We start from the raw sequence: 114,754 nt of genomic DNA, 5'->3' as shown, positions 1-114,754 counted from the left end.
CGAAGTCAAGTTCGATATGCGAAGTTTGGGATGACAAAAGTCCGCCGCGCGCCGACATCATGGCCGGGGCGGGCAGCGCTATGACGATGGCGTGATAGGGTTCGGTTCAGCCGGAATGCAGCGAGTGGATCAGCGCGGGCCAACGCTGCAGCGCGTTGCCGATTTCGGCCGCGGCGTCGCGCAGCAAGGGCAGGCGGGTGCGCACCAGTTCGTCCTGCGAGATGCGCGTGGTCGAGGTCGAGCAGTTGATTGCCGCCACGATGCGCCGCCGGGCGTCGAAGACCGGTACGGCGACCGAGACCAGCCCGTAATCGAGTTCGTCCAGCGCCGAATCATAGCCCGTGGTGCGGGCGGCCGCGAGCCGCGCCTGCAGGCCCTCCGTGGTGGTCACGGTCCGTTCGGTGAACCGCGTCATCCTCGCGCGGTCGAGATAGGCCGCGATCACCGCCTCGTCCTGGAAGGCGAGCAGTACCTTGCCCAGCGACGTCGCATGAAGGGGGAAGCGGGTGCCCACCGTCGCGCCCAGGCGCAGATGGCGCGTGGTCGAGACATGCGCGACATAGAGGATGTCGTCGCCCGACAGCACGGCCATGGACGAGCTGTCGCCGGTATCGTCGCGCACCCGCTGCAGGGGCGGCAGCACGACCTGTTCCACGTTCATCGACGACAGATAACTGGTGCCGAAGGTCAGCACTTCAGCGCGCAGCAGAAATTTGCGGCCATATTGAGCGACATAACCCAGCTGCACCAGTGTGTTCAGGCACCGGCGCGCGACCGCCGGGCTGAGCCCGGTCAGCTGCGCGACCTCGCTCAGCTGCATTTCCGGATGGGCCGCGTCGAACGCGCGCAACACGCGCAGGCCGCGCTCGAGCGTCGAGAGATACTCGCTGTCCTTGGGCGGCTTCTCGGTCGCGGGCATGCCCTGCGTTACTGTTCGGAACGGCACAGGGCAAGCGGGCGCCATCCCGGCCCGCCGCCGCTCATTCGGTGACGGCTGCCGTGGTGCGATCCCGCAGCAGGGCCGCGTTGTGCTGGCCCAGTACGGGCGGGGCGCTCACCTCGAGCATTGCCTCGCCGTCGAACCGCACCGGCGAACGGATCGTGCGGAAGGCGCCGTGCGGCCCGGCCGGGTCCTCGACGCACAGACGCAGATGCTTCGCCTGGTCGGTCGCGATGACCTCCGGCGCGGAATAGACCGGCGAATGCGGCACTTCGAGCCGCTCCAGCACCCCGCACCAGTCGGCGCGGGTGCGGGTGGCGAAGATCGGCGCGAGGAAGGCGGCGACCTTTTCGTAATTCTCGATCCGCGCGGCGCGGCTGCCGAACTCCGGGCGCGCGAGCATGTCGGGCTGGCCGATCGCCTCGGCGAGATTGTCCCAGAATTTCTGCGGCGACGACATGTGGAGCGCGATCCAGCCGCCGTCGCTGCACTGGAAGACATAGGATTGCGAGACGTTGGGCCGGCTATAGGGGCCCATCACCTCGCCTTCGGAGAAATAATGGGTGAAGTCGTCGAGGTTGAAATGCGCCATCGCCTCGAACATCGACACTTCGACATGGCGCCCCCTGCCGGTCGTCTCGCGCTCGTGAAGCGCGGCGAGCACGCCATAGGCGCCGTAGAATCCAGTCACCGCATCAGCCAGCGCCGGGCCGACGACGCGGGGATTCTCCGGATTGATCAGCAGGCGCAGGAAGCCGCTGGCCGCTTGGGCGACCGTGTCGAAAGCGGGCCGGTCGCTGTCCGGTCCGGTCGGTCCGAAGCCCGAAATCGACAGGTAGATCAGCCGGGGATTGATCGCCTGCAGCCGCGCGACATCGACATTCAGTTTGGCGGTAACGCCCGGGCGGAAATTCTGGATGAAGATGTCGGCCCCCGCCACCATGCGGTCGAAGGCGGCGAGATCGTCCACGTCGCGCGTGTCGAGCGTGATCGAGCGCTTGTTGCGGTTATAGGTCTGGAAATGCGGGCTGTAGAGGCCGCCGTTGAAGGCGCGGAACGGATCGCCGCCATCGGGGCGTTCGATCTTGATGACGTCGGCGCCCATATCGGCCAGCAACATGCCCGCCGCCGGGCCAGTGATGAACGTCCCCATTTCAAGCACGGTGACATCGGCGAGCGGCTTGGCCATGTTGACTACTCCTTGCCGCACGGCATAGAAACTTCGATATACGAAATCAACTTCGTAAATCGAACTCGATAACCGTCTACGCGGGCGCATTTTGTAAAAGGGCAGAGACGATGCGGATTGGCAAACAGGATGCGCCCCATTCGGCGATCTGCACGTCGGACGCGACCAGCATCACGGTGCGCGGGCGCGATCTGTGCGGGGAGATCATCGGCCGGATGGATTTCACCAGCTATTTCTGGCTGCTGGTGACGGGCAAGGCGCCGACCGAAGTGCAGCGCTTCTTCGCCGATGCGGTGCTGACCGCGATCGCCGAGCATGGCCTGGTGCCGAGCGTGGTCGCCGCGCGCATGACCTATGCCGCCGCGCCCGAGGCCTTTCACGGGGCGGTCGCGGCCGGGCTGCTCGGTTGCGGCTCGGTGGTGCTTGGCAGCGCGGAGGTCGCGGGGCGCTTCTACGCCGATCTGGTCGCCGAAGCCGCGGCGGGCGCCAGTGTGGCTTCGGTCGCTCAGGCAGGGATTCGTCGGCTGCGCGAGAACAAGCGCGCCATTCCCGGCTTCGGCCATCCCCAGCATAGCGAGGGCGATCCGCGCGCGCTGCTGCTGCTCGACCTGGCCGAGCAGCACGGCATCGTCGGCGATCATCTTCGCATGCTCTACGCGATCCGCGACGCCCTGCCCGGCACGCTCGGCCGCGCGCTGCCGATCAACGTGAACGGCGCGATTCCCGCGGTGATGCTCGACGTCGGCTTCCCGGTCGGCGCGCTCAAGGGCATCTCGCTGCTCGCCCGTACGGCGAGTCTGATCGGCCATCTCCAGGAGGAGGCCGATCGGCCGATCGGCTTCATCCTGTCCGGCGCGGCCGCATCGGCGATCAGCTATGACGGGGAGTGAGCGTGCCTGACGGGCACGAGCGACACCGCGGCTGAACGGACCGCCTTGCCGTTCACGCATGCTGGGGCCGCCCAGCGTCCGGTTGTTGCCGTGCGGTGACGTCTTACGTTGCGTGTGCGGTCGCTTCGATTAGGAAGGGGGGCAAGAGGAGATCCGGTTTTACATGAATCCCGATTTCAAGACCCCGTTGCTCGACACGGTTCATACGCCCGCGGATCTCAGGGCGCTTTCCCCGACCCGGCTTCGGCAGCTGGCCGACGAGTTGCGGGCGGAGACGATTGCGGCGGTGGGGGTGACGGGGGGTCATCTCGGCTCGGGGCTGGGTGTGGTCGAGCTGACGACGGCGATCCATTATGTGTTCGACACGCCGCGCGACCGGCTGATCTGGGACGTGGGTCACCAATGCTATCCGCACAAGATCCTGACCGGGCGCAGGGACCGGATCCGTACGTTGCGCATGGGCGGGGGGCTGTCGGGTTTCACCAAGCGCAGCGAGAGCGAATATGACCCGTTCGGTGCGGCGCATTCGTCGACCTCGATCTCGTCGGCTTTGGGTTTTGCGATCGCCAACAAGATCAAGGACCAGCCGGGCAAGGCGATCGCGGTGATCGGCGACGGGGCGATGTCGGCGGGCATGGCCTATGAGGCGATGAACAACGCGGAGGCAGCCGGCAACCGGCTGATCGTGATCCTCAACGACAATGACATGTCGATCGCGCCGCCGGTGGGTGGCCTGTCGGCCTATCTGTCGCGCATCGTGTCGAGCCGGGAGTTCCTGTCCTTGCGCGAGCTGGCGCGGCGCCTGGCGCGCAAGCTGCCGCGGCCGCTGCATTCGGCGGCGAAGAAGACCGATTCGTTCGCGCGCGGCATGGCGATGGGCGGGACGTTGTTCGAGGAGCTGGGCTTTTATTATGTCGGCCCGGTCGACGGGCATAATCTCGACCAGCTGATCCCGGTGCTGGAGAATGTGCGCGATGCCGAGGAAGGCCCGATCCTGGTCCATGTCGTGACCAAGAAGGGCAAGGGCTATGCGCCGGCCGAGGCGGCGGCGGACAAATATCACGGCGTGCAGAAGTTCGACGTGATCACCGGTGCCCAGGCCAAGGCACCGCCGGGGCCGCCGGCCTACCAGAATGTGTTCGGCGCAGCGCTGGTGGCCGAAGCCGCGACTGACCCACGCATCTGCGCGATCACCGCGGCGATGCCCTCTGGCACCGGGCTCGATGCCTTTGCCCAGGCCTATCCCGATCGCTTCTTCGATGTGGGCATTGCCGAGCAGCATGCGGTGACCTTTGCCGCCGGGCTTGCCGCGCAGGGCATGCGGCCATTCTGTGCGATCTACTCGACCTTCCTGCAGCGCGCGTACGATCAGGTCGTGCACGACGTGGCGATCCAGAACCTGCCCGTCCGGTTCGCGATCGACCGGGCCGGCCTGGTCGGTGCCGACGGCGCGACGCATGCCGGCAGCTTCGATGTGACCTATCTCGCGACCTTGCCCAATTTCGTGGTGATGGCGGCCGCCGACGAGGCCGAGCTGGTGCACATGACGCATACCTGCGTCGAACATGACAGCGGGCCGATCGCGGTGCGCTATCCGCGCGGCAACGGCACGGGGGTCGATCTGCCCGAGACGCCCGAGCTGCTCGAGATCGGCAAGGGCCGCATCGTGCGCACGGGGCACAAGGTGGCGATCCTGTCGCTCGGCACGCGCCTTGGCGAGGCACTGAAGGCAGCCGATGCGCTCGATGCGCGGGGGCTCTCCACCACGGTCGCCGACCTGCGCTTCGTCAAGCCGCTCGACGAGGCGCTGATCCGCAAGCTGCTGACCACGCATGAGGTGGCGGTGACGATCGAGGAAGGGTCGATCGGCGGGCTCGGGGCGCATGTGCTGACGCTTGCCAGCGACACCGGGCTGGTCGATGCGGGCCTCAAGATCCGCACCATGCGCCTGCCCGACATCTTCCAGGACCAGGACAAGCCCGAAAAGCAATATGCCGAGGCCGGCCTCGATGCCGATGCCATCGTCGATACCGTGCTCAAGGCACTCCGCCATAACTCGGGCGGTGTCGTCGAGGAAGCCAGGCGCGATGTTGTTTAAGCGCGTGCGTGCCGCCTTCGCCATGCTGATCGGGTTGGGGCTCACCGCTGCGGCGCCGGCGCCGAACGGCACGCTCACGGTCCGGGTCGACAATGTCCGCAACTCGGCCGGTGTGGTCCATATCGATATCTGCCCCCAGGCGCAGTTCCTGAAGGACGATTGCCCCTATGCCGGCGACGCGCCGGCGCGCGCCGGAGTCACTCTGGTGACGATTCATGGCCTGCCCGCCGGTCGTTATGCCGCGCAGGTGTTCCATGACGAAAACCGCAACAAGAAGGTCGATCGCGCGCTGTTCGGCATCCCCAAGGAAGGCGTCGGTTTCTCGAACGATGCCCGGATCAGCCTCGGGCCGCCGAAATGGGCCGATGCGGTCTTCGCCTTTGACGGGCAGGAACAGGCGATTGGCCTGAAGATGCGCTATTTCCTCGGAGCGTCCGGGCCGGCAAAGGCACGCTGAGCGCATGCGGTCACCCATTTCCGCTCTGGTCGGCGTCAGCGTTCGCCATCCATGGCTGACCCTGCTGCTGTCCCTCGTGCTGGCGGGACTGGCGCTGGTCTTCACCGCCGCGCGGTTCGACATGACGACCGATACGGCGGCTTTGATCTCCCCCGATATCGACTGGCGCAAGCAGGAACGGGCGATGGAAGCCGCCTTTCCCCAGTTGCGCGACGTGATGGTGGTGGTGGTTGACGGCCAGACACCCGAACTGGCCGAGGACGCGGCGGCGAAGCTGACCGTCGCGCTGGGCGCGGACAAGGCGCATTTCAGGCTGGTGCGCCGGCCGGACGGCGGCGATTTCTTCGCTCGCGAGGGGCTGTTGTTCGGCTCGCGCGAGGATGTCCGCCAGGCGACCGCCGCGCTGATCGAGGCGCAGCCGCTGCTCGGGCCGCTCGCCGCCGACCCGTCGCTGCGCGGCGTCAGCGGCGCGCTGTCGACGATGCTCGACGGCGTCGACGCGAAATCGGCGACGCTCGAGCAGATCGACCGGCCGATGCGGGCGCTGGCTGACGCCACCGAGCGATCGCTCGACGGCAAGCCCGCCTGGTTCTCTTGGCAGCAATTGTTCGGGACCGGCGCAGGGCCGCTCAGCCCGCCCAAGCGCCGCCTGATCCTGGCCCAGCCGGTGCTCGATCACAGCGCGCTGATGCCGGGCGAGGCGGCAAGCGACGCGGTCCATGCCGCCGCAGCGGCGCTGCGGCTCGATGCCGCGCACGGCGTGTCGGTCCGGCTGACGGGCGAGGTGCCGCTCGCCGACGAGGAATTCGCGACCTTGCAGGAAAATATCGGCGCGGTCGGCATGGTGATGCTCGGCGCGATGCTGGTGACCCTGTGGTTCGCCACCCGATCGGCCCGGCTGGTCGCGGCCATTTTCGGCACGATCGTCCTTGGGCTGGTCGTCACCCTCGCCGTGGGTCTCGCCGCGGTCGGGCGGCTCAACCTGATCTCGGTCGCCTTCATCCCGCTGTTCGTCGGGCTCGGTGTGGATTTCGGGATCCAGATCTGCGTGCGCTACAATGCCGAGCGCGTGACGGGGCTCGCACCCGCCGCCGCGCTGGAGGCAGCCGCGACCGCGCTCGGCGCGCCGCTGCTGCTGGCGGCGGGCGCGGTGTTCCTCGGCTTCGGCGCCTTCCTGCCCACCGCCTATATCGGCATCGCCGAGCTGGGCGTGATTGCCGGGCTCGGCATGGTGATCGCGCTGCTGTTCAGCGTGACCCTGCTGCCCGCTCTGGTCCTGCTGCTGCGCCCGGGCGCGCCGCGCCGCGAGGTCGGCTTCGCGCAATTCGCGCCCGCCGACCGCTTTCTCGAACGGCGCCGCAAGGCCGTGCTCTGGGCGTTCGGCGCATCGATGGCGGTGAGCATCGCGTTGCTTCCCTGGGTCGTGTTCGACTTCAACCCGCTTCATCTGCGCGATCCCGGGGCGCCATCGATGCAGGCGCTGACGGACCTGACCCGCGATCCGGACCGGACGCCGAACACGATCGATGTGCTCGCGCCCGACGCGCAGACCTCGGCAGGGCTGGCGAAGCGCCTCTCGGCGCTGCCCGAGGTGAAGCAGGTGATCTCGGTCGACAGCTTCGTGCCGGAGGACCAGCCCGCCAAGCTCGCCCTGATCCAGGACGCGTCAGTGCTGCTCGACCTGACGCTCAACCCGTTCGACATCGCGCCGCCACCCGATGACGCGGCGCTGGTCACCTCGTTGCGGCAGGTGGCGGGGCGGCTGAAGACGGTCGGCGGGGCAGGGCAGGGCGCGGTGGATGCGCGGCGTCTCGCCACGGCGTTCGAGCGGCTGGCCTCGGCGACACCGGCGAAGCGCGCCGAGGTGAACGCGATGCTGTCCCGGCCGCTGACGGTCATGCTCGACCAGGTCCGCGCCGCGCTCCAGGCCGAGCCGGTCACGCGCGAGAGCCTGCCGGCTGACATGGTTCGCGACTGGATCGCCCCCGATGGCCGCGCGAGGCTTCAGGTCTTTCCCAGGGGCGACGGCAACGACAATCAGGTGATCAAACGCTTCCGCGCCGCGGTCGCCACGGTGACGCCGGCGCTCTCCGGCCTGCCGGTTGCGACTCAGGCGGCGGCGTTCACCGTGGCCGGGGCCTTCGTTCAGGCCGGGGTGATCGCCTTCGTGCTGGTCAGCCTGTTGCTGCTGGCGGTGCTGCGCAACCTGCGCGAGGTGATGTTCACCCTGGCGCCGGTGATCTTGTCGATCTTCCTGACGCTCGCCACCTGCGTGCTGATCGGCCAGCCGATCAACTTCGCCAATATCATCGCCTTCCCGCTGCTGTTCGGGGTCGGCGTCGCCTTCCACATCTATTTCGTGATGGCGTGGCGGAACGGCGCGACCGGGCTGCTCCAGTCGAGTCTTGCGCGCGCCGTGCTGTTCAGCGCGCTCGCCACGGGCACGGCGTTCGGCAGCCTGTGGTTGTCGCATCATCCGGGAACGGCGAGCATGGGCAAGATCCTGATGATCTCGCTCATCTGGACCTTGATCTGCGCGCTGGTGTTCGAGCCGGCCCTGCTCGGGCCGCCTGCCGGGAAGGACAAGAACGAGCCAGTCCTGGCTTAGAGTAGCTTGCATTAAATCAGAGCCACCACCACCCGTTCGTCCTGAGTAGCCATCGAGTAGCCGCGCAGCGGCGTATCGAGAGGGCGTATCGAAGGACAGGTTCCGCGCGACAACCTGTCCTTCGATACGGGCTCTCGATACGCCTTCGGCTACTCGATCCCTACTCAGGACGAACGGATCAGATTTAACGCTCGCCGCTCTAGGGTTTTGCGGGGTCCGAGAGCGGGTCGCTGAGGGGATCGGCCTTTTCCTTTGCCGGCTCGCTTGCCGGTGTCGCTGGCCTGCCTGCCTGGTTGCCGGCCGGATCGCTCAACGGATCGTCGAGGGGGCTGGGCGTGCCTGTCGCCGGATCGCTCAGCGAATCGTCGAGTGGGCTGGCTCCTGTCGCGGCGCGGCCATGCAGTTCCTGGATCTCGGCGGCACGGTTCTGCAGATAGACCGACCGCAGCGTGGCATAGGGGTCGACCGCGCTGTCGAGCAGCGCCTTCATGTCGGCATCCGATTCGGCGCGCTGGTCGAGCGCGCCGAGTACGCCCCGGGGCAGCTGAAATTGCCAGCGGTCGAATGGATTGCCGACCGCGACCGGCAGCACGAAGCCATCGCCCTGGCCGCCGATCAGGTCGCGCAGCGTGGTCGGGCCGACGAACGGCAGGAACAGATAGGGGCCCGGCCCGACCCCGTAATAAGCCAGCGTGTTGCCGAAGCCGTTGCTCCGGTGCGGCAGCCTCACGCCGGGCGTCCCGGCGACGTCGACCAGACCGCCGATGCCGATGGTCGAGTTGGCGGCGAAGCGCACCAGCGTCCTGAGCGCGCGGCCCGGCTTGAGCTGGAGCAGGTCGTTCAGGAAGACGATCGGCTCGCCGAGGTTGCTCAGGACGTTGCGGATGCCCGATCGCACCGGTTTGGGCACGACATGCTTATAGGCCATCGCGGCCGGCCGGACGAATCTCCGGTCAGTGCTCTGGAAGGCCGAGAACATGCGCCGGTTGAAATTCTCCAGCGGGTCGCCGGGCGTACGCTCGATGCTGCCGGCCGGCATTGCCTCGATCGCGACTGGCGCCGTGGCAGGATCGACCAGCGGGTCGAGCGGAACGGCATCGGCGGCCTGCGCCGGGGAAGGGGTCTCGGTCCGGGGTTCGGCGACGGCCGATGGCGCAACCTGCACGATCGGCGCGGACACTGCCCTGGCGGGCGCTTCCGGCGTCGCACTCAGCAGCGCGACCGCCGGCAGGACGAGACCGAGGCTCAATTCCCGCCCTTGGCAGCCAGTTCGTCGAGATGGCGGATCAGCGCCTTTGCCCCGCCGGTCGCCAGTACCCGCGAGAAATCGGCGCGCCGGGTGGCAAGCTGGCTGATCGAATTGCGGTAATAGACGTCGATGATCTTCCAGCCGCCGCCGCTCGCGCGCAAACGATAGGCGATCGGGATCGGCGCCTCGCCCGCCTGCACCAGGCTGGTCTTGACCAGCTTGTCGGTCCCGCGAGTCTCGACATTGGCGTCGACCGTGAATTTCTGGCCGGAGAAGGAATCGAAATTGGTGGCATACTGGCCGATCACCATCCGCCGGAAAGCGGCGACCAGCGCGGTCTGGTCCGCCGGCGCGATCCCGTTCCAGCCGGCGCCGACCGTCAGCCGGGCCATCAGCGGCACGTCATAGACTCGGTCGACGACCGGGCCGATCGCAGTTGCGCGGCCGCGCACGCCCATCGCCTTGCCGCCCTTCATGATCGAGACCAGCCCGTCGCACAGCGCCTGAACGGGCGCGCGGGCGGGGTCATTGGCCTGGGCCAGGGCGGCCGGGGCTGGCGCGACCAGCGCCGCGATGATCAGGGAGGGGATCAGGGAGGGGATCAGGGTTCGCATGTTCATTCCGTTCCGTTCTGCCCCGCGGCGGATGTATCGGTGCCGCGCCGCAAAATCCACCCTCTGCCGCATCGTCCCACCGAAACGGCCGCGTTCCTGACATGCGTGCCGCTTTTACACCTTTTTTCTCGGCTACGGCGTCGCTATCTTCCTACCGCAACGGCGAAGGATATCGCCGAACCGGGGGCTGGTGTGAAACTAGTACGGGGCTGGGCACGGGTTTGATGACCGTTGAAAAAGTTGCTCCATTGCGGGTGATCCTCGCGAAGCCGAGGGGTTTCTGCGCTGGAGTGGTACGAGCGATCGACATCGTCGAACGCGCGCTCGATCTCCATGGCGCGCCGGTCTATGTCCGGCACGAGATCGTCCATAATCGCCATGTCGTGAACAAGCTGCGCAGCAAGGGCGCGATTTTCGTCGAGGAACTGGCGGAGATTCCCGCCGGCGCGCCGACGATCTTCAGCGCGCACGGCGTCGCCCGCTCGGTACAGGACGAAGCGAAGCTGCGCGAACTGCCCGTGCTCGACGCGACCTGCCCGCTCGTCACCAAGGTCCATGTGCAGGGCCGGCGCTACGCCAGGGCCGGGCGCACGCTCGTGTTGATCGGCCATGCCGGCCATGCCGAGGTCGAGGGGACGATGGGGCAGGTCGATGCGCCGATTCACCTGGTCTCGACCGAGGCGGAGGTCGCGGCGCTGCCGCTCGCGCTCGATACGCCGATCGCCTATGTCACCCAGACCACGCTCAGCGTCGACGACACCCGCAGCGTGATCGCCGCGCTCAACGAGCGTTTCGCCGATGTGCAGGGCCCGGACGTTTCGGACATCTGCTACGCCACGCAGAACCGCCAGACTGCTGTGCGCGATCTCGCGCGGGTCAGCGAATTGCTGATCGTGGTCGGCGCGGAGAACAGCTCCAATTCCAACCGGCTGCGCGAGATCGGGGTCGAGATGGGCGTGCCGAGCTATCTCGTCGCCGATGGCGACGGGGTCGACCCGGCTTGGCTGATCGGGGTGGATGCGGTCGGTATCACCGCCGGCGCGTCGGCGCCGGACGAGCTTGTCGACGACGTCATCGCCGCCCTGGCCCGGCTGCGCCCGATCGAGGTCTCGCAGCTTGACGGCGTCGAGGAAAATATCGAGTTCAGCCTGCCGCCCGAACTGAGAAACCTAATGCCGCGCGCTGCCGCGGCCGAATAGGACGATTCCATGAGCCTTCCGCTTCCCGCGCTCGCACGCATCGGCGCCTATACCGTCAGGCAGCACATCAAGGGCGGCCGCTATCCGCTGGTGCTGATGCTCGAGCCGCTGCTGCGCTGCAATCTCGCCTGCCCCGGCTGCGGCAAGATCGACTATCCCGATGCGATCCTCAACCAGCGGCTGAGTTTCGACCAGTGCATGGAGGCGATCGACGAATGCGGCGCGCCGGCCGTGTCGATCGCAGGCGGCGAGCCGCTGCTCCACCGCGACATGCCGAAGATCGTGAAGGGCTATATCGCGAAGAAGAAGTTCGTGATCCTGTGTACCAACGCGCTGCTGCTGAAGAAGAAGATCGACGATTATGCGCCGTCGCCCTTCTTCACCTGGTCGATTCATCTCGATGGCGACAAGGGCATGCACGATCACGCGGTCGACCAGGACGGCACCTATGAGGTCGCGATCGAGGCGATCGAACTGGCCAAGGCCAAGGGCTTCCGCGTCCAGGTCAACTGCACGGTGTTCGACGGCGCGTCATCCGAGCGGCTCGCAGGCTTCTTCGACGAGATGGAGAAGCGCGGCGTCGAGATCACCATCTCGCCCGGCTATGCCTATGAACGCGCGGCCGACCAGGAGCATTTCTTCAACCGCACCCGCACCAAGCAGTTCTTCCGCGACGTGTTCGCGAAGGGCGATGGCGGCAGGAAATGGACCTTCACCAATTCGCCTTTGTTCCTCGACTTCCTCGCCGGCAACCAGAGCTATGAATGCACGCCCTGGTCGATGCCGCTGCGCACCGTCTTCGGCTGGCAGAAGCCCTGCTATCTCGTCGGCGAAGGCTATGTGCAGAGCTTCAAGGAGCTGATGGAAGGCACCGAGTGGGACGATTACGGCGTCGGCAAATACGAGAAATGCGCCGACTGCATGGTCCATTGTGGGTTCGAGGGCACCGCCGCGACGGATTCGATCCGCCACCCGCTCAAGATGTTCATGATCGGCCGCAACGGCGTGCGCACGACCGGGCCGATGGCGCCGGACATCGACATCAGCAACCAGCGCCCGGCGCAGGACGTGCACTCATCGCATGTCGAGCGCGAGCTGGAGATCATCCGCAAGGCCAATCCCAAGGCGGCCAAGCACGTCGCGAACGCGGCGTAAGGCGGCAAAGGCGCGCCCGGCATCGCTGCCGGTGCGGATGAGAGCGGGCAGCTGACGAGGGTTCCGGGCGAGCGAGGCCAGGACCGCGCCGAGCGCCATGCTGCCGTCCGGGCGCATGCCGACCAGCGCGGCCGGTGGAAGTGTGTGGTCAGCGGTGTCGGAGATCGCCCTGATGGCCGCGAAGGGCAGGCCGTGGCGTTCCGCCACGCGGGCGGCGATGTGGGATTCCATGTCGACGGCGAGTGCACCGGTTGCTTCGTAAAGCGCCTGCTTCTCGGCCACGCTCGCAACGATCGTATCGCTGCCGATGATCCGACCCACCTGAGCATCGGTCAGGTGTTGCCGCAGTGCTTCAACAAGATCGCTTCCCCGGCGAAGGCCGGGGTCCAGTTGCGGGACCTGCGTAACTGGACCCCGGCCTTCGCCGGGGAAGTATTCAGCTATAACCAGATCGCCTGCCTTCAGGATCGGATCCAGCGCTCCAGCCAGACCACAGGACAGGATCGCCTGCGCCCCCGACGCAGCCGCCTCCAACTCCCGCTCCAGCCGAGCCGCATCGCCGCCCCCGGCCACCACAACTACCCTCGGCCCACGCAGAATCGCGGCCTCTTTCCGCAAGCCGGTCGCGACCAGGATCGTCACATGCCGTACGCGACCTGGCGCGTGTTGGAGCGCTTCAGGTTGCGATAGCGCGCCATCGCCCAGAGCGGGAAATATTTCGGATAGCCATGATAGCGCAGATAGAAGACCCGCGGGAAACCGCCGCCGGTGTACATTTCCTGCCCCCAGAGCCCGTCGGCTTCCTGGTTTGCCGCAAGCCATTCGATCCCCCGCGCCACCGCCGGCGAATCGACGCCGCCGGCCGCCATCAGCCCGAGCAGCGCCCAGGCGGTTTGCGACGCGGTCGAGGGGGCAGGGGTATAGCCGGCATAGTCCAGTGCGTAGCTCTCGCAGTCCTCGCCCCAGCCACCGTCGGCGTTCTGAATCCGTGTGAGCCAGTCGACCGCTTTCGCCACGATCGGCTCCTCCGAGGCGAAGCCCGCCGCGTTGAGCGCGCACATCACCGACCAGGTGCCGTAGATGTAATTGACGCCCCAGCGGCCGAACCAGCTCCCATCGGGCATCTGCTCCTTGGCTAGAAAGTCGAGCGCCGCGCGCATCCGCTCGCTGTCGCGACTTTCGCCGAGCTGAGCGAGCATCGATACGCAGCGCGCACTGACATCCGAGGTCGGCGGATCGAGCAGCGCGCCGTGATCGGCAAAGGGCAGGTTGTTGAGGTAGTGATAGCTGTTGTCGGCATCGAACGCGCCCCAGCCGCCGTCACGGCTTTGCAGCCCGACGGTCCACTCCACGCCGCGATCGATCGCCTCTTTGTCGTCCCGCGCCTTGGCGCGGTCCATCGCCATCACCACCACCGCGGTGTCGTCGAGATCGGGATAATGCGCGTTGTTATACTGGAAGGCCCAGCCGCCCGGACGAACGTCGGGCTTTTCCCCGGCCCAGTCGCCCTTCACGTCGAGCACCTGCAATGGCTTCAGCCAGTCGAGCCCACGCCCGGCGCGCGCCTCGGCGTCCTCGCCGCCCGCTTCCAGCATCGCATGCGCGGCCAGCGCGGTGTCCCACACCGGCGAGACGCAGGGCTGGCAATAAGCCTCGTCCTCGCGGATCACGAGCAGCTTCTCGACCGATTGGCGCGCGATCGCCCGGGCCGGATGGTCCTCGGCATAGCCCAGGCAGTCGAACATCATCACGCTGTTCGCCATCGCGGGATAGATCGCGCCGAGCCCATCCTCGCCGTTCAGCCGCTCGATCACGAAATCGACGCACGCCTTGATCGCGCGGGCGCGCAGCTTCTTTGGCCACAGCCCGTCGCCGGCCTTCAGCACCCGGTCGAGCGCGTTGAAGCCGTGCGTCCACAGCCATTTGGTGTCGGCCGCCTTGGTGCCCGGACGGACATCCTTACCGGTGTACAGTTCGTCGACCTTCACCCCGAGCGCATTGCGCGCGACCGGCTGGAGCGCGCCGAGCACCAGCAGCGGCACCACCACGGTGCGCGCCCAATAGGACATCTTCGACAGATGGATCGGGAACCAGCGCGGCAGCAGGATCAGCTCCGGCGGCATGGTCGGCACGGTCGACCAGGGCCCGGCCGCGAACAAGGCGAGCTGGATGCGGGTGAAGACATTGACCGCCGCCGCGCCGCCCACCGCGAGGATCGCGGCGCGGGCGTTGGCCATATGCGGCGCATCGACCGGGTCGCCGATCATCTTCAGGGCGTAATAAGCCTTTACCGAGGCGCTGACATCGAACGCGCCGCCGTGGAACAGTCCCCAGCCATGATGCCCGGCCGACTGAATGCGGCGTAGATAGGTCGCGATCTTCGCTTCAAGCACGGCATCGACCGGCTCGCCGAGATAATGGCGCAGCAGGACATATTCGGCCGGGATCGTCGCATCGGCTTCCAGCTCGAACACCCAATGGCCGTCGTCGCGCTGCAGCCCGGCCATTGCGGCGGTTGCGCGGTCGACTGCCGCCTCGACAGTGGCGAGGGACATGGCGTCACGCGGTATTTCGGAAAAGCTCTGATGCATCGTTACGGTTCAGGCTCCTGAGAAATAAACATAGATCCCTTCCCGCTTCCCCGGCGAAGGCCGGGGTCCAGGTGGGGGGCGACGGTGACGAAGCGCAGCGCCTTTTTTCTACGGCCTTCCCACCTGGGCCCCGGCCTTCGCCGGGGAAGCAGGAAAGGGGAAACCATTAGCGTCCCAATGTCCGTCGCGCCACGGTTTCTCCCGAGCGCAACGCGCCCTCGATCGTGGCGGGGAGGCCGGTATCGGTCCAGTCGCCGGCCAGGAACAGGTTGCGCCAGCGCGTCGTGGCGGGCGGGCGCTTGGCATTCTGCTCGGGCGTCGCGGCGAAGGTCGCACGCTTTTCCTTGACGATCTGCCAGGCCGGCATCGGCGCATCCAGGCCGAGTGCGGCGCAGATATCGGCCCAGAAGGTCCGGGCCAGCGCCTCGCGATCGCTGTCGACCAGCCGGTCCGCAGCGCTAACCGTGACCGACAGGCGATCGGGAAAGGCGAACAGCCATTCCGCCGTCCCGCCGAACAGCCCCAGCATCGGTGGAGCGCCGGCCGGGGCGGGCAGGGCGAAATGCCCGTTGACGATGGCGCGGAAGTCGTCTGGCGCCTGGAGCCCGGGCACCAGCGAGGTCGCGACCCAGGGCGGCACCGCCAGGATCACCGCTTCGTCCATGCCCACGGGCTCGATCCCGGCGCCCCAGTCGAGGCCCGTGACGCGATCGCCCTCGACCGCAATCGCACGCAGCCGACGCCCGAGCACCACCGCGCTTCCCCGATTGGCGAGCCAGGCCAGTGCAGGATCGATAAAGGCCGCGCCGAGGCTGGGTTCAGCCACACGGGGACGCATCGCGCGGCCGCCCTTGGCGATCGTCTCGCGCAGGACATTGGCGGCGAGCAGGGCCGAGGATTCGCCGGGCGCCGTGTTGAGCGCCGCGAGCAGCACCGGCTCCAGCAGATGCGACCAGGCGGGGCCGCTCGTGGCGATGCGCTGGTCGATCCGACCCTCGCGGTTCGACAGCAGCTTGGCGAAGGGCAGATAATCGCCGATCCGGCTGCCCGGCACGCGCCGGGCCGGCGCGGCGATCCACCAGGGGAGCGCGCCGTCATTGATCCGCACCGTCCAGCGTTTTTCGCTGGTCAGGTCGTGGAACGTGAAATCGGCATGGTCCGGCCCGCCCAGCGGCGTGGTCGCGCCCACCGCCGATCGGAATCGCGCGACGGCGGGATTGCCCGACAGGACGAGATGATTGCCATTGTCGATCGTCAGGCCAAGCTGCGGATCGTGATAGGACCGGCAGCGCCCGCCCGCCTGCGCCGCGGAATCCGAAATCGACACGGCGACCCCCGCCTTGCGCAGCGCCACGGCAGCGGAAAGCCCCGCGAGCCCGGCTCCGGCAATCGTCGCCCGGGTGAAGCTCAACGCGTCAGCCACAGCCACGCCACGGTCCAGAGCAGCCCGAGCTTGGATACCTTCACCCGCTGGCGCGGTGGTTTCCAGCCGACCGCCTCGGTCCGCCGCAGCACCTTGGCATAGGCCGCCTCCATCAGGCGCGGCGCGATCAGGTGGCCGCGCGGGCGCGCCGCGAGAACGGCGTGTGCCTGTCGGTAATGCTCGTGCGCCGTCGCCGCGAGGGCGCGGCAGGCGGCATCGATCCGCGGATCGGCCACGACCTCCAGCGACGTGGTGAAGGGAATGCCGGCAGCGGCGATCGCCTCGGCGGGCAGATAGACCCGCCCGATTTCCGCATCCTCGTCCACGTCCCGCAGGATGTTGGTGAGCTGCAAGGCGCGGCCGAGATGAAAAGCGAGCGCGATTCCCGGTGCCTCGTCCATGCCGAAGATGCGCACCGACAGCCGCCCGACCGCGGAGGCGACGCGGTCGCAATAGAGATCGAGCTCGGCCATGGGCGGCCAGCGGATGTCGCGGTCGACATCCATCGCCATGCCGTCGATCACTGCCTCGAAATCCGCGCGGTCGAGGCCGAAGCGTGTCACCGCCTCGGCGACCAGAACCGCCTGACCGGGCGGGCCACCCGCGTAAAGCGCGTCGAGATCGGCGCGCCACGCGTCGAGGGCCTGCATCCTGCCCTCGCGATTGCCCTGCTGGTCGTCGGCGATATCGTCGACCAGACGGCAAAAGCCGTAGATCGCATACATCGCCTCACGCTCCGCCTTGGGCAGCACGCGCATGCCGGCATAGAAGGAACTGCCCGAAACCTGCTGTTGCAGGGCGGCGGGGGTGGCATCCGGGTTCATGCGGCGCGCCGGAACAGGCTGCCGACCGCGGCCCCCGCGGCGAGGAAACCGGCTTCCCACGACTTGTGATGCACCCGCTCGCTGAGCGGATCGCGCGCTTCGAGGCGTCCGCACAGGCTGATCGCAAGGCGCTGGATGATCGCGACTTCGGCTGCAAGGCGGCGGTCGGAAATCATCGCGGAGAAGCCGGCGGAGGTGTCGAGCAGCGCCCGGGTCTTGCCCGCCAGCGAGACGATCGCCGCGCGCAGGCCGGGCGTGGCGCGATCGGCGGCGAGATCCTCGATCCGCGCGCCCGTCTCGGCGAAGGTCTCGGCCGGGATATAGACGCGGTCGAGCGTGCGGTAATCCTTCGCGCAATCCTGGAGATGGTTGATCACCTGCAGCGCGGCGCAGAGCGCGTCGGAGGCGGGCCAGGTCGCGCGATCCTCGCCATGCACGTCGAGCACATAGCGTCCGACCGGCATCGCCGAGAGCCGGCAATAGCCGATCAGCCCGTCCCAGTCCGCGTAGCGCGTAACGGTCACGTCGCGCTCGAACGCATCGAGCAGGTCATGCGCATGGACTGGGTCGAGCCGGTGATCGGCCATGACCGACCTGAGCGCGATCGCCTCGGCAGCTCCCTCCGCCTTGCCGTCGAGCCCGGCGCGCATCCGCCCGAGTTGCGCGAGCTTTTCCGTCGCGGGCAGCGTTTCGTGATCGGAGATATCGTCCGCCACGCGGGCGAAGCGGTAGAACGCCATCACCGGCGCACGATGCTCGGGCTTGAGCAGGACCGAGGCGACGGGGAAATTCTCGTCGCGATGTCCCTTGCCCGAGGCAAGATCGGCCGCCTCCATCAGCGGGTCCCCGACGCCTGAGCGCGGCCTTTCCACATTCCACCACGTCCCCGCATATGCTGCCATGCCGATAGCAAGGTGCAGCCGGCGTAGAAAGCGGCGATCAGCGGCAGGGCCACGCCCCAGAGCGGGGAACGGCGATAGAAACGCAGCATCGGCTGGAAGGAGATCGCCATCAGCGCCCAGGCCGCCACGCCCGCGATCCGTGCCCAGCCGGTACCGGTCAATGCGAGGAGCGGCGGGGCGCCATAGACCAGGGCGAGGCCAATCAGCGTGCCGGCCAGCAGCAGAGGCGAATACCCAAGCTGGGCATAGGCCGAGCGCGAGATCATCGCGGCGATCACCCCCATATCGTCATAGGCGCGGATGCTGCGCGAGCGATGGGTGAGGCCAAGCCAGATCGGCCCCTGTTTCTTGAGCAAAGCACCGAGCGTGCAATCGTCGATCAGCGCGGTGCGGATCGCAGCGATGCCGCCGGCCGCCGCCAGCGCATCGCGGCGTACCAGCATGCAGCCGCCTGCGGCGGCGCCCGGGCCGTTCGGGCGATTCACCCGGCCGAACGGATAGAGCATCTGGAAAAAGAAGACGAAGGCGGGGATGAGCGCGCGCTCGGCCAGGCTGGTACAGCGCAGTTCGGCCATCAGCGAGACCAGCGTCAGCCCGCCGTCCTCACCGCGCGCGACCAGTGTGCGGAGCGTGTCGGGTTCGTGCGCGATATCGGCGTCGGTTAGCCAGAGATAGCGCGGCGCGGGGCCGGCATGGTCGACACCCTGTGCGACTGCCCAGAGCTTGCCGGTCCAGCCTGAAGCGAGCGGCCGGCCGGTCAGCACTTCCAGCGCATGACGCCCTTCCGTCGCACGGGCGATATTGGCAGTCCCGTCGCTGCTCGAATCGTCGACCAGGATGATGCGGAAACGGCCAGGATAGTCCTGCGCACGCAGGCTGCCGATCGCACGGCCGATCACCTCCGCCTCGTCGCGCGCCGGGACGATCGCAACCACTTCGGGCCAGGCGGCCGGGTCGGCCGGCACCTGGTGGGTGTCGCGCTCGCGGGCGAGCCAGAAGCCGCCATGTGCGAAGACCAGGCCGATCCAGACGACGAGGCTCAGGCCGCCAAGGGCGAGGGCGATCACCGGATCATCCCCGCGTCCCTGAACCACGCGATCGCATCGGCAACCGCCTCTCCCCAGGGCCGGGCGCGATAGCCCAGTTCGGCCTCCGCTTTGGCCGAGGTGAAGAACATGTGGTGCTTCGCCATCTTCAGCCCGTCGACCGTCAGGAACGGGTCGTTGCCGGTGATCCGCGCCAGCGCCTCATTGATATAGGCCAGCGGGAAGAGCGGCGCGCGCGGCAGGCTGATCGTGGGCGGCCGGCGCTTCATGATCGTGGCGATGGCGGCGAGCATGTCGGCCAGCCGCACATCCTGCCCGCCAAGGATATAGCGCTCCCCGATGCGGCCTTTCTCCATCGCCAGCAGATGGCCGGCGGCGACATCGTCGACATGGAGGAGGTTGAGCCCGCTATCGAGATAGGCGGGCATCTTGCCGTTCGCTGCCTCGACGATGATCCGCCCGGTCGGCGTCGGCCGCACGTCGCGCGGGCCGATCGGCGTGGAGGGGTTGACGATCACTACGGGCAGGCCGCGCTCGACGACCATCTGCTCGACCAGCCGCTCGGCGACCACCTTGCTGCGCTTATAGGCGCCGACCGCCTGTTCGGGCGTGGCGGCGCGGGTCTCGTCGGCCGGGCCAGCGGGGTCGGGCTTCAGCGTGGCGACGCTGCTCGTATAGACCAGCCGCTCGACGCCCGCGGACAGCGCCGCCTCCATCACCGCGCGCGTGCTGGCCAGGTTGTTGCGCACGATCTCCTCCGGATCGGGCGCCCAGATCCGGTAATCGGCCGCGACATGGAACAGGTGGCGCACGCCGCGCATCGCTTCGGCCATCGCCGCAGGGTCGCGGGCATCGCCTTCGACGAGCGTTCCGGGAAAATCGATGAGATTGGCGCGCGGGCTGGTCGCGCGCACGAGTCCGCGCACCTGCCGCCCCTGCGCGGCGAGCGCCCGCGCCACCGCCGATCCGACAAAACCCGACACGCCGGTGACCAGCACCGCATCCGAACCCTGGCTCACCCCGCCTCCGCGCGTTTCGATCGCGCTCTACACAGGATGCGCGAGCGGCGATAGGGAGGTGGGATGGTGGATGTGAGAAGGCGGTTACACTTTAATCTCCCTCTCCCCTTGTGGGAGAGGGAAGGGGCCCATCGCTCTTGCGATGGGAAGGGTGAGGGGGACACGCGTAGTTGCGGTTTCGAACCTCACTCCCCCTCATCCGGCGCTTCGCGCCACCAGTTTTGGTCGTCCGGCGGGCCGAAATGCCCCCCGGGCATTTCTAAACCATGCTGGGGGCATGGTTTACCCGTCGGTCGCCCAAAACTCCCACAGGGGGAGAAGGGTTTTAGGCTTTCGCCTGGATGCTAGCTCTCGCCATCATCGGGTGGGTGTTGCTGGCGCTTGGGGCGATCGGCACCTTGTACATGATCGCAGGCACGATCGTGTTCCGACGCTTCATGGCGTCGCAAGCAACACCGCCGCTTCGCACCGACGCCGTAACCCTGCTCAAACCCCTCCACGGCGCCGAGCCCCGCCTCCTCGAAAACCTGACAAGCTTCCTGGCCCAGGATCAGGCCGGCCCGATCCAGCTTCTTTGCGGCGTTCAGCGCGCGGACGATCCCGCCATCGCCGTGGTCGAGGCCCTGCGCACCCGCTTCCCGCATATCGCCATCGACCTGGTGATCGATCCCGCGAGTCACGGCGCCAATCGCAAGGTCTCGAACCTCATCAACATGATGGCCAGAGCCCGGCACCCGATCCTGGTGCTGAGCGACAGCGACATGGTCGCGGCGCCCGATTATCTCGCCCGCGTCCTGGCCGCGCTCGACGCGCCCGACGTGGGCGCCATGACCAGCCTCTATCATGGGCGGGGCGATGCCGGCTTCTGGTCGCGGCTCGGCGCGGCGGGGCTCAGCTACCAGTTTTTGCCCGGCGCGGTATTCGGCGTCGCGCTCGGCCTGGCGCGGCCGTGCATGGGGTCGACCATTGCGATCCGGCGCGACACGCTCGACCGGATCGGCGGGTTCGAACGCTTCGCCGACGTGCTGGCCGATGATTATGCGATCGGCGAAGCGGTCCATGCGCTCGGACAAAAGGTGGCGGTGCCGCCGATGCTGGTCACCCACGCCTCGGCCGAGCGTGGCTTCGCCGAGCTGTGGCGGCACGAGCTGCGCTGGGGCGCGACCGTGCGGGGTGTCGTGCCGGGCGCCTATATCGGCTCGGTGATCGGCATGCCGTTTCCGCTCGCCCTGGTCGGCGCGGCGCTCGTGCCGGCACATATCGCCGGTCTGGCGATCGCCCTCGCAGCGCTCGTCGTTCGCGCCATCGTCGTGCTGTCAGTCGACCGCCGGACCGGTGCACGCGCCGCACCTTTATGGCTTCTGCCGCTACGCGATTGCCTCACCTTCGCGATATTCGTCGCAAGCTTCTTCGCCGCATCGGTTGATTGGCGCGGACAACGGCTTAGAATGGAGAATGACGGCCGCGTTTCGGCTGATCCGGAGATTCCCGCATGATGCGTACGCTGTTCCTTCAGGCTCCCTCGTTCGACGGTTACGACGGGGGCGCCGGCGCGCGCTATCAGATGAAGCGCGAGGTGAAGTCCTTCTGGTACCCGACCTGGCTGGCCCAGCCGGCGGCGATGGTCGAGGGGTCGAAGCTGATCGACGCGCCGGCGCACGACCAAAGCTGGGACGACATCAAGCATGAGTTCGATGACCGCGACCTCGTCATCCTCCACACCTCGACGCCGAGCTTCGGCCAGGACATCCGCACCGCCGCGCTGATCAAGCAGCATAATCCGAACATCCTGATCGGATTCGTCGGCGCCAAGGTCGCGGTCGAGCCCGACAAGAGCCTTGCCGCGACGCCCCATGTCGATTTCGTCGCGCGCGAGGAATATGATTTCACCATCCTCGAGATCGCCCAGGGCAACCCGCTCGCCACCGTCGACGGCATCACCTGGCGCGCGCCCGACGGCGCGTTCGTGCGCAACAGGGATCGCGCGATCATCGAGGACATGGACGTCCTCCCGATGGTCTCGCCGGTCTATAAGCGGGATCTCAAGATCGAGAAATATTTCGGCGGCTATCTCCTCCACCCCTATGTCAGTTTCTACACGGGCCGCGGCTGCAAGAGCCGCTGCACCTTCTGCCTGTGGCCGCAGACGATCAGCGGCCATAATTACCGCTTCCGCTCGGTGCCCAAGGTGATCGAGGAAGTGCAGTACATCCTGGAGAATATCCCCGAGACCAAGGAGATCTTCTTCGACGACGACACGCTGACCGACAATCACGCACGCGTCGAGGAACTGGCGATCGCGCTCGGCAAGCTCGGCTTCGGCAAGAAGGGTTTCCCGGTGTCGTGGAGCTGCAACGCCAAGGCCAATGTGCCGAAGAAGACGCTCGAGATACTCAAGGCCAACGGCCTGCGCCTGCTGCTGGTCGGCTATGAGAGCGGCAACCAGCAGATCCTGCACAATATCAAGAAGGGCCTGCGCGTCGATGTGGCGAAGCAGTTCACCAAGGACTGCCACGAGCTCGGTATCGTCATCCACGGCACCTTCATCCTCGGCCTGCCGGGCGAGACCGAGGAGACGATCGAAGAGACGATCAACTACGCCAAGGAGATCGATCCGCACACCATCCAGGTGTCGCTGGCGGCGCCTTATCCGGGCACCTTCCTGTACAAGCAGGCGACCGAGAATGGCTGGTTCGACAACAGCAACGATCTGCTGACCGACGGCGGCAACCAGATCGCGCAGCTCAGCTATCCGCATCTCCCGGCGAGCGTGATTTTCGACAAGGTCGAGGAATTCTACAAACGCTTCTATTTCCGACCGTCCAAGATCTGGTCGATCGTGTCCGAGATGCTGCGCGACTGGGACATGATGAAGCGCCGCCTGCGCGAGGGTGTCGAGTTTTTCGACTTCCTGCGGCGGCGTAAAGAGGCGGCGTGAGGCGGACTTGCTCTCAATTGGCGTCATGCTGAACTCGTTTCAGCATCCAACCTGCCACCAGCGAGATGCCCTGTGGGGCACATTGGGTCCTGAAACGAGTTGGAGATTGTACCCCTCCGATATGTTTGCTTCCCCGGCGAAGGCCGGGGTCCAGTTGGGGGAGTCCTGGAATGGTCGCTCCGGCCGTTCCGCTCTGTCTCCCCACTGGACCCCGGCCTCCGCCGGGGAAGAAAAATATACGTCTCGACGGGGTAACTCCCAAACGAGTTCAGGGTGACGCAGCGTAAGGAAGGGAAGCGGACGGCAACGAAGCGCCTCATCGTCACCTCCGACGATTTCGGTGCCGCCGTCGCGGTCAACGAAGCCGTCGAACTGGCCCATCGCGGCGGCATCCTGACCGCCGCGAGCCTGATGGTCTCGGGCGACGCCGCCGGAGACGCGGTCGCGCGGGCCAGGACGATGCCGAATCTCGGGGTTGGCCTGCATGTCGTGCTGGTGGAGGGGCGGCCGACGCTGCCGCCCGAACAACTATCCGAACTGGTTGACGAGACTGGCCATTTCCGCACCGATATGGTTCGCGCCGGCATCGCGATCTTCGCCAGCCCGACGGCGCGGCGCCAGCTGCTCGCCGAGGTGGAGGCGCAGTTCGCTGCCTTCGCCGCGACTCGCCTGCCGCTCGACCATGTCAACGCGCACAAGCATTTCCACCTTCATCCAACGATTGCCTCCGCCATCCTCAAGGTCGGCAGGCGCTACGGCATGAAGGCGGTCCGCGCCCCGATCGAGCCCCGCGACATATTGGCCCGGATCGAGCCGGGCAGCGCCGGCATCGACGTCGCGCGACTCTGGGCGCTGCTCGTCCGCAAGCGGATGCGCGCGGCGGGCATGGCGGTGCCGGATCAGGTGTTCGGCCTCGCCTGGTCCGGTGCGATGGATGCGGCGCGGGTGCGCGGGCTGATCGAGCATCTCCCTGACGGGCTGACCGAGATCTACACCCACCCCGCCACCGACGATCATTATCCTTCCCACGCACCCGGTTACGCCTACCGGGCCGAACTCGCCGCGCTGATCGACCCCCTTGCGCGCGAGGCGATCTCGCGCGACAGGATCGCACTGGGGAGCTTCACCGACTTCGCTTGAGACTTTCGCCATGAACATTGCCAACGGCTTCAGCCACTTCGCCCAGCCCGAGCCGGTTCCCGACGGCCCGATCCGGCTCGGCAGCCGCGAACATCGCGCCCTGTTCTGCCAGACCATGCTCGACACGCACGATCCCTATCGGCCCGCGCTGATCGACTGGCCGAAGCTCGAACCCGAGACGCGCGACAAGATCGTCTCGCTGCCGATCTGGGACATCGCCGTCGCGACCGAGGGCCGCGCCGGCATGAACGTGAAGACCTTCGGCGAAGCGATCGGCGATCCGCTCCTGAAAGCCGCGGTCGACATGAACGGCTTCGAGGAGAGCCGCCACAAGATCGTGCTCGCCGACATGGTCCAGGCGTACGGCATCGTCCTGGCGCCTGAGCCTGACTACAAGCGCCCGCGCGATCCCGAATTCGCCTTCATGCGCACCGGCTATTCGGAATGCATCGACAGCTTTTTCGGCTTCGGCTTGTTCAAGCTCGCCAAGGATTCGGGCTTCTTTCCCGAGGAACTGGTCGATACGTTCGAGCCGGTGATGCGCGAGGAAGGGCGGCACATCCTGTTCTTCGTCAACTGGGTCGCCTGGTGGCGGCGCAACATGCCGTGGTGGCGCCGCCCGTTGTTCGAGGCGAAGGTCCTTATCGTCTGGATGTTCCTGATCGGCGAGCGGATCAGCATGGCCAAGGGCATGGGCGACGACAACACCAAGGCGCAGGAGAATAATTTCACGCTCAACGGCTCGAAGGAGCTTGGCGTCGAAGTGACTTTTCCCGAGCTCGCCCGGATTTGCCTTGCCGAGAATGACCGGCGTCTGGCACCTTATGACTCGCGGCTGATCCGGCCGCGTTTCGTGCCGGCGATGATGCGTCTCGCATTGCGGTTCGCGGGCGGGCGCAAGGGAGAGTCCGCCTGAACAATGTCGCTCGCGCGGGCATGCTGCTCGCGACCCTGGCAGGGCTGATCGCCGCGATCTGGGTCTTCGGCTCGATCGGGTTCGGTAGCGTACTGGCTGCCGCGGGACGGATCGGGGTCGATGGATTCCTGATCTTCTGCGCCTTTTCCATCGCCACCTTCGGTATCCTCGGTGCCGCCTGGCTGGCGGCGGCGCCGGGGGAGTCGCTCGACCGGATCGGCCTGTTCGCCTGGGCGCGGGCGGTGCGGGAGGCGGTGTCGGACCTGCTGCCCTTCTCGCAGATCGGCGGCATCGTCGTCGGGACCAGGACTCTGACGACGGCGGGCATCCCTGCCTCGCGCGTCTATGCGTCCTTCGTGGTCGACATGACGACGGAGATGGGCGCGCAGCTCGTCTTCACCCTGTTCGGCCTGGCGATGATGGTCACCCTGTTCGCGGCGGGCGGCCAGGCGGCGGCGCTCCGCCCGCTCATCCTGGGCGGTACGGGCGTGATGGCCGCGGTGATGGTGATGTTCTTCTTCGCGCAACGCCCCGCGCTCGGCCTGGCGGGGCGGGTCGCCCAGCATTTCCTCCCTGGATCGGTCGTCGCCATGACGGGCATCACTGACCGGTTGCGCGACACCTATGCGCAACCCGGCCGCGTGGCTCTGGCGTTCGCGCTCAACCTTGCCGGCTGGGTCGCCAGCGCGGTCGGCGGCTGGGTGGTGCTGCGCATGATGGGGGCGGACATCTCGATCTGGTCGGCACTGTCGATCGAAAGCCTGATCTTCACGCTCAGGAGCGTGGCCTTTGCCGTCCCGGGCGCGATCGGCGTCCAGGAAGCGGCCTATGCCCTGGCCGCGCCGCTGTTCGGCCTCGCGCCGGAAACGGCGCTGGCCCTGTCGCTCGCCAAACGCGCGCGCGACCTCGCGATCGGACTGCCGACCCTGATCGTCTGGCAAATCGGCGAGGCGCGGGCCGTGGTGCTGGTATCGCGCAAGGGATAGCGATTCGGGCGTTCCAGACCAACCGCACCGGGACGGAATCTCCGCCGATGCGCAAGAACCAGGGATTTGTGCTGGCGCACCCGACAGGATTCGAACCTGTGGCCTCTGCCTTCGGAGGGCAGCGCTCTATCCAGCTGAGCTACGGGTGCCTGGACGCTGGCGCCTAGCAAAGCGCGGGCGTGCGCGCCAGCCGTTTTGCGCGGGGCGCTATTTCTTGATCAGCTTGACCGGCTGGAACGCGCCCAGGCCACAGGTCGGGCCCCGCATGCCGGATGAGGGGCGGAGGACGGTGATCGTGTCGACCGAGCAGAGTTCGCCGGTATGCGTCTCATAGCCGAAGGTCTCGTCGAAACCGAGGCCAGGGCAGCCATGGGGCAGGGTGTTGCGGTAAACCTGGCCGCCATTCATCTCGAAATCGATCACGGAGTCGCTGCGCACATGAGTCGCGCGAATGCGGCTGGTGGTGACGCAATGCTGCGACTTGCCCGTCGGAGTCGCCTCCGGGACGCGGTCGCGATCCCTGGCCGCACCGGGGGCGGCGAGAGCAACAATGGTCAGGGCGATCAGGATCGTGCGCATCGGATCAGGCCTCCATGGTCGCGGCGCGCTTCGGCGCCGGCGTCTTCGGCTTATAGGCGCACAGATCCGCGACCACGCAACGCCAGCATTCGGGGGTGCGCGCCTTGCACACATAGCGGCCGTGCAGGATCAGCCAGTGATGCGCATGGAGGCGGAAGGGCTGGGGCACGACCTTCTCCAGCTGAAGCTCGACCGCCAGCGGCGTCTTGCCCCGCGCCAGGCCGGTGCGGTTGCCGACGCGGAAGATATGCGTGTCGACCGCGAAGGTCTCGGCGCCGAACGCGGTGTTCATCACCACGTTCGCCGTCTTGCGCCCGACGCCCGGCAGCGTCTCCAGCGCGTCGCGGTCCGCCGGCACCACGCCGCCATAATCGGCGATCAGCTTTTCGGAGAGGGCGATGACGTTCTTCGCCTTGGTGTTGAACAGGCCGATCGTCTTGATGTGCTGCTTCAGCGCCTCTTCGCCCAGCTGGACCATCTTTGCCGGCGTGTCGACCTCGGCGAACAGCCGGCGCGTGGCCTTGTTGACGCCGATATCGGTCGCCTGGGCGGACAGCGCGACCGCGACGAGCAGGGTATAGGGATTGGTGTAGTCGAGCTCGGTCTCGGGATGCGGATTGTCCGCCGCCAGCCGCGCGAAGAACTCGACGACATCCGCCTTTTTCAAAGACCCAGCCCCTTCAAAGACCCAAGCCCTTCAAAGACCCAGCACCTCGGCCATCTGATAGCGCCCGGCGGGCTGGTCGACGAGCCACAGCGCCGCGGTGATCGCGCCCTTGGCGAAGATCGTGCGGTCCTCGGCGCGGTGGCCGATCTCGACGCGCTCGCCGGTCCCGGCGAAGATCACCTGATGGTCGCCCGCGACCGATCCGCCGCGCACTGAGGCGAAGCCGATCGTTCCTTCCGCGCGCGCGCCGACCAGGCCGGCCCGGTCGGTCACCTTCGCCTCGGCCAGTGTGATGCCGCGCCCCGCCGCCGCCGCCTCGCCGAGCAGCAGGGCCGTGCCGGACGGCGCGTCGACCTTGTGGCGATGATGCGTCTCGACGATCTCGATGTCCCAGTCGGGGCCGAGCCGGGCCGCGGCCTCGCGCACCAGCCGCGCGATCAGCGTGACGCCGAGCGAGACGGTGCCCGTCTGCAGCACCGCGACCCGCTGTGCCGCCTCGTCGATCATGGCGTGATGCGAAGGCTGGAGGCCGGTGGTGCCGACCAGGATCGGCGTGCCGGTCGCGACCGCGGCGGCGAGATTCGCCTCGAGTGCCGAGGGCGCGGAGAAATCGACCAGCACCTCGCATCCTTTGGCGAGCGTCGACGGATCGCCGCCGGCATCGATTCCGCCGGAGATCGTCGCGCCGAGATCGGGCGCGACCCGGGCCAGCGCCTGGCCCATGCGCCCCGCGCTGCCGATGATGCCGATGGTGGTCATGACCCTCTTCCCGCGCCTGATGATTTCCGGCGTCCTTGCCACAGATCGACCGTACTGGGACAGGGTGGCCGGCAAATTTACTCGGCCGCCGCGATCCCCGCCGCGACCAGCTCCCTGCGCGCCGCGTCGAACGCTTTCCGGAAGTGCGGCTCCGCCATCAGCCGCTCCGCGATCAGCAGGCCGAGCATCTGCCCCGCGCTCACATCGCTGCGGAAATGCTGGCCGCAGACGATGCGGCTCTGGCCGTAGCGCGCGGCACGGGCGAGGATCGGTCCGGCCTTTTCGGGCACCAGTCGCGCCAGGGTTTCGCCCATGGAAAAGGCCATGGAGGTGTGGCCGCTCGGATAGCTCGACAGCGGATCGTCGTTGCGCTTGCAGCTCTTCAGCGCCGGATCGACGCTATAAGGCCGCGGCCGTCTGAATTCGTCCTTGCCGCGATCGACCGTCGCCTTTTCCGTGGCGCGGACCATGTCGAGCAGGGCGCTGGTCGCGGGCAGTTTCGCCAGCTCGAAGCCGGGGCCGAGCGCCGCGGCGAAGATCGATCCGTTCTTGGTGTCGCCGTCGCTACGGGCATCGGCTTCGTCGGCCGGCGACCGCGCCGATTCGATCGCGCGGAGCTCCGCCAGTTCGGCCAGTGCCTGCGGGCTGCCGGCGACGGGCGGCGGCGGCAGCACGCGGACCGGATCGAGATCGCCGAGCAGGGCCGGCGCCTTGTCGGCGGCGGGGGCCGCGGCGGCAAGCGCCGCCACGGCCAGGAGCATCAGCTTCATCAGAAGGTCAGCGTGATGTCGCCGGTATAGGACCGTCCCGTCTGGTAGAAATACTGGTCGAACGGTGCGGTCTTGCCCGTATTGATATTGGTCACCCGCTGCGAATCGAACAGGTTGTTGACCTCGAAGCCGACCCGCACCGGGCCGATATCGTAGCGTGCGGACAGGATCGCGCTGTTATACCCATTGCTGCGATAGCTGTTGTACACCGGAAGCGCGGTGGCGATGTTGGCGTTGGTCACGGCCGACGGATCGGCGAACCATTGCCGGCCGGTATATTTGTCGATCAGCGAGAAGCGGATCGGCCCGTTCTTGTAGAGAATGCCGGCGGCCGCGGTCCATTCGGGCGCATTGGCGACCTGGAGCTTGGGGCCGCTGGCATTGTCGGTCTTGGCATAGTTGCGCGACCCGTTGGCGAAGACGGCGATGCCGTGCGGCAGGGCATAGGTGACCTGGCCTTCGATGCCCTTGTACTGGACGGCGCCCTGGTTGACCCAGATCACGCCGTCGCTGGCGACCGGCGCGTTGATCGACGCGAACTTGTTGGTGAAGTCGATCTTGTAGACATCGGCATCGATCGAAAGATTGCCGCCGTGATAGACGACGCCGGCCTGATAGTTGGTCGAGCGCTCGGGCTCGACGGTCGAGAGCGCGGGATTGGCGACATAGAGCACGCCCAGCGACGGGGCGAGGAAGCCACGCGCATACTGGGCATAGACCGCCAGCCGATCGCTGACCGCATAGTTGATCGTGGCGAAGGGCAGGTTGGCGCTATAGGTGTCGCTCAGCTTTTGCGGGATGCGGGTCGTCTGGTTGTACAGCGCGTCGATCCGGCGGTTGAAATCGACATGCTTGAAGCCCGGGGTGATCTTCAGCCCTTCGATCGGGCGCAGCTCCAGTTCGACGAATTCCTCGGTGTGGTTGGTGTGGCTGTTCTGGTCGAACTTGATGTTCTGCGGGGTAGTCAGGCCCGAAACCGGATCGATGACCTTCTTCTCGACATAGTTGGGCGCGCCGGTCACCAGGTTGACGTCGCGTTGCTGGCGATAGGTGTTGGACCATTCGATCCACGCGCCCGCGGTGATCGCGCCGAAGCCGAAGTCGATCCGCGTCTTGGCGATGTCGCCGAACATCCGGTACTTGTTGGTCTTGGTATAGCCCGGCACGCCGGGGGCGGTCGTGGCCACGCCATTGACCGGCGTATAGACATTGGCCTTGGCGATGTCCGCGGCGCTTGCGGTCGCGAACAGGGTCACGTCGTTCCCGCTCAGCGTCTCGTTGTCATAGCTGTAGGTATAGGCGCGGTTCTCGAAGATCGAATTGGGCGCGATGGTCGCCTCGAACTTCACCACCTCGAAATCGGTCGTCTTGTGGGTGTGGTTGTAGCCGTAATAGGTCTGCGAATTGGGGTCGTCGTTCAGGCTGAAATTCTTGCCGTATTTCGCGACCTGCGACAACGTCGCGCCGTCCTTGTCGGGCTGGTTGAAGGTATTTTCGTTATAGGTGGCGAGGATCGTCAGCTTCGCGTCGGGGCCGATCGGGATCATCACCTTGCCGAAGACGTTGTTCGACCGGAACGGGCTGAAGGTGCGCGCGCCGTCCGACCCGATATGCTGGCCGCTCAGGACGATCTCGGTGCCGCCGAGCTTGTCGATCGCGCCGCTCTGCGCGACGCCGCGCAGCATCCAGGTGTTGTAGCTGCCAAAGCTGCCCTTGGCCTCGATGCTGGCATCCTCGCGCGTCGCGCGGGAGAACAGGTTGATGTTGCCGCCGAAGGTCGCCTGGCCGAGCTGGCTGGCATTGCCGGGGCCGCGATCGACGATCAGCGTCTCGATCGTGTTCGACGGGAAGAAGGTGTTCGAATGGTGCGTCGGATCATTGGTGTCGCCGAACGGCACGCCGTCATAGGTGACGTTATATTCGCCGTCCTGGAAGCCGCGGATCTGCGCCTTGGACTCGGACAGGCCCGGGCCGTTGGCATTGCCATAGCCCGAGACGCTGGGGGAGATCAGCGCGATCTGGTTGAAGTCGGAACTCGCGGGCAGCGAATCCTCGATGAACGAGCGCGAGATCACCGATTGCGGCTGGGTGGTCTGCAGCGAGGCGGTAACCGGCGCGATCTCGTTCGCGCGGGTCGCCGTCACGACAATGTCGGAGCCTTCGGCCAGGTCGGTCTTCGGCTTCTGGTCGGCCGGCGTCTCGTCGGCGGGCGTCGCTGCTGGAGCGGTTTCCGCATGAGCGGCGGTGGAGAGAATCGAAAGCGCAAGCATGCTCACGCCGAGCAGCAGCCGCTGCGGCTTCGTGGAGGTCGACATTGATCTGGTTTTCCCTGACGCCGCCGATCGGCGCGGGGCTGGCCTATGGAGGCAGTGTGACTCTTTTGCTGCGATAACGTTGCGGATCCGTGTCAAATCGCAACATGACAAAGTTTCAATGTTTGTGTCAGGAATCTCGGAATGCGGAACATCATCCGCCCGTCCGGCAGCCGGACGAAAAAAGGGGCCGGCCGATGAACGGCCGGCCCCCGGGGAAGCGCGCCATGCTGCGACGGATCAGAAGCGTCCGCGCAGGCCCAGCATGACCTGGCGGCCCGGGTTGAAATCCGAAAAGGTCGCGTTTTCGAACTGGAAATAGCTGCGCTGACGTTCCTTGAAGATGTTCTGGACGTCGAAGGTCAGCTCCGGCAGCCGCTTGTTGCCGAAGATCTCCCCGAGATCGAGCGAGCTGCCGAAATCCCATTGCTGATATTTGTCGCTGTACAGCGCCGCGGCGGGGATGCCGTTCTGGTTCGTGCCGGAGGAGACGAAGCCGTCGGTGAAGGTGGTCGACAGCCGCGCCGAGATGCCGCCGCGCTCATAATAGGCGGTGATATTATAGGTCGTCGGCGCAATGCCCGTCGCGATCGCCGGCGCCGCGCCCGATCCCTTCTGGTCGATCAGCGTGATATTCGCGCTGAAGCCGAAGCCGTTGAGCCCGAGATAGCGGCCGAGCAGGAAATCGAGCGGCTGCACCCAATTGCCCTCCAGGCCCTTGACCGTCAGCACGCCGCTGGCGTTGACCTGCTGCGTCAGCACCACCGTGGCAGCCCCCGCGCCGCCCCGCGAATTGATCGCGGCCTGCTGGGTCGGCGACAGCGTGTCGAAGGTCACGCCATAAGCGGCCAGCGCGGTGAACGGCACCGTGACGTTGCCGTTGACGGTGAAGCCCGTCACGTCCTTCTGGAAGGCGGCGATGCCGATATAGCCTTCCTGCCCGGTATAATATTCCGCGCCGAAATCGATATTGGTCGAAATGAACGGCTGCAGCGAGGGGTTGCCGACGCTGCCGGTGTCGGCCGATGGGCTGGAGAAGTTGAGGCCGGGCAGCATCGACGATGGGTTGGGCCGGGTCATGGTGCGCGACACCGCCATGCGCAGCACTGCCTTGTCGTCGATATGGAACGCCGTGGTGAAGGACGGCAGCCAGTTCTCGTACTTGGCCTTGGTGTACACGAAGTTCAGGATATTGGGGTAGCAGGATCCGTCGCGCGCATTGCCGGCGCCGGGGCAGGCGGCGGGCAGCGGCCCGGCACCGTCCGGGTCCTGCGCGTTGCGCGGATCGGAGATGGAGACATAGCCGCCGATCTGCTGGTCGGTCTTCACCCAGCGCAGGCCGGCATTGAAGGTCAGGCGCTCGCCCGCGACCGGCACGTCGCCATTCACTTCGCCATAGAAGCCGAGCGTCTTTTCGCGGACATAGCCGCCCGAGGCGCCGGTGTTCGATCCGGTCGACGGCGGCGACGCATCGTGGAACGCGTCATAATTGGACGCCTTTTTGAACTTCTCCCAGTCGACCGTGATGAAGCCGAACGAGCCGGGCTGCAGATAGCCCGGCAGCGCGCTGTTCGGGATCAGCGACCCGCCATAGCTGAGCGGGCCGAGCCCGCGCGAGAAGCCGGTGCCGAGCGCGGGATAGGTCGGATATCCCGCCCCCGGCGTCGCCGTGTTGAGGCCCTCGCAGGGCGGCTGGGTGTTGGGGCCGGGCACGAACACGCTCGGCCGATCGCCGCACACCGCATTCTGGAACGCCTGGGTGTTGTCGGTCGCGCTGATGCTGCGCGAGACATCGTCATAGGCGCCGCCGGCCTTCAGGTTCAGATGGGTGTCGCCCCAGGTCAGGTCGCCGCGCACACCCTTGGTCTTGGTGGTGCGATATTCGTCCTGGATGTTCACGCGCCCGCCCGGCCAGCCGAACTTGCTCGGATCGTTGAGGTTGATGTTCGACTTGATGTTGGGAATGCCGCCCGCCGTGTTGTCGAATTCGACCGTGACGCCCGAATTGGCGAGCGTGCTGACCAGCACCGTCGGCACCTCGCGGTGGAACTTGCTCCGGGTGTAATTGGCGTTGAGGTTGAATTTCAGCGTGTCGGTCGCTTCCCATTCCACGCCGGGGTTCACGCCCCAATAGCTCGTATCCTCGATGAACGGCCGGTATTCGAGGAAGAATTGCGCGTTGTAATAAGTGCCCTTGGTCACCACGCAGCCGGCCGAACAGTCGCTCCGGTCATAGTGCGTGTTGACCGGGATGACCGCGCCGTTGCGCCCCACCCAGTTCATGTCGATGCGGCGCAGATCGTTGTTCTTCTTGGAATACATGCCGTCGACATAGGCGTGCAGGCTCTCGCCCTTATATTCCAGGCTGCCGATGAAGCTGATCCGGTCCTTGGTGCCGAACTCGGTCACCGGGCGGCCGAGGCGCGGCAGCAGGCCGTTGTCGATCTGCCCGATATTGGCGCCGGGGTTCTGGGCCAGCAGGAAATCCTGGTTGATCACGGTGCCGGCGGCCACGCCGGGGATGCCCGCGTTCGAGGGCACGGAGCCGGGAACGGTGAAGTTGCCGCCGCCGGTGGCGTTGCAGGGCGCGGTGCGGCACTGCGCCGCCGCGATCTGCGCCAGGGTGGGCGTGTTGCCGGCGCCGGCGATGCTCTGCGGCGTGGACAGATTGGGGTTGGTCAGGCCGACCGTCTCGTACCCGTTGACGTTGACCTGGTTGCGCACCCCGGCAAAGCCGACCAGCACGCCGACATCGCCCATCGTCGTGCTGGCGAGCACGGAGCCGCGATAGCCCCATTTGCCGCTATTGCTGATATTGGTCGCCTGGCCCGAATAGGTGACGCGGGTGCCTTCGCGATCGAACGGCCGCGCGCTGCGCAGGTTGACAGTGCCGGCGGCACCACCCTCGAGCATATCGGGCACCGAGCTCTTGTTGACGGTCAGGCTGGTGAACAGCTCGGTCGGGAACACGTCGAGATCGACTTCGCGGTTGGTGCTCTGCGCGCCGTCGCGGCCGGTCGAGGCGACGGCGATCGGCGCGTTGTTGAGCAATACGCGGGTGAAGTTGGTGCCGAGGCCGCGGATCGTGACCTGCAGGCCCTCGCCGGTGATGTCGCGGCTGATCGTCACGCCGGGCACCCGGTTCAGCGATTCGGCGATGTTGGTGTCGGGGAACTTGCCGATATCCTCGGCGAAGATCGCATCCGAAAAGCCGGTTGCGTTCTTCTTTGCCTGAGTCGCGCTCTCCAGGCTGGCGCGATAGCCCTGGACGACGATGTCGGCGCTGGTGTCGTCCTCCTGGCTCACCGTCTGGTCCTGCGCCGCGGGCGGTGACTGCGCCGCCGCTGGTAGCGCGATCATCATCGCCGATAGAGACCCTGCGGCGAGCAGCGTCGTGCGAAGAGTATTCTGGCGTTCGTTGGAAATCATCTCACCCCTCCTCGTGCCTCCGCTTCATGTCGGATGGCCGGTCAGCGCCGATGGTAGCGCTATCACGGACTGGTAGTCCGCAGGGCGATTCTTGTCAAGGTAGGACCGGATCGGAACGATATCGCCAAAATGGCTATATCGACCCGGAACGCCGCGATGTCCGCGAGGCGATCACGCCGATCGCAGCGGATCTGGATATTGTTGTGCTTCCCGCCCGAAACAATTGACACTATCAGTGTCAGAAGTCGTCAGCGATATCCGATCCGCCTTTCCCCGGCACCGCCGGCGGAAAGGCGATGGTCGTACGGCATGGTGCCGTCGCGCTGACCCGACGGGAGAGAAAACATGGCCGATGGTTCCACGATTCTGGGTCCCAATCAGCTCGTCACCGGCGTGCGCGGCTGGGCCGGCAGCGAAGTCGTGCTGACCGGGTCGAGCGTGAGCGACGGCGTGACCAGCGCCTTGCTCTATCTCGGCCCGCTCTATCCGACAGACAGCACGGGCATCTGCCTCCTCACCCCCGCGATCCAGGGGCGGGAGGTGACCAGCGCGACCTTCTACGGACCCGACACCTATGTGTTCAATCCGGATCTCGGCAAGGGCCGGGTCCGCGCGGTCGGCAGCTACCAATATGGCGGCGGCAGCGCGCGCAATTGCGGCATGGTCTATCAGGGCACGCCGCAGGGCGATGGCGGCTGGTCGTCGCTCGAGGTGCCGGGCAGCGAGGTCGGCGGACAGACGGTGTGGAACACCATCGCGCACAGCACGATGGGGACTCTGGTGGTCGGCAATTACGACCTGCTCGACGTCCCTCTGTCCGCCAACGCCTTCATCTTCGATATCGCCAGGGGCACGTGGCGCCTGTTCGACTTCCCCGGCTGCACCCTGACCACGGCGTACGGCATCTGGCAGAACGAGATCGGCGGCACGCGCTACACCATCGTCGGCGGCACGCGCGACGGGCGCGGCGTCAACCAGGGCTTCGTCGTCAGCTATGATTCGGTGACGCGCGCGTTCAGCCATTTGAAGCTCTACAGCTATCTCGACCAGCCGCACCTGGTGACGCATTTCGAAGGGATCGTGGCGACGCCGAAGGGCTTCAACCTCGCCGGCGGCTCGTCGGGCTCACTAGCCCTTTTCGCCTCGATCGAGGTCAATCCGGACGGCTCGTTCAGCGACGCGACCTGGGTGCCCTATGCCTTTCCCGGCTCAAGCATCACCACCGGCAACAGCATCTATGGCGATGTGCTGATGGGCATTTACGCCGAGTCCGGGGTGTCCGGCGTCAAGAGCTATGTCGTGCCGATCGAACCATAGGCGGCTGACAGGCGCTGGTGTCCGCGAGGGCCGCCTCGCGACCTTCTGCCGGCCGGACGGATTGTGGGAGGGGCACCGGGTCGCGAAGAGGTGGGCTTCCGATAATTGATTATCGGCGCGCTGCGTTGACGGCGTTGCGAAATGGGCGCGATTGGGTCAAGTCTCCGTGAATGGATTATACCGACATCGATCCGGTCATCGAGAGATGGGTGGCGCGTCTCGGCTCCACGCTTTTTTCTAAGTGGAACGGTGCGCCAGCGCGCTTCTTCTACACACCGGGCGATCCGCCTTTCGAATGTTTCCAGATCAGCGTCGAGAGGTTCGAGCCTGACGAAGTCTTGGTTTATGCGCGCGCGATTGACGCGAACGACGACACTGAAAATGGCTTGGAGAAAAGCTGGACTGGGGCGCAAACTCAGCTTGATGCCATGCTGACGAACGCCTCAGAAACGATAAACGAGTGGAAAGGGAGGCCTCGAATTACGCCCGACCCGCCATCGCCGTGGTGACCGGTATCCGCAACATCGTCATCCTCACCGGCGCCGGCATCTCCGCCGAGAGCGGCCTCGCGACCTTTCGCGGGCCGGGCGGATTGTGGGAGGGGCACCGCGTCGAGGATGTGTGCACGCCCCAGGCGCTCGCGCAGGATCCCGATCTGGTCCACCGTTTCTACGACGCCCGCCGCGCGGCGCTGGCAACGGTCGAGCCCAATGCGGCGCACCGCGCGCTGGCGCGGCTCGATGCCGCATGGCCGGGCGAGCTGCTGATCGTCACGCAGAATGTCGACGACCTGCATGAGCGGGCCGGGGCGACGCGGCTGCTGCACATGCATGGCGAGCTGAACTCGGCGCTTTGCGCTGCCTGCGCGGCACGGACGCCCTGGACCGGCGACATGCCGCCCGGCACGCGCTGCGACACGTGCGGCGCGCCGGTGATGCGGCCCGACATCGTGTTCTTTGGCGAGATGCCGTACGACATGGACCGGATCGAACGGGCGCTGTCGGATGCCGATCTGTTCGTCTCGATCGGCACCTCGGGCGCGGTCTATCCCGCCGCGGGCTATGTCCAGACCGCGCGCTATCACGGCGCGAAGACGCTGGAGATGAACCTCGAACCCTCGGCCGGCAGCGGCTATTTCCACGAGACGCGACTCGGCGCCGCGAGCGAGCTGGTGCCGGCATGGGTGAAGGAGCTTCTTCATTCCTCCCCAAGCTAGCTTGGGGAGGGGGAGGAATGAGGGTCACTCCGCCTGGTCGAAATATGTCGTCGATCGATTCAACCGCGATCCGAATCGCTGCACCATGGAGGCTGGCCGGAGAGTGACGAAAATCCGGCGCGCTCTTTCTCATGACGGTCGCGGCATCATTGCCTCATCCGTCCCTGCTACGGCGACCTTGCCCTGTTAACGGTATGGGCCCGCCCTGTTCCGCGGGACGTTCGCCCTGTTCTTCAGGAACAGGGCAGGCGACCATCAATATTTTGAAATATATGGAAAATATCTCCAACAAAGTTGGAAATAACAGGGCAAGAAAAAATCTTCACGCTGTTCTGCCCTGTTACCGGCCAGGATCAAGGCCAGGTACAGGGAGCGCGGCGCTCGCGCCGTCGGCGGTCCGCGCCATTCCGTTTTGCGTTTCACCTCCAGGCGAAAGGCCCTAGATTGGCCGCCAAGGGAGTTGGACCATGGGCATATTGGATTTCCTGTCGAAGCAGTTCGTCGATGTGATCGATTGGGTGGACGAGCCCGGTGTGCTCGCCGTCCGTTACCCGATGCAGGATCGCGAGATCCAGACCGGCGCGCAGCTCACCGTGCGCGAGGGGCAGAAGGCGTTCTTCTATAATGAAGGCCAGATCGCCGATGTGTTCCTGCCCGGGCTGCACACGCTCGAAACCAGCAACATGCCGCTCCTCACCGCGCTGAGGAACTGGGACAAGGGCTTCGCCTCGCCCTTCAAGTCGGACATCTTCTTCTTCACCTCGCGCGAGCAGGCCGGGCTAAAATGGGGCACGGCGCAGCCGATCACGGTGCGCGACAAGGAATTCGGGCCGCTGCGTATCCGCGCTTTCGGCAGCTATTCCTTCCGGGTCGAGAATGTGCCGGTGTTCGCCGCCAAGCTGCTCGGCACGCTCGAGAAACTGACCGTCGCCGATATCGAGCCGCAGCTTCGCGGTGCGATCACCACGGCGCTCGCCACCGCGCTGGGCGGCGGGGCGATCGCGTTCGTCGACCTCGCGGCGGATCAAAGCGCGATGTCGCAGCGGTTGCTCGCCGCGGTCGAGCCGGCGTTCGAGGCGTGGGGCCTGAAATGCTGCAGCTTCTTCGTCGAGAGCCTGTCGCTGCCCGAGGCCGTGCAGGAGCATCTCGACAAGGCGAGCTCGATGCGCGTGGTCGGCGATGTCGATCGGTATGTCCGCTTCCAGACCGCCGAGGCGATCGATACCGCCGCGGCCCAGTCGGGTGGTGTCGCCGGGATCGGCGCGGGTGCCGCGGCCGGCATGGCGATCGGGCAGAGCATGGCGGGCGGCTTCGGCCAGGCCGGCGCGGCGCAGCCGGGCGAGGACCCCTATCAGCAGATCGAGAAGCTCCACCGCCTGATGACCGCCGGTGCGATCACTCAGGCCGAGTTCGATACGAAAAAGGCGGCACTGCTGGCCAAGATCGGCTGATCCTTCGTGATCGACGCGAATTGCCCCAATTGCGGTGCGGCGGTGCATTTCCGGTCGGCCGATCTGCCGGTGAAGGTCTGCGACTATTGCCGCAGCTCGCTGGTCCGCAAGGGCGACATCCTGCAGGCAATGGGCAAGATCGCCGAAGTGCCGGAGGATGTCAGCCCGCTGCAGCTCGGCGTGCGCGGCACCGATGGCGGGGTCGGCTTCGAACTGATCGGTCGCGCGCGCTGGCGCTGGACCGATGGCGGCTGGAACGAATGGCTCGCGCTGTTCGATGACGGCTCGACCGCCTGGATCGGCGAGGCGATGGGCCGCTACATGCTGCTCCGCCAGATCGACCATAGCGGTATGCGCACCGGCGCAGTGCGGAGCCTGCGCGACGATCAGGAGGTCGAACTCGGCAGCGAGGCGACGATCGACGGAATCGCCTACACCGTCACTGACGTGAAGGAAGCAAGCTGCGCCGGTGGCGACGGCGAACTGCCGTTCAGCACGCCGGCCGGGCTCACCGCGAAGAGCATCGATCTGATGGCGCCCGATGGCCACTGCGCGAGCATCCAGAAGGAGCGCGGCGAGGTGCTGGTCTATGCCGGCCGCTACGTCACGCTGGGCGACCTCAAGGCGACCGGGCTGCGCGCGTTCGAGGGCTGGCCGATGCCGCGGTTCGCCGCGTGAGCGACGCGCTATCGACCGTTCGGGCGCTGTCCTGCACCCAGTGCGGCGGCACGATATCGTTGCGCGCGGCGGGCTATACCGTCAGCCTGATCTGCGAGCATTGCGGCACCACGCTCGACGCGACCGACCCCGATCTGCGTATCATCGCCCGGGCAACCGCGGCGATGCGCGTTCCGCTCATCCCGCTCGGCACCCGCGCGGAACTGCGCGGCACGATGTGGGAAGTGGTCGGCTATCTCGAGAAATCGGATGGTGGGGGCGGCTGGTCCGAATATCTGCTGTTCAATCCCTATCAGGGCTATGCCTTCCTGCTCGACGACGGGCGGCGCTTCAGCATCGGTTTCCTGCTCGATCGGCTGCTCGGCTATGACTGGGGCCAGCTTCAGCTCGATAGCGAGGGCTATGAACGCTTCGGCACGCGCTACCCGACCTGGGTGAAGTTCGTCGTCGGCGAATTTTACTGGCGGGTCGCCGAGGGCGAGCATGTCCGGGTCAGCGACTATGTCCGCCCGGGCAAGATGATCTCCTGCGAGGAGAATGACAGCGAGCGCACCTGGACCCGGCTGTTCATGCTCGACTGGGGCGAGGCGGAAAAGGCCTTCGGGATCGAGCGCCGCCGCCGCGAATACAGCACGCCGTCGCCGCACGAGCCCTCGCCCTATCGCGACAAGATGGTCGAGGCAGTGATCCTCGGCGCGATCGCGGCGGTCACGCTGTTGCTGATCGCGATGATGGGTGGCGGATCGACCCGGGCCGCCAGCGCCGACATGCAGGTCGCGATCGGCGGCGCGCCGGTGACTCAGGTCGTCCGCGGGATTGAGCTTCCCGGGCGCAACACCGCCGTGCGTATCGGCGCCCGCGCGGACCAGCTCGACAATAGCTGGATCGAGCTCGATTATTCGCTGGTCGACCGTCGCACTCAGCAAAGCTTCGATGCCTCGACCGTGGCCGAGCGCTATAGCGGCCGGGACAGCGACGGCGCCTGGAGCGAGGGCGACACCACGCCCAGCATCAAGCTGTCGAGCATCCCGCCCGGGACCTATGATCTGGTCGTCGAGGCAAGCGGCCATCGCTGGGCGCCGGGCGCGTCCATTTACGCCACCTATAGCGGCCCCGAAGTGATTCCGGTGGAGATCTACGTCGCGCGGGGCGGCATGTTCGGCGGAAACGTGCTGCTCGGGCTGATCCTGCTGCTGATCTGGCCGGCGATAGCGATCTTCCGGCATTATGGCTTCGAGCAGCGGCGGTTGAGCCCAGTCGCCGAGGATGACGACGAATGAGCAAATCCTCGATCCTTTACGGCATATTCTGCCTGCTGGTCGTCGGCGGGTTCACCTATGCGACGATGAACGGCTTCTCTCCCTTCGCCCAGGGCGGCACGCGCGGGTTCGTGCGCACTGCCTATGGCCCCACCCACAAATAGCGAGAAGGGTATCCCATGCTCACCACCGCAGTCCTGCTGGCCACCCTCGTTTACGCAGGCATCGGCCTGGTCATCTTCGTCCTCGGCTTCTGGCTGTGGGACCGGGTGACCCCGGTCGATCTGTGGGGCGAGGTCTGCAAGGGCAATATCGCGATCTCCATCCTGGCCGGGTCGGTCGCGATCGCGCTGGCGATCATCATCGCGGCGGCGATTCATGGATGACGGCCCGGCCGGGGATTTTGCCCGGCCATCGCGCCTCGGTGCGGCGCTGCTGGTTTCCGCCTTCGTCGTCGCCACCTGCGGGCTGATCTACGAGCTGCTCGCCGGCACCCTGGCGAGCTACCTGCTCGGCGACAGCGTCACGCAATTCTCGATCGTCATCGGCACCTATCTGTTCGCCATGGGCATCGGCTCCTGGTGCTCGCGCTATGTGAAGCGCGACGAGCTCGCCGTGTTCGTCCGGGTCGAGATATTGATCGCGGCGATCGGCGGGGCCTCGGCCGCGGTGCTGTTCCTGCTGTTCGACCGCGTCGCCGATTTCCGCATCCCGCTCTACGGCCTGGTGCTGGTGATCGGCGCGCTGGTCGGGCTCGAGATCCCGCTGCTGATGCGCATCCTCAAGGACCGGCTGGAATTCGGCGATCTCGTGTCGAAGGTGCTGACCTTCGACTATGTCGGCGCGCTTGCCGCCTCGCTGCTGTTTCCGCTGCTGCTCGTCCCGCAGCTCGGGCTGATGCGCACCGGCTTCCTGTTCGGCCTCGCCAATGTCGCCGTCGCCATCGCGCTGATCCTCATGCTGCCGGTCAAAAGACGCCTGCGCACGGAACTGATCGTCGGCATTCTGGTGGGGATCGGGCTCGCCGCGGGTTTCCTCGTCTCCGAAAAGCTGCAGCGCGCGGCCGAGGTTGGGGTTTACGGCGATCCGATCCTCTATGCGGCGTCGACGCCCTATCAGCGCGTCGTCATCACCAAGCGCGCGGGCGATTTGCGGCTCTATCTCAACGGCAATCTGCAATTCTCCTCGCGCGACGAATATCGCTACCATGAGGCGCTGGTGCATCCGGTGATGAGTCGGGCACACAACCCGCGCGACATCCTGGTGCTCGGCGGCGGCGACGGGCTCGCGGTGCGCGAGATCCTGAAATATCCGGGCGTCGCCTCGGTCACCTTGGTCGATCTCGATCCCGAGATGACCAGCCTGTTCCGCAACAGCGCGATGCTGTCGGCGCTCAACCATGATGCGTTCCACTCGCCCAAGGTGCACGTGATCAATGCCGATGGCTTTCGCTGGCTGCGCGAGAACCAGCGGCGGTTCGATGCGGTGTTTGTCGATTTCCCCGATCCGACCAATTTCGCGATCGGCAAGCTCTACACCGTCAGCTTCTATCGCGAGTTGGCCAGGGCACTTGCGCCGGGCGCGGTGGTCAGCGTGCAGAGCACCTCGCCCCTCGTCGCGCCGCGCGCTTATTGGACAGTCGCGACCACGCTCGAGGCGGCGGGCCTGATCACCCGCGGCTATCATGTCTATGTGCCGAGCTTCGGCGAATGGGGCTTTGTGCTCGCCTCGAACGAACCGATCGGCCGGCCCGGGCCATTGCCACAGGGCCTGCGCTTTCTCACGCCGCAGACGGATGCGCTCGCCTTCACCTTCCCGCCCGACATGGCACGCCGTGCGGTGCCGGTGAACCGGCTCGACAACCAGGCTTTGGTCCGCGAGTTCGAGGCCGAGTGGGCCGTGTACGAGGGCTGACGGCATGGCCGTATCCCGCCGCACCCTGATCGCCGGCTCGGTCACCGCCGCTGCGGCGATCGGCGCTGGAGCCGTCGCGTGGCAGGCGCGCGACAAGCCCATGCCCGGCACGCTGAGCGGCGCCGATTTCACCCGGGGCCACCGCCTGCGCGACGGCGCGACCTTCCCGGCGCCCAAACGCGAAATCCACATCGGTATTGCCATCCTCGGCGGAGGTGTCGCCGGCCTGTCCGCCGCCTGGGCGCTGGCCGAAGCCGGCATGACCGATTTCCGCCTGCTCGAGCTGGAGGACCGCACCGGCGGCAATGCCCGGTCGGGCCGCAACGCCGTCTCCGCCTATCCGCTCGGCGCGCATTATCTGCCGATCCCCAATGCCGAGGCGAAGGGCGTGGTGCGGCTGCTCGAAAAGCTCGGCATCGTCACCGGCCATCAGGACGGCAAGCCGTTGTTCGACCCCTATCAGATCGTCTCCGATCCCGACGAACGGCTGCTCAACCTCGGCAAGTGGCAGGAAGGGCTGATCCCGACGGTCGGCCTGACCCCCGCCGATCGCCACGACCTCGACGCCTTCTTCGCCGCGATGGCCGCCTATCGCGATCGTCGCGATGCGCAGGGCCGCCCCGCCTTCGCGCTGCCGATGGCCTTCAGCGCGCGTGACCCCGATCTTCTGGCGCTCGACTTGGTCAGCTTCACCGCATGGCTCGACCGGAAGAACTGGCGCTCGCCGATCCTGCGCGGCCATGTCCGCTACGCCTGCCGCGACGATTACGGCACCGAGCCCGATCAGGTCTCGGCCTGGGCCGGCATCCATTATTTCGCCGGCCGGCGCGGCATCGCCGCCAACACCGCCGGCGATACGGTGCTGACCTGGCCCGAGGGCAATGGGCATCTCGTCGGGCGCATGGCGCAACGGCTCAAGGCGCAGATCGATTGCGGCCGGATCGTCCATCGCGTGCGGCCCGTCGCGGCGGGGATGGAAATCGATTGCTTCGACGTTGCGTCCGGCGAGTCCGTACGCGTCATTGCCCGCAGCGCGATCCTCGCCACGCCGCATTTCGTGACGCGCCGGCTGCTGCCGCCGGGTGCGATGGCGGAGGGGCAGTTCGGCTACGCCCCCTGGATCGTCGCCAATGTCACGGTCGATCGCCCGCCCGCCGGCAACGGGTTCGAGCTTGCCTGGGACAACGTGTCCTGGACCAGCCGATCGCTCGGCTATGTCGTCGCGACGCACCAGTCGCTCGGCACCGTGCCGGGGCCGACCGTGCTGAGCTGGTATCTGCCGCTGTCCGACATGCCCCCCGCGGACGCCCGCCGCGCGCTGCTCGACCGTCCGCTCGACTATTGGCAGGCCATGGTCCGCGACGATCTGCTCCAGACCAATCCCGACCTCGAAGGCGCGATCTCGCGCATCGATATCTGGCGCTGGGGCCATGCGATGATCCGCCCGGTGCCCGGTTTCTTCTGGAGCGGCGCGCGCGAGGAAGCGGCCAAGCCGCGGCCGCCCTTGTTCTTCGCCCATTCGGACCTGAGCGGCCTCTCGCTGTTCGAAGAGGCGCATTATCGCGGCACCCAGGCGGCACAGGACGCGATGGCGCATCTGGGCATTCCCTATGAAGACATGCTGATCTAGGAACGCACGTGGATTACAGCGGCACGCATCTCCTCGCCGACCTGTTCGGCTGCACCGGTCTCGACGATATCGATCGGGTCGACGCCGCGCTTCGGAACGCCGTCGTGGCGGGGGGCGCGACCCTGCTCGACCTTCGGCTCCACGGGTTCGGCGCGGGGCAGGGGGTGACCGGCGTGGCGTTGCTCGCCGAATCGCATATCTCGATCCACACCTGGCCCGAGCGCAACTATGCCGCGGCCGACATCTTCCTGTGTGGCCGTCGGCATGATCTGGACGCGGCCCTGGCGGCCCTCTCCGCCGGTCTGGGGGCCGAACGCTGCGAGGAGCAGCGCATCGCGCGCGGCTTCAGCCTCAGCGACGTGATGAACCGATAGAAGCGGTTCGGCGCAAGGGTCACTCCACCCAGTCGAGCCCCATCTCGCGGTAGATATCCCGCTCGTCATCCCAGCCGGGCTTCACCTTTACGTGCAGATAGAGATGCACCGGGCGGCCCATGATGTTGCTCAGCTCGGCGCGGGCCCGGGCGCCGATCTCCTTGATCCGCGCGCCGCCCTTGCCCAGCACGATCGCGCGCTGGGTCGGGCGCTCGACCAGGATCTGCTGGTGGATCTCTACGGAGCCGTCCTCGCGTTCCTTATACTGCTCGGTCTCGATCGCGCTGGCATAAGGCAGCTCGGCATGGAGCTGGAGATAGAGCTGTTCACGCGTCACTTCGGAGGCGAGGCTGCGCTCGGTCGCGTCGGACACCTGGTCCTCGGGGAAATGCCACGGCCCCTCGGGCATCGCCTTGGCCAGCACGCGCTTCAACTCGGGCAGGCCATCGCCGGTCGAGGCGCTGACGAAGAAGGTTTCGGCGAAATCGACGATGCCGTTGAGCTTCTCGGCGTGGAGCAGCAGCTTCGCCTTGTCGGCCAGGTCGACCTTGTTGAGGATCAGATATTTCGGCTCGGCGCGCGACGCGATCGACTCCGCGATCGGGATCACCTTGGGGCCGAGCCCGCCCTTGGCGTCGACCACCAGAGCGATCACGTCGGCGCCTTCGGTCCCGCCCCAGGCGGCCGAGACCATCGCCCGGTCGAGCCGGCGCTTGGGCTCGAAGATGCCGGGCGTGTCGACCAGCAGCAACTGGGTCTCGCCCTCGATCGCGACACCCATCAGCCGGGCGCGCGTCGTCTGCGCCTTGGGGCTGACGATCGCGACCTTCTGGCCGACCAGCGCGTTGACCAGGGTGGATTTGCCGGCATTGGGCGCGCCGAGCACGGCCACGAGGCCGCAATGTTGTTCAGTCATCTAAACCTCAGGTGATCAACGTCCCGACCGGGGCCGGGGCGAATGGGAAGCACCACCTGTACCCCTTGCGTCGGGTTTTGTCGAAGCCCGCTGAACCGGCGCTTCGGCGGCCCGGGCAACCGCGCAGGCGGACGCCCGCCGGTCAGGCGATGATCAGCCCCCGCATCGTCTCGCGCGGCAGGGTCTCGTCGAAGCGGCAGCCGATCCGCCCGTCCGAGCACCAGATCACCGTCGCGGCCATCGCCGTGCCGCCATTCAGCCTGAGCAGCAGGCGCTCGCCCGGTGGATGCTGGACCGGCGACAGGATGCGGCAGCCATAAGGCGAAACGTCGCACAACATGGCATGAGACGGCTTTCCGCGGTGCGCCTGCGTCGTCACGCGGGTGACCTGCACGGGGTGGCGCGGCGCGGCGCGGCCATCGAGCGACGCCGCCTGCACGGTGCGATACTGGGTTGCCCTCGACGCCATGTTGTCCCCCCGCCCTTGGCGCGGGGATACGCGGCGTTGGTAAGCAAAGCGTTAAGGCCTGGGCAGGGATGGCTGCGGGCCAGGTATCGTTCCGGCCCTTTGTCGGCAGCGGTGCCGGCGCCGCGCGGCTAGCCGGTCAGCTTCTCCAGCAGCGCCGCCGCCGCCGCGGTTTCCGCTTCCTGCTTGGAGCTGCCGGTCGCGGTCGCCTCGGCCAGCGCGCCGATCGAGGCCTTGACCGTGAAGCGCGGCGCATGGTGCGGGCCGGACCGGTCGACCACGTCATAAGCGGGCGTGCGGCGGTTGTTCGCCGCCGCCCATTCCTGCAGCGCGGATTTGGGATGTTGCGGCGCCGCCGCGCCCTGGGTCTTTACCCGGTCGCCCCAGGCCTTGCGGATCGCCTTGCGCGCCGGCTCGAGCCCGGCATCGAGATAGAGCGCGCCGATCAGCGCCTCCATCACGTCGCCAAGGACATTGTCGCTGTCGGCCGCGCCGTCGTCGCGCGCCTGTTTGCCGAGCTTGAGCTGCGCGCTCACGCCGATGTCGCGCGCCACGTCGGCGCAGACCGCGCCCGTCACCAGCGCATTCAGCCGCTTCGACAGCGCCCCTTCGGGCTCGCCGGGAAAGGTCTCGAACAGCCATTCGGCCATGACGAGGCCGAGCACCCGGTCGCCCAGGAACTCGAGCCGCTCGTAATTCGCCGCGGCCTGGCTGCCATGAGTCAGCGCGCGTTCGTACCCGGCCAGGTCGCGGGGCTTGTGGCCGAAACTTTCCTTGATCCAGTCTGAGAGCGCTCCGCTCAAAAGCCTTCCCCGATCCTCGACCAGCGCGCCGCGGAGAACCATGTCCAGGGCAGGAACCAGTTGGCGGAGCCGTCAGTGGAGAAGAAGGTCACGACCGCCTTGCCCTCGATCCGGTCCATCGGGACATAGCCCATGCCGCTCGGCTGGCCCGGCAGGGCATCGGCGGGGGCGGGGAAGCGACTGTCGCCGCTGTCGTCGCGGTTGTCGCCCATGACGAAGACGCGGCCCGCCGGCACCGAATAGAGCCCGGTATTGTCCGCCTCGTCATTCTCGCCGCGATCGAGCACCATATAGGACTTGCCGTTGGGCAGGGTCTCGCGGAACTGCGGATAGCGGCAGATCGGTTTGCCATCACGGCCATTGTCGAGGAATTCGGAAGGGCATTCGCTGCCCGCCGGATAATTGGGCGTGATCGGCAGGGTGAAGTCGGCGACCGGATCCTTGGGGACCGCGGTGCCGTTCAGGATCAGCTGGCCGTGGCGCATCTGGATCGTGTCGCCGGGCAGCCCGATCACGCGCTTGATCACGTCATGGTCGCCGGTCGGATCGCGGAACACGACCACGTCGCCGCGTGTCGGATCGCGGCCGAAGATGCGCCCCGGGATCAGCGGCACGCTGAGCGGCAGCGAGTGGCGCGAATAGCCGTAATTCCATTTCGACACGAACAGATAGTCGCCGATGTAGAGCCGCGGCAGCATCGATTGCGACGGGATGTTGAACGGCGAGAAGATGAAGCTGCGGAAGATCAGCACCGCGATGACCAGCTTCACCAGGAACAGGATGGTGTCGCGGGTTTCCGACCTGGGCTTGGGCGGCGTGAGGGTCGCGCCGGGGGCGGGGTCGGGTGCGGGCATGTCGGTATCGGCCATGCGCGGCGGTTTGCGGTGGCGGGGGCGAGGCGTCAAGCCGGGCCGTGCCGGGACAGGGCTCGAGAGCGGGAGAATGAGGGGGGCGGCACGCTCGGAATGGGGCGCCCGGCGAAAAAGACTGGTGGGTTCGAGGTGGTATAATGCGCGCCGCGCGACTACCTGACGGCATCGATTAGCGGAGATGTTTTCCATGGCTGCAGACTGGACCTCGATCGAAGCCTTGCCCTCCCCCCGGCTGGAGGCGTTGTTCGCCGACGATCCGGACCGGCTGAAGAAGCTCAGCCTGGACGTCGCCGGCCTGCATTTCGACTGGTCCAAAACGCATCTGACGCCCGAGGCGATCGCTGATTTCGAGGCGCTGGCCAGGGCGCAGGACCTCGCCGGCAAGCGCGAGGCCCTTTTCGCGGGCGAGATCGTCAACGTCACTGAAGGCCGCGCGGCGACCCACACCGCGGAGCGCGGCGAGGGCAAGGCGGAGGATGTCGGCCTGGCCATGACCTTCCACGCCCGCATGCGCGCGCTGATCGACGCGATCGAGGCCGAAGCGCTCGGGCCGATCCGCCATGTCCTGCATGTCGGCATCGGCGGCTCGGCGCTTGGGCCCGACCTGCTGGTCGATGCGCTCGGCCGGGAATCCGGGCGATACGACACCGCGATCGTCTCGAACGTCGACGGCGTCGCGCTCGAGGAAGCGTTCGGCCGCTTCGATCCGGCCGCGACCCTGCTCGTCATCGCCTCCAAGACCTTCACCACCACCGAGACCATGCTCAACGCGGAAAGCGTGCTCGAATGGATGCAGGAAGGCGGCGTCGAGGACCCCTATGGCCGCGTCGTCGCGCTGACGGCCTCGCCCGACAAGGCCGTCGAATGGGGCGTGGACGAGACGCGCGTGCTGCCCTTCATGGAATCGGTCGGCGGGCGCTATTCGCTCTGGTCGTCGATCGGCTTTCCTGCCGCGCTGGCGCTGGGCTGGGACTGTTTCGAGCAGCTGCTCGACGGCGCCGCCGAGATGGACCGGCATTTCCGCCTTGCCTCGCTCAGCGAGAACGCCCCGGCGCTCGCGGCCTTCGCCGATCTTTATTACACGCAGGTCCGCCACGCCGAGACGCGCGCGACCTTCGCCTATGACGAGCGGCTGCGGCTGCTTCCTTCCTATCTTCAGCAGCTCGAGATGGAATCGAACGGCAAGGGCGTGACCGTGGACGGCCAGCCGCTTGGCCGGCCGAGCGCGGCGATCACCTGGGGCGGCGTCGGCACCGACGCGCAGCATGCGGTGTTCCAGCTGCTCCACCAGGGCACGCACCTCGTGCCGGTCGAGTTCGTCGCGGTGATCGAGCCGGGCGACAGCCTGGCCGAGGACCATCACCGCCAGTTGCTGCTCAACGCCTTCGCGCAGGGCGCGGCGCTGATGAAGGGGCGGGCCAACGACAAGGACCCGGCCCGCAGCTATTCGGGCGACCGGCCCAGCTCGACTATCCTGCTCGACGATCTCGATGCCCGCACGCTCGGCGCGCTGCTGGCCTTTTACGAGCAGCGCACCTTCGTGAACGCCGTGCTGCTCGGCATCAACCCGTTCGACCAGTTCGGGGTGGAGCTGGGCAAGGAAATGGCCAAGGCAGCGGGAGAGGGCGGGCAGACGTTCGACGTCTCCACCGAGGACCTGATCAAGCGAGCGTTCGGCGAGCAATAGCCGTAAGGCACGGCGGTATTTGTGGAAGAATGGACCCCGGATCGAGTCCGGGGTGATGAGGAATATGAGATGGCCGAGGCCAAATATGACTACGACCTTTTTGTCATCGGTGCCGGCTCCGGCGGCGTCCGCGCGTCGCGCGTCGCGGCGGCGCACGGCGCGAAGGTCGCGGTCGCCGAGGAATATCGTGTCGGTGGCACCTGCGTGATCCGCGGCTGCGTGCCCAAGAAGCTGCTCGTCTATGGCGCGCATTTCGCCGAGGACCTGGCCGATGCGCGGCGTTTCGGGTGGAACGTGCCCGACGACTGCGCTTTCGACTGGAAAGTGCTGACCCGGAACGTGCTCGACGAGGTCGACCGGATCAACGCCGCCTATACCGACACGCTGACCAACAACAAGGTCGAGATCATCGCCGAGCGTGCGACGATCACCGGCCCGCACGGCATCCGGCTGGCGAGCGGGCGCGAGGTCACGGCGAAGACCATCCTCGTCGCGACCGGCGCGACTCCCTCGGTACCTGACTGCCCCGGCAGGGAATATGGCATCACCTCGAACGAGGCGTTTCATCTCGACGCGGTGCCGAAGCGGATCCTGATCGCCGGCGCCGGCTATATCGCCAACGAGTTCGCCGGCATCTTCCACCAGTTCGGCGCGCATGTGACGCTGATCAACCGCACCGACGTGATCCTGCGCGGCTATGACGAGCAGATCCGCGACCGGCTGCTCCAGATCTCGATGATGAAGGGGCTCGAATTCCGCTTCCACGCCGATTTCCAGGGCATCGAGAAGATGGACGATGGCTGCCTGAAGGTGAGCATGTCAGGCCATGAGCCGATCATCGTCGATTGCGTGATGTTCGCGACCGGGCGCGACCCCAATACGGCCGATCTCGGTCTGGAGACGGCCGGCGTCGAGATCGACGCCAAGGGCGCGATCGTGGTCGACGACGACAACCGCTCCACCTGCGACAGCATCTATGCGGTGGGCGACGTGACCAACCGCATCCAGCTGACCCCGATCGCGATCCGCGAGGGCCAGGCCTTTGCCGACACGATGTTCGGCAACAAGCCGACCCGGGTCGATTACGAGAATGTCCCCTCGGCGGTGTTCAGCCATCCGCCGATGGCCGGCGTCGGCCTCACCGAAGGCCAGGCCAAGATGAAGTTCGGCTCGGTCAAGGTCTACACCTCGGACTTCCGCCCGATGAAGAACGTCCTGGCGGGCCGCAACGAGCGTGCGCTCTACAAGATGGTCTGCGACAGCGAGACGGACAAGATTCTGGGGCTGCACATGATCGGCCCGGATGCGCCCGAGATCCTGCAGGGGGCCGCGATCGCGGTGAAGGCCGGGCTGACCAAGGCGGCGTTCGACGAGACCGTCGCGCTGCATCCGACCATGGCGGAGGAGCTGGTGCTGATGCGCTGATCCTTGTCCCGCTTCGGGCGCAATGATAAGTTTGCTCCGATGGCGCGGATGATAATTGATCTGTCGGATGAGGAACTCGCGTTGGCCGAGGCGCGGGTTGCATCGGGCGCGTTTGCGAGCGTTGAGGATTATGTTCAGCAGTTGATGCAGCGCGACCAGGATCGTGCGGAGAAGCTAGCCAAGCTTCAGGCCGCGATCGAGGTGGGCCGGGCTTCTGGGGTAGGAACTCGGACGCTTCAGGAAATCTACGACGCAAATCGGAAGCGTCGTGACGCGGCTTGAGCTCAGTCCAACGGCTGAAAACGACCTTGACGAAATCCTGACCTATAGCACGATCCGCTTCGGCGATTCCGTCGCAACCGACTATTTCTTCGGCTTCCACGACAGCTTCGACCGGCTTTTGGCAAATCCTCGGCTTGGCCGGTTGGCTGAGGAAGCCGGCAAGGATGTCCGGTCGCTATCCTATCGCCGGCATCGTATCTTCTACGAGATCGCGGGCAACACGGTTCGCGTTTTGCGCGTCCTGCACCACTCAATGGACGTGGACGATATTCGCGCTTGATCTTCAGCCCAGCGCCTCGCCCTGCCGCCGCACCGCGAACCGCGCCAGTGCCGGCCCCAGGATCACGCAGGCGAAGAAGCGCAGCGCCTGGAGCGCCATCACATAGGGCACGTCGACCCTGGTCGAGGCCGCGATGATCGCGACCGAGTCCATGCCGCCGGGGCTAGTCGCAAGATAGGCGGTGATCGGATCGACGCCGCCGAAATGCGCGAGCAGGAAACCAATGCTGGCGGAAATGCCGATCAGCAGCAGGATCGACAGCAGGATGCGCGGCAGGGCGCGGGCGGCGGCGCGGACGATCTCGCGGGTGAAGTGCAGCCCGATGCGCCAGCCGACGATCGCATAGCTCGCCGCGAGCAGCCAGCCCGGCAGGTCGAAGCGCACCAGCCCGGCGATGTTGAGCGCCGTGCCGAGCAGCATCGCGCCGATCATCGCGCCGGCGGGCAGCTTGAAGCGCACGCCGAGCCATCCGCCGATCGCGGCGATGGCGAGCGTCGCGGCAAAGGCCACCGGATCGATCGGCGGGAACCAGTCGGCGGTCGGGCTCTCCATGCCGCCATGCGCGCCGACCAGCGCCGCGACGATCGAGGCGGTGCCCGCGACGCACACCACGCGGCTATAGGTCATCACCGCGACCAGCCGCCATTCCGCGCCATAGGATTGCGCCATCAGCACCATCGCCGCCGCGCCGCCGGGCATGCACCCCCACACCGCCACGCTGGGCGGGAGCCAGCCGAGCCGTCCGATCAGCAGGCCGATGCCCACGCCGACGCAAAGCGTCGCGGCGGTGACGGCGAAGAAGACCGGCCAATGCTCGATCACGGTGCTGACCGTGCCGGCGGTGAAGGAGCGGGCCACGAGCAGCCCGACGAGCGCCTGCGCCGCCTGGAAGGAAAGCGGCGGGACGGTGACGCCCTGGCCACGCGTCGCGAGCAGGATCGCCGCGATCATCGGGCCGAGCAAAAGACCCGCCGGCAAGCGCAACGCCTCCAGCACGCCGGCGAACGCCGCCGACAGCGCCAGCAGCAACGCCCAGCGGACAAGGGGCGGACCCGCGCCGGCCTCAGCCATGCCGGCCGATCGGAACGGTTGCGCGGGCGGGCGGGTGCATGCAGGCCTCGTACGGAGGGAAGACGGCGTTCCTCTCGCCCCGTACGCGGCGCTTGTCCAGCCGGTTCAGGTCACTCGGGATCCTTGCCAGCGGCCAGTGACTTTCGCTGTTCGGGGCGGATAACAGCGAAATAACAGGGAACGAATTTTTCTTTCCCTGCTATCGGGCGGATCTTGGGTCAAATCGCCCCAATTAATCCTGTAGTATCAAAGGGATGATTGGTACTTCCCTGTTATTCAATAACAGCGAACCGGGGTCGCAGGAACGGTGAAACCCAGCGCCCGAACAGGGAGCCGGCTTCGACAATCTCCGGACGATGCGAAAGAGCGGGAACGGCGTTACACACCATATCCGCCGCCACCTTGTGACGATTTTTCGGAAGATTGAATCGATCGCATGGGATGCCCCGTTCGGCCGGTTCAGGCGGCGACCACGTCCCGTTCAGTGACATGGGCCTTCAGCCGGTCCCAGCCGAGCCGATGGCTACTTGACCCTATTCGCCACCAGATCATCCACCACCGCCGGATCGGCCAGCGTGCTGGTGTCGCCCAGGCTGGACACGTCGCCCTCGGCGATCTTGCGCAGGATGCGGCGCATGATCTTGCCCGAGCGGGTCTTGGGCAGGCCCGGCGCGAATTGCAGCGCGTCGGGCGCGGCGATCGGGCCGATTTCGGTGCGGACCCATTTGACCAGATCCTTGCGCAGCTCGTCCGACGCGGTCTCGCCCGAATTGAGCGTGACATAGGCGTAGATGCCCTGGCCCTTGATGTCATGCGGCATGCCGACCACCGCGGCCTCGGCGACCTTGGGGTGAAGCACCAGCGCCGATTCCACCTCGGCGGTGCCCATGCGGTGGCCCGACACGTTGATCACGTCGTCGACCCGGCCGGTGATCCACCAATAGCCGTCCTCGTCCCGCCGCGCGCCGTCACCGGTGAAATATTTGCCGCGATAGGTCGTGAAATAGGTCTGGAAGAAGCGATCATGATCGCCCCAGACGGTGCGCATCTGCCCCGGCCAGCTCTTCGCGATGACGAGATTGCCCTCGGTCGCGCCATTCAGCACATTGCCCTCGGTATCGACCAGTTGCGGGTCGACGCCCGGCATCGGCCGGGTCGCGCTGCCCGGCTTCAGGTCGGTCGCGCCGGGCATCGGGGCGATCATCGCGCCGCCGGTCTCGGTCTGCCACCAGGTGTCGATGATCGGGCAGCGGCCCTCGCCGACCACATCGTGATACCAGCGCCATGCCTCGGGATTGATCGGCTCGCCGACCGTGCCGAGCAGCCTGAGCGAGGCGCGGCTCGTCCTGCTCACATAATCGTCGCCCTCCTTCATCAGCGCGCGGAGCGCCGTGGGGGCCGTGAAGAGCGTGTGGACCTTGTGGCGATCGATCACCTGCCAGATGCGGCTGGCGTCGGGCCAGGTCGGCAGGCCCTCGAACATCAGCGTCGTCGCCCCGTTGGCGAGCGGGCCGTACAGGATATAGCTGTGGCCGGTGACCCAGCCGATATCGGCGGCGCACCACCACACGTCTCCGGCGCGGTAATCGAACGCCAGTTCATGCGTGAGGCTCGCCCAGAGCAGATAGCCGCCGCTGGTGTGGAGCACCCCCTTGGGCTGGCCGGTCGAGCCCGAGGTGTAGAGGATGAACAGCGGGTCCTCCGCGCCCATCGGCTCGGGCGGACAAATGGCGGACTCGTCCTTCGCTGCCTCATGATACCAGACGTCGCGGCCCTCGCGCATCGTCACGGCACCGCCAGTCGCCTGCACCACGATCACGGTCCTCAGCGCCGGCGCACGCTCGGCCGCGGCATCGACATTCGCCTTGAGCGGAATGCGCTTGCCGCCGCGCCGGCCTTCGTCGGCGGTGACGACGATCGCGCTGTCGCAATCAGTGATGCGCCCGGCCAGCGCCTCGGGCGAGAAGCCGCCGAACACCACGGAATGGATCGCCCCGATCCGCGCGCAGGCAAGGATGGCGAAGGCCGCCTCCGGGATCATCGGCATGTAGATGGTGACGCGATCGCCCTTCTTCGCGCCCTGGCTTTTCAGCACATTGGCGAAGCGGCAAACCTCGGCATGGAGCTCGCGATAGGTGAAGCGGCGCGGCTCCTCGCCCGGCTCGTCTGGTTCCCAGATCAACGCGGTCTGCTCGCCGCGCTTCGCGAGGTGCCGGTCGAGGCAATTGGCCGCGACGTTCAGCCGGCCGTCGGCGAACCACTGGATGTGGAAATCCTTTTCGCCGAACGACCAGTCGCCGGCGATCTCGGGTCGTTTGATCCAGTCGAGCCGGCGTGCCTGTTCGAGCCAGAAGGTGCCCGGATCGGCGAGGGATCGCCCGTAGAGCGTCTCATATCCGTCCGCGTCGAAGCGTGCGCGCTTCGCCCATTCGGGTGGTACGGGATAGAGCGTCTGATCGGACATGGCGTTCTCCTGCGCGCTCTCTTTGCCGCGAGAAGGAGCGATTGCAAGCCCGGCTTGGCGGCCCCTCCGTTTCGATGGTAGACCCGTCCTCCACGGGAGGGGACAAGCACATGACGGGCACGATCCTGGTCACGGGCGGCAGCGGGTACATCGCCGGCTATCTGATCCGCCAGCTTGCCGCCGAAGGGTGGACGATCAACGCCACGGTCCGATCGCTGAAGCGTGAGGCCGAGGTGCGCGCGGCGCTGGGCGTGCCGGGATCGTCGATCCGTTTCTTCGCCGCCGACCTCACGGACGATGCCGGCTGGGCCGAGGCAGTCGCCGGGTGCAGTCATGTCGCGCATGTCGCCTCGCCCTTTCCGCTCGCCGCGGCGAAGCATGAGGACGAGCTGATCGTGCCGGCGCGCGAGGGGGCGCTCCGGGCGCTCCGCTTCGCGTCGGAGGCAGGTGTTTCGCGCTTCGTGATGACTTCCTCGGTCGCGGCGATCGCTTATGGGCACCCGGGGGACCGGACCTATACCGAGGCGGACTGGACCGACGTGACCGCCCCCGGCGTGAACGCCTATGCCAAGTCGAAGACCATCGCCGAGCGGGCGGCGCGCGACTGGGTGGCGCAGCAGGGCGGGGCGATGCAATTCTGCACGATCAACCCGTCAGCGGTGCTCGGCCCCGTGATGAGCACGGATTATTCGACCTCGATCGAGTTCGTGAAGCGGTTGATGGACGGTTCGGTGCCCGGCTTTCCGCGGATCGGACTGGCGGTGGTCGATGTGCGTGATCTGGCCGACCTGCACGTCCGCGCGTTGACCGCGCCCGACGTGGCGAATGAGCGCTTCATCGGGGCGGGCCGTTTCATGATGACGCGCGAGATCGGCGAGGTGCTGCGCGCGCGGCTCGGGCGAGAAGCGCGCAAGGTGCCGACACGCGGCATCCCCGATTTCGTCCTGCGCTTGATGGGGCTGTTCGACAGCGGCGTGCGACAGATCGTCGGCGAGCTCGGACGCACAAGAGCAGTGGATTCGAGCCATGCGCTCGAGGTGCTGGGCTGGAAGACCAGGGCCGAGGAAGAGTCGATCGTCGACACCGCGCGCAGCCTGATCGATCGGGGGATATTGAAGGTTTGAGGGCGGGCTTCCCTACAGGAGAAGGGTTCAGCGCGCCTTCCCCGCGATCGCCGAGAGCGCAATCCCCGCGACGATGAAAGTCATGCCCCAGAAGTGGAAGGCGTGGAGCGCTTCGCCCAGCAGCAGCGCCGCGAGCAGGGCGCCGAACAGCGGCATCAGCGTGATCATCTGCCCGGCCCGCCCCGCGCCGATCATGCCGACCGCGCGATTGTAGAGGAAATAGGCGAGGATCGACGGCAGCACCGCGACATAGGCGAAGGCGCCGAAGGTAACGGGGCGCCAGCGGACCGCGTCGCCGCTCAGCCATTCATGCATCGCGAGCGGCAGCATGGCGAGCGCGCCGATGGTGAAGGTGACGATGAGGAAGCTCAGCGGATCGACCTCGGGCCGGAGCCGGAGCAGCACGGTGTAGAGCGACCAGACCAGGCTCGCGGCGAGGATCAGCGCGTCGCCCGCGCCGAGCCGGAGATGAAGCAAGGTGTCGATATCGCCGGCGGAGACGACCCAGGCGACGCCGATGGTCGAGGCGATCACGCCGAGGATCTGCAGCGCCCGCGCCCGCTCGCCGAAGAAGAGGCGGCCGAACAGCACGACCAGCGCTGGGATCGCGGCCTGGATCAGCATCGCATTGGTCGCGGTGGTGTGGTGCAGGCCGGAATAGAGAAAGGCGTTGAACGCGGCCACGCCGAGCAGGCCGAGGACCAGCACCTCGCGCCACTGCGCACGCAGTGTCGAGGTGTCGGCGCGGAAGCGTCTCCACGCGAAGGGCGTCAGGATCATCGCCGCGCCGGCCCAGCGCACCAGCGCCAGGGTGAAGGGCGGAATATCGTCGCGGACCGCGCGGCCGACGATCGAATTGCCGGCCCAGAGCAGCATGACGATGGCGAGAAAGAGATAGGCGCGCAACTGGGCGGAGGGTGCGGCGGTGGTGGACTGCATGGGGGCCGTTATCGCATGGGCACTCGTTCGGCCAGATGGCGGTAGGCCGTTTTCCCCAAACGTCATGCCGGACTCGTTCCGGCATCCATCGTGCCGCGCGTACAACGGGTGTGGTGTGTGCGGGACGATGGACCCCGGGACAAGCCCGGGGTGGCGGTTTGGAGTGGCACCCCTGCTCTTTCTTTCGACTGTGGAAAGAAGAACGGCCCTTCGACAAGCTCAGGACGACCGGAGAGGGATAGTCGGCGGGATCTCGCCCCGGGCCTACACCACCCGGTACGGCACGGTGCCGCGCAGGTCCGGGTCGACCGCGATGTCGCGGTCGGCGGGCGGGAAGGCGCGCTGGTCGCAATCGTCGCGTGGGCAGAGCCGGCAGGAGATGCCGATCGGGATCGGCGGCGCGCTCCGGTCGAGCGCGTCGGCATAGACGAAGTCGGCGGCATGCTCCGCCTCGCACCCCAGGGTCACGGCATAGCGGCGCGGACTGCGGGTGAAGCTGCCCGAGGGTTTCACCAGCCCCTTGGCCATCGAGACATAACGCACACCATCGGGCGTTTCGGCATGCTGGACGAGGATCCGGTCGGGGATCGCGACGGCCTCGTGCACGATCCATAACGGGCAGGCGCCGCCGAAGCGGGCGAATTGCAGCCGGGTCGCGGAGTGCCGCTTGGTGATGTTGCCGGCCATGTCGACCCGGCAGAAATAAAAGGGGATGCCTTCCGCACCGGGGCGCTGCAGCGTCGACAGGCGGTGGCAGGCCTGTTCGAAGCTGACGCCGAAGCGGCGGCACAGCCGGTCGATGTCATGGCGCATCTGGCGGGCCGTCGCGCGGAACCGGGCATAGGGCATGGTCAGCGCGCCGGCGGCGTAATTGGCGAGGCCGATGCGCAGCAGGTTGCGCGCCTCGACGCTCGATACCGATGCGCCATCGACGATCTCCTGGATGGCGTCCGCGAAGTCGATCGCGACGAGCTGGTGGGCGATCAGGAAGCGGCGGCTTTCGGGCGGCATCGCGCCGTTGAGCGTCAGCCTGCCGCGCTGGCGGTCGAGCGCGCGCAGTGGCGCCGCTTCGTCCGGGGTCGTGACGATGGTGACACCGTGGTCGGCGAGACGGGCGACCAGCGCCGCTTCGCCGGGGCCGAGCTGCTCCGCCAGCGCCTCGGCGGCGCGGTCGAGCGGGTCGACATAATTGCCCGCGATATGAAACCAGTCGCGCACCGCTTCCCATGGCATGCGCGCGCCCGCATCGGAGATGCCGGAGGTCATGCTTTCCTCCACCATCTGCAGCCGTTCCTCGGCGGCGCGCATCGCGGCGTGGAGCGCGATGATGCGGTCGGCGATCTCGGGCCGCTCCTCGGCGAGCCGCTCGATCGCCTCGGGCGGCGGGGCCGGGGGCAGAGCGGGATCGGCCAGCGCGGCGGCCAGGCCGGTGAGGCGCATGGCCGGCGCGTCGCTCTCGATCAGCGCGCCGGGATGGCGGCGGCGCAGGGCGGCGGTCACAGATGGGGTCAGTGGCCGGTCGCCGCTTTCGAGCTGGGAGAGATAGCTGACCGAAATGCCCAGCCGCGCCGCCATCGCCGCCTGGTTCAGTCCGGCCGAGCGCCGCAGGGCGCGGAGCTGTTCGCCAGCATAGAGGCGGGGTATGCGGGGCAAATTCGGGCTCCGGTCAGGTGCTCTCTTCCGTTCGCCCTGAGCTTGTCGAAGGGCTGTTCTTTCTTCGAGAGGCAAGAAGAAAGTACAGGGCTTCGACAAGCTCAGCCCGAACGGCGATGGGGATGGTTCAACTACTTCGCAAACGGCTTGTTCGCAACTTCGCAAATTCACATTTGCAAAACGCCGTGCACCTTGAAAGAGAGGCCCACCCATTCCGGAGTAGTGCATGCCGTCGACGATCGAGGAGCTTGAGCGCCGGCGCGAGGCCGCCCGCATGGGCGGTGGCGAGAAGCGGATCGCCGCGCAGCACGCCAAGGGCAAGCTGACCGCGCGCGAGCGGCTCCAGGTGTTGCTCGACGAGGGCTCGTTTGAGGAGCTCGACATGTATGTCGAGCATAATTGCGTCGATTTCGGCATGCAGGATCAAATCGTTCCGGGCGACGGCGTCGTCACCGGATCGGGCACGATCAACGGCCGGCTGGTGTTCGTGTTCAGCCAGGACTTCACCGTGTTCGGCGGTTCGCTCAGCGAACGGCACGCGCAGAAGATCTGCAAGGTCATGGACACCGCGATGAAGGTCGGCGCGCCGGTGATCGGCCTGAACGATTCGGGCGGCGCGCGCATCCAGGAAGGCGTCGCCTCGCTCGGCGGCTATGCCGAGGTATTCCAGCGCAATGTGCTGGCCAGCGGGGTCGTCCCGCAGATTTCGCTGATCATGGGGCCTTGCGCGGGGGGCGCCGTCTATTCCCCCGCCATGACCGACTTCATCTTCATGGTGAAGGATAGCTCCTACATGTTCGTCACCGGCCCGGATGTAGTGAAGACCGTTACAAACGAGATCGTCACGCAGGAGGAACTGGGCGGAGCGGTGACGCATACCACGAAGTCGGGGGTCGCTGACGTGGCCTTTGATGACGATATCGAGGCGCTGCGCGCGGCCCGCGACTTCGTGGACTTCCTTCCCGCCTCGAACCGCGAGGCAGTGCCCGAGCGGCCGAGCTCCGACCCGTGGGATCGGGTGGAGGCGAGCCTGGACTCGCTCGTCCCGGCATCGGCCAACCAGCCCTATGACATGCACGAGCTGATCCGGAAGACGGTCGACGAGGGCGATTTCTTCGAGATCCAGCCGACTCACGCAGCGAACATCATCATCGGGTTCGGGCGGATCGAGGGGCGCACCGTCGGGTTCGTCGCCAATCAGCCGATGGTGCTGGCCGGCTGCCTCGACATCAATTCGTCCAAGAAGGCCGCGCGCTTCGTGCGGTTCTGCGATGCGTTCGAGATCCCGATCGTCACCTTTGTCGACGTTCCGGGCTTCCTGCCGGGGACCGCGCAGGAACTGAACGGCATCATCAAGCACGGCGCGAAGCTGCTTTTCGCTTACGCCGAAGCGACCGTGCCGAAGATCACCGTCATCACCCGCAAGGCCTATGGCGGGGCCTATGACGTCATGGCGTCGAAGCATCTGCGCGGCGATCTCAACTATGCCTGGCCGACCGCCGAGATCGCGGTGATGGGCGCCAAGGGCGCGGTCGAGATCATCTTTCGCGGCAGGAGCCGGGGAGAGATCGCCGAACGCACCGCCGAATATGAGGCGCGCTTCGCCAACCCGTTCGTGGCGGCGTCCAAGGGCTTTATCGACGAAGTGATCCAGCCGCATTCGACCCGGCGGCGCATCGCGCTCGGCCTGCGCAAGCTGCGCGGCAAGAGTCTCGAAAATCCGTGGAAGAAGCACGATAACATACCGCTCTGACGCGAGGCCGATATGGGGCGGTTGCGCTCAATACCGGCTTGCGCGCAGGGTAGGATGCTCAACAGACAACAGGTGACGCAATGATCCTTTTCCTGACCATGGCTCTTCAGGCAGCGGCGCCGGCTGCGGCGGTTCCCGCCCCCGTGGCACCCTGGACTCCCCGCATGAAGGTCGATCCGGCGACCGGCGCGCAATCGGGCTCGGTCTCGGTATCCTCGGTCGAGGGTAAGGGCCGGCTGGTCGTGCGCTGCGACCGGCGCGCCGACAATGTCGTGTCGATCCAGTTCATCCCGACCCTGCCCTTCGCGGCGGCCACGCCGCGCCCGGTGTCGATCCAGGTCGACGGGGCCGCGCCGCTGGGCGCCAATTGGGATTTCCCGGGCAGCGGGACCTATATCGCCGACGACCAGATCGTGACGACGCTGACCAGCGCGATCGCGCACGCCAAGCTGATCAAGCTGCGCGTGATCGATCCGATGAACAACCCGATCGATGCGAGCTTCGCCGGCCCGCCGAGCGAAGCCCCGGTCAAGCAGGTGCTGGAGGCCTGCGGCTATGTCCTCGGCCAGGCGCCGGTACGCGCGCCGACGCCCGCACCCAAGGCCGCGCCGGCGCAATGATCATCGGTCGCCTCAACCATGTCGGGGTGGCGACGCCGTCGATCGCGGCGGCGATCCCCTTTTATCGCGACGTGATGGGGGCGACCCGCATCCATGAGCCGTTCGATTTGCCGGCGCAGGGCGTGAAAGTGTGTTTCGTCGACACGCCCAACACCCAGATCGAGCTGATCGAGCCGTACGACGCCACCTCGCCGATCAACGGTTTCCTCGAGAAGAACCCGGCGGGCGGGCAGCATCACCTTTGCTACGAAGTGCCCGACATCCTCGAAGCCAAGGCCTGGTTCGAGGCCAAGGGCAAGCGCGTGCTCGGCGAACCGCGCATCGGCGCGCATGGCACGCCGATCTTCTTCGTCCACCCGAAGGACATGGGCGGCGTGCTGACCGAGATCATGGAAACGCCGAAGGGGGATCATTGATGGCCTATGAGCATATCCTGAGCGAACGCCGCGGCGACGTGCTGGTGCTCACCCTCAACCGCCCCGACCGGCTTAATGCGGCGCCGCCGGCGATGTTCGACGAGCTCCGCGCGGCGCTGGGCGCGCTGGACGGCGCGCGGGCAGTGCTGTTCGCGGGCGCGGGGCGTGCTTTTTGTTCGGGCGCGGATGTCGGGGGCGGGGCGCTCGGTTCGGACAATCCGGGCGAGGCGACCTATCAGGCGCTGACCGAGCATTATAACCGGACGATCGAGGCGGTCGCCGATCTCGGCGTGCCGGTGGTCAGCGCGGTGCGCGGGCCGGCGGCGGGGATTGGGTGCAGCCTCGCGCTCGCCGCCGATTTCTGCGTCGCGAGCGAGACCGCCTATTTCCTCCAGGCCTTCGTCAATATCGGCCTGGTGCCCGATGGCGGCGCGAGCTGGATGCTGCCGCGCCTGATCGGCAAGGCGCGCGCGACCGAGATGATGATGCTCGGCGAACGCGTGCTTGCGGCCAAGGCTTATGACTGGGGCATGATCCACAAGGTGACCGCCGACGACACGCTCGACGTGGAAGCCTTTGCGCTGGCGGAGCGGCTGGCGGCGGGTCCGACGGTCGCTCTCGGCCTGATGCGCCGCGGGCTCGCTCATGCGCTCGAGGTGGATTACGCCACTGCGATGGTGCGTGAGGCCGAGAACCAGCGCGCCGCGCGGGGCTCCGCGGATTCGATGGAGGGCGGCATCGCTTTCCTGCAGAAGCGCAAGCCGGCGTTCCGGGGGGCGTGATGACGCGCGACCGCCCATTTTCCACCGTTCGCCCTGAGCTTGTCGAAGGGCTGACCTTCTTTCTTCGGTCGCAAGAAAGGGCAGGTCTTCGACAAGCTCAGCCCGAACGGTATTTTGGACTTGGGCGATGACCGAAAAGCCTAATCTCGAATCCTGGCAAGCCGCCGCCGCGAAGGAGGTGAAGGGCAAGGACCTGACCTGGCAGACGCCCGAGGGCATCGCGGTCAAGCCGCTCTATACCGCCGAGGATGTGGCGGATATCGACCCCGGCCTGCCCGGCTTCGCGCCCTTCACGCGCGGCGTGCGCGCCTCGATGTACGCCGGGCGCCCCTGGACGATCCGCCAGTACGCCGGCTTCTCGACCGCCGAGGCGTCCAATGCCTTTTACCGCCGCAACCTCGCCGCCGGGCAGAAGGGCCTGTCGGTCGCCTTCGATCTCGCGACGCATCGCGGCTATGACAGCGATCATCCGCGTGTGACGGGTGATGTCGGCAAGGCCGGCGTGGCGATCGACACGATCGACGACATGAAGATCCTGTTCGACGGCATCCCGCTCGACAAGATGAGCGTCTCCATGACGATGAACGGCGCGGTGATCCCGATCCTCGCTTTCTTCATCGTCGCGGGCGAGGAACAGGGCGTCCCCCAGGAGCAGCTGGACGGCACGATCCAGAACGACATCCTGAAGGAGTTCATGGTCCGCAACACCTATATCTACCCGCCCGAACCGAGCATGCGGATCATCTCGGACATCATCGGCTATACCTCGCGGCACATGCCGAAGTTCAACTCGATCTCGATCTCCGGCTATCACATGCAGGAAGCCGGGGCGACGCAGCTTCAGGAACTTGCCTTCACCATCGCCGACGGGCGCGAATACGCGAAGGCCGCGATGGCCTCGGGGCTCGATCTCGATGCGTTCGCCGGGCGGCTGAGCTTCTTCTTCGCGATCGGCATGAACTTCTTCATGGAGGTCGCGAAGCTGCGCGCGGCGCGGAAACTCTGGCACCGGGTGATGACCGACCTCGGTGCGAAGGATGAGCGCTCCAAGATGCTGCGCACGCATTGCCAGACATCGGGCGTGTCGCTGACCGAGCAGGACCCGTACAACAACGTCATCCGCACCACGATCGAGGCGATGGCGGCGATGCTCGGCGGCACGCAGAGCCTGCACACCAACGCGCTCGACGAAGCGATCGCGCTGCCGACCGATTTCTCCGCCCGCATCGCACGCAACACGCAGATCGTGCTGCAGGAGGAGACCGGCATGACCCATGTCGTCGATCCGCTTGGCGGCAGCTATTATGTCGAGAGCCTGACGCAGGAGCTGTTCGACAAGGCCTGGGAGATCATCGAGCGGGTCGAGGCCGAGGGCGGCATGGCGAAGGCTGTCGCGGCAGGCTGGCCCAAGGCGATGATCGAGGAAGCCTCGGCCGGGCGTGCGGCGCGGGTCGACATGGGCGAGGACGTGATCGTCGGCGTCAACAAGTACAAGCTGGCGGAGGAGGATGCGATCGACATCCTCGACGTCGACAATGTCGCGGTGCGGGAATCGCAGATCGCGCGGATCAGGAAATCCAAGGCCGGCCGTGACGAGGACAAATGTCGGGCAGCGCTCGACGCGCTGCGCGAAGGTGCCGCCGGCACGGAGAATGTCCTCGGTCTCGCGGTCGAATGCGCGCGGCAGCGGGCGACCCTGGGCGAGATCAGCCAGGCGATGGAGGATGTGTTCGGGCGCTACGGCACCAATCCGACGCCCGTTTCCGGCATCTATGGCGGGGCGCACGAGTTCGACCGGCGCTGGCTCGGGCTGCTCGACGGAGTCACTTCGCTGGCGCATCGCATGGGCCGCAAGCCGCGGCTGCTCGTCGCCAAGATGGGGCAGGACGGGCATGATCGCGGCGCGAACCTGGTGAGCTCGGCATTCGGCGATCTCGGCTTCGAGGTGGTGCCGGGGCCGCTGTTCCAGACGCCGAAGGAAGCCGCCGATCTCGCCATCGCCTCCGATGTCGACGTGGTCGGCGCCTCGTCGCTGGCGGCGGGACACAAGACCTTGATCCCGGAGTTGATCGGCCATCTGCGCGAGGCGGGCCGGGGCGATATCAAGGTGATCGCGGGCGGCGTGATCCCCGCGCAGGATTACCAGTATCTGCGCGACGCCGGGGTGCAGGGAATTTTCGGGCCTGGCACCAATCTGGTGAATGCGGCCGGCGAGGTGTTGAAATTGCTGGGGCATAATTTGCCCCCGATCGAGGAAGCTGCTGAATGAACGTGTTGGTTGCCACTCCCAGTCCGTTCGCTTCGAGCGAAGTCGAGAAGCCGGCTCTGGACGTTGCGCAGGGTTTCTCGACTTCGCTCGAAACGAACGGAGAGGGGGCGATCCGTCGTGACTGGACCCGCCAGGAAATCGCCGCGCTGTTCGATCTCCCCTTCACCGAGCTCGTCTTCCGCGCCGCCGAAGTCCATCGCGCGCACCACGCCGCGGGTGAGGTCCAGCTCTGCACGTTGCTCTCGATCAAGACCGGCGGTTGCCCGGAGGATTGCGGTTATTGCTCCCAGTCGGCTTCCGCAGAGTCCGGCCTCAAGGCCGAGAAGCTGATGGAAGTGCAGGCAGTCCTCGCCGCCGCCGCCGAGGCCAAGGCGGCGGGCTCGCAGCGTTTCTGCATGGGCGCCGCCTGGCGCAACCCCAAGGACCGCGACATGGGCGCGGTCGTCGCGATGGTCGAGGGCGTCAAGGCGATGGGCCTCGAGACCTGCATGACGCTCGGCATGCTCGAGCCGCATCAGGCGCATCGGCTCGCGAAAGCGGGCCTCGATTACTACAACCACAATATCGATACCTCGCCCGAACATTATGGCGAGGTGATCACGACGCGGACCTTCCAGGACCGGCTCGATACGCTGGAGAATGTCCGCCAGGCCGGCATCAATGTCTGCTCCGGCGGCATCGTCGGCATGGGCGAGACGCGGGCCGACCGGGTCGGCTTCGTCCATACGCTGGCCACCCTGCCGCGCCATCCGGAGAGCGTGCCGGTCAATGCGCTGGTACCGGTCAGGGGCACCGTGCTGGGCGACATGCTCGCCGACACGCCGCTGGCGAAGATCGACGATATCGAATTCGTGCGCACCATCGCGGTCGCGCGCATCACCATGCCGCTGTCGATGGTCCGCCTGTCGGCCGGCCGCGAGAGCATGAGCGAGGCGACTCAGGCGCTCTGCTTCATGGCGGGCGCCAACTCGATCTTCACCGGCGAGAAATTGCTGACCACCGGCAACGCCGGCGGCGGTGCGGACGCGGCGCTGTTCGCCAAGCTCGGCCTCAAGCCGATGGAGGGCGAGGAGCCGATGCGCGAAAAATCCCCCTCCCGCCTGCGAGTTTCAGGTCGGTCAAGCCCCCGGCTTGACCTGAACGATGCGGGGCATCGTTCACCTGAAACTGGGCCAGGGGAGGGCCTGTCCTTCAGATCGGACCTGGCTGTAGCGGGACAGGCCCTCCCCCAACCCCTCCCGCAAGCGGGAGGGGAGTAAGTGTTCAAGAAAATCCTGGTCGCGAACCGCGGCGAGATCGCGTGCCGCGTCATGCGCACCGCCAAGAAAATGGGGATCGCCACCGTCGCGGTCTATTCCGACGCGGACGCGCGCAGCCCGCATGTGCTGATGGCCGACGAGTCCGTTCGCCTCGGGCCGCCGCCGGCGGGCGAGAGCTATCTGCTGGCCGACCTGATCCTGCTCGCGGCCAAGGAAACCGGCGCTGACTGCATCCATCCGGGTTACGGCTTCCTGTCCGAGCGCGAGAGCTTTGCGCGCGCCTGCGCCGAGGCCGGCATCGCGTTCGTCGGCCCGCCGCCCAACGCCATCGCCGCGATGGGCGACAAGATCGAATCCAAGAAGCTGGCCAAGGCGGCCGGCGTCAATGTCGTGCCCGGCTTTCTCGGCGAGATCGACGATACCGAGCATGCCGTGCGCATCGCCTCGGACATCGGCTATCCGGTGATGATGAAGGCGTCGGCCGGCGGCGGCGGCAAGGGCATGCGGCTCGCCTATAGCGAGCAGGATGTCCGCGAAGGCTTCGAGGCGACCAAGCGCGAGGGCCTCGCCAGCTTCGGCGACGACCGCGTGTTCATCGAGAAGTTCATCGAGAGCCCGCGCCATATCGAAATCCAGGTGATGGGCGACCAGCATGGCAATATCGTCTATCTCGGCGAGCGCGAATGCTCCATCCAGCGCCGCCACCAGAAAGTAGTCGAAGAGGCGCCGTCACCCTTCGTTACGCCCGAGATGCGCAAGGCGATGGGCGAGCAGGCGGTCGCCTTGGCGGCGGCGGTCGGCTATTTCAGCGCGGGCACGGTCGAGCTGATCGTCTCCGGCGCCGACAGCTCGGGCAAGGGTTTCTACTTCCTCGAGATGAACACCCGGCTCCAGGTCGAACACCCCGTCACGGAATGCATCACCGGCCTCGATCTGGTCGAGCTGATGATCCGCGTCGCCGCGGGCGAGCCGCTTGGCTTCACCCAGGACGACGTCACGCTCACCGGCTGGGCGATCGAGAACCGCGTCTATGCCGAGGACCCCTATCGCGGCTTCCTGCCCTCGATCGGGCGGCTGGTGCGGTATAACCCTCCTGCGAGCACTGAGACGCCCTATCATGAAGTCCCCCTCCCGCTTGCGGGAGGGGTTAGGGGAGGGCCTGTCACGGACTCCGCCTCCGACAGGACAGGCCCTCCCCCGACCCCTCCCGTCAACGGGAGGGGAGAAGAAGCGGACGGCGAAGCCTATGTCCGTGTCGATGACGGCGTGCGCGAGGGCGGCGAAGTCTCGATGTTCTACGACCCGATGATCGCCAAGCTGATCACCTGGGCACCGACGCGCGAGGAAGCGATCGACACCCAGATCGCGGCGCTCGACGCGTTCGAGATCGAGGGGCCGGGCAACAATATCGACTTCGTCTCGGCGCTGATGCAGCATCCGCGCTTCCGCGAAGGCGCGCTGACCACCGGCTTCATCGCCGAGGAATATCCCGATGGTTTCCACGGCGCGCCGGCATCGCCCGAACTGGTCCGCAGTCTCGCCGCCATCGCCGCCTTTGCCGCGACCGCCGAGGCCGACCGCGCGCGGCGGATCGACGGGCAGCTTGGCAAGCGGCTCCAGCCGCCGTCCGACTGGGTGGTGAAGATCGGCGACGCCGATCATGTCGTGACGATCTCGCCCGACGGCCTCACCGTCGATGGCGAGGAGCTGGACATCGCGCTCGAATATACGCCGGGCGACCGGGTGGTCGAGGCGGAGATCGGCGACGAAATACTGATCGTGAAGATCGCGCGCGCCGGCGCCGGGTTCCGCCTGACCACACGCGGCGCCTCGCACCAGGCGCGCGTGCTGCCCGCGCATGTCGCGCCGTTCGCGAAACACCTGATCGAGAAGATCCCGCCCGACCTGTCGAAATTCCTGCTCGCGCCGATGCCGGGGCTGCTGATGCGGCTCGATGTCGCGGCGGGCGACAAGGTCGAGGCAGGCCAGCCGCTCGCCGTGGTCGAGGCGATGAAGATGGAGAATATCCTGCGTGCCGCCAAGACCGGAAGGGTCAAATCGATCAATGCGGCGCCGGGCGACAGCCTCGCGGTGGATGCGGTGATCCTGGAGCTGGAATAACCGCCGGACAGCGCTCCGCGGTGCTTGTCGGAGTATATTTTGGTCTTCGACCGGGCAAGTAACGACACTGCAAGATTGTGAAAAAGCGCGTTATTTCGGTCGTTCCGCGTTCCGGGGCGACAAATTGCGACAATATTTCGATGGACCCAAACCGGCCCCATGGCCATTTGTGCCGGTATGTTTCGCAAGCGCATCCTTCTGTTGCTCACCGTCGCCCTGCCGCTTCAGGCGTGCGTGGTCGGCCCGGATTATGCCCCGCCCGCGCCCGGTGCGCTCGGCGTGCCGGGGGGCTATTCCACCCCCGCGCCGGCCGGCCAGCCGGCCGATATCGCGGCCTGGTGGACCAGCTTCAACGATCCGCTGCTGACCTCGATCATCGACCGGGCGCGCAGCGGCAATCTCGATATCGCCCAGGCCGTGGCGCGGCTGCGCCAGGCACGCGAATCACTGGTACAGGCCCGCGCCGCGCGGCTGCCGAGCGTCAGTGGTTCGGCCGGCTATGGCCGCGACCTGCTCGACGCGACCGGCCCGCGCGACAGTTTCTCGATCGGGGCGGATGCCTCGTACCAGGCCGATCTGTTCGGCGGCGTCAGCCGCAGCATCGAGGCGTCGCGCGCGAGCTATGCCGGCAGCGGCTATGATCTCGCCACGGTGCAGACCTCGATCGCGGCCGAGGCGGGGCGCAACTATATCCTCGCCCGCCAGGCCCAGGCCAGCCTGGCCATTGCGCGCAATTCGCTCGGCATCCAGGACGACAATCTTGAGATCAGCGGCTTCCGGGTCCAGGCGGGCCTGGTCTCCTCGCTCGATGTTGAGCAGTCGCGCGCCCAGCGTGCGCAGACCGCGGCGACCATCCCCTCGCTCGAGCAGAATTACCAGTCGGCGGTGAACCGGCTCGGCGTGCTCACCGGCCAGGCGCCGGGCGCGCTCAAGGCCGAACTCGAGGCGACCGCGCCGATTCCCGCCGGGCCGGCAACCATCGCGGTCGGCATTCCCGCCGATGCGCTGCGCCAGCGCCCCGATGTCCGCGCGGCCGAGCGTCGCCTCGCTGCCGCCACCGCGCAGATCGGGGTGGCCGAGGCGCAGCTGTATCCGGCGCTCAACATCACCGGCAATATCGGCACGGCTGCCACCTCGTTCGGCAGCCTGGCGAGTGTCGTCACCGGCGGGCTGTTCTCTGGCCTCAGCCAGCTGATCTTCGACGGCGGACGCGCTCGCGCGCAGGTCCGCTCGCAACAGGCGGCAGCCGAGGGTGCCCTCGCGCTCTACAAGCAGACCGTGCTGACCGCGCTGGAGGATGTCGAGAATGCGCTGACCGCGCTTCAGGCGGCGAAGGATCGGCAGGCGCAGTTCGTCATCGCGCTCGACGCGGCGAACAACAGCGCGATCCTGTCGCGCAGCCAGTATCGCGCCGGCCTGACCGATATCACCACGCTCAACACCAATGAGAGCGCGCTGCTCTCGGCGCAGAACGGACTGTCCAATGCGAAGGCCGATCAGGCCCAGGCGCTCGTCCAGCTCTATCTTGCCCTTGGCGGCGGCTGGGACAGCACGATCGTGCCCCAGGCCCCGACGACACAGACTCCCTAGGAAGCATCGATGGCCGATCCGAACAGCAATGATCTCGACGAATTCCTCGGCGTGAAGACAGCGCCGGCATGGCAGCGCTACGCCAAATGGGGGGCGATTGCCGTCGGCGTGATCCTGCTCCTGCTGCTGGCGAAGAGCTATTTCGCGGGCCCCACCACGGGGGGCTATGCGACCGCCGAGGTGCGGCGCGGCTCGCTGTCGGTGACGGTCTCGGCCACCGGCAAGCTCGCCCCGACCAATCAGGTCCAGGTCGGCTCGGAGCTTTCGGGTCTCGTCACCAAGGTGGTGGCGGATGTGAACGATCGCGTGGTGGCGGGCCAGCCGCTCGCGCTGGTCGATCCGTCGCGGTTCCAGGATACGGTCAACCAGAGCAAGGCCGCGCTCGATGCGGCGGTGGCGACGGTCGGGCAGAACCAGGCGACCCTTGCCCAGTCCAACGCGCAGCTGTCGCGCCTGCAGGAAGTCAGCCGGCTGTCGGGCGGACGCGTTCCGGCCAAGACCGAGATGGAACAGGCGATCGCCGACCGCGACCGCGCCATCGCCAATCTGCGCGCCGCCCAGGCGAATGTGGTGTCGGCGCGTGCGGCCCTGTCCTCCAACAACACCCAGCTGACCAAGACGGTGATCCGCTCGCCGGTCAACGGCGTGGTGCTCGCACGCCAGATCGAGCCGGGCCAGACCGTTGCCGCCTCGTTCAACACGCCGACCCTGTTCGTCATCGCGCAGGACCTGTCGACGATGAAGCTCGAGGTCGCGATCGACGAGGCCGATGTCGGGTCGGTGAAACAGGGCCAGCAGGCGACCTTCACGGTCGATGCGTTCCCGGGCAAGACCTTCCCGGCCTCGATCACGCGGGTCGATCTCGGATCGAATCTCAGCGCGCAGACGACCACGACGACGACCACCACGACCGCGCAGGTCGTGTCCTATGGTGCCACGCTCAGCGTCGCCAATGCCGACCAGCAGCTTCGCCCCGGCATGACCGCGACCGCCGACATCGTGACCAATGCGCGCAACAATGTCCTGCTCGTCCCCAATGCGGCGCTGCGTTTCACCCCGACTGTCGACACGCCCGCGGCGTCCGCCAGCGGCGGCATCGCGGGGGCTCTCGTCCCGACCCGGCGGCGTGGCGGCGCGGGCGCGCCGCGCACCGCGACGATCGGTGCCGGGGCGAAGCAGACCGTCTATATCAAGGGCGAGGACGGCAAGCCCAAGCCCGTCGAGATCACCACCGGCGTGACCAATGGCACCGTGACCGAAGTGGTCGGCGGCGGCCTGAAGCCCGGCGATCAGGTCATCACCGGCCAGCTCAGCGGTGACAGTTCGAAGAGCGGCAGCGGCCAGCGGCGGCGCTCCGGCGCGGGCGGTGCTGGTGGGGTCGGTGCAGGCGGTGGGCAGCGCAGTGGCCAGTGAAACGCCAGCGGAGGGTCCGCTGCCCCTTATTCGGCTGCGCAAGATCACCAAGACCTATGGCGTAGGCCCGACCGCGTTCAGGGCGCTGAAGGGTGTAGATCTCGACATCCAGCAGGGCGATTTCATCGCGGTGATGGGCGCGTCCGGCTCGGGCAAGTCGACCACGATGAACATTCTAGGCTGCCTCGACGTGCCGAGTTCGGGCACCTTCCTGTTCCGCGGCCATCATATCGAGACGCTCGGCCGCGACGAGCGCGCGCTGCTGCGCCGGCGTTATCTCGGCTTCGTGTTCCAGGGCTTCAACCTGCTGGCGCGCACCACCGCGCTGGAGAATGTCGAGCTGCCCCTGCTCTATCGCGGCGATCCCAAGAAGGAACGCCATGACGCGGCGATGGCGGCGCTCGACAAGGTCGGGCTGGCGAAATGGTGGGATCATACGCCGGCGGAACTGTCGGGCGGACAGCAGCAGCGCGTGGCCATCGCCCGCGCGATCGTGACCTCGCCCGACGTGCTGCTTGCCGACGAGCCGACCGGCAACCTGGATTCGGAGCGGTCGGTCGAGATCATGGAATTGCTCAGCGGCCTCAACCGCGATGCCGGCATCACCGTGCTGATGGTGACGCACGAACCCGACATGGCGGCGTTCGCGCGCACCATCGTGCATTTCAAGGACGGGCTGGTCGAGCGAATCGACAGCAAGCACCATGAAGGGGAGCAGGTGTCGTGAGGCGTCTCACTTCTTCATCCCCCTCCCGCTTGCGGGAGGGGCTAGGGGAGGGCCTGTCAACCAGCGCTCCGCTCTCCTTCGGACAAGCCCTCCCCCGACCCCTCCCGCAAGCGGGAGGGGAGAAGTAGATGCTCGCCACCACCTTCCTCCTCGCGATCCGCTCGATCCTGCGTCACAAGCTCAGGTCGTTCCTGACCACGCTCGGCATCATCATCGGCGTCGGCGCGGTCGTCACCATGGTGACGCTCGGCCAGGCGACCACCGCAGCGGTGCAGAAGCAGATCGCCGCACTCGGCACCAACGTGCTGCAGGTCCGTCCCGGCCAGGGCTTCGGCCGTGGTGGTGGCGGTCCGCGTCCGGCCGATTTCAAGCCGGAGGACGTCACCGCGATCAAGGACCAGATCGCCGGCGTCACCGCGGTCGCGCCCCAGGCGCAGACCACCGCGACGGCGATCTATGAAGGCGCCAACTGGTCGACCACGATCAACGGCACCACGCTCGGCTATTTCGAGGTCCAGCCCTGGCCGCTCACCGCTGGCCGGCTGTTCACCACCACCGAGGAGCAGGCAGGCAAGAGCGTCTGCATCATCGGCAGCACGGTCGCGCAGAATCTCTATCGCGGCGGTGCGGCGGTGGGCACGCGCATGCGCATCGGCGGCATCTCCTGCGACGTGATCGGCGTGCTCTCGACGCGCGGCCAGGCCGGTTTCGGCGGCGACCAGGACGATGTGGTGATCATGCCGCTCAAGGCCGTGCAGCGCCGCTTCATCGGCAGCACCGACGTGCGGCTGATCCTGGTCGGCGTCGACGAGGCCTATTCGACCGCGACGGTGCAGACCGGGATCGAAGGCCTGATGCGCGAGCGGCGCAACATCACCGGCAGCAAGACCGACGATTTCAACATCTTCGACACCAAGCAGATTTCCGACACGCTGACCGGCACCACGACCCTGCTGACCAGCATCGTCACCGCGGTGGCGGCGATCTCGCTGCTGGTCGGCGGAATCGGAATCATGAACATCATGCTCGTCTCCGTGACCGAACGGACCCGCGAGATCGGCATCCGCCTCGCGATCGGCGCGGTGGCGCGCGAGGTGCTGCTGCAGTTCCTGGTCGAGGCGGTGGCCCTGTCGTGCCTCGGCGGGCTGATCGGCTTGGTCGTGGCGCAGATCGCGATTCTCTCGCTGGCGCCGCTGATGAAGGTGAGCTGGATCTTCGTGCCGCAGATCAATGTGCTGGCGTTCGGGATATCGGCGGTGATCGGCGTGGTGTTCGGCTATTTCCCGGCACGGCGGGCGGCGTCGCTAAACCCGATCGACGCGCTACGGCACGAGTAAGATCCCCCTCGTATTGGGGAGGATTGAAGGCTTAGAAAACCAACCCCCGCAGCCCTTCCAGATCCTCCGGCGTATCGATATCGATCAGCTCCGCCGGCGACGTCACGACGTGCCGGCCTTTGCGCACCAGGTCGCGGGCGCCGGCATCGCCTTCGAGCGTCAGCAGGAAATCGAATTGCGCCGCGCCGAAGGCAGCAGGCGGGCAGGGGCGGATGCCGTCGCTCGATGCGACCACTGAGTGGCGCGAATCCACCGCTTCAAGCAGGTGATAGACATGCGAGGCGGTCACGCGCGGCATGTCGGCGAGCGCGATCAATACTGCCTCCGCACCCTCGTCCCGGGCCGATTGCACGCCCAGCTTCACCGACCGCGACATGCCGATCATCGGCTCGTCATTGTGGATCACCTGATAGCCGCGGCTGGCGAAGTCGAGGTCAGTGCCGTTCTTCACCACGATGCGCGACTGGAACGGGATGTCCTCGAACGCGGTGACCACGTGCATCGCCAGCGGATGGCCGAGGAATGTCTGTTCGAGCTTGTCCAGATCGCCGAAACGCTCGGAGCGCCCGGCCGCGAGCAGGATCAGCACGGTCTTCTCGACATGAATCATGCGTGTTTGCCGTCCCTTGAATTGAAGGCCCCGACCATTGCCGCCGCGATCGACAGCGCGATCTCGGCCGGGCCGATCGCCCCGATGTCGAGGCCGACCGGCGCATCGATGCGGTCGATATCCTGCGCACCAACCCCCTGGGCGGCGAGCCGTTCCCGGCGCGCGGCGTGGCTGCGGCGGGAGCCGAGCGCGCCGACATAAGCGGTCGGTGCCGCGAGCGCCGCGATCAAGGCGGGGTCGTCGATCTTGGTGTCGTGGCTGAGCGTCACCACGGCGGTCGAGGGCCCGGGGGCATAAGCGGCGACGGCTTCGTCCGGCCAGCGATCGTCGAGGGTGACCCCGGGGAAACGCTCTTCGGTGAGGAACCGCGCTCTCGGATCGATCACCACGGTGTCGATCCCCAGTTCGCGTGCGAGGCCGGCCAGGGCCTGGGCGATCTGCACCGCGCCGACGATCAGCAACCGGCGCGGCGGATCGTAGCGGTTGAGAAAGGCGGAACCCGTCTCGAGCGGCCGCGCATAGCTGTGCCCGGTCGCGAGATCGGTCGCGACGGTCAGCCCCTGGCCGGCATCGCGTGCCTCGGCGATGCGGTCGAACAGCTCGGGGTCGAAGCCCTCGGCCGAGACCGGCTGGACCATCACCGCGATCTCGCCGCCACAGGGCAGGCCGACTTCCCACGCAGCGGCATCGGCCACGCCGTATGTCTTCACCTGGAACGGCGCGCCGGCGATCACCTCGGCGGCGGTGGCGAGGATGTCGCTCTCGACGCAGCCGCCCGAGACCGAGCCCTCGAACCGGCCATCGGCATGCACCAGCATATGGCTGCCGCGCGGGCGCGGCGCCGACCCCCAGGTCGAGACGACCGTGGCGATCGCCATCGGTGCGCCTTTCCACGCGGCGGCGGCGGTCAGGACGGTGTCGTTATCGGCCATAAACTTCCTTCGTCATGCTGAACTTGTTTCAGCATCCATGCGCGGCCAATTGATCCAAGAGCGGCGCCCGAGAGGCAGATGGCCGCGCATGGACCCTGAAACAAGTTCAGGGTGACGGATGTGTGGGATCATACCGGCGGCAACCCGGCCAGCACCTTGTCGAGCGTCATAGGGAAGTCCCGCACCCGCACCCCGCAGGCATTGTAGATCGCATTGGTCACCGCCGCGCCCGCGCCGGAGATGGTCAGCTCGCCCAGCCCCTTCGCACCGATCGGGTTGGCGTGACGGTCATGGTCCTCGATGAAATGGACGTCGAGATGCGGGACGTCGGCATGCACTGGCACATGATATTCGCCGAGATCATGGTTGACGAACAGCCCGTAACGCTGGTCGATCTCGGCGCCTTCCATCAGCGCATAGCCGATGCCCCAGATCATGCCGCCGATCGCCTGGCTGCGCGCGGTCTTGGCGTTGAGGATGCGGCCCGCCTCGAACACGCCGAGCATGCGCCGCACCCGCACCGCGCCGGTCACGGCATTGACCGCGACCTCGGCGAACTGCGCGCCGTGCGCGGCCTGGCTATAGGTGCGCGCGTTCCTGCCCTGGCTGATCTTGCCTGTCGCGACGATCGGGGCATCCCCGACCAGTTCGTCCAGCGCGACGCGGCGGTTGCCGGCGATGGCGTGGCCGTCCTTCAGCGTCATGTTTTCCGGCGTCGTGTCCATCCGTTTCGCCAGCTCGGCGACCAGATCCTCGCAGGCCAAAGCCACCGACGATCCCGCGCTGGCCGCGCCGAACGATCCGCCCGATCCGGCGCCGGGCGGCAGATCGGTATCGCCGAGCTTCACGTCGACACAGCGGATCGGCAGGCCGAGCGATTCCCCGGCGATCTGGGCGAGGATGGTGTAGGTGCCGGTGCCGATATCGGTCATGTCGGTCTCGATCGTGGCGCGGCCGTCCGTGCCGAGCGTCACCCGCGCCTGCGAATCGACCAGCAGGTTGATCCGCACCGCCGCCGCCATGCCCATGCCGATCAGCCATTCGCCGTCGCGCACCGATCCGGGCGTCGGTTCGCGCCGCGCCCAGCCGAACAGCGCGGCGCCCTGGTCGAGGCATTCGACCAGGCGCCGGGTCGAGAAGGGCTGGCCGGTGGTCGGATCGGTCTCGGGCTCGTTGAGCTTGCGGAAATCGACCGGGTCGCGGCCGAGCTGTTCGGCCAGTTCGTCGATCGCCGTCTCCAGCGCGAGCATGCCGACCGCCTCGCCCGGTGCGCGCACCGCGCCGGCCTGGACCATGTCGAGCGTCACCACCTTGTGGCTGAAATGCCGGACCGGCGCGGCGTAAAGCGGGATGGTGCCGAGCGCGACGGGTTCCATGAAGCCGCCGTCCGGGCCCTGGCTCACCACGCTGTCATGCCCGATCGCGGTCAGCTTGCCGTCGGCATCGGCGGCGAGGCGGATGCGCTGATGCGTGTCGGTGCGGCGATAGACATTGTGGAACAGCTGCGCCCGCGCCATGGCGATCTTGACCGGCCGGCCTATCCGTTGCGCGGCAATGGCGGCCATCACTGCCTCCGGCCCGAGCATCTTTCCGCCGAATCCGCCGCCGATATAAGGCGAGATGATGCGAACGTCGTCGGCCTTGATGCCCAGAGCCGCGGCGAGGATCGGCTTCGCCGCGTTGAGGATCTGCAGGCTCGAATAAAGGGTGAGCTTGCCGTCGTCCCACACCGCGATCGAGGCATGCGGCTCCATTGCCGCATGGACCTGATTGGGTGTGGCATAGATCTGGTCGATGCTGGCCGCGGCACTCGCCATCGCCGCGTCGATATCGCCGATCGTCATGTCCTGCAGCCGCGAATCCTTGGGCGGGCCGCTTGCGTCGGCGACATTGGCCATGGTGTCGAACCGGCCCTCTTCCGCCTCGATGGTCACCCGCACGGCACGCGCCGCGTCGCGCGCTGCCTCGAAGCTGGTGGCGATGGCGGCGCCAAGTACCTGATCCCAGTGATCGATCTCGCCATTGCCCGCATGGGCCGGCGTGAAGGCGGCGGCCTGGCGCGGAATGCGGGGATCGTCGACAAGGATGTCGATCACGCCGGGCAGGGCACGCGCGGCCTCCACGTCGAAGCCGGTTACCTTGCCCTTGGCGGCCGGCGCGGTGATCAGATAGCCATAAGCGACATTGTCGATCCGGTGCTCATAGCCATAGGTCGCCGCGCCGGTGACCTTGAGCACGCCCTCGACCCGGTCGAGACCCTTGCCCAGCACGTCCTGCACCCCGCGATCGAGCGCGAGGCCGGGGTGATCGGCGTCCATTTTGTAGTCGGTCATGCTTTGCCTCTGAGCGCTACGGACCCGCCACGAACACTTGCCCTTCCCCGGCGAAGGCCGGGGTCCAGGTACGGCCCGGTTGTGACGGCGCGGTGCGCGCCTTTCCTTTTGTCCCCCAACTGGACCCCGGCCTTCGCCGGGGAAGCAGGTTTTGGCGAGGCGAGGGTGCTTACAGATGCAGAAGTCATAAATCCGGCAACCCCGCCAGCAGCTTGTCGAGCGTGATCGGAAAGTCGCGCACGCGCACGCCGCACGCATTGTAGATCGCGTTCGCCACCGCCGCGCCTGCGCCGCAGATACCCAGCTCGCCGATACCCTTGGCGTGGAGCGGGTTGGTGTGCACGTCGCGCTCGGTGAGGAAGGTCACCTCGATATGCGGCACGTCCGCATGCGCCGGCACGTGATATTCCGCGAGGTCGCGGTTGACGATCTTGCCGTTGCGCGGATCGTGGATCAGGTCCTCGGTCAGCGCGGCGCCGATGCCGAAGATCATGCCGCCGATCGCCTGGCTGCGCGCGGTCTTGGCGTTGAGGATGCGCCCCGCGGCGAACACGCCCAGCATCCTACGCACACGCACCTCGCCGGTCACCGCATTGACCGCTGCCTCGCAGAAATGCGCGCCATAGGCGGCCTGCCGCGTCTCCTTCGCCTGGGCGCCAGGGGAGATTTCCCCGGTCGCCTCGATCCCGTCGCCGACCAGCGAGCCGATCGGTACGCGGCGATTCTCCGCGACGGCGAAACCGTCCTTCAGGGTCAGCGCCTCGGTCGCGCAGTCCATCGCTTCGGCCAGCCGCGCGCGCAGTGCCTCGCAGGCGAGATAGACCGAGGACCCGCTGGAGGTCGCGCCGTACGATCCGCCCGACCCAGCGGCGGGCGGGAAATCGCTGTCGCCCAGCCGCACCTCGACCCGGTCGGCCGGCAGCCCGAGCATCTCGCCCGCGATCTGGCCGAGGATGGTGTAGCTGCCGGTGCCGATATCGGTCATGTCGGTCTCGACCAGCGCCTTGCCGTCGGGCGTGATCGCCACGCGCGCCGCTGAGGGCCGCAGCAGATTGCTCCGCGCCGCCGCGGCCACGCCCATGCCGATCAGCCATTCGCCCTCGCGCCGCGTGCCGGGCGTCGGGTCGCGCTGGTCCCAGCCGAACTGCGCGGCGCCCTCGTCGAGGCAGCGGCTCAGCTGACGGGTCGAAAAGGGCACGCCGGTTTCCGGATCGGCTTTGGGATCGTTGCGTTTGCGCAGCTCGACCGGATCGAGGCCCGCCGCTTCGGCCAGCTCGTCCATCGCGCCTTCCAGCGCGAGCATGCCGCTGCCTTCGCCCGGCGCGCGCATCGACCCCGACAGGAGCCGGTCGAGGCTGACCATGTCGTGCGTGATCAGCCGGCTGGCGCCGCCATAAAGGAAATGCGTCGCCACCCCGGCGGGCTCGAAATAGGGCTCGCCGGGCAAGTTGCTGCAGATCGTCTCATGCCCGATCGCGGTCAGTATGCCGTCTTCGTCCGCGCCTAGGCGGACGCGCTGTTCGGTATCGGAACGTCGGATCGTCGTCTCGAACACCTGAGGCCGAGACATCACAGCCTTGACCGGGCGCCCGACCGCTTTCGACGCGATCGCCGCCGCGACCGCCTCGGGCGCAAGGCCGAGCTTCGAGCCGAAACCGCCACCGACATAACGCGACACCAGCCGTACCTGCTCCGGCTTCAGTCCCAGCGCATCGGCCAGTTGCAGCCGGTTATGGGCCACCACCTGATAGGAGCCATGGACCGTCAGCCTGTCGCCGTCCCAGGACGCGATCGAGACATGCGGCTCCATCGCCGCGCTGCTCTGGCTCGGCGTGGTCCAGATGCGATCGACGGACCAGGCAGCCTTGCGCATTGCGTCATCGACATCGCCCTGCGAAAAATGGGCCGGCACCAGCCGGTCGCCCGGCTTTTCCGCTTCGCCGCGCAACCGATGGAAATCGAAGCGGCCCTCGACCGGCTCATAGTCGATCCGCACCGCGCGGGCGGCGTCGCGCGCCTGTTCGAAACTTTCCGCGACGACGATCGCGACGATCTCCCCGGCATAGCGGACATCACGCACGCCCTGAGTCGGCGCCTTCGGGTTGCCGGCCTGTTGCGGGTTGCGCAGGAAGCGGTCGAGATCGGTCACGACGTCGATCACTCCCGGCATCGCCCGCGCGGCGCTATCGTCGATCCCGGTGACCTTGCCCCGCGCGAAGGGCGCGCCGACCAGATACCCATGAACGAGCCGGTCGAAGCGATATTCAGCCGAATAGGTCGCCGCGCCCGAGACCTTCAACGGCCCCTCGGTGCGGTCGATCCCTTCACCGATCAGCCCCTGCGCGCCATGGTCGAGCAGGCTGACCGGGACCGGCCGGTCCATCTTCAGGGCGTTGGCCCGGCTCATTCCGCCGTCAGGTCGCGCAGGCAGGCGATCAAGGTGCGGCGGGTGAGGGGGATCTTGAAGTCGTTCGATCCGTAACCCTTCGCGTCCGCGAGCAACGCATCCGCCGCCGCTTCGAACGCCGCAGTCGACGGCGCCTGGCCGATCAGCGCCGCTTCCACCGCGGGATCGCGCCACGGCATCGGCCCCAGCCCGCCGAACGCGAGCGCGGCCGAGGCGATCCTGCCGTCCTCGACGGAGACGAGCCCCGCGACCGACACCAGGGCAAAGGCATAGGAGGCGCGGTCGCGGACCTTGCGGTACAGCTGCTTGCCGGCGGGCGGCGGGGGCAGTTCGATATGGGTGATCAGCTCGCCCGGCTGGATCACCGTTTCGATATGCGGCGTGTCGCCAGGCAGCCGGTAGAAATCATGGATCGCGATCCGCCGCCGGTCGCCGCCCGGCTGCAGCGTGACGATCGCCGCATCGAGCGCGCGCATCGCCACCGCCATGTCGCTCGGATGAGTCGCGATGCACTGCTCGCTGGTGCCGAGGATGGCGAGGATGCGGTTGAACCCGCCGATCGCCGCGCAGCCCGATCCCGGCGCGCGTTTATTGCACGGCATGGCGGTGTCGTAGAAATAATAGCAGCGCGTCCGCTGGAGCAGATTGCCCCCGGTCGAGGCCTTGTTGCGAAGCTGCCCGGAGGCGCCGGCGAGCAACGCCCGGCTGAGCACGGGATACCCCTTGATGATGCGCGGGTCGGCGGCGAGATCGCTGTTCGGCACCAGCGCGCCGATCGTCAGCCCGCCATCGGCGCGCTCCTCGATCGTCGCGAGATCGAGCCGGCTGATATCGACCAGCTTTTCCGGCGTCTCGATCTGCAGTTTCATCAGGTCGAGCAGGTTGGTCCCGCCCGCGATGAAACGCCCGCCTGCGGCTACCGCTGCCTCGGGAGTGTCCGCTTTGGCATATTCGAACGTCTTCATGAGGTGGCGACCTCGCGACCAGCGGGCGCAAGCCCGGCCACTTCGGAAATCGCGTCGACGATGTTCGGATAGGCCGAACAGCGGCAGAGATTGCCGCTCATCCGCTCCGATATCTCCACATCGGTCAGCTCGATATTGTCGAGCGACCCACTGACATGGCTCGGCCAGCCCTTCGCTACTTCGTCGAGCATGCCGACCGCGGAGCAGATCTGACCGGGCGTGCAATAGCCGCACTGGAACCCGTCATGCTTCACGAACGCTGCCTGGAGCGGGTGCAGAGCCTCCGCGTTGCCCAGGCCTTCGATCGTCAAGATGTCATCATCCTGATGCATCACCGCGAGCGTCAGGCACGCATTGATCCGTCGCCCGTTCACCAGGACGGTGCACGCGCCGCACTGGCCATGGTCGCACCCCTTCTTGGTGCCGGTCAGGCCGAGATGCTCGCGCAGCAGATCGAGCAGGGATGCGCGGATATCGGGATCGGCGTCATGCTCAGCGCCGTTGATCGTGAAGTGCATGGGGTCGCCCCTCCTGGCTGATTGGGGTAACGCGTTTGGGAAGGATCGTTTCCGGTAATGGATAGCATAGTGAAACTTTTTCGTACGTCATTGCGCAAGCGAAATCTTTTGAGTTTTGCCCTTGCGCTGGCGCCTGCCGCCGCGATCGGGCAGACCGCGCCGGTGACTCAGCTTTCGCCTGCCACGCCGCTGTCGCCGCCCATCGTCATCGCGCATCGCGGCGTCAGCGGCCTGCGCCCGGAACACACGCTCGCCGCCTATGAGCTGGCGATCGAACAGGGCGCCGACTTCATCGAGCCCGATCTGGTGCCGACCAAGGACGGCGTGCTGGTCGCCCGGCACGAGAATGACATCACCGAGACGACCGATGTCGCGAACCACCCCGAATTCGCCGGTCGCAAGACGACCAGGACGATCGACGGAGAGAAGCATGTCGGCTGGTTCACCGAGGATTTCACGCTCGTCGAGCTGAAGACCTTGCGCGCCAAGGAGCGGCTGCCGATGCTCCGCCCCGACAACATGAAATATGACGGCCAGTTCGAGATCCCGACCTTTGCCGAGGTGATCGCGCTGGCCAAGAAGCGCTCGGTCGGCGGGCGCACCATCGGCATCTATCCCGAGACCAAGCACCCGACCTATTTCGCCTCGATCGGCCTGCCGACGAACGAACAGCTCGTCGCGCAGCTCAACGCCGCGGGCTGGAAGGATGCGAAGGCGCCGGTGTTCATCCAGTCCTTCGAGGTGAACAATCTGAAGGCACTGAACAAGCTGACCCGCGTCCGGCTGATCCAGCTGATGGACGCGAGCGGCGCGCCGGCGGACGGCGCCGCGCCCAGCTATGCCGCGATGGCGACGCCCGAGGGGCTGAAGGCGATCGCTGCCTATGCCTGGGGCATCGGCCCCAACAAGGATCTGGTGATGAAGGGCAATGAGCCGCCCTCGAGCATCGTCGCCGATGCCCACAAGGCGGGCCTGCGCGTGCATCCCTGGACCTTCCGCGCGGAGAATTTCTTCCTGCCCGCCTCGATGCGGGTCGGCATCAATCCGCGCGGCCATGGCCGTCTTTCGGACGAAATCCAGCGTTATCTGGACCTTGGCATCGACGGCTTCTTCACGGATTTCGCCGGAATCGGCGTCGAGGCCCGTGATGCCCGGGCGAGGCTCACGCGCCCACAGTGAAAGAGAACCGCATGCGCAAATTCCTGCTCCCCCTGATGGCCCTTGTTCCGCTGCTCGCCGGCGGTTGCGTCCGCACGGTGGCGAGCGTCGTCACCGCGCCGGTCAAGGTGGTGAGCAAGACCGCCGACTGGGCGACGACCAGCCAGGACGAGGCTGACCGCAACGCCGGCCGAAAACAACGCAAGGAAGACGAGAAGCGCGCCAGGGAAGAACGCAAGGCCCAGCGTGAACAGGATCGGGAGCGGGACTAGCGCCAATCACGCCGTCATGCCGGACTTGTTCCGGCATCCATCGTGCCGCGAGAGCCGAAGCCTATGGTGTGCGGCACGATGGCCCCCGGAACAAGTCCGGGGTGACGGCTGGATTTGGTTGAGCGACTACCCCCGTATCGCAACCGCCTCGGAAACCAGCCCAGCATTCGCCAGTTCGCGCTCGGCCTGCATGAAGCCATAGGCCGGCACGATCTCGCCGGTCCGGTCCGAGACCTCGCGCCAATGCGCCACGACCTGCTCGCCCGCATCCGCGCCGGCCCCGACATAATAGCCATCCGACAAGGTCACGCTTGCCGTCGCGAAATGGCCCGCGCCCGCGCAGAGGATCGCGCGTGTCGGCGCTTCCTCGCCGACCAGCGCCAGCAGGCCGGGGCTCACCAACGCCGGATCGAGCAGCTTCAGGCTCTCGTCGGCGAGCACGCCGTGCGTCATCTGGGTCGCCGCGGTGGGGGCGAGGCAATTTGCCCGGATGCCGTATTTCTCGCCCTCGATCGCCAGGGTCTGCATCAGCCCGACCAGCGCCATCTTCGCCGCGCCGTAATTGGCCTGGCCGAAATTGCCGTAGAGCCCGGACGAGGAGGTGGTCATCACGATGCGGCCGTAGCGCTGCTCGCGCATGATGTCCCACACCGCCTTGCTGCAGATCGCGGCGCCCATCAGGTGCACGTCGACCACCAGGCGGAAATCGTCGATGCTCATCTTGGCGAAGCTCTTGTCGCGCAGGATGCCGGCATTGTTGACCAGAATGTCGATCCGGCCCCAGCGCGCCATGACCGTGGCGACCATCGCCGCGACGGCTGCCTCGTCCGTCACCGATCCGGCGACGGCGATCGCCTCGCCCCCGGCCGCGACGATCTCGGCGGCGACTCGCTCGGCCGCCTCGAGGCCGAGGTCGTTGACCACCAGCTTCGCGCCCTGCCGCGCGAGGAACAGCGCATGCTCGCGCCCCAATCCACCGCCCGAACCCGTGACGATCGCGACGCGTCCCTTCAGTGACATCCCACAGCTCCCCTTCTCGTTGATCTTGCGGTGCGGAATATCGCGATTCTCATTCACTCACAAGATAGCGAATATCATTTCACGCCGGGACTGCTGGGTGGCGGCCAGCGCTTTCGGTCCGGTTGCCGATCACACGCGATGGCATCGTGGAAATGGCGCACTCCCTATAGTAAATTATATTCGTTATCGGGAGCAGGTCATGTCGAACTTGAAGCTCGTGGTTGGAGCGTTGTCTCTTTGTTTGTCTGGTTTATTCAGCCCCGCTACCGGGCAGACCGTTGCCACCCGCCCTGACGCTCCCGTACCGGCGACGTGCCATTTCTCCCGTCCCGCCCGTCTCGTCACGGCGATGCGTGATGCCCCCGAGATTGCTGCAGAATTCAAAAGACAGAAGCTTGACATGGCTGATGTCGGGGAACGATTCATACCGTTCGACGTGGAAGACAACGCGTCGAAGGGATTGCCCCATCGCCAGTTCGTTCGCGCCTATTTCTTCGATGATCGAGCGATTGTTTGGTATTATCAAGGGGGATACGCCACCATCTTTCATGTCGTCGAACTTCGCACTCTGGGCGACACGGACGGATCGGCACCGATTCTTCGTCTTACGGGAACGGCGCTCGGCGGCCCGCTTTGCGTCGCAACACAAGCCATTCTGGATGGCGTTATCGGCCAGTCGGGCTGGTAGGCGGCGCTGAATGGGGCGCTGCCGTCTCGCCTATTTAGCGTAGTTTCGGTGACAGTGGAGTGCACCCCTAGATTGAGACAGTAAAATTAGGGACAGCCCTTTTGGAGGAGGGTTTGATGTCCAAGATTGTTCGACGAAGATTTGGCCGAGCGTTCAAGCTGGAGGTGGTCGCTCGCATGGCGGCGGGCGAGAGCGGGACGGCGCTATCGCGCGAGTTGGGGATCAAGCGGACGATCCTGTACCGTTGGCGTGATGCGGTTCGCGATGGTGGCGAAGAAGCGCTACGCGATGGCCCCGGCCGCCCCAACGGCGTGGAGAAGGCAGCGATGGCGCTGGCGCGAGGTCCGGCGGCGCGCGCGCGTGACCTGAGCGAAGCGCGGCAGCAGATTGCCGAGCTGGAGCGCAAGGTCGGCGAGCAGCAGGTGGCGCTGGATTTTTTCAGGGGTGCCTTGCAGCGTATCGAGGCGTCACGTCAGCCGAGCGACGGCAATGGCGTGACGGGGTCATCGCCCAGATTCAGGCGATGACAGGTCTGCAAGGCTGTGGATCGATGCTGTCGGTGGAGCAGTTGTGCCGGCTCTCTCTGGTGAGCCGGGCCGCTTTCTATCGGCGTTGGCACGATAGCGCCCCCAAGGTCGAGGAGACGGCGCTGCGCGATCGGCTGCAACGCCTTTGCATCACGCACCGGCATTACGGCTATCGCCGGATCGTAGCGCTGCTCAGGCGCGATGACTGGGTCATCAACCACAAGCGCGTGCTTCGCCTGATGCGGGAGGACAACCTGCTGTGCCTGAGGAAGCCACTGTTCCGGCCGGCCACCACAGACTCGCGCCATGGCTGGCGGGTGTGGCCCAACCTGGCGCGTCATCTGATGCCCACCGCCGTCAATCAGCTGTGGGTGGCGGACATCACCTATGTCCGCCTGGCCGAGGCGTTCGTCTATCTCGCGGTGATCCTCGATGCGTTCAGTCGCAAGGTGGTCGGCTGGGCAATGGCGGATCACCTGCGCGCGGAGCTGGCGCTCGATGCGCTTGCGATGGCGCTGGAGCGGCGCCCGGTCGTATCGGGTGCGCTGGTCCACCACTCCGACCGCGGCGTTCAGTACGCGTGTGGCGATTACATCCCCCGTCTGGAGGCCGTCGGTATCCTGCCCAGCATGAGCCGGATCGCCTGCCCGTATGACAATGCGATGGCCGAGAGCTTCATGAAGACGCTGAAGCAGGAGCAGGTAAACGGCGCAGACTACCGCGATCTCGCGCATGCCAGGGCCGAGATCGGCGCCTTCATCGAGCAGGTCTACAACCGACAGCGCCTGCACTCCGCCTTGGCCTATCTGTCACCGGACGAGTATGAAGAAATGTCGCCAGGGGTGCTGCGCAGCAGCCCCTCGCCATGACAGCAACGCGCTGTCCCTAATTATCGTGTCTCAACACTGGGGTGCACTCCAACAGTTTACTAAATAGCCTATTTAGTAAACTGTCACCGAAACTGGATGCGCCGGTCAGGTGCCCGGGGCGAACACGCGCAGCCGGTGGCCATCGGGATCGAGCGCGACGAAGGTAGTACCGAAGCTCATCTGTGTCGGAGCCTGAAGGATCGGCACGCCGCGCCGCTGCCAGTCTGCATGAATCGCCTCGACGCTGGTCCCATCGGGGACCGCAAAGGCGATCTCGCTGGCGCCGGTCTGGCCACTGCTCTTAGGCTCGACCGTCTCGCGCCCCCACAGGCCAAGCATGACTCCGTCTCGCAACGGCAACATGGCAAAGCCCGGCTTTTGCTCGATGATCGGGATGTCGAGCAATGCATGGTAGAAGGCGGCGCTGGCTGCATCGTCTTCGACGTGAAGCAGCAGGAAGCTGAAATCCGGCATGATGGTCTCCTCTGGCCGGCGGAGGCGGGATCGCCCGCCGGCCAGAATGCTTTACGCAATCATGCTGTCAGTTTCTGTCAGCAGTCAGGCCGTGGTCATTGCTCGGGGATATTGCGCACCATCCGCCAATCCTTGAGCAGCGCGGCACGCCGACGCGGGTAGCGGCCTGGCGTCACGTCGAGCGCAGTGATCCGGTCGGTCCTGAAATGGCGATAGCCCCCGCGCAATTCGCACCATGCCACGACGACCCGCACGCGATCGTAAAAGGCCAGCGCAAAGGGCCAGATCGCGCGCTGGGTGGCGAGCCCCTGTTCGTCGGCATAGGCGATCTGCACCCTTCGTTCGGACCGGATCGCCTCGCGGATCGCGGCAAGCTCGGTATCTCCGGCGGCGATCGGCTCGCCCGGCCCGATCAACAGGCCCGACGCGTCGATACTGTCCTTGAGGTCCTCGGGAAGCACCGCGCCGATCTTGGCCAGCACGTTGCGTGCGGCCTTGCCGAGCAGCCCGTCCGCCCGTTCCGAAACCCAGCGCGACCCGAGCACCAGCGCCTCGATTTCCTCCTCGGAAAACATCAGCGGCGGCAGCATGAAGCCCGGCCGGAGCACATAGCCGACGCCCGCTTCGCCATCGATATGCGCGCCCTGTGCCTTCAGGGCATCGATGTCGCGATACAGCGTCCGCAAGGATATGCCGAGTTCTTCCGCCAGCACGGCGCCCGCAACGGCGCGCCGATGACGGCGCAACACCTGAATCAGGTCGAGAAGCCGCTGCGCGCGCGACAAGGGGCACCTCCGGTCGTTGTCTGGTCCCGCTGCCATAATATGGCAGCAGGTGCAGTCAAATCTCAAAGCGCCAGTTCGAGCACCTCCTCGCGAGCGCGATCGACGTCAGGCATGCGGTAGTGCTGCTCTTCGATCGCCGCGAGGCGGGACGGAACGATCTCTGCACTGGAGACGCCATAGAGCTTCTGAAAGTTCATGATGAGAGGCTGCCACCTGGCGGGATCGATCCGGTTCTCGTGACCGTCCATGAGCAGGCCGGGATGCACGTGAACACGGGTGATGCGCACTTCGAAGGCCGAAATCAGTCCGGCAACCTGGGGGTCGTCGGCCATGATGTCGTGGCGCGCCGCCACCACGGCTTCCAGCTGGATGGGACATTCCAAGACGCGCGGCGCGACCACGGTCTGCGATGCGATCGGCGTCACCCCGGCTGCTTCGAACTTGCGAGGCTCATAGGCGTAACCCAGACGCTGCTTCAGGTCGGGTATCGACTCGGTGCCGGTGAGACGCGCCAGCCTGTTCACTGCGTCCGCCTGGGCGGGTGACGCCAGGTTGAGCACGCACTGCCCCGTCCGGATCATGTTCTGCGGTGTCTGCGACGCCGTCTGGAGGCCGAGCATGGCACGCCAGCCGAGCCACCATGCCGACGACATCGGCGCAAGATTGGCCGTGCCGTCCTCATTCTGCGTGCTGATAAGGACCACGGGCGTGCCGAAATAGAGGGTCGCGGGTTCGATCGTCACATGGGGATCGTTCATGAGAGGCTCCGTCGCTTGAGGATGAGCCGCCTATGGGGTCCTATGGGTAGCGCAGAACCCCGTTACTTGCGCTGAAAAGGACTTGCCGACGATCGTTCTGGCACCGCGCAACGCGTCCGTTGGCGGTTCATGAGGCCGCCGCCTCAGATCGCCGTCGCACCCGAACGCTGCCGGCACAATTCCACGAAACCCGCGGCCATGAACGACGCCATGCGGTCCTTCACCGCGACGAAGTCGTCCGACTTGCACAGGCCGCCCGACAGCTTGTCGATGCGCCCGGTGCGCGCCAGCGTCAGCATCAGCGCGCCGGTGACGAAGTGATAGCCCCAGAAGATGTCGGCCTCGGCGCAGTCGGGCAGGGCCTTTTTCAACAGGCTGATCAGGCGCAGCACGACGGGGTCGAAATGCGTGTCCATCAGCTCGGCGCCCCATTCGGGCACGTTCGCCACCTGCGCGCCGAGCGCGGCGTAGTTCTTCCAGCCCTCGCCACCCTGGATATAAAGGTCGAGATCGGTATCGAGGAACGCGCGGAGCGCGCCCTCGACGGTCGGCTTGCCGGCGGTCGCGGCGTCATATTCGTCGAGCGCTTTCATCCGCCGCTCGATCGTCACCACCGCCCGCCTGGCGAACACCGCGTCGAACAATGTCTTCTTGTCGTCGAAATAATAATTGAGCAGCGTGTGGTGGACGCCCACGCTTTTCGCGACATCCTTCAGGGTCACGCCGTACAGGCCATGTTTCGAGAAGAGATATTCGGCCGCGTCGAGGATCTGCTCCATCATCTCGGCGCGCTGTTCCGCCTTGGTGGAACGCCGGCGGGGTGTAACGTCTTCGGGCAATGAGCGCCTTTCTGTCTTGCCGTGGCTGGCGTCGGGCCAGCCGGCAGCTGGACCGTGGCTCAGACGCCGCCATATTCCGATCTCAACCGTATCTTGTCGATCTTGCCCGTCGACGCCAGAGGCATATGCCGCAAGCGCACGATCGCATCGGGGATCCACCAGGGTGCGACCCGGCCCCTCAGCGGCGCGAGCAGTGCTTCGTCGCTCATCGCCTGCTGGTCGCGCATCTCGACCAGCAGGATCGGGCGCTCGCCCCATTTCTCGTCCTGGCGGCCGATCACCGCGGCGAGCGACACCTCGGGCAGGGCGCCGACCACGGCCTCGATCTCGGCCGGGTTGATCCATTCGCCGCCGGACTTGATCAGGTCCTTGGCCCGCCCGGTGATGATCAGGTTGCCGTCGGCGTCGATCCGCGCGAGATCCCCCGTCCCGAACCAGCCATCCGCGTCAGTCGCGCTTTCCTCCTGCCCGAAATAGCGCTCGACCACCGCCGCGCCGCGCACGCGCAGATGCCCTTCGGGTCCGCGCTGCTGGGGCAGGGCGACCCCATCGGCATCGACCAGCAACAGATCGACCCCGATCGCCGGGCGACCCGCCAGCGCGGCGGACCGCGCCGGATCATTGGGCAGGGATACCGTGCCCGACGGCGACAGCTCGGTCATGCCCCAGCTCGTCTGGATGGTGACGCCCAGCCGGCGCTCGATCCGCTCCATCAGCGCCGGCGGCAGCGGCGCGCCGCCCATGATGATCCGTTTCAGTGACGGCACCTCGCCACCGGTCGCCTCCAGATGCTCGACCAGGCCGAGCCATACGGTCGGCACGCCCACGGCGATCGTCACGTCCTCGGCGGCGATCAGCCGCGCGAGGCTCGCGCCGTCCATCTGCCGGCCGGGCAATACCAGCTTGCCGCCCGCCGCGGGCACCGCGAAGGGCAGGCCCCAGGCATTGGCATGGAACATCGGCACCACCACCAGCACGCTGTCGACGCCGGAGATCGCCATCACATCGGCCTGCAACAGGCGCAGCGTGTGGAGGAAGCTCGACCGGTGGGTATAGGTCACGCCCTTGGGCGCGCCGGTCGTGCCCGAGGTGAAGCACAGGCCGGACGGCGCGGTCTCGTCGAAGCCGCCCCAGGCGACATCGGCGCAGGCCTCGGCAATCAGCGGCTCGAGGGCGAGCACGGAGGCCGCGCCCGCCTTGAGCTGAGTCGTGCCGTCGATGACGAGTACGCACTCGATCCCCGGCACGCGCTCGACGATCTGGGCGGCGAGCGGCATCAGGTCGGCGCTGGCGATCAGGATGCGCGCGCCCGATTGCTCGACCATCGCGCCGAGCTGCGCGCCGGTCAGCCGGGGATTGAGCGTGTGGCACACCGCGCCCATGCCCATGACCGCATACCAGGCCTCGACATGCGCCTGGCTGTTCCAGGCAAGCGTCGCGACCCGGTCGCCGGTCCGCACGCCGAGCCCGGCCAGCACCGCCGAGACGCGCTGGCTGCGCTCGAGCAAGCCGGCATAACCGATCCGGTCGACCCCGCCATCCTCACGCGCGGTGACGACTTCGCGACGGGGGTGCCATTTGGCGGCGTGTTCCAGGAACTTGTCGAGCGTCAGGTCGAACGGCTGCATTTCTCCGTCGATCATTTGCAGGTCGCCGCCTTTGCCAGAACCGGGGAGACGATGCCGGTATTCCAGTTCCATGGCTGGTCGCCCGCCGCCCGCCGGCGGCACACCGCCGCTTCGTGCAGCGCGAACATCCCTGGGAACAGCTTCCTGCCCGGCGTCGGCGCCTGGGCGAAGGCCATGTAATTCGCGTCCTTGCCATAAGGCTGCCAGGCGGGCTGGTCCCTGGCGACGGGATCGCCGGTCGTCGCAAACGACACCCAATAGCTCATCATCGCATCGGACAGGCGCCGCTCCGCCAGCGCGTCGGGCACCTTCGGCCAATAAGGCGGGGTCTGGCCGGCCGTGCCGAAGACATAGGGCAGTTCCGAGGCGTGGAAGGCGTGCAGGCCATTGTCGTCCGCGGCCGGATAGCCATGGTCGAACAGATAGAGATAGCCGCGCTGGCCGATCGCGGTCTGGCCGATCGCGAGCCGCGTCGAGGTCCAGCCGTAGAGCGCGTCGCGGGTATTGGCGAGCATGCTCTCGTCGATCGTGGCCGAGGGATAGAGCGCGAGATAATAATCGGCGAGATCGCCATAGCGGCCGCGGATCGCCGTCTCATAGGCCGCGGCGTTCGCCGGCGCCGGCGGCAGCAGGATGCGCAGCGAGCGGATCTCGCCGCTGTTGAAGCCGGCGAGAACCGGCACCGGAGCCTGCTCGCCGCGATCCCAGGTGTCGACGAGCTGGCGGGTCAGCACCTTGCCGTCGATCGCGCCCCAGGGGCCATAGCCCTTGGCCGCCGCGGTGTCGGTGATCTTCTCCGCGTCCATCGCGCGCAGCGCCGGCAGGTCGGCGGCACCCAGCACGGTCATTGCCTGAACGCCCGAGGCTTCGGCGGAGGGCGTTCCGTGCGCCGTCTGCTTCAGCTCGGGCGTGGAGATCATATAGGCGCTTTCGGCGATCGCCTTGTGGAACAGCCCGCGCGCCCGCGGCGAGGCCATCAGGTACATCACGCTCAGCCCGCCCGCCGATTCCCCGGCGATCGTCACGTTACCGGTGTCACCGCCGAACGCGCCGATGTTGCGCTTCACCCATTCCAGCGCCGCGATCTGGTCGAGCAGGCCGTAATTGCCCGAAATGCCTTCCGCCGACTCAGCGCTCAGCGCGGGATGGGCGAGATAGCCGAGGATGCCGAGCCGGTAGTTGATCGAGACGACGATCGCGCCTTTCGCCGCCATGCGCGCACCGTCATAGACCGGCTCATGGCTGTAGCCGCTGACCAGCGCGCCGCCATGGATCCAGACGAACACCGGCAGCTTCTTCGCGTCCTTTGGCGCCCAGATGTTGAGCGTCAGGCAATCCTCGCTCATCTTCGCGGGCGGGTTACTGTAGATGCTCGGGCCGCGCGCATGCGGCTGGACGCAGGCCGGACCGAATTCGGTCGCCTTGCGCACGCCCTGCCAGGCCGGGAGAGGGGCCGGCGCCTTCCAGCGCATCGCTCCCACCGGCGGCTGGGCATAGGGGATGCCCTTGAAGACGCTGACATTGCGCTGGACGCTGCCCTGCACGGTTCCGGCGGGAGCATCGACCGTCGCCGATTGGGCAAGCGCCGGGCCGGCGACCAGGACAGCCGCCAGCGCGGCGAGACGATAGTGTTTCATGCGGATATCTCGACGGAGTTGCGGTTCTCGCGGCGCAGGATCCGCGCGAGCCAGAGGAAGAGCGCGATCGCGATCAGATAGAAGGGCGTCAGCGTGTACAGGGCCGATTGAAGATATTGCGCGTGGCCATGCGCCTTGAACCAGTCGCTCGCCTGGCCGACCCAGGTCGGCCCGAGCCCGAGGCCGATGAAGTTCATCACCAGCAGCAGCAGCGCCCCGGCCAGCACGCGCTGATTGGGCCTGACCTCGTCCTGCACCAGCGCGACGGACGCGGAGAGATAGAAATAGTTGAACATCATCACGACGGCGAGCAGCGCGAGCGCCAGCGGCCAGGTCGGCGCCCAGATAAAGGCCAGATAGAAGGGCATGGCGACCGCGAGCGACAGCGCGGGTGCGACGGCGTAGCCCGCGCGCGAGCGTCGCGTCATGCGGTCGATCACCCGGCCGGAAATGACCATCCCGCCGCCCATGCCGACAACCAGCACCAGCGCGTACCAGATCGCGACCTCGCTCAGCACCATGCCCTTGTCGCGCATCAGGAACAGCACGGCGAAATTGCCCAGGCCATAGGTCACGAACTGGGTCGCGCCGCTGCCCAGCGCCGCGAGCATCAGCACGGGATGCGAAAAGAACATGCGCACGGTCGGCCAGAACTCCGCCTTGTCGGAACCGCCCGGCACGCGCACCTGGTCGGTCGCGCCGCGTTCCGGCTCGCGCAGGAACAGCCGCACCAGCAGCGCCGTGACGATGCCGATCACGCCGATGATGATGAAGGGCATGCGCCAGCCGAACCGCTCTGCGATCGCCGCACCGAAGGCGACGCCGATCGCGGCGCCGATCGCCGGGCCGAGATTGAAGATGCCGAGCGCGGCGGCGCGCTTGCCGGGCGGATAGGTGTCGGTGATGATCGCATAGGATGGCGGCACGCCGCCGGCTTCACCGAAACCGACAAGCATGCGCGCGACGACGAGCTGCGGGTAGGTCGCGGCCATGCCGCAGGCGATCGTCGCCCCGCTCCAGATCGCGCAGGCGAGCGACAGCACGTTGACGCGGTTGGTCCGGTCGGCGAGCCAGCCGACCGGGATCGCGATGAAGCAATAGAACATCGCGAAATAAAGCCCGCCGATCAGGCCGAGCTGGCCGTCGCTGACCTGGAGCGAGTCCTGGATCGGCTTGGCGAGGATGCCGATCAGCTGCCGGTCGAGGAAGTTGAGCACATAGACGAAGGTGAGCGTGATCAGCATGAGCCATGAGCGCGTGCCGACCACCCGGGTGGAACGCGCAGCGGCCGGCTCCGTCACGCCGATCGGAGGAATGGAGCCGGCCGCCACCGATCAGAGACCATAGCCGAGGCGGATGCCGATGGTGCGCGGCCTGAGCGTGCCGAACCGGCTGACGAGAAACGCTTCGGGATGGATGTAGGTGACCGAGTGATCGTCGAAGACATTCTCGACATAAAGCTGCGCCGAGATATCGCCGCGCTTCAGCCCGAAGGTCAGGTTGGTGTTCACGAATTCGTCGGTCTCGCCAAAGGTCACCAGGCGCACGGTCGGCGCGCCCGGCGTATTCGGGAACGAGCTGTTGTACGATCCGACATATTGGGCGTTCACGGCGAGGTTCGCCCGGGTTTCATTGCCCAGATCGAAGCCATAGGAAGCATAGAGCGCGCCCTGAAGCCGCGGCGCGGAGAGCCTGTGGCCGAGCACCGCGCCGGAAATCGCCGCCTCGGTCGCGCTGAGCTTGGTGATCTTCGAATCATTGTACGAGGCGTTCAGGCCGATGAACACGTCCTTGGCGGGAATGATGCCCATCTCGACCTCGAAACCCTTGCTGCGCGCGCCGCCGATATTGGTGGCGAACTGCACCGAGTCCGATACGCGATTGGCCTGCGCCTGGATATTGCTCCAGTCGATCAGATAGGCGGCGAGGTTGATCGTCACCTGGCCGTTGAGGAACCGCCCCTTGGCGCCGATCTCATAGCTCTTCAGATCGTCCGACGACGCGCCATTGGGGATGATGATGTCGTTGGGATTGACCAGGCTCGGCCGTCCGGCGAACGCATTGATGATCGGCGCGCGAAAGCCGGTGGAGAAGGTGGCATAGGTCGTCACCGACTCGGTCGGCTTGAAGCTGGCGCTGGCCTTCCAGTTCGGCTTCGATCCGGATGCCTTGACGCCGGTGACGGCCGCGTACGGCGTCAACTGGGTGAAGGCGACCGGCAGATAGGCTCCGGTCGGTCCGCGGATCCCGGCCAACGCGGCCGACAGATAGTTGAGATTGAAGAAGCCCGGCGCGGTGGCGAGATAGCCACCCGCTTCCGTGAAGCCCTGCGCCGAGATGCGGCCATAGCGCATCCCGCCGGTGAGCCAGAACTTGGGCGAGAAGCGATAGGTCAGCTCGCCGAACCCGGCGAGTTCCTCGCTGATCTGGTGAGTGTACTGCTTCTGATAATATTGGTCGGGAAGCCCGGTCATGTTCCGTGCCGCCAGGAACGAGGGGCTGGAGCGGTAGAAATAATCCACGTCGCGGCGGCGGTTGAGATAGAAGCCGCCCAGTACGAACTGGAACGGGCCACCGAGCGACGAGACGAGCCGGGTCTCCTGCACGAACACCTTGTCGTAGCCGTTCGCATCCAGGCCGAAGGCGATTGGCGCGCCGGCATAGGATCCGGGCGGAAAAGTACCCGCGAGATCGACCCAGAAACGCTGGTCGAACTTCGAATAGGTCGACGAGCTGGTCAGCTTTGCAAAATCGAAGTCGTAATCGAGCGTGCCGTTGATCACCGTCTGCTTGCCGGTAAAGCGGTCGGGCTGGTCCGACACGCGCTTCTCGCGACCCAGCGAGGGGCTGGTCAGCGAGGAATCCTTGGGATCGCTGTTCTCGTACGAGCCGAGCAGCTTGATCGACAGCCGGTCGGTCGGCCGCCACAAGACGACGAGGCGGCCGCCCCAGTCGATCAGCTTGTTCGAATTGTGGACGCCGGTGCCGACATTGTCGAGATAACCGTCCTCATGGCGATAGAAGCCGACGCCGCGGATCGCGAGCTTGTCGCTCACGACGGGGATGTTGACCATCACATTATAGCGCTGGCGAACCGAATCCGATCCGGTCAGGCCGATATCGGCGAGCGCGGAATAATCGAACTCGTGAAGGTTCGGGCTCTTGGTCAGGATGCGCATGGCGCCCGACAGCGAGCCCGATCCGAACAAGGTGCCCTGCGGCCCGCGCAGGAACTCGACGCGCTCGACGTCGAACAGATTGGGATCGACCACCGTGGTGTTGCCGATGGTCGAGACCGGCAGCTCGTCGATATAGACGGCGACCGAGCTCTGCAGATTGGCGTTGTAGCCGTTGGTGGCGATGCCGCGCGCGGTGAAATTGTTGAAATTCTGGGTCGGGCGATTGAGCACCACGCCCGGCGTCTCGCGGGCGATGCCTTCGAAGCCGACGATGCCCTTTTCGGTCAGCTGCTCCTGCGAGAAGGCAGTGACGCTGAGCGGCACGTCCTGGATGCGTTCGTTGCGGCGGGTGGCGGTGACGATGATGTCGTTGCCGGACGCGTCGTGAGCCTCGTCCTGTCCGGTCGATTCCGGTTCAGTGCTCTGCGCCAGCGCGGGCGTTGCCGATACGACGAACGCGGCGGCGCAAGCCGACGCAAGAAGAATGGCCCTCATGTTCTCTCTCCCATGAACGCCGATCGTTGGTGCCGGCGATGTGATGGAGAGAATGCCGGTCTCGCCTGCCGATGTCAACACTCACTCTCACGCGTGTGAATAACTTTAAGAGAGCGATCGGCGCACCGGGAAATTCCCCTCCCGCTTGCGGGAGGGGAGAAGAGAGCGCAGCGCCCGCTATTCCCCGCCCAATATCTTCGCGATCGCCAGCAACACTTCGGGCCGGACCTGAACGCCGATATGGCTGCTCCGCACCTCGACGCTGCGACAGCCCGGCTCCCGGCAGATCGCGCCGTTGACCAGCCCGTCGCTGGCGCTCCAGATCGCGGTAGCAGGGACGCGCAGGGGTTCGGCCACCTCATGCCCCAGCGCCACCACCTTGGGATCGTCGATGCGGTCGCCGGTCAGCCATTCGAAGGCGCGCCACACATTGGTCGCGCGCGGGCTGCCCGCGAAGGGCGAGCTGACCGTGATCACCTCGCGCACCAGCTCGGGCATGCGGTGCGCCGCCATCCGCGCCATGATCCCGCCCAGGCTGATGCCGATCAGCGTCACCTTCTCGCCGGTCTCGTCATGGATGGCGCGGATGCGCTCGAACAGCTTCTCGCCTTCGGGCCCGATCGCGCGCGCCCCGAAATTGCGGCCCAGCCCCCAGCCATGAGCGCGGTAGCCGAGCCGGTTGAGATAATTGCGCATCGCGACGTTCGACCGGTCGGCATTGACCAGGCCCGGCAGGATCAGCACCGGCCGACCGTCGCCCTTCGGCCCGTCGCTGCGCAGGCGCCGGTCCCAGAAGAGCTGGCCGAGCCCGATCGCGCCGCGCGGTACTTCCATCGCCCAGAGCAGCAGGGACGGGGCCTTGGCGTCGGTCATCATCACTGGAACCATCCCATCACCGTCACGGGAAAGGGCGTCCAGGCCCCGACGCGCACGCCGGCATGGCGCAGCGCGTCGCCGGTCCAGGCGTTGCAGGTCTGGGTCGCGTTGTAGCGGCCACGCGCGTCGTAAAAGGCGTCGTAATCGCCATAGCCGAACTGGTGCGCAGGGCGCTGGCCGTTGTCGGCGCGGAAGCTGGCGCGGATAAAGGCGGCAAGGCGGCGATATTCCTCGGGGCGCAACACGATGCTCCGCATATCCGCATCAACGCGCGGTTCGGGCACATGGGCCACATGCATCACGGTGCGCTCGCTGCCCGCCGCCGCGGCCAGCACGGTCAGCGGCTTCACGTCCGCCCAGGTCGGCGTCTCGACATAGAAGGTGCGGTCGCCCCAGCCGATCGAGACATGGCTGTACCGGGCATAGCCCGGATCGCGCAGGTCGCCCGGCTGGAGCAGGTCGCCCCAGTCCTCGCCCCCGCCGGTCTGCGGTACGACGATGCCGGTATGGACGCCGTTGCTCTCGATATAGATGCGCACGCCCGACTCGGGCTCGGTCCAGGCGGCGTTGGAGGGTATCGCCCCGCCGGTTATCCCGGCGGCGGCATAGGCCAGCAGGATCCCGATCAGCCCGGCAAACGCGGCCCCCGCCAGTCTCGCGCCGAACCGGAAGGGATGGATTTTCGGCGGCATCGTGACTGTGATATGGCATTTTTCATGGCCGAAGAAACGCATGTTCTCGATCGTCCGCCGGAAGGCGCGGCACCGGACTGGACCGTCCCGCAGGACTGGTCCCATTATACCGCGCAGGAGCATGCGGTGTGGGACACGTTGTTCGACCGTCAGGCGAAACTGCTCCCCGGCCGCGCGTCCGAGGCGTATCTGCGCGGGCTCGACGTGCTCAAGCTGTCCAAGCCCGGGATCCCGGATTTCGCGGAATTGTCCGAACGGCTGATGGGGCTGACCGGCTGGCAGGTGGTGGCAGTGCCCGGCCTGGTGCCCGACAATGTGTTCTTCGATCACATGGCGAACCGGCGTTTCGTCGCGGGCAATTTCATCCGCCGGCCGGACCAGCTCGATTATCTGCAGGAACCCGACGTGTTTCACGACGTGTTCGGCCATGTGCCGATGCTCGCCGACCCGGTGTTCGCCGATTATCTCGCGGCCTATGGCCGGGGCGGCCAGCGCGCGCTGGAGCTCGGCGCGCTCAAGCATCTCGCGCGGCTCTACTGGTACACGGTCGAGTTCGGCCTGATCGCCGAGCCCGAGGGCCTGCGCATCTATGGTTCGGGCATCGTCTCGAGCTTCGCCGAGAGCCGCTTCGCGCTCGACGATCCCAGCCCCAACCGCATCGCCTTCGACCTGAAGCGGGTGATGCGCACCGACTATCGGATCGACGATTTCCAGCAGAATTACTTCGTGATCCCCAGCTTCGACGAGCTGTTGCGGGTGACGGTCGAGACCGATTTCGCCCCGCTCTATGCCGAGATCATGGCCGAGCCGGACGTGCCGGTCGCGGAGATCCTGCCGGATGACCTGGTCCTGACGCATGGCACACAGGCCTATGCTCTGGAGAAGGCTGCGGCGCTCTAAATCCTCCCCGAGCAAGCTCGGGGAGGAACAGGCTACCAGCTCCCGAACCCCGGCGTTTCCGCCGTCTTGCCGCTGTCGCGCACCGGCCGCCGCCATCCGAGCCGCTGCCGCTTGCGCAACCGCAGGGTCGGCCAGTCCCCGATCTGCGTTCGCCCGGCGAGGAACAGCCCCTCGCGCCGATAGGCCCGCGCCACCGCCGCTGCCTGCGTCTCCAGCAATCCCGCCAGCACCAACGTCCCGCCCGGCTCCAGCGCCGCCGCGATCGCGGGTGCTAGCGCGATCAGCGGCCCGGCCAGGATGTTGGCGACGATCAGGTCGTACGGCGCCCGCCGGAGGATCAGTGGATGGTCGAGCCCCGAGGCGACCGCCAGTGCCAGCCGCCCCTTGCCATGCCCCAGGGCGACGCCGTTGAGATCGGCATTGTCCGCCGTCACCTCGATCGACGCCGGATCGATGTCGGACGCGGTGGCATAGGCGCGCGGCCAGAGATGCATCGCGGCAAAGGCGAGCAGCCCGGTGCCCGTCCCGACATCGACGATATTGCGGAACATCGCCCCGCGCCGCTTCAGCGCGTCGAGCGTCAGCAGGCAGCCGGTCGTCGTCTGGTGCTGCCCCGTGCCGAACGCCCGGCTCGCCTCGATCCGGAAGGCGCGCGTGCCCGGCGGCACCGTGCCGCGATTGGCTTCGGTATGGATATAGAAGCGCCCGGCATGGACCGGCTCGATCCCGGCCTGGCTCAAGGTGATCCAGTCCTGCTCGATCACCGGTTCGGGCTTCGCCTTGCTGTTCGCCCCGCTCGGCACCAGCGCGCGCACCGCCGCCACGGTCGCCGCATCGGGCCTGCCGTCGAAAAACGCATCGAGCCGCCAGCGCAGCGGATCGTCCTCGACTTCCTCGCTGGTCAGCAGCACCGGCGCGGGGTCGAGCGCGGCCAGTGCCTCGGCTTCGAAGTCGATCGCCTCCGCTTCGTCGCGGGTGCAGGGCAAGGTCAGTTTCCAGCTTTCGGCCATGACGTGCCTGTGTCTCCATTCTTGCGAACCGCCAAGCAGAAGAACGCGGCGGCGACAAGGTCATGCGGTCGCGCTCCCGATGGTTCCCACTGGCCGATCCGCGTCGATCGGGCGTAAGGAAGCATCATGAACATCAGCGCACGCAAGGGCCAATAGGATGCGGGTCGGCCTGCTCAAGCTGAAGCTGCAGCTCCTGTGCGGCGACGGCTATGCGATGGGACCCGGCAAGGCCGATATCCTCGCCGCGATCGAGCGCGACGGGTCGATCTCGGCGGCGGGCCGGTCGCTCGGCATGAGCTATCGCCGCATCTGGCTGCTCGTCGACGAGATGAACCGCAGCTTCCGGGAGCGGCTGGTCGAGACCCAGGCCGGCGGCAGCAGCGACCGCGGCGCGCACCTGACCGATCAGGGCCGGGCGGTGCTCGCTGCCTATCGGGAGCTCGAGGCCGAGGCCGCCGTCGTGACTGAAGGCGACGCCTATCGGCGCCTCAGCGCGCTGGTCCGCGAGACGCCGCTCCCCGCCAGGCCGGGCCCGGCCAGAAAATAAACCCCGATTGGCGGCACTTCCGCGACGCCCGGCGCTTTCCCCGATCCGATTGCACTATATACGGGCATATATATCGACTCGACGCGCAGCCAAATGGCAGGTCGAACAAAAGGGGATTTCGATGGACGCACTTCGGTCCGGCGCGGCGCTCGTGTTTCTTTTCACTGCCTGTGCAGCCCCCGCCGGCGCGCAGATCGTCGCGAGCCCCGCCGCCGCGGTGCGCGACGATGCGGAGGACGATCCCGCGCTCGGCGAAGTGACCGTCACCGCCCGCCGCCGCGTGGAGGACGCGCAGCATATCCCCGGCTCACTCTCGGTGGTCGACGGAACGCTGCTCGACCGCTCCTATACGGTGAACACGCAGCAGCTGTCGCAACTGGTGCCCGCGCTCAACTACAGCTCGGCCAATCCGCGCAACACCGCCTTCACCATCCGCGGGCTCGGCAGCAGCGTGGTCGCGGTCAGCCAGGCGAATGATGGGCTGGAGCCGGGCGTCGGCTTCTATGTCGATCAGGTCTATCACGCCCGCCCCGCCACCGCCGCGTTCGACTTCAGCGATGTGGGCCAGGTCGAGGTCCTGCGCGGACCGCAGGGCACCCTGTTCGGCAAGAACAGCACCGCCGGCGCGATCAACATCACCACCCGCCTGCCGACCTTCACGCCCGAGGCGACCGAGGAGCTGTCGGTCGGCAGCTTCAACTTCGTCCAGGCCAAGGTCGCCGCGTCCGGCCCGCTGATCGGCGATGTGCTGGCGGCGCGCATTTCCGCCGTCGTCACCCGCCGCGACGGGGTGATCGACAATGTGCGCACCGGGCAGGACCATAACGGCATCGGCAACCAGGCCGTGCGCGGGCAGCTGCTCTACAAGCCGTCCGAGCTGTTCCAGCTCCGCCTGATCGCCGACTTCACCAATTTCGAGAGCAATTGCTGCACCCAGGTCTATTACCGCGTGGCGGAACGGCCCGCGTCGCTGCGCACCCTGTCGCGGCAATATCCCGCGCTCGCCGCCGGGCTCGGCTATGCGCCGCCCAGCCTCAACCCCTATGACCGCGTCACCGATATCGACGCGCCGCTCGGCGTCGACACCAACGAAGGCGGCGTCTCGGCGATCGCCGACTGGAATGTCGGCCCGGTCACCCTGACCTCGGTCAGCGCCTGGCGCTTCTGGAACTGGGATGCGGCGAACGACCGCGACTATACCGGCATCCCGATCCAGATGGTGCAGCACATCCCGTCGCGCCAGGACCAGTATAGCCAGGAACTGCGCGTCGCCTCGAACGGCAATGGCCCGATCAGCTATGTCGGCGGCCTCTATTTCTTCCGCCAGCGCGTCATCGGCCGGCCGATCTCGATCTATGGGCCGCAGGCGGCTTATTGGCTGATCGGCCCGACCACCGGCGCCAATGCCACACCCGTGCCGGCCAATCTGCTCGACGGGTACGGCACGGACGGGCGCACCGATTTCCAGTCGAACAGCTATGCCGCGTTCGGTGAGGTCAACTGGCGCCCGGTCGATCGCCTGACGCTGACCGCGGGCCTGCGCTATACCTGGGAGGACAAGAAGGGCAGCTACGACACCTTCGTATTCGGCGGCCTCGCCACGTCGAACACGGCGCTGGTCAATGCCAAGCTGTCGATCCTGCGCGGGCAGAGCTATGCCGCGACGATCGGCGACGGCGCGCTGACCGGTCGCGCCAACATCGCCTGGCAGGTCACCGACAATGTGCTCGGCTATGCCAGCTTCGCGCGCGGGGCGAAGTCGGGTGGCATCAACATGTCGGGGCTGCCGCTCAACGACCAGAACCTGCCCGCGCTCGGCACCGCGGTGGTGAAGCCGGAACAGAACACGGCCTATGAGGTGGGGGTGAAGACCCGGCTGTTCGACAACCGGCTGATCCTGAACATCGACGGCTATTATACCCGCGTCACCGATTTCCAGTCGAACGTCAGCGATACCCGCGCCGCGGCGGCGCTGCGCACCTATCTCGCCAATATCCCGCTGGTCACGGTCAAGGGGTTCGAAGCCGACGCCACCGCGCTGGTCGCCCGCGATGTCTCGCTACGTGCCTCGGTCGCTTATGCCGACGGCAAATATGCGAAATATCCCAATGGCCCGTGCCCGATCGAACTGATCGGCAACGCCGCCGCGCCCTGCAACCTCACCGGGGTCGGGCTGCCCGGCCTGCCGAAATGGTCGACCACCATCGGCGCGGATTATGCCCATGCAGTCCCTGGCTTCGGCAGCCGCGGCAAGGCGTTCGTCCACCTCGACGCCAATGCCAAGACGAAGCAGTTCGGCGACCCGACCGGATCGCGCTTCACCGTGATCCCCGGCTATACCGTGGTGAACGGCAGCATCGGCATCCGCAGCGGGCATGGCTGGGAAGTGGCGCTGTTCGCCCGCAACCTGTTCGACCGGGATTATATCCAGAACGTCACGATCCAGGCCGGCAATTCCGGCTTGATCCTCGCGACGCCCAGCGACCCGCGGACGATCGGCCTGACCTTCCGCGCCCGGCAATAGTCTCAACTAGCGGACGTAGCTGGCCCCGTTCACGTCGATCACCCCGCCGGTCATCGAGGCCGGCGCGGCCAGCGCAAGGAACCGTGCCGTCTCGGCCACTTCCTCCGGCATGGCGACGCGGCCGAGCGGGATGTCGGCGAGCAGCTTGTCGCCTCCGCGGCTCGACAGATATTCCTCGGCCATGCCGGTCATGGTGAAGCCCGGGCAGACCGCAAAGGCCAGGATGCCCTCGGCCGCATAACCGCGCGCGATCGACTTGGTCATCGCGACCATGCCCGCCTTGGACGCGGCATAATGCCAGTGCGCCGGGCTGTCGCCGCGATAGGCGGCGCGGCTGGCGATGTTGACGATCCGCCCGCCTGACCTGCGCTCCTGCCAGTGGCGCACCGCGAGCCGGCACAGCTCGGCCGATGCCGTCAGGTTGATGCGCATGGTGCGCTCCCAGTCGGCGACCCAGTCGTCATGCGGCCGGTCGAGCGGGTTCGCCTCGAACACGCCGGCATTGTTGATCAGCACGTCGATCCGCCCGTCGAGCCGTTCCAGCGCGGCGTTCCACAGCGCCTGCGGCGCCGCCGGATCGGCGAAGTCGGCCGGTATACCGCTCGCCGTGCCATGGCCGACCAGGCTGATGTCGGGAAGGGTGAGGGCGGTCGCGATCGCCGCGCCGATGCCGCGGCTGCTGCCGGTGAGGAGGATGTTGGTCATGACCCGCGCCATAGCCGCGCGCGCGCCTGCGCGTCACCCCCCGCCAGAGCCGCCTTCGGGACGAACGGGCGGGAATCGAGGCTTCCAGACCCCGCATGGCTGCGTGTAGGGTCATCCCATGCGGGGTTTTCTGGCGACGCGGACGGGGATTGTGGCGGCGCTGCTGCTGCTGTCGGCCTGTGCCGGCGGCAATTTCCGCCCGGTCAGCGATCTGCCGGTCAAGATTGGCCAGCCCTACCAGGTGCGCGGTACAACCTATGTGCCCGCTGCCGATCCCGGTTACGACATGCTCGGCTATGCCAGCTGGTACGGCAAGGAATCGGGCAACCGCACCTCCAATGGCGAGCGTTTCGAGCCCGGCTGGATCACCGCCGCACATACCACGCTGCCGCTGCCGACCTATGTCGAGGTGACGGCGCTCGACACCGGGCGGCGCATTCTCGTCCGGGTCAATGATCGCGGACCCTTTGCGCGCGGCTCGCGCATCATCGATCTGTCGCGCGGCGCGGCGGAACTGCTCGGCATGAAGGCGCAGGGCCAGGCGCCGGTGCGCGTCCGCCGCGTCGAACCGCGGGAACGGGACCGCGAACGCCTGCGCAAGGGCAAGCCGGCGGAGGAATTGTCCCCGGTGTCGGACCGGGTGTTGCGTAACCTCCGGAGCCAGCTCGCGGCGGTAGTGCCGTCGGGAGGGAGTGCCGGTCTCGATCGCTAGGGATGGCGTGTTTCTCGCGTCGATTGGCCGGCCGCTATCCGCTCTACACGCCACCCCCGTTCGTTTCGAGCGAAGTCGAGAAACATTGACGGAGCGCCAGACCCGGTTTCTCGACGTCGCTCGAAACGAACGGAGAGAGATGGCGCGGGTTACGGGAATCGACGCGGCCGTATACTATGCGTCGGGCAGATCATGGGGTGCCGACATGAGCGCGGAACGGTATGGGCAATCCATTGTCGGCCTCGGGCTGCGCGCGCTCAAAGGCGGTGCCGTAGTCGTCGCGCTCGCGGTCGATCGCGGCGAGCCCCACCTTCTGCTCGCCACCTTCCTCGCAACCCATGATGAGGGCGACCGCCTGTCGCTCGAACCCTATGGCGTCGCGGCTGGGATGGCACTGGGTCCTGACGGCAAGGCATCGGCCGAAGCTATCGCCACCGTGGCGGAGGGGCGGAAACGCCAGGACCGGCTGGCGGCGGAGGGCCTGCAGGCTATCGTCGATCGCCTGAAGGCCGAGGGGCATGACAAGGTCGTTGCGGCGCTCCTCGTCAATCGCGCCGGCTGGGTCACCGATCTGCTCGACTACAGCCTCGCCTGGGCGGACCATGTGCCCGTCGCCGAAGGGCTCGCCGTGCGCGAGGCGTTGCGGTCCGGAGTGCAACACTGTCGCATCGACATGGTCGAGCTGGACGAGAAATCGCTTCCCGATCTCGCGCATGAGGTGCTCGGGCTGTCAGCAGCAGAGATCGCTGCGCACCTGAAGGATTTGGGCGCGACGGCGGGCAAGCCGTGGCGAAAGGAGCAGAAGGCCGCCTGCCTGGCCGCCTGGGTCGCGGTTCTGCGGGCGAGTTTCTCGGCCAAAAGGAGCGTCGGTCCAGACTATCCCGCATAAAGAACGACGGCATATCTCCGCTTGGTATCGATCACGATCAGGCCCTCGGCATTGGCAGTGATCGTATAAAAGCCGCCTGGAGTCGCCAGCATATCCCCGACGGAGACGGGCAGCCGGGTCGTGGTTCCGCAGCCGCCCTCCGCGTTCCGGGCGAAGAGCGTGAACGGGGTGGCGCCTGGATCAGGCTGGGCTTTGAGGTTCACACTTTTGCCTGCCCTCACCAACGGCAATGGCGTCCGCTTCCACGTACGATATGGGTTGCGGGCGTTTTCTTTGGGAATAGTCGCTCCATCCAGCATCGCCAGGCCTTCGCGTTTCAGGCGTGCCGTTGTTTCCGGTGTTAATTTGTAGATCGCCATGAAACATCCCTCGCGGATCCCGATCGAGTAGCTGGAATGAGCGACGGAGAGATACGCCAGGCTTGACGGCAATTGGCCCCTGGGGGTGTCCCAGTCGAGCCACGCGCACATGGCGAGCGGCAGTGAGATTATGACGAGCGCGGCGATGCGGGCTGCTCGCAGGCAACCAGGTTCGCCCCCGGTAGGGGACATGTCGTTTTCCATGATTTCCGCTGTAGCGGACAGACGTGAAGCCGGTGTGCTGAGACGGTCCGCAATTGGTGCAATTGCCGACTCGTTGGAGGCACCTGAGACTTACGCCGCCACGCTCGCCGAGAACGTATCCGCCGCGCCCTTCAACCCGCTCAGCCGGTCGTCCACTTCGCCGAACTCGCGCCCAAGCGCGTCGATCTCGGTCGCCACGCCTTCGGTGTCCTCGCGGATCGTCGCGATGGTGTTGGACATGGAATCGGCGGCGAGCGCCGTCTCGTCGACGGCCGCCGTGATCGCGGTCACCGTCTGCGCCTGTGCCTCCATCGCAAAGCGGATGCGGTTGGCGCTTTCCTGCACATCGGCGACGGTCGTCCTGATCGAGGCATTGGTCTCGACCGTGGAGCGGGTGGCGGACTGAATCGCGGCGATCTTGCTGGCGATGTCGTCGGTGGCGCGCGCGGTCTGGCTGGCGAGCGACTTCACTTCCTGCGCGACCACGGCGAACCCCCGGCCGGCATCGCCCGCGCGGGCGGCCTCGATCGTGGCGTTGAGCGCGAGCAGATTGGTCTGGCCGGCGATGTCGCGGATCAGCCCGAGGATCGATTCGATCGACTGGGCATGGCCGCTCAAGGTTTCCGACATGCCGACCGCTTCACCCGCCTGGCTGGAGGCGCGCGTCGCGATTTCCGCAGCCGCTTCCACTTCGCTGCGCGCATCCTCGATCGCCCGGATCAGGCCGGCGGCGGTGCGTGCCGCTTCGCGCATCGCGACGGCCGATTGTTCGGCGGCGGCGGCGACTTCGGAGGTCTTGCCGAGCATGCCGCGCGCCGAGGCGGAGGCGCGGTGCGCCTGTACCCGGATGCGATTGCCGAGCGAGGCGGTGCCCTCGATCGACTGGGCGATGCTTTCGCTGAACTGGGCCGAGCGCGCGCGGCGCTCCTCGCGCGCCTGCTCCACGTCGCGGGCGCCGAGATGCGAGGCCATCACATCGGCTTCGACCAGGCCGAGGCGCTGGATCACGTCGCCGATCTCGCGCAGCCGGCTGGTGTCGTCGCCCATCTTCTCCTCGATCACCTCGAGCGTGCGGCTGTGCGAGAAGCTCAGCGACGACAGCAGCGCCTGGAGCGGGATGTTGAGCTTGTGCGATCCGGAGGCGTGTTTGATCGCCATCAGCATCCAGGCGTCGTCGAACGGCCGCTGATATCTGGCGCGGGTATATTCGGCACTCCGGCGTATGCGCCTGGCAAGCTGGTCGGGGTCGAGCAGCGGGCGCAGATGCGCCACCGCCGGCAGCGACAGATAATGTTCCCAGAAAGAGGCCGCGATGACCTCCTCGCTGCCCTGGATCAGCCGCGCGATCTCGGCCGCGGCCGGCGCGATCGCCCCGTCCCAGTCATAATTCGCCACATGCTCGGCGACGGAGCGCGAATCGCCGCTCCAGCCCCCTATCGTGCCGTTACCTTCTTGCGCCATTCAGCCATCCTCCCAATGCCCCATCCTCCCGATGCTCATGAGTCTCGGGCTCATGCTGCAACCTTGGCGACGAACTCGCCCGCACTGTTCTTGAGCGTGCCAAGCCTACCATCCAGTGAATCGAATCCCTGGCCGACACGTTCGATCTCCGATGCGACCATTTCGGTATCCTCGCGGATCGCGGCGATGGTGTTGGACATGGAATCGGCGGCCAGCGCCGTCTCGTCGACCGCGGCGGTGATCGCGGTCACCGTCTGCGCCTGCGCCTCCATCGCGTAGCGGATGCGGTTGGCCGATTCCTGCACGTCGGACACCGTCGCCTTGATCGAGGCATTGGTGTCGACGGTGGAGCGCGTGGCGGACTGGATCGCGGCGATCTTCGCGGCGATGTCGTCGGTCGCGCGCGCCGTCTGGTTGGCCAGGCTCTTCACTTCCTGCGCGACCACCGCGAAGCCGCGACCGGCGTCGCCCGCGCGCGCCGCTTCGATCGTGGCGTTGAGTGCGAGCAGATTGGTCTGGCCCGCGATGTCGCGGATCAGGCTCAGGATCGATTCGATCGACTGGGCATGGTCGGACAGGGTTTCGGACATGCCGACGGCAAGACCGGCCTGGCCGGAGGCGCGGGTGGCGATCTCGGCGGCGGCCTCGACCTCGGAGCGGGCATCCTCGATCGCGCGGATCAGGCCGGCGGCGGTCCGCGCCGCTTCGCGCATGGCGATGGCCGATTGCTCCGCCGCGGCGGCGACTTCGGAGGTCTTGCCGAGCATGCCGCGCGCCGAGGTGGAGGTGCGCAGCGACTGGCCGCGCAGCGCGCTCGATTCCTGAGTCGCGCTTTCGACCATCTGGGCGATGCCGTCGCGGAACTCGGCGGCCAGCCGGTCGCGCCCACCCTGGGCGAGATGCTCGCGATAGCCGTTATAGAGCGCGACGGTGATCTCCCCCTCCAGCGCGGAGAGGCGCATCAGCGTATCGACCAGCACCGGCAGCCGATCGTCGTCGCGGTCGATCTTGCGGGTGACCACGCCGAGCGCGACCCGGTCGCTCGCGTTGATCATCGACAGCAGGGCGAGCGGGGAGACATTGCCGAGAAAGGCGGCGGCGACCGATCGTTCGACCGATTCGATCCAGACGCGGCCGGTCGTGTCGAGGAAACGGTTCCGCAGGAACACGCAGCCCACCTCGATCATCTTCTCGGTCTCGTGCGACGCCCAGACCCGGTCGTCGGCGAAGCAGCGCAGCCATTGCTGCCAGTAACCTTCCGAGATCGACCGGATTTCCGGCTCGATCACGCTCCACGCATCGCGACTCGCGCGCGCCAGCGACCCGTCGACATCGAACACGCGCAGCCTGGCCGCGATGTCGACCTGGGCGGCAATCGTGCCGGGGGCGGGCAAGTCACTGGGGGTCAAGGGCGAAACTCCGATAGCTGGCGACCGACCGCCTCGGGGCGGTTCGCACGGGAGTTACGCCGGATAAGATTAAAGGGCGGTTAGGATGTGAAGGCGGAGAGAGGCAGTCAGCAGTCCAAAGCGTCATGCCGGACTCGTTCCGGCATCCAACCTCCCGCAGGCGTTGTCGGGGATTTGGAGAGATGGCCTGACAACAAGTGCCGGGGAAGTAGGGTGCTTGGGAGCAGCCTGCTTTTTGAGTCTGAAGGGCGACTCAGGGCGCTCATGATCCGCGAGTGATTCACTTCATCCTCCTGATCTGGTGAAATCACCTCGCCGCCACCGACACATCGGCACGGCAAATAGAGGCAAGTAAAGCACCATGAACTCCTCATACCCCTCGCGTAATTTGGTAAGTCGAGCAGCAATCATGTCATGGTCGAGTAGCCCGGCCGAATCCGCGCCTCGCAAGTGCACCCCAAGAACCCGTTCGCACCCTTCAAATAACATCCGCACAGGCGCCAAGAACCACTCGATTTTGCCCCGCTCGCAGGTGGGTCGCGAAATTCAGCGAATAGTTGCCAGTCGGTCGCAACTTAGCGCATTTTCCAACGCCGTTTCTGCCGCGCTACTTGACGCGAACGCTCCCATCCGCTCCGCCGCGCCCGTCCAATCCGCCTTGCATCGCGGCACGCGCGGACTAATACGGCGCCACTGACCGTCCGAGAGGATTTCCCGCCTTGGCTAGCCCACGCAACCCCGCCCGACCAATCTCGCCGCATCTCACGGCGTGGAAATGGGGCGTCCACATGACCGTCTCGATCCTGCACCGCGTGACGGGTGACGGGCTGGCGACGGTCGGCACGATCCTGCTCGTGTGGTGGCTCGCGGCGCTGGCCGGCGGCAAGGAAGCCTATGCGGCCTTCACCGACATCTTCACCGTGGCGGACGGCAAGCTCAACATCATCGGCTATGTTGTCGGCATCGGCCTGACCCTCTCGCTGTTCCAGCACATGGCCAGCGGCATCCGCCATTTCGTGATGGATGCGGGCGCCGGCTTCGAGCTCAGGACCAACCGCACCGGCTCCTGGCTGACCTTCGTCTTCTCGATCACCTTCACCGCCCTGTTCTGGGCCTATCTGCTCGTGGGGAAATAAGATGGGCAACGGTACCGAACTCGGCCGGGTCCGCGGCCTCGGCTCAGCCAAGGAAGGCTCGCATCACTGGTGGAACCAGCGGCTGACCGCCGGCGCCAACCTGTTCCTGATGCTCTGGCTGCTGCTCTCGATCGCACGCCTGCCCAATTATCAATATGAGACGCTGCACGACTGGATCGCCTCGGCCTGGGCCGCGATCCCGATGATCCTGCTGATCGCCTCGGTCTTCTATCATTTCCGCCTGGGGCTTCAGGTGGCGATCGAGGATTATCTCCACGACGAGGCGCGCGTCGCCGCGATGCTCGCCCTCACGTTCTTCACCGTCGCGTCCGCCGCGATCGCCATCTTCTCGATCCTCAGGATCGCCTTTGCCGCCGGAGCGCCAGTCTGATGCCGGAAGCCTATAAGATCATCGACCACACCTATGATGCCGTGGTCGTGGGCGCCGGCGGATCGGGCCTGCGCGCGACCATGGGCATCGCGGAGTCGGGCCTGAAGACGGCCTGCATTACCAAGGTGTTCCCGACGCGCAGCCACACCGTCGCGGCGCAGGGCGGCATCGCCGCCAGCCTCGGCAACAATACGCCGGATCACTGGACCTGGCACATGTTCGATACCGTCAAGGGCTCGGACTGGCTCGGCGACCAGGACGCGATCGAATATATGGTGCGCGAGGCGCCTGCGGCGGTTTACGAGCTCGAACATGCCGGCGTGCCGTTCAGCCGCAACGAGAGCGGGACGATCTATCAGCGCCCGTTCGGCGGCCATATGCAGAATATGGGCGAGGGGCCTCCCGTGCAGCGCACCTGCGCCGCGGCCGACCGCACCGGCCACGCCATGCTCCATGCGCTCTACCAGCAGAGCCTGAAGTACGACGCGGACTTCTACGTCGAATATTTCGCGCTCGACCTGATCATGGAGAATGGTCAGTGCCGCGGCGTGATCGCTTTGTGCATGGAAGACGGCTCGATTCACCGCTTCCGCAGCCATGCCGTGGTGCTGGCGACGGGCGGCGGCGGCCGCGTCTATCAGTCGGCGACCTCGGCCCATACCTGCACCGGTGACGGCAACGGCATGGCACTGCGCGCGGGCATCGCGCTGCAGGACATGGAGTTCGTCCAGTTCCACCCGACCGGCATCTACGGCGCGGGCGTGCTCATCACCGAGGGTGCGCGCGGCGAGGGCGGTTATCTGACCAATAGCGAGGGCGAGCGCTTCATGGAGCGCTATGCGCCCTCCGCGAAGGACCTGGCCAGCCGCGACGTGGTCGCGCGCTCGATGGCGATGGAAATGCGCGAGGGCCGCGGCGTCGGCGAGCACAAGGACTATATCTACCTGCACCTCGATCATATCGATCCCAAGGTGCTGCACGAGCGCCTGCCGGGCATCACCGAGACGGGCAAGATCTTCGCCGGCGTCGATCTCACGCGTCAGCCGCTGCCGGTCACGCCGACGGTGCATTACAATATGGGCGGCATCCCGACCAATTATCACGGCGAGGTCGTGCAGAATAAGAATGGCGATCCGGATACGGTCGTCCCCGGCCTGTTCGCGGTGGGCGAAGCGGCCTGCGTCTCGGTGCACGGCGCCAACCGGCTCGGATCCAACTCGCTGATCGATCTCGTCGTGTTCGGCCGCGCGACCGGCCTGCGCCTCAAGGACCAGCTCAAGCCCAACACCCCGCACAATGCACTGCCCAAGGGCGCGGAGGAGTTCGCGCTCACCCGGCTCGACCATTTCCGCAACGCCAAGGGCGCCGCGCCGACTGCAAAGATCCGGGCCGAGATGCAGCGCACCATGCAGAAGCATTGCGCCGTGTTCCGCGACACCGCGCTGCTCGCCGAGGGCGTCACCAAGATGGACGCGGTCTATTCCAGTTTCGCCGATGTCGGCATCAGCGACCGCTCGCTCATCTGGAACACCGATCTGGTCGAGACGATGGAGCTCGACAATCTGATCGGCCAGGCCGTGGTCACGATCAAGGGCGCGGCCAATCGCAAGGAAAGCCGCGGCGCACACATGCACGAGGACTTCCCGGACCGCGACGACGCGAACTGGATGAAGCACACCGTCGCGACCTTTAACGGCTGGGGCGGAAAGGGCGGCACCACCGAGATCGACTACCGCCCGGTGCACGACTACACGCTCACCGACGACATCGACTATATCAAGCCGAAGAAGCGGGTTTACTGATCGGGCCGGCAATTTGATTCAACATCCGGCTCGACGCTGATAGACGGTTCTCCGCTGTTGTTGACGCGAGGAGCCCGCGGCTGAGACGATGAACTATCGCGCGCGTCTCGTGCTGCTGCTCGGCTGCATTCTCCCGGTGCAGATCGTCGCGGCGTGCGCCTCTCCCGCGCCGGATGTCGCCTCGCCGCCAGCGTCTTTATCGGTCGATCCCTTTTACGCGAAATATGTCGATGCGGACGGCATCCCCGTCCTGTCCTCGGCCAAGGTGCCCGATCGCGCGCTGCTGGTGGCCAGGCAGATCATTCAGGGCATGCTCGATCATCGCCCCGATCTCGCCCAGGGGCTGGCCGCGTCGGGCTACCGCGTCGCGATCATGGCGGAGGACGAGAGCACGCTCGACCTGCCCGAGCAGCGCGACTGGAAGAGGCCCGGCCGCGACGACCCCCGGCTCACCCGCTGCGAGCGCAAGCATTATGACGAACGCATCGGCCGCATGACGGACCGCGCCTATTGGAACTACCGCGCCCGCGGCATGGCCGGGAAGCTGACCAGCGGCGCGGTCGAGGATCTGCTCGGCCAGCGCAACTCGCGCTATTACGGCCAGACGATCTTCCTCCACGAATTCTCGCACGACATCCTTCAGGCGATCCGCGCGATCGACCCGGGCCTCTACCGGCAGGTCGATCGTGCCTATCGCGCAGCCCTCAGGGCCGGCCGGTGGAAGGGCGAATATGCCTCGACCACGATCGACGAATATTGGGCGGTGGGCAGCCAGTTCTGGTTCAACTCGGGCCGCATCGTGATCTTCGACGGCCGCCGTATCCTGTCCCATGACGACCTGCAGGCCTATGATCCCGCGCTCTACGCGGCGCTGGGCAGGGCCTATGGCGCGAGCCACCGGATCGAGGGCGATCCCTTCTATCTGAGCGAGGCGCGCATCCCGCCGGGGCCGCTACCGGCCAATACTGCTGAAGTCTGTTGAAGCTGCTATCCGGTCTTTTCGCGTCGACCCGGAACCTCCCGGTCGCGACTCAGTTAGGGGCGCCATGACCGAACCTCGCTATCCGCTCCTCGCCAAGCCGCACATCCGCCTGTCCGGCCCCGTCGATCAATATATGTATCAGAGCTTCCGCCAGCAGCTCGATACCTGTCCGGAGCAAGGCGCGCTGGTCATCGCGATGACCACGCTCGGCGGCGACCCCGAGGTCGCGCGGACCATGGCCGACGATATCCGCCTGCTCGAGGACCATGACGGCCGCGAGATCCTGTTCCTCGGCAAGGTCGCGGTCTATTCGGCCGGCGCGACCTTCATGGCGGCCTTCCCAGTCGATCGCCGCTTCCTCACGCGCCACACGCGGCTGATGATCCATGAGCGGATCATCTCGAAGCAGCTCAACATCAACGGCCCGCTGCGCATGTGCATCGCCAGCCTGAAGGCGACCCTGCATGAGATCGAGCATTCGATCCTGATCGAGGAAGAAGGCTTTCGCGATATCGTGAAGGGTAGCCGGGTCGATTTCGAGGACCTGCGCGAACGTGCGCCCGCCAACTGGTATATCGAGGCGGAAGAAGCGCGCGACCTGGGGCTGGTGCTGGACGTGATCTGAGGGGAGGGACAGGCCTGCACGCGTTCTGCACAACCATTCCTCCCGATCCACTTTGGCGTCGGCCCCGGCGCCCCGCTAGCTGAAGGTCTCCTAAAAGGGAGACCATCATGTCCGCACGCCATGCGTCAGAACGCTCGCCCGGGTTCAAGCTGTTGCTGCCGTTCCTGATCGGCACGCTGCTCGCGATCCCGCTCTTCGCCATCTATCTCCTCGTCTATGATCGCCAGACTCAGTCGGAGACCGCCCAGGCATCGATCGCGCAAGGCTGGGGCGGGCCGCAGGCGATCGCCGGGCCGGTGCTCGTCATCCCCTATTCGAAGCAGACGACCGAGACCGTCACCGAAAATGGCAAGCAGGTGACCAGGACCAGCACGAGCTGGCACGACATGACCCTGTCGCCCGATGCGACCAGGCTGAAGACCGATCTCAAGCCCGATCTGCGCCACCGCTCGATCTACGACGTGGTGGTGTTCGAGGCGCGCAACCAGGGCAGCGCACGCTTCACGCTGCCGGCCGACCTCCAGCGTTTCGGTGTCGCGCCGGATGCGCTGGCGCTCGATCGCGCGCAGATCCGCTTCGGCATCAGCGACGCGCGTGGCCTGTTCGGCTCGCCGCCCGCGGTGTCGGTCAACGGCAAGCCCGTCTCGCTCCAGCCGGGCAACGGCATGCGCGAGACGGGCGGATCGGGCTTCTATGCCTGGTTCGATGCGAGCGATCTGCGTGGCCGGCCGATCGGCGTGGCGTTCGATTATGCGGTGCGCGGCAACGGCTCGCTGTCGCTGGTGCCGAACGGCGGCGATACCGCATGGCGCGTGCTCTCGTCCTGGCCCAGCCCGAGCTATCAGGGCGGCTTCCTGCCAGTGCAGAAAAAGCCGTTCGGCAAGGGCTTCGATGCCAGCTGGCGCGTCGGCAACCTCGCGCTGGGCAGTCCGCTCGTCGCCTTCGACCAGGCCTCGGGCGACGCGTCGTCCGCCCAGGCCGCCGGCGAGGGGCGCCGCGCTGGCGAGACGGCCGAGCATGAAGCACGGGTCGATCTGCTCACGCCGGTCGATCTCTACAGCCAGGTCAACCGCTCGGTGAAATACGGCTTCCTGTTCGTCGGTTTCACCTTCCTTGCCTTTCTGATGTTCGACGTGATCGGCGGCGTGCGGGTGTCGGCGATCGAATATGGCCTGGTCGGATCGGGGCTGGTGCTGTTCTTCGTGATGCTGCTCGCCTTTGCCGAAGTGATCGGGTTCACGCCGGCCTATGCGGTGGCGGGCGGCGCGATCGTCGCGCTGCTCACCGCCTATTCGGCCGCGGTGCTGGGCAGCTGGCGGCGAAGTCTGTTCATCGGCGCGCTGATCTCGGCGCTCTACGGCGTGCTGTATGTGCTGCTCAGCCTCGAGGACCTGTCGCTGCTGGTCGGTTCGGTGATGCTGTTCGTCGCGCTTGCCGCAGTGATGTTCCTGACGCGGAACATCGACTGGGGTGCGAAGCCCGAGCCGCAGGAGGTGGTTCAGGAATAGGCGCCCTTCTTCCCCTCTCCCAGCGGGAGAGGGGCAAGCTGCGCAGCAGCGCGGGGTGAGGGTGATTGGCGTTGTCGTCCTCACCCTTCCGCAGCTTCGCTGCTCCCTCCCTCTCCCGCTGGGAGAGGGATTCTAACGCCAGCGCAAATTGCCCCGGGTCAGCTCCGCAACCGACTTCACCCCCATCAGCTTCATGTCCCGCTCGATCTCTGCCTGCAGCCGCCCGAGCACCCGCTCGACCCCGGGCTGGCCAGCCGCCGCCAGCGCATAAAGATACATCCGCCCGCCCGAGCATGCCTTGGCGCCCACGCTCAGCGCCTTCAGCACATGGCTGCCGCGGCGGATGCCGCCGTCGCAGATCACGTCGATCTTGTCGCCGACCGCATCGACGATCTCGGCAAGCTGATCGAACGGCGATCGGCTGCCGTCGAGCTGCCGCCCGCCATGGTTCGACACCATGATCGCCGTCGCGCCGATATCGACCGCGCGCTTCGCGTCCTCGACGGACATGATGCCCTTCAGGCAGAATTCGCCGCCCCATTGCGCGCGCACGCCCTCCGCCGTTTTCCAGTCCATCGACGGATCGAGCATCTTGTTGAAATAGTCGGCGACCGACAGCGCGACATTGGTCCCTTCGGACACATGGTCCTTCAGGTTCGACAACTCGAACTTCTCGCGGAACAGATAATCGAGCGTCCAGCCCGGGTGAGTCGCGAAGCTGATCGCCGAGGCCGGGGTCAGCTTTGGCGGCGAGGTGAAGCCGGTGCGCAGGCAGCGCTCGCGATTGCCCGACACGATCGTGTCGACGGTCAGCGCGATACAGTCGAACTTGGCCTCCTTGCACCGTTCGACCAGCGCGTGGTTCAGTCCCTTGTCCTTGTGGATATAGAGCTGAAACATCTTGGGCGTGCTGATCGTCCGGCCGATCTCCTCGATGCTGACGGTGCCAAGGCTCGAAATGCCGAAATAGGTCCCTAACTTCTCGGCCGCGCGCGCGACGCCGCGCTCGCCATGCCAGTGGAACAGGCGCTGCAAGGCAGTTGGCGACAGGAACAGCGGCATGTCGATCTTGCGGCCCATCACCGTGGTGCTCATGTCGATCGTCTCGACGCCGGCGAGC

At 66.7% G+C, this 114,754-nt stretch carries 102 protein-coding genes and 1 tRNA gene (1 of these 103 cut by a window edge); 54 read left to right on the top strand and 49 right to left on the bottom strand.

The window, feature by feature from the left end:
- Positions 1-106: 106 nt before the first annotated feature.
- Positions 107-919, bottom strand: coding sequence for an IclR family transcriptional regulator domain-containing protein (locus ACZ1I5_RS16550; RefSeq protein WP_465170333.1), 813 nt, complete (start codon positions 917-919; stop codon positions 107-109).
- A 61-nt stretch (positions 920-980) separates the two neighbouring features.
- Positions 981-2,129 (bottom strand): CaiB/BaiF CoA transferase family protein, encoded by a 1,149-nt coding sequence (locus ACZ1I5_RS16545; protein WP_465170332.1) that lies wholly within the window; start codon positions 2,127-2,129, stop codon positions 981-983.
- 110 nt (positions 2,130-2,239) lie between these two features.
- Here ACZ1I5_RS16545 and ACZ1I5_RS16540 point away from each other — a divergent pair, with 110 nt between their 5' ends.
- From ACZ1I5_RS16540 to hpnN, 4 genes are all read left to right on the top strand, one after another.
- Positions 2,240-3,019: a citryl-CoA lyase gene (locus tag ACZ1I5_RS16540; protein WP_465170331.1), complete on the top strand. Its 780-nt coding sequence runs from the start codon at positions 2,240-2,242 to the stop codon at positions 3,017-3,019.
- Positions 3,020-3,182: 163 nt separating this feature from the next.
- On the top strand, positions 3,183-5,117 hold the full coding sequence (dxs, locus tag ACZ1I5_RS16535) for a 1-deoxy-D-xylulose-5-phosphate synthase (RefSeq protein ID WP_465170330.1): 1,935 nt from the start codon (positions 3,183-3,185) through the stop codon (positions 5,115-5,117).
- On the top strand, positions 5,107-5,574 hold the full coding sequence (locus ACZ1I5_RS16530; protein WP_465170329.1) for a DUF2141 domain-containing protein: 468 nt from the start codon (positions 5,107-5,109) through the stop codon (positions 5,572-5,574). Before dxs ends, ACZ1I5_RS16530 begins: the two co-directional genes overlap by 11 nt.
- A gap of 4 nt (positions 5,575-5,578) precedes the next feature.
- Complete coding sequence (gene hpnN / locus ACZ1I5_RS16525; RefSeq protein ID WP_465170328.1) at positions 5,579-8,182, top strand: hopanoid transporter HpnN; 2,604 nt, start codon at positions 5,579-5,581, stop codon at positions 8,180-8,182.
- Between the two features lie 199 nt (positions 8,183-8,381).
- Here the strand turns inward: hpnN and ACZ1I5_RS16520 are convergent, their stop codons facing one another.
- Together ACZ1I5_RS16520 and ACZ1I5_RS16515 are read right to left on the bottom strand one after the other, a co-directional pair.
- Positions 8,382-9,431, bottom strand: coding sequence for an MlaA family lipoprotein (locus ACZ1I5_RS16520; RefSeq protein ID WP_465170327.1), 1,050 nt, complete (start codon positions 9,429-9,431; stop codon positions 8,382-8,384).
- Positions 9,428-10,051 carry an ABC transporter substrate-binding protein gene (locus tag ACZ1I5_RS16515; protein WP_465170326.1) on the bottom strand — a complete coding sequence of 208 codons (624 nt, stop codon included), beginning with the start codon at positions 10,049-10,051 and terminating at the stop codon, positions 9,428-9,430. The genes ACZ1I5_RS16520 and ACZ1I5_RS16515 overlap by 4 nt, the downstream gene beginning before the upstream one ends.
- A 218-nt stretch (positions 10,052-10,269) precedes the next feature.
- Here ACZ1I5_RS16515 and ispH point away from each other — a divergent pair, with 218 nt between their 5' ends.
- On the top strand, positions 10,270-11,244 hold the full coding sequence (gene ispH / locus ACZ1I5_RS16510) for a 4-hydroxy-3-methylbut-2-enyl diphosphate reductase (RefSeq protein ID WP_465170325.1): 975 nt from the start codon (positions 10,270-10,272) through the stop codon (positions 11,242-11,244).
- A 9-nt stretch (positions 11,245-11,253) separates the two neighbouring features.
- Positions 11,254-12,399, top strand: a complete 1,146-nt coding sequence (gene hpnH, locus ACZ1I5_RS16505) for an adenosyl-hopene transferase HpnH (protein WP_465170324.1) — start codon at positions 11,254-11,256, stop codon at positions 12,397-12,399.
- On the opposite strand, the gene ACZ1I5_RS16500 is transcribed toward hpnH, so the two are convergent.
- From ACZ1I5_RS16500 to hpnA, 7 genes are all read right to left on the bottom strand, one after another.
- Positions 12,319-13,041 carry a phosphorylase family protein gene (locus tag ACZ1I5_RS16500; RefSeq protein WP_465170323.1) on the bottom strand — a complete coding sequence of 241 codons (723 nt, stop codon included), beginning with the start codon at positions 13,039-13,041 and terminating at the stop codon, positions 12,319-12,321. The two genes, hpnH and ACZ1I5_RS16500, sit on opposite strands and share 81 nt — an antisense overlap.
- Entirely contained in the window at positions 13,038-14,954 is a 1,917-nt protein-coding gene (shc, locus tag ACZ1I5_RS16495) for a squalene--hopene cyclase (protein WP_465170322.1), read from the bottom strand. The genes ACZ1I5_RS16500 and shc overlap by 4 nt, the downstream gene beginning before the upstream one ends.
- 202 nt (positions 14,955-15,156) lie before the next feature.
- Complete coding sequence (hpnE, locus tag ACZ1I5_RS16490; protein WP_465170321.1) at positions 15,157-16,419, bottom strand: hydroxysqualene dehydroxylase HpnE; 1,263 nt, start codon at positions 16,417-16,419, stop codon at positions 15,157-15,159.
- Positions 16,398-17,237 (bottom strand): presqualene diphosphate synthase HpnD, encoded by an 840-nt coding sequence (gene hpnD, locus ACZ1I5_RS16485; protein ID WP_465170320.1) that lies wholly within the window; start codon positions 17,235-17,237, stop codon positions 16,398-16,400. Before hpnD ends, hpnE begins: the two co-directional genes overlap by 22 nt.
- Entirely contained in the window at positions 17,234-18,073 is an 840-nt protein-coding gene (hpnC, locus tag ACZ1I5_RS16480; RefSeq protein WP_465170319.1) for a squalene synthase HpnC, read from the bottom strand. The genes hpnD and hpnC overlap by 4 nt, the downstream gene beginning before the upstream one ends.
- Positions 18,073-19,206, bottom strand: coding sequence for a glycosyltransferase (locus tag ACZ1I5_RS16475; RefSeq protein ID WP_465170318.1), 1,134 nt, complete (start codon positions 19,204-19,206; stop codon positions 18,073-18,075). Before ACZ1I5_RS16475 ends, hpnC begins: the two co-directional genes overlap by 1 nt.
- The gene (gene hpnA, locus ACZ1I5_RS16470; protein ID WP_465170317.1) at positions 19,203-20,204 is read right to left on the bottom strand and encodes a hopanoid-associated sugar epimerase; all 1,002 of its coding nucleotides are present in this window, start codon (positions 20,202-20,204) and stop codon (positions 19,203-19,205) included. Before hpnA ends, ACZ1I5_RS16475 begins: the two co-directional genes overlap by 4 nt.
- A gap of 341 nt (positions 20,205-20,545) precedes the next feature.
- Here hpnA and hpnI point away from each other — a divergent pair, with 341 nt between their 5' ends.
- The 5 genes from hpnI (at position 20,546) to ACZ1I5_RS16445 (ending at position 26,184) form a co-directional block, all read left to right on the top strand.
- On the top strand, positions 20,546-21,700 hold the full coding sequence (hpnI, locus tag ACZ1I5_RS16465) for a bacteriohopanetetrol glucosamine biosynthesis glycosyltransferase HpnI (RefSeq protein WP_465170316.1): 1,155 nt from the start codon (positions 20,546-20,548) through the stop codon (positions 21,698-21,700).
- Complete coding sequence (gene hpnJ, locus ACZ1I5_RS16460) at positions 21,697-23,142, top strand: hopanoid biosynthesis associated radical SAM protein HpnJ (protein ID WP_465170315.1); 1,446 nt, start codon at positions 21,697-21,699, stop codon at positions 23,140-23,142. Before hpnI ends, hpnJ begins: the two co-directional genes overlap by 4 nt.
- A 273-nt stretch (positions 23,143-23,415) precedes the next feature.
- The gene (hpnK, locus tag ACZ1I5_RS16455; RefSeq protein ID WP_465170314.1) at positions 23,416-24,282 is read left to right on the top strand and encodes a hopanoid biosynthesis-associated protein HpnK; all 867 of its coding nucleotides are present in this window, start codon (positions 23,416-23,418) and stop codon (positions 24,280-24,282) included.
- Positions 24,283-24,292: 10 nt separating this feature from the next.
- A complete protein-coding gene (locus ACZ1I5_RS16450) occupies positions 24,293-25,198 on the top strand; it encodes a ferritin-like domain-containing protein (protein WP_465170313.1) in 906 nt (301 codons plus the stop codon).
- 20 nt (positions 25,199-25,218) lie between these two features.
- A complete protein-coding gene (locus ACZ1I5_RS16445; RefSeq protein WP_465170312.1) occupies positions 25,219-26,184 on the top strand; it encodes a lysylphosphatidylglycerol synthase domain-containing protein in 966 nt (321 codons plus the stop codon).
- Positions 26,185-26,256: 72 nt separating this feature from the next.
- Here the strand turns inward: ACZ1I5_RS16445 and ACZ1I5_RS16440 are convergent.
- From ACZ1I5_RS16440 to ACZ1I5_RS16410, 7 genes are all read right to left on the bottom strand, one after another.
- A tRNA-Arg gene (locus tag ACZ1I5_RS16440) sits at positions 26,257-26,333 on the bottom strand.
- A 58-nt stretch (positions 26,334-26,391) separates the two neighbouring features.
- Positions 26,392-26,763, bottom strand: coding sequence for a hypothetical protein (locus tag ACZ1I5_RS16435; RefSeq protein ID WP_465170311.1), 372 nt, complete (start codon positions 26,761-26,763; stop codon positions 26,392-26,394).
- A 4-nt stretch (positions 26,764-26,767) separates the two neighbouring features.
- On the bottom strand, positions 26,768-27,430 hold the full coding sequence (gene nth / locus ACZ1I5_RS16430) for an endonuclease III (RefSeq protein ID WP_465170310.1): 663 nt from the start codon (positions 27,428-27,430) through the stop codon (positions 26,768-26,770).
- 30 nt (positions 27,431-27,460) lie between these two features.
- Positions 27,461-28,189 carry a 4-hydroxy-tetrahydrodipicolinate reductase gene (gene dapB, locus ACZ1I5_RS16425; RefSeq protein WP_465170309.1) on the bottom strand — a complete coding sequence of 243 codons (729 nt, stop codon included), beginning with the start codon at positions 28,187-28,189 and terminating at the stop codon, positions 27,461-27,463.
- Positions 28,190-28,266: 77 nt separating this feature from the next.
- A complete protein-coding gene (locus ACZ1I5_RS16420; RefSeq protein ID WP_465170308.1) occupies positions 28,267-28,959 on the bottom strand; it encodes a phosphatase PAP2 family protein in 693 nt (230 codons plus the stop codon).
- Positions 28,959-31,274, bottom strand: coding sequence for a TonB-dependent receptor (locus ACZ1I5_RS16415; RefSeq protein ID WP_465170307.1), 2,316 nt, complete (start codon positions 31,272-31,274; stop codon positions 28,959-28,961). The genes ACZ1I5_RS16420 and ACZ1I5_RS16415 overlap by 1 nt, the downstream gene beginning before the upstream one ends.
- A 237-nt stretch (positions 31,275-31,511) precedes the next feature.
- Entirely contained in the window at positions 31,512-34,700 is a 3,189-nt protein-coding gene (locus ACZ1I5_RS16410) for a TonB-dependent receptor (RefSeq protein WP_465170306.1), read from the bottom strand.
- A gap of 345 nt (positions 34,701-35,045) precedes the next feature.
- Here ACZ1I5_RS16410 and ACZ1I5_RS16405 point away from each other — a divergent pair, with 345 nt between their 5' ends.
- From ACZ1I5_RS16405 to speD, 11 genes are all read left to right on the top strand, one after another.
- Positions 35,046-36,017 (top strand): hypothetical protein, encoded by a 972-nt coding sequence (locus tag ACZ1I5_RS16405; protein ID WP_465170305.1) that lies wholly within the window; start codon positions 35,046-35,048, stop codon positions 36,015-36,017.
- A 170-nt stretch (positions 36,018-36,187) separates the two neighbouring features.
- Entirely contained in the window at positions 36,188-36,526 is a 339-nt protein-coding gene (locus ACZ1I5_RS16400; protein ID WP_465170304.1) for a hypothetical protein, read from the top strand.
- Entirely contained in the window at positions 36,523-37,233 is a 711-nt protein-coding gene (locus tag ACZ1I5_RS16395; RefSeq protein WP_465170303.1) for an NAD-dependent deacylase, read from the top strand. The genes ACZ1I5_RS16400 and ACZ1I5_RS16395 overlap by 4 nt, the downstream gene beginning before the upstream one ends.
- A 467-nt stretch (positions 37,234-37,700) precedes the next feature.
- Positions 37,701-38,684 carry an SPFH domain-containing protein gene (locus ACZ1I5_RS16390; RefSeq protein ID WP_465170302.1) on the top strand — a complete coding sequence of 328 codons (984 nt, stop codon included), beginning with the start codon at positions 37,701-37,703 and terminating at the stop codon, positions 38,682-38,684.
- A 6-nt stretch (positions 38,685-38,690) separates the two neighbouring features.
- Positions 38,691-39,362, top strand: coding sequence for a DUF4178 domain-containing protein (locus ACZ1I5_RS16385; protein ID WP_465170301.1), 672 nt, complete (start codon positions 38,691-38,693; stop codon positions 39,360-39,362).
- Positions 39,359-40,642, top strand: coding sequence for a DUF4178 domain-containing protein (locus ACZ1I5_RS16380; protein ID WP_465170300.1), 1,284 nt, complete (start codon positions 39,359-39,361; stop codon positions 40,640-40,642). The genes ACZ1I5_RS16385 and ACZ1I5_RS16380 overlap by 4 nt, the downstream gene beginning before the upstream one ends.
- Positions 40,639-40,785, top strand: a complete 147-nt coding sequence (locus ACZ1I5_RS16375) for a hypothetical protein (RefSeq protein WP_465170299.1) — start codon at positions 40,639-40,641, stop codon at positions 40,783-40,785. Before ACZ1I5_RS16380 ends, ACZ1I5_RS16375 begins: the two co-directional genes overlap by 4 nt.
- Before the next feature lie 15 nt (positions 40,786-40,800).
- Entirely contained in the window at positions 40,801-41,007 is a 207-nt protein-coding gene (locus ACZ1I5_RS16370; RefSeq protein WP_465170298.1) for a DUF350 domain-containing protein, read from the top strand.
- The gene (locus ACZ1I5_RS16365; protein ID WP_465170297.1) at positions 41,000-42,535 is read left to right on the top strand and encodes a polyamine aminopropyltransferase; all 1,536 of its coding nucleotides are present in this window, start codon (positions 41,000-41,002) and stop codon (positions 42,533-42,535) included. The genes ACZ1I5_RS16370 and ACZ1I5_RS16365 overlap by 8 nt, the downstream gene beginning before the upstream one ends.
- A 4-nt stretch (positions 42,536-42,539) precedes the next feature.
- Complete coding sequence (locus tag ACZ1I5_RS16360; protein WP_465170296.1) at positions 42,540-44,165, top strand: FAD-dependent oxidoreductase; 1,626 nt, start codon at positions 42,540-42,542, stop codon at positions 44,163-44,165.
- 8 nt (positions 44,166-44,173) lie between these two features.
- Positions 44,174-44,539: an adenosylmethionine decarboxylase gene (gene speD, locus ACZ1I5_RS16355; protein WP_465170295.1), complete on the top strand. Its 366-nt coding sequence runs from the start codon at positions 44,174-44,176 to the stop codon at positions 44,537-44,539.
- A gap of 19 nt (positions 44,540-44,558) precedes the next feature.
- On the opposite strand, the gene era is transcribed toward speD, so the two are convergent.
- The 4 genes from era to lepB all read right to left on the bottom strand — a co-directional run bounded on the left by era (position 44,559) and on the right by lepB (position 47,593).
- On the bottom strand, positions 44,559-45,455 hold the full coding sequence (gene era / locus ACZ1I5_RS16350) for a GTPase Era (protein ID WP_465170294.1): 897 nt from the start codon (positions 45,453-45,455) through the stop codon (positions 44,559-44,561).
- A 142-nt stretch (positions 45,456-45,597) separates the two neighbouring features.
- Complete coding sequence (locus tag ACZ1I5_RS16345; protein ID WP_465170293.1) at positions 45,598-45,924, bottom strand: PilZ domain-containing protein; 327 nt, start codon at positions 45,922-45,924, stop codon at positions 45,598-45,600.
- A 128-nt stretch (positions 45,925-46,052) separates the two neighbouring features.
- Positions 46,053-46,766 carry a ribonuclease III gene (gene rnc, locus ACZ1I5_RS16340; protein ID WP_465170292.1) on the bottom strand — a complete coding sequence of 238 codons (714 nt, stop codon included), beginning with the start codon at positions 46,764-46,766 and terminating at the stop codon, positions 46,053-46,055.
- Complete coding sequence (gene lepB / locus ACZ1I5_RS16335) at positions 46,721-47,593, bottom strand: signal peptidase I (RefSeq protein WP_465170291.1); 873 nt, start codon at positions 47,591-47,593, stop codon at positions 46,721-46,723. The genes rnc and lepB overlap by 46 nt, the downstream gene beginning before the upstream one ends.
- 190 nt (positions 47,594-47,783) lie before the next feature.
- On the opposite strand from lepB, the gene pgi reads away from it, so the two are divergent.
- From pgi to ACZ1I5_RS16315, 4 genes are all read left to right on the top strand, one after another.
- Positions 47,784-49,283 (top strand): glucose-6-phosphate isomerase, encoded by a 1,500-nt coding sequence (pgi, locus tag ACZ1I5_RS16330; RefSeq protein ID WP_465170290.1) that lies wholly within the window; start codon positions 47,784-47,786, stop codon positions 49,281-49,283.
- A 69-nt stretch (positions 49,284-49,352) separates the two neighbouring features.
- Positions 49,353-50,708, top strand: coding sequence for a glutathione-disulfide reductase (gene gor, locus ACZ1I5_RS16325; protein WP_465170289.1), 1,356 nt, complete (start codon positions 49,353-49,355; stop codon positions 50,706-50,708).
- A gap of 39 nt (positions 50,709-50,747) precedes the next feature.
- Positions 50,748-50,990, top strand: coding sequence for a ribbon-helix-helix domain-containing protein (locus ACZ1I5_RS16320; protein WP_465170288.1), 243 nt, complete (start codon positions 50,748-50,750; stop codon positions 50,988-50,990).
- Entirely contained in the window at positions 50,977-51,270 is a 294-nt protein-coding gene (locus ACZ1I5_RS16315) for a type II toxin-antitoxin system RelE/ParE family toxin (RefSeq protein ID WP_465170287.1), read from the top strand. The genes ACZ1I5_RS16320 and ACZ1I5_RS16315 overlap by 14 nt, the downstream gene beginning before the upstream one ends.
- A 3-nt stretch (positions 51,271-51,273) precedes the next feature.
- Here the strand turns inward: ACZ1I5_RS16315 and ACZ1I5_RS16310 are convergent, their stop codons facing one another.
- Positions 51,274-52,341, bottom strand: a complete 1,068-nt coding sequence (locus ACZ1I5_RS16310; RefSeq protein ID WP_465170286.1) for an AbrB family transcriptional regulator — start codon at positions 52,339-52,341, stop codon at positions 51,274-51,276.
- Between the two features lie 523 nt (positions 52,342-52,864).
- Positions 52,865-54,805, bottom strand: coding sequence for an acetate--CoA ligase (gene acs, locus ACZ1I5_RS16305; RefSeq protein WP_465170285.1), 1,941 nt, complete (start codon positions 54,803-54,805; stop codon positions 52,865-52,867).
- Between the two features lie 110 nt (positions 54,806-54,915).
- On the opposite strand from acs, the gene ACZ1I5_RS16300 reads away from it, so the two are divergent.
- On the top strand, positions 54,916-55,929 hold the full coding sequence (locus tag ACZ1I5_RS16300; protein ID WP_465170284.1) for an SDR family oxidoreductase: 1,014 nt from the start codon (positions 54,916-54,918) through the stop codon (positions 55,927-55,929).
- A 27-nt stretch (positions 55,930-55,956) separates the two neighbouring features.
- Here ACZ1I5_RS16300 and ACZ1I5_RS16295 read toward each other — a convergent pair whose 3' ends face one another.
- Together ACZ1I5_RS16295 and ACZ1I5_RS16290 are read right to left on the bottom strand one after the other, a co-directional pair.
- On the bottom strand, positions 55,957-56,868 hold the full coding sequence (locus tag ACZ1I5_RS16295) for a DMT family transporter (protein ID WP_465170283.1): 912 nt from the start codon (positions 56,866-56,868) through the stop codon (positions 55,957-55,959).
- A 264-nt stretch (positions 56,869-57,132) separates the two neighbouring features.
- Positions 57,133-58,521, bottom strand: coding sequence for a helix-turn-helix domain-containing protein (locus tag ACZ1I5_RS16290; protein ID WP_465170282.1), 1,389 nt, complete (start codon positions 58,519-58,521; stop codon positions 57,133-57,135).
- A 226-nt stretch (positions 58,522-58,747) separates the two neighbouring features.
- On the opposite strand from ACZ1I5_RS16290, the gene ACZ1I5_RS16285 reads away from it, so the two are divergent.
- From ACZ1I5_RS16285 to ACZ1I5_RS16235, 11 genes are all read left to right on the top strand, one after another.
- Positions 58,748-60,274 carry an acyl-CoA carboxylase subunit beta gene (locus ACZ1I5_RS16285; RefSeq protein ID WP_465170281.1) on the top strand — a complete coding sequence of 509 codons (1,527 nt, stop codon included), beginning with the start codon at positions 58,748-58,750 and terminating at the stop codon, positions 60,272-60,274.
- Positions 60,275-60,354: 80 nt separating this feature from the next.
- Positions 60,355-60,894: a hypothetical protein gene (locus tag ACZ1I5_RS16280; RefSeq protein ID WP_465170280.1), complete on the top strand. Its 540-nt coding sequence runs from the start codon at positions 60,355-60,357 to the stop codon at positions 60,892-60,894.
- Positions 60,891-61,310 (top strand): methylmalonyl-CoA epimerase, encoded by a 420-nt coding sequence (gene mce, locus ACZ1I5_RS16275; protein ID WP_465170279.1) that lies wholly within the window; start codon positions 60,891-60,893, stop codon positions 61,308-61,310. Before ACZ1I5_RS16280 ends, mce begins: the two co-directional genes overlap by 4 nt.
- A complete protein-coding gene (locus ACZ1I5_RS16270) occupies positions 61,310-62,092 on the top strand; it encodes an enoyl-CoA hydratase-related protein (protein WP_465170278.1) in 783 nt (260 codons plus the stop codon). The genes mce and ACZ1I5_RS16270 overlap by 1 nt, the downstream gene beginning before the upstream one ends.
- A 127-nt stretch (positions 62,093-62,219) precedes the next feature.
- The gene (scpA, locus tag ACZ1I5_RS16265) at positions 62,220-64,361 is read left to right on the top strand and encodes a methylmalonyl-CoA mutase (RefSeq protein ID WP_465170277.1); all 2,142 of its coding nucleotides are present in this window, start codon (positions 62,220-62,222) and stop codon (positions 64,359-64,361) included.
- A complete protein-coding gene (bioB, locus tag ACZ1I5_RS16260) occupies positions 64,358-65,620 on the top strand; it encodes a biotin synthase BioB (RefSeq protein ID WP_465170276.1) in 1,263 nt (420 codons plus the stop codon). The genes scpA and bioB overlap by 4 nt, the downstream gene beginning before the upstream one ends.
- Positions 65,621-67,741 carry an ATP-binding protein gene (locus ACZ1I5_RS16255; protein WP_465170275.1) on the top strand — a complete coding sequence of 707 codons (2,121 nt, stop codon included), beginning with the start codon at positions 65,621-65,623 and terminating at the stop codon, positions 67,739-67,741.
- Positions 67,742-67,918: 177 nt separating this feature from the next.
- The gene (locus tag ACZ1I5_RS16250; RefSeq protein WP_465170274.1) at positions 67,919-69,331 is read left to right on the top strand and encodes an efflux transporter outer membrane subunit; all 1,413 of its coding nucleotides are present in this window, start codon (positions 67,919-67,921) and stop codon (positions 69,329-69,331) included.
- A gap of 9 nt (positions 69,332-69,340) precedes the next feature.
- The gene (locus tag ACZ1I5_RS16245) at positions 69,341-70,744 is read left to right on the top strand and encodes an efflux RND transporter periplasmic adaptor subunit (protein WP_465170273.1); all 1,404 of its coding nucleotides are present in this window, start codon (positions 69,341-69,343) and stop codon (positions 70,742-70,744) included.
- Positions 70,734-71,471: an ABC transporter ATP-binding protein gene (locus ACZ1I5_RS16240; RefSeq protein WP_465170272.1), complete on the top strand. Its 738-nt coding sequence runs from the start codon at positions 70,734-70,736 to the stop codon at positions 71,469-71,471. Before ACZ1I5_RS16245 ends, ACZ1I5_RS16240 begins: the two co-directional genes overlap by 11 nt.
- Positions 71,472-71,599: 128 nt before the next feature.
- A complete protein-coding gene (locus ACZ1I5_RS16235; RefSeq protein ID WP_465170271.1) occupies positions 71,600-72,808 on the top strand; it encodes an ABC transporter permease in 1,209 nt (402 codons plus the stop codon).
- A gap of 31 nt (positions 72,809-72,839) precedes the next feature.
- Here the strand turns inward: ACZ1I5_RS16235 and ACZ1I5_RS16230 are convergent, their stop codons facing one another.
- From ACZ1I5_RS16230 to ACZ1I5_RS16205, 6 genes are all read right to left on the bottom strand, one after another.
- Positions 72,840-73,418, bottom strand: a complete 579-nt coding sequence (locus ACZ1I5_RS16230) for a nucleotidyltransferase family protein (RefSeq protein ID WP_465170270.1) — start codon at positions 73,416-73,418, stop codon at positions 72,840-72,842.
- Positions 73,415-74,350, bottom strand: coding sequence for an XdhC family protein (locus ACZ1I5_RS16225; protein ID WP_465170269.1), 936 nt, complete (start codon positions 74,348-74,350; stop codon positions 73,415-73,417). Before ACZ1I5_RS16225 ends, ACZ1I5_RS16230 begins: the two co-directional genes overlap by 4 nt.
- Positions 74,351-74,478: 128 nt before the next feature.
- On the bottom strand, positions 74,479-76,683 hold the full coding sequence (locus ACZ1I5_RS16220; RefSeq protein WP_465170268.1) for a molybdopterin cofactor-binding domain-containing protein: 2,205 nt from the start codon (positions 76,681-76,683) through the stop codon (positions 74,479-74,481).
- A gap of 184 nt (positions 76,684-76,867) precedes the next feature.
- Positions 76,868-79,090 (bottom strand): xanthine dehydrogenase family protein molybdopterin-binding subunit, encoded by a 2,223-nt coding sequence (locus tag ACZ1I5_RS16215; RefSeq protein ID WP_465170267.1) that lies wholly within the window; start codon positions 79,088-79,090, stop codon positions 76,868-76,870.
- Positions 79,087-80,055, bottom strand: coding sequence for an FAD binding domain-containing protein (locus tag ACZ1I5_RS16210; protein WP_465170266.1), 969 nt, complete (start codon positions 80,053-80,055; stop codon positions 79,087-79,089). The genes ACZ1I5_RS16215 and ACZ1I5_RS16210 overlap by 4 nt, the downstream gene beginning before the upstream one ends.
- Positions 80,052-80,573 (bottom strand): 2Fe-2S iron-sulfur cluster-binding protein, encoded by a 522-nt coding sequence (locus tag ACZ1I5_RS16205; protein WP_465170265.1) that lies wholly within the window; start codon positions 80,571-80,573, stop codon positions 80,052-80,054. The genes ACZ1I5_RS16210 and ACZ1I5_RS16205 overlap by 4 nt, the downstream gene beginning before the upstream one ends.
- A 57-nt stretch (positions 80,574-80,630) precedes the next feature.
- Between ACZ1I5_RS16205 and ACZ1I5_RS16200 the strand changes: the two genes are divergently transcribed.
- Together ACZ1I5_RS16200 and ACZ1I5_RS16195 are read left to right on the top strand one after the other, a co-directional pair.
- Entirely contained in the window at positions 80,631-81,752 is a 1,122-nt protein-coding gene (locus tag ACZ1I5_RS16200) for a glycerophosphodiester phosphodiesterase (RefSeq protein ID WP_465170264.1), read from the top strand.
- Between the two features lie 11 nt (positions 81,753-81,763).
- Positions 81,764-82,003 carry a hypothetical protein gene (locus tag ACZ1I5_RS16195; protein ID WP_465170263.1) on the top strand — a complete coding sequence of 80 codons (240 nt, stop codon included), beginning with the start codon at positions 81,764-81,766 and terminating at the stop codon, positions 82,001-82,003.
- Positions 82,004-82,129: 126 nt separating this feature from the next.
- On the opposite strand, the gene ACZ1I5_RS16190 is transcribed toward ACZ1I5_RS16195, so the two are convergent.
- Positions 82,130-83,023, bottom strand: coding sequence for an SDR family NAD(P)-dependent oxidoreductase (locus ACZ1I5_RS16190; RefSeq protein WP_465170262.1), 894 nt, complete (start codon positions 83,021-83,023; stop codon positions 82,130-82,132).
- A gap of 199 nt (positions 83,024-83,222) precedes the next feature.
- Here ACZ1I5_RS16190 and ACZ1I5_RS16185 point away from each other — a divergent pair, with 199 nt between their 5' ends.
- From ACZ1I5_RS16185 to ACZ1I5_RS16175, 3 genes are all read left to right on the top strand, one after another.
- Positions 83,223-83,711 carry a hypothetical protein gene (locus tag ACZ1I5_RS16185; protein ID WP_465170261.1) on the top strand — a complete coding sequence of 163 codons (489 nt, stop codon included), beginning with the start codon at positions 83,223-83,225 and terminating at the stop codon, positions 83,709-83,711.
- Positions 83,712-83,827: 116 nt separating this feature from the next.
- Complete coding sequence (locus ACZ1I5_RS16180; RefSeq protein WP_465169738.1) at positions 83,828-84,238, top strand: transposase; 411 nt, start codon at positions 83,828-83,830, stop codon at positions 84,236-84,238.
- A gap of 23 nt (positions 84,239-84,261) precedes the next feature.
- On the top strand, positions 84,262-85,107 hold the full coding sequence (locus tag ACZ1I5_RS16175) for an IS3 family transposase (RefSeq protein ID WP_465170260.1): 846 nt from the start codon (positions 84,262-84,264) through the stop codon (positions 85,105-85,107).
- 105 nt (positions 85,108-85,212) lie between these two features.
- On the opposite strand, the gene ACZ1I5_RS16170 is transcribed toward ACZ1I5_RS16175, so the two are convergent.
- The 10 genes from ACZ1I5_RS16170 to ACZ1I5_RS16125 form a co-directional block, all read right to left on the bottom strand.
- Positions 85,213-85,581: a VOC family protein gene (locus ACZ1I5_RS16170; RefSeq protein WP_465170259.1), complete on the bottom strand. Its 369-nt coding sequence runs from the start codon at positions 85,579-85,581 to the stop codon at positions 85,213-85,215.
- 95 nt (positions 85,582-85,676) lie between these two features.
- Positions 85,677-86,366, bottom strand: coding sequence for a helix-turn-helix transcriptional regulator (locus tag ACZ1I5_RS16165; protein WP_465170258.1), 690 nt, complete (start codon positions 86,364-86,366; stop codon positions 85,677-85,679).
- Positions 86,367-86,428: 62 nt separating this feature from the next.
- A complete protein-coding gene (locus ACZ1I5_RS16160) occupies positions 86,429-87,124 on the bottom strand; it encodes a flavin reductase family protein (RefSeq protein WP_465170257.1) in 696 nt (231 codons plus the stop codon).
- A gap of 143 nt (positions 87,125-87,267) precedes the next feature.
- Entirely contained in the window at positions 87,268-87,963 is a 696-nt protein-coding gene (locus tag ACZ1I5_RS16155; RefSeq protein ID WP_465170256.1) for a TetR/AcrR family transcriptional regulator, read from the bottom strand.
- A gap of 59 nt (positions 87,964-88,022) precedes the next feature.
- Positions 88,023-89,606, bottom strand: a complete 1,584-nt coding sequence (locus ACZ1I5_RS16150; protein ID WP_465170255.1) for an AMP-binding protein — start codon at positions 89,604-89,606, stop codon at positions 88,023-88,025.
- On the bottom strand, positions 89,603-91,228 hold the full coding sequence (locus ACZ1I5_RS16145; protein WP_465170254.1) for a carboxylesterase/lipase family protein: 1,626 nt from the start codon (positions 91,226-91,228) through the stop codon (positions 89,603-89,605). Before ACZ1I5_RS16145 ends, ACZ1I5_RS16150 begins: the two co-directional genes overlap by 4 nt.
- Positions 91,225-92,559, bottom strand: coding sequence for a spinster family MFS transporter (locus ACZ1I5_RS16140; protein ID WP_465170253.1), 1,335 nt, complete (start codon positions 92,557-92,559; stop codon positions 91,225-91,227). The genes ACZ1I5_RS16145 and ACZ1I5_RS16140 overlap by 4 nt, the downstream gene beginning before the upstream one ends.
- Before the next feature lie 3 nt (positions 92,560-92,562).
- Positions 92,563-94,902 carry a TonB-dependent receptor gene (locus tag ACZ1I5_RS16135; protein ID WP_465170252.1) on the bottom strand — a complete coding sequence of 780 codons (2,340 nt, stop codon included), beginning with the start codon at positions 94,900-94,902 and terminating at the stop codon, positions 92,563-92,565.
- 177 nt (positions 94,903-95,079) lie between these two features.
- Positions 95,080-95,778, bottom strand: a complete 699-nt coding sequence (locus ACZ1I5_RS16130; RefSeq protein WP_465173987.1) for an esterase/lipase family protein — start codon at positions 95,776-95,778, stop codon at positions 95,080-95,082.
- On the bottom strand, positions 95,778-96,470 hold the full coding sequence (locus ACZ1I5_RS16125) for a TIGR02117 family protein (protein WP_465170251.1): 693 nt from the start codon (positions 96,468-96,470) through the stop codon (positions 95,778-95,780). The genes ACZ1I5_RS16130 and ACZ1I5_RS16125 overlap by 1 nt, the downstream gene beginning before the upstream one ends.
- A 24-nt stretch (positions 96,471-96,494) precedes the next feature.
- Here ACZ1I5_RS16125 and phhA point away from each other — a divergent pair, with 24 nt between their 5' ends.
- Positions 96,495-97,370, top strand: a complete 876-nt coding sequence (phhA, locus tag ACZ1I5_RS16120; protein WP_465170250.1) for a phenylalanine 4-monooxygenase — start codon at positions 96,495-96,497, stop codon at positions 97,368-97,370.
- 32 nt (positions 97,371-97,402) lie between these two features.
- On the opposite strand, the gene ACZ1I5_RS16115 is transcribed toward phhA, so the two are convergent.
- Positions 97,403-98,380, bottom strand: a complete 978-nt coding sequence (locus ACZ1I5_RS16115) for a 50S ribosomal protein L11 methyltransferase (protein WP_465170249.1) — start codon at positions 98,378-98,380, stop codon at positions 97,403-97,405.
- Positions 98,381-98,537: 157 nt separating this feature from the next.
- Between ACZ1I5_RS16115 and ACZ1I5_RS16110 the strand changes: the two genes are divergently transcribed.
- Both ACZ1I5_RS16110 and ACZ1I5_RS16105 read left to right on the top strand, forming a co-directional pair.
- On the top strand, positions 98,538-98,927 hold the full coding sequence (locus ACZ1I5_RS16110) for a winged helix-turn-helix domain-containing protein (protein ID WP_465170248.1): 390 nt from the start codon (positions 98,538-98,540) through the stop codon (positions 98,925-98,927).
- A gap of 121 nt (positions 98,928-99,048) precedes the next feature.
- Entirely contained in the window at positions 99,049-101,451 is a 2,403-nt protein-coding gene (locus ACZ1I5_RS16105; RefSeq protein ID WP_465170247.1) for a TonB-dependent receptor, read from the top strand.
- Positions 101,452-101,457: 6 nt separating this feature from the next.
- Here ACZ1I5_RS16105 and ACZ1I5_RS16100 read toward each other — a convergent pair whose 3' ends face one another.
- Positions 101,458-102,156: an SDR family NAD(P)-dependent oxidoreductase gene (locus tag ACZ1I5_RS16100; protein WP_465170246.1), complete on the bottom strand. Its 699-nt coding sequence runs from the start codon at positions 102,154-102,156 to the stop codon at positions 101,458-101,460.
- Positions 102,157-102,274: 118 nt separating this feature from the next.
- Here ACZ1I5_RS16100 and ACZ1I5_RS16095 point away from each other — a divergent pair, with 118 nt between their 5' ends.
- Together ACZ1I5_RS16095 and ACZ1I5_RS16090 are read left to right on the top strand one after the other, a co-directional pair.
- On the top strand, positions 102,275-102,868 hold the full coding sequence (locus ACZ1I5_RS16095) for a septal ring lytic transglycosylase RlpA family protein (RefSeq protein WP_465170245.1): 594 nt from the start codon (positions 102,275-102,277) through the stop codon (positions 102,866-102,868).
- A gap of 85 nt (positions 102,869-102,953) precedes the next feature.
- Positions 102,954-103,757 (top strand): hypothetical protein, encoded by an 804-nt coding sequence (locus ACZ1I5_RS16090; RefSeq protein WP_465170244.1) that lies wholly within the window; start codon positions 102,954-102,956, stop codon positions 103,755-103,757.
- Here the strand turns inward: ACZ1I5_RS16090 and ACZ1I5_RS16085 are convergent.
- From ACZ1I5_RS16085 to ACZ1I5_RS16075, 3 genes are all read right to left on the bottom strand, one after another.
- Positions 103,745-104,320 (bottom strand): hypothetical protein, encoded by a 576-nt coding sequence (locus tag ACZ1I5_RS16085; RefSeq protein WP_465170243.1) that lies wholly within the window; start codon positions 104,318-104,320, stop codon positions 103,745-103,747. The genes ACZ1I5_RS16090 and ACZ1I5_RS16085 overlap by 13 nt on opposite strands.
- A 90-nt stretch (positions 104,321-104,410) precedes the next feature.
- Positions 104,411-105,781 carry a methyl-accepting chemotaxis protein gene (locus ACZ1I5_RS16080; protein ID WP_465170242.1) on the bottom strand — a complete coding sequence of 457 codons (1,371 nt, stop codon included), beginning with the start codon at positions 105,779-105,781 and terminating at the stop codon, positions 104,411-104,413.
- Positions 105,782-105,831: 50 nt separating this feature from the next.
- Positions 105,832-107,175, bottom strand: coding sequence for a methyl-accepting chemotaxis protein (locus ACZ1I5_RS16075; RefSeq protein WP_465173986.1), 1,344 nt, complete (start codon positions 107,173-107,175; stop codon positions 105,832-105,834).
- A gap of 734 nt (positions 107,176-107,909) precedes the next feature.
- Here ACZ1I5_RS16075 and sdhC point away from each other — a divergent pair.
- From sdhC to creD, 6 genes are all read left to right on the top strand, one after another.
- Positions 107,910-108,326 carry a succinate dehydrogenase, cytochrome b556 subunit gene (gene sdhC / locus ACZ1I5_RS16070; protein WP_465170241.1) on the top strand — a complete coding sequence of 139 codons (417 nt, stop codon included), beginning with the start codon at positions 107,910-107,912 and terminating at the stop codon, positions 108,324-108,326.
- Between the two features lies 1 nt (position 108,327).
- Entirely contained in the window at positions 108,328-108,717 is a 390-nt protein-coding gene (gene sdhD, locus ACZ1I5_RS16065; RefSeq protein WP_465170240.1) for a succinate dehydrogenase, hydrophobic membrane anchor protein, read from the top strand.
- Positions 108,717-110,519, top strand: coding sequence for a succinate dehydrogenase flavoprotein subunit (gene sdhA / locus ACZ1I5_RS16060; protein ID WP_465170239.1), 1,803 nt, complete (start codon positions 108,717-108,719; stop codon positions 110,517-110,519). The genes sdhD and sdhA overlap by 1 nt, the downstream gene beginning before the upstream one ends.
- Positions 110,520-110,607: 88 nt before the next feature.
- Complete coding sequence (locus ACZ1I5_RS16055; RefSeq protein ID WP_465170238.1) at positions 110,608-111,501, top strand: glycoside hydrolase; 894 nt, start codon at positions 110,608-110,610, stop codon at positions 111,499-111,501.
- A gap of 64 nt (positions 111,502-111,565) precedes the next feature.
- Positions 111,566-112,126: an ATP-dependent Clp protease proteolytic subunit gene (locus ACZ1I5_RS16050; protein ID WP_465170237.1), complete on the top strand. Its 561-nt coding sequence runs from the start codon at positions 111,566-111,568 to the stop codon at positions 112,124-112,126.
- Between the two features lie 107 nt (positions 112,127-112,233).
- A complete protein-coding gene (gene creD, locus ACZ1I5_RS16045) occupies positions 112,234-113,634 on the top strand; it encodes a cell envelope integrity protein CreD (protein WP_465170236.1) in 1,401 nt (466 codons plus the stop codon).
- A gap of 132 nt (positions 113,635-113,766) precedes the next feature.
- Here the strand turns inward: creD and ACZ1I5_RS16040 are convergent, their stop codons facing one another.
- A protein-coding gene (locus ACZ1I5_RS16040; RefSeq protein WP_465170235.1) for an alpha-hydroxy acid oxidase crosses the window boundary here: on the bottom strand, positions 113,767-114,754 show its 3' portion. Its footprint extends 161 nt past the window's final position; 988 of the gene's 1,149 nt are visible here — the last part of the coding sequence; the start codon falls outside the window, past its right edge — the gene reads right to left on this strand; the stop codon is at positions 113,767-113,769.

This window comes from Sphingomonas sp. BL-S-30 (assembly GCF_055521475.1).
This window is presented reverse-complemented; position numbering and strand designations above follow the sequence as displayed.

Bases quoted from the DNA above. Each gene is read 5' to 3' on its own strand.
- ACZ1I5_RS16550 (WP_465170333.1), bottom strand. From the start codon at position 919: ATGCCCGCGACCGAGAAGCCGCCCAAGGACAGCGAGTATCTCTCGACG.
- ACZ1I5_RS16545 (WP_465170332.1), bottom strand. From the start codon at position 2,129: ATGGCCAAGCCGCTCGCCGATGTCACCGTGCTTGAAATGGGGACGTTC.
- ACZ1I5_RS16540 (WP_465170331.1), top strand. From the start codon at position 2,240: ATGCGGATTGGCAAACAGGATGCGCCCCATTCGGCGATCTGCACGTCG.
- dxs (WP_465170330.1), top strand. From the start codon at position 3,183: ATGAATCCCGATTTCAAGACCCCGTTGCTCGACACGGTTCATACGCCC.
- ACZ1I5_RS16530 (WP_465170329.1), top strand. From the start codon at position 5,107: ATGTTGTTTAAGCGCGTGCGTGCCGCCTTCGCCATGCTGATCGGGTTG.
- hpnN (WP_465170328.1), top strand. From the start codon at position 5,579: ATGCGGTCACCCATTTCCGCTCTGGTCGGCGTCAGCGTTCGCCATCCA.
- ACZ1I5_RS16515 (WP_465170326.1), bottom strand. From the start codon at position 10,051: ATGAACATGCGAACCCTGATCCCCTCCCTGATCCCCTCCCTGATCATC.
- ispH (WP_465170325.1), top strand. From the start codon at position 10,270: ATGACCGTTGAAAAAGTTGCTCCATTGCGGGTGATCCTCGCGAAGCCG.
- hpnH (WP_465170324.1), top strand. From the start codon at position 11,254: ATGAGCCTTCCGCTTCCCGCGCTCGCACGCATCGGCGCCTATACCGTC.
- shc (WP_465170322.1), bottom strand. From the start codon at position 14,954: ATGTCCCTCGCCACTGTCGAGGCGGCAGTCGACCGCGCAACCGCCGCA.
- hpnD (WP_465170320.1), bottom strand. From the start codon at position 17,237: ATGAACCCGGATGCCACCCCCGCCGCCCTGCAACAGCAGGTTTCGGGC.
- hpnC (WP_465170319.1), bottom strand. From the start codon at position 18,073: ATGGAGGCGGCCGATCTTGCCTCGGGCAAGGGACATCGCGACGAGAAT.
- hpnI (WP_465170316.1), top strand. From the start codon at position 20,546: ATGCTAGCTCTCGCCATCATCGGGTGGGTGTTGCTGGCGCTTGGGGCG.
- hpnJ (WP_465170315.1), top strand. From the start codon at position 21,697: ATGATGCGTACGCTGTTCCTTCAGGCTCCCTCGTTCGACGGTTACGAC.
- ACZ1I5_RS16450 (WP_465170313.1), top strand. From the start codon at position 24,293: ATGAACATTGCCAACGGCTTCAGCCACTTCGCCCAGCCCGAGCCGGTT.
- ACZ1I5_RS16445 (WP_465170312.1), top strand. From the start codon at position 25,219: ATGCTGCTCGCGACCCTGGCAGGGCTGATCGCCGCGATCTGGGTCTTC.
- ACZ1I5_RS16435 (WP_465170311.1), bottom strand. From the start codon at position 26,763: ATGCGCACGATCCTGATCGCCCTGACCATTGTTGCTCTCGCCGCCCCC.
- dapB (WP_465170309.1), bottom strand. From the start codon at position 28,189: ATGACCACCATCGGCATCATCGGCAGCGCGGGGCGCATGGGCCAGGCG.
- ACZ1I5_RS16420 (WP_465170308.1), bottom strand. From the start codon at position 28,959: ATGAAGCTGATGCTCCTGGCCGTGGCGGCGCTTGCCGCCGCGGCCCCC.
- ACZ1I5_RS16415 (WP_465170307.1), bottom strand. From the start codon at position 31,274: ATGTCGACCTCCACGAAGCCGCAGCGGCTGCTGCTCGGCGTGAGCATG.
- ACZ1I5_RS16410 (WP_465170306.1), bottom strand. From the start codon at position 34,700: ATGATTTCCAACGAACGCCAGAATACTCTTCGCACGACGCTGCTCGCC.
- ACZ1I5_RS16405 (WP_465170305.1), top strand. From the start codon at position 35,046: ATGGCCGATGGTTCCACGATTCTGGGTCCCAATCAGCTCGTCACCGGC.
- ACZ1I5_RS16400 (WP_465170304.1), top strand. From the start codon at position 36,188: ATGGATTATACCGACATCGATCCGGTCATCGAGAGATGGGTGGCGCGT.
- ACZ1I5_RS16390 (WP_465170302.1), top strand. From the start codon at position 37,701: ATGGGCATATTGGATTTCCTGTCGAAGCAGTTCGTCGATGTGATCGAT.
- ACZ1I5_RS16375 (WP_465170299.1), top strand. From the start codon at position 40,639: ATGAGCAAATCCTCGATCCTTTACGGCATATTCTGCCTGCTGGTCGTC.
- ACZ1I5_RS16370 (WP_465170298.1), top strand. From the start codon at position 40,801: ATGCTCACCACCGCAGTCCTGCTGGCCACCCTCGTTTACGCAGGCATC.
- ACZ1I5_RS16365 (WP_465170297.1), top strand. From the start codon at position 41,000: ATGGATGACGGCCCGGCCGGGGATTTTGCCCGGCCATCGCGCCTCGGT.
- ACZ1I5_RS16360 (WP_465170296.1), top strand. From the start codon at position 42,540: ATGGCCGTATCCCGCCGCACCCTGATCGCCGGCTCGGTCACCGCCGCT.
- era (WP_465170294.1), bottom strand. From the start codon at position 45,455: ATGACTGAACAACATTGCGGCCTCGTGGCCGTGCTCGGCGCGCCCAAT.
- ACZ1I5_RS16345 (WP_465170293.1), bottom strand. From the start codon at position 45,924: ATGGCGTCGAGGGCAACCCAGTATCGCACCGTGCAGGCGGCGTCGCTC.
- rnc (WP_465170292.1), bottom strand. From the start codon at position 46,766: ATGGTTCTCCGCGGCGCGCTGGTCGAGGATCGGGGAAGGCTTTTGAGC.
- lepB (WP_465170291.1), bottom strand. From the start codon at position 47,593: ATGGCCGATACCGACATGCCCGCACCCGACCCCGCCCCCGGCGCGACC.
- pgi (WP_465170290.1), top strand. From the start codon at position 47,784: ATGGCTGCAGACTGGACCTCGATCGAAGCCTTGCCCTCCCCCCGGCTG.
- gor (WP_465170289.1), top strand. From the start codon at position 49,353: ATGGCCGAGGCCAAATATGACTACGACCTTTTTGTCATCGGTGCCGGC.
- ACZ1I5_RS16320 (WP_465170288.1), top strand. From the start codon at position 50,748: ATGGCGCGGATGATAATTGATCTGTCGGATGAGGAACTCGCGTTGGCC.
- ACZ1I5_RS16310 (WP_465170286.1), bottom strand. From the start codon at position 52,341: ATGGCTGAGGCCGGCGCGGGTCCGCCCCTTGTCCGCTGGGCGTTGCTG.
- acs (WP_465170285.1), bottom strand. From the start codon at position 54,805: ATGTCCGATCAGACGCTCTATCCCGTACCACCCGAATGGGCGAAGCGC.
- ACZ1I5_RS16300 (WP_465170284.1), top strand. From the start codon at position 54,916: ATGACGGGCACGATCCTGGTCACGGGCGGCAGCGGGTACATCGCCGGC.
- ACZ1I5_RS16295 (WP_465170283.1), bottom strand. From the start codon at position 56,868: ATGCAGTCCACCACCGCCGCACCCTCCGCCCAGTTGCGCGCCTATCTC.
- ACZ1I5_RS16285 (WP_465170281.1), top strand. From the start codon at position 58,748: ATGCCGTCGACGATCGAGGAGCTTGAGCGCCGGCGCGAGGCCGCCCGC.
- ACZ1I5_RS16280 (WP_465170280.1), top strand. From the start codon at position 60,355: ATGATCCTTTTCCTGACCATGGCTCTTCAGGCAGCGGCGCCGGCTGCG.
- mce (WP_465170279.1), top strand. From the start codon at position 60,891: ATGATCATCGGTCGCCTCAACCATGTCGGGGTGGCGACGCCGTCGATC.
- ACZ1I5_RS16270 (WP_465170278.1), top strand. From the start codon at position 61,310: ATGGCCTATGAGCATATCCTGAGCGAACGCCGCGGCGACGTGCTGGTG.
- scpA (WP_465170277.1), top strand. From the start codon at position 62,220: ATGACCGAAAAGCCTAATCTCGAATCCTGGCAAGCCGCCGCCGCGAAG.
- bioB (WP_465170276.1), top strand. From the start codon at position 64,358: ATGAACGTGTTGGTTGCCACTCCCAGTCCGTTCGCTTCGAGCGAAGTC.
- ACZ1I5_RS16250 (WP_465170274.1), top strand. From the start codon at position 67,919: ATGTTTCGCAAGCGCATCCTTCTGTTGCTCACCGTCGCCCTGCCGCTT.
- ACZ1I5_RS16245 (WP_465170273.1), top strand. From the start codon at position 69,341: ATGGCCGATCCGAACAGCAATGATCTCGACGAATTCCTCGGCGTGAAG.
- ACZ1I5_RS16235 (WP_465170271.1), top strand. From the start codon at position 71,600: ATGCTCGCCACCACCTTCCTCCTCGCGATCCGCTCGATCCTGCGTCAC.
- ACZ1I5_RS16230 (WP_465170270.1), bottom strand. From the start codon at position 73,418: ATGATTCATGTCGAGAAGACCGTGCTGATCCTGCTCGCGGCCGGGCGC.
- ACZ1I5_RS16225 (WP_465170269.1), bottom strand. From the start codon at position 74,350: ATGGCCGATAACGACACCGTCCTGACCGCCGCCGCCGCGTGGAAAGGC.
- ACZ1I5_RS16220 (WP_465170268.1), bottom strand. From the start codon at position 76,683: ATGACCGACTACAAAATGGACGCCGATCACCCCGGCCTCGCGCTCGAT.
- ACZ1I5_RS16215 (WP_465170267.1), bottom strand. From the start codon at position 79,090: ATGAGCCGGGCCAACGCCCTGAAGATGGACCGGCCGGTCCCGGTCAGC.
- ACZ1I5_RS16210 (WP_465170266.1), bottom strand. From the start codon at position 80,055: ATGAAGACGTTCGAATATGCCAAAGCGGACACTCCCGAGGCAGCGGTA.
- ACZ1I5_RS16205 (WP_465170265.1), bottom strand. From the start codon at position 80,573: ATGCACTTCACGATCAACGGCGCTGAGCATGACGCCGATCCCGATATC.
- ACZ1I5_RS16200 (WP_465170264.1), top strand. From the start codon at position 80,631: ATGGATAGCATAGTGAAACTTTTTCGTACGTCATTGCGCAAGCGAAAT.
- ACZ1I5_RS16195 (WP_465170263.1), top strand. From the start codon at position 81,764: ATGCGCAAATTCCTGCTCCCCCTGATGGCCCTTGTTCCGCTGCTCGCC.
- ACZ1I5_RS16190 (WP_465170262.1), bottom strand. From the start codon at position 83,023: ATGTCACTGAAGGGACGCGTCGCGATCGTCACGGGTTCGGGCGGTGGA.
- ACZ1I5_RS16185 (WP_465170261.1), top strand. From the start codon at position 83,223: ATGTCGAACTTGAAGCTCGTGGTTGGAGCGTTGTCTCTTTGTTTGTCT.
- ACZ1I5_RS16180 (WP_465169738.1), top strand. From the start codon at position 83,828: ATGTCCAAGATTGTTCGACGAAGATTTGGCCGAGCGTTCAAGCTGGAG.
- ACZ1I5_RS16175 (WP_465170260.1), top strand. From the start codon at position 84,262: ATGCTGTCGGTGGAGCAGTTGTGCCGGCTCTCTCTGGTGAGCCGGGCC.
- ACZ1I5_RS16170 (WP_465170259.1), bottom strand. From the start codon at position 85,581: ATGCCGGATTTCAGCTTCCTGCTGCTTCACGTCGAAGACGATGCAGCC.
- ACZ1I5_RS16160 (WP_465170257.1), bottom strand. From the start codon at position 87,124: ATGAACGATCCCCATGTGACGATCGAACCCGCGACCCTCTATTTCGGC.
- ACZ1I5_RS16150 (WP_465170255.1), bottom strand. From the start codon at position 89,606: ATGATCGACGGAGAAATGCAGCCGTTCGACCTGACGCTCGACAAGTTC.
- ACZ1I5_RS16145 (WP_465170254.1), bottom strand. From the start codon at position 91,228: ATGAAACACTATCGTCTCGCCGCGCTGGCGGCTGTCCTGGTCGCCGGC.
- ACZ1I5_RS16135 (WP_465170252.1), bottom strand. From the start codon at position 94,902: ATGAGGGCCATTCTTCTTGCGTCGGCTTGCGCCGCCGCGTTCGTCGTA.
- ACZ1I5_RS16130 (WP_465173987.1), bottom strand. From the start codon at position 95,778: ATGATGACCGACGCCAAGGCCCCGTCCCTGCTGCTCTGGGCGATGGAA.
- ACZ1I5_RS16125 (WP_465170251.1), bottom strand. From the start codon at position 96,470: ATGCCGCCGAAAATCCATCCCTTCCGGTTCGGCGCGAGACTGGCGGGG.
- phhA (WP_465170250.1), top strand. From the start codon at position 96,495: ATGGCCGAAGAAACGCATGTTCTCGATCGTCCGCCGGAAGGCGCGGCA.
- ACZ1I5_RS16115 (WP_465170249.1), bottom strand. From the start codon at position 98,380: ATGGCCGAAAGCTGGAAACTGACCTTGCCCTGCACCCGCGACGAAGCG.
- ACZ1I5_RS16110 (WP_465170248.1), top strand. From the start codon at position 98,538: ATGCGGGTCGGCCTGCTCAAGCTGAAGCTGCAGCTCCTGTGCGGCGAC.
- ACZ1I5_RS16105 (WP_465170247.1), top strand. From the start codon at position 99,049: ATGGACGCACTTCGGTCCGGCGCGGCGCTCGTGTTTCTTTTCACTGCC.
- ACZ1I5_RS16100 (WP_465170246.1), bottom strand. From the start codon at position 102,156: ATGACCAACATCCTCCTCACCGGCAGCAGCCGCGGCATCGGCGCGGCG.
- ACZ1I5_RS16095 (WP_465170245.1), top strand. From the start codon at position 102,275: ATGCGGGGTTTTCTGGCGACGCGGACGGGGATTGTGGCGGCGCTGCTG.
- ACZ1I5_RS16085 (WP_465170243.1), bottom strand. From the start codon at position 104,320: ATGGAAAACGACATGTCCCCTACCGGGGGCGAACCTGGTTGCCTGCGA.
- ACZ1I5_RS16080 (WP_465170242.1), bottom strand. From the start codon at position 105,781: ATGGCGCAAGAAGGTAACGGCACGATAGGGGGCTGGAGCGGCGATTCG.
- sdhD (WP_465170240.1), top strand. From the start codon at position 108,328: ATGGGCAACGGTACCGAACTCGGCCGGGTCCGCGGCCTCGGCTCAGCC.
- sdhA (WP_465170239.1), top strand. From the start codon at position 108,717: ATGCCGGAAGCCTATAAGATCATCGACCACACCTATGATGCCGTGGTC.
- ACZ1I5_RS16055 (WP_465170238.1), top strand. From the start codon at position 110,608: ATGAACTATCGCGCGCGTCTCGTGCTGCTGCTCGGCTGCATTCTCCCG.
- ACZ1I5_RS16050 (WP_465170237.1), top strand. From the start codon at position 111,566: ATGACCGAACCTCGCTATCCGCTCCTCGCCAAGCCGCACATCCGCCTG.
- creD (WP_465170236.1), top strand. From the start codon at position 112,234: ATGTCCGCACGCCATGCGTCAGAACGCTCGCCCGGGTTCAAGCTGTTG.